This is a genomic window from Brevundimonas sp., assembly GCF_029945885.1.
GTDB lineage: Bacteria > Pseudomonadota > Alphaproteobacteria > Caulobacterales > Caulobacteraceae > Brevundimonas.
In genome coordinates this window covers 55887-168190 of record NZ_JAQSDK010000004.1, presented here as the reverse complement: position 1 = coordinate 168190, position 112304 = coordinate 55887, and the positions used below count along the sequence as shown (strand labels likewise).

At 67.8% G+C, this 112304-nt stretch carries 110 protein-coding genes, 1 tRNA gene and 1 pseudogene (1 of these 112 only partly in view); 58 read left to right on the top strand and 54 right to left on the bottom strand.

The genetic code is table 11. The annotated features are described in order from the left end of the window. Positions 1 to 67: 67 nt before the first annotated feature. The gene (gene katG, locus PSV00_RS03375; protein ID WP_300444878.1) at positions 68 to 2296 is read left to right on the top strand and encodes a catalase/peroxidase HPI; all 2229 of its coding nucleotides are present in this window, start codon (positions 68 to 70) and stop codon (positions 2294 to 2296) included. A 116-nt stretch (positions 2297 to 2412) separates the two neighbouring features. Continuing rightward, the gene (locus tag PSV00_RS03370; RefSeq protein WP_300444876.1) at positions 2413 to 3312 is read left to right on the top strand and encodes a hydrogen peroxide-inducible genes activator; all 900 of its coding nucleotides are present in this window, start codon (positions 2413 to 2415) and stop codon (positions 3310 to 3312) included. Positions 3313 to 3382: 70 nt separating this feature from the next. Here PSV00_RS03370 and acnA read toward each other — a convergent pair whose 3' ends face one another. Further along, positions 3383 to 6079 carry an aconitate hydratase AcnA gene (gene acnA, locus PSV00_RS03365; RefSeq protein ID WP_300444875.1) on the bottom strand — a complete coding sequence of 899 codons (2697 nt, stop codon included), beginning with the start codon at positions 6077 to 6079 and terminating at the stop codon, positions 3383 to 3385. A gap of 221 nt (positions 6080 to 6300) precedes the next feature. Here acnA and ccmA point away from each other — a divergent pair, with 221 nt between their 5' ends. From ccmA to PSV00_RS03335, 6 genes are all read left to right on the top strand, one after another. Next, positions 6301 to 6924, top strand: a complete 624-nt coding sequence (gene ccmA, locus PSV00_RS03360; RefSeq protein WP_300444873.1) for a heme ABC exporter ATP-binding protein CcmA — start codon at positions 6301 to 6303, stop codon at positions 6922 to 6924. After that, on the top strand, positions 6921 to 7598 hold the full coding sequence (gene ccmB / locus PSV00_RS03355; protein ID WP_300444871.1) for a heme exporter protein CcmB: 678 nt from the start codon (positions 6921 to 6923) through the stop codon (positions 7596 to 7598). Before ccmA ends, ccmB begins: the two co-directional genes overlap by 4 nt. A 77-nt stretch (positions 7599 to 7675) precedes the next feature. Beyond that, positions 7676 to 8398: a heme ABC transporter permease gene (locus tag PSV00_RS03350; protein ID WP_300444869.1), complete on the top strand. Its 723-nt coding sequence runs from the start codon at positions 7676 to 7678 to the stop codon at positions 8396 to 8398. Position 8399: 1 nt separating this feature from the next. Then, on the top strand, positions 8400 to 8573 hold the full coding sequence (gene ccmD, locus PSV00_RS03345; protein ID WP_300444866.1) for a heme exporter protein CcmD: 174 nt from the start codon (positions 8400 to 8402) through the stop codon (positions 8571 to 8573). Next, on the top strand, positions 8570 to 9136 hold the full coding sequence (locus tag PSV00_RS03340) for a DsbE family thiol:disulfide interchange protein (RefSeq protein ID WP_300444864.1): 567 nt from the start codon (positions 8570 to 8572) through the stop codon (positions 9134 to 9136). The genes ccmD and PSV00_RS03340 overlap by 4 nt, the downstream gene beginning before the upstream one ends. A gap of 59 nt (positions 9137 to 9195) precedes the next feature. Then, positions 9196 to 9444: a hypothetical protein gene (locus PSV00_RS03335; protein WP_300444861.1), complete on the top strand. Its 249-nt coding sequence runs from the start codon at positions 9196 to 9198 to the stop codon at positions 9442 to 9444. A 5-nt stretch (positions 9445 to 9449) separates the two neighbouring features. On the opposite strand, the gene PSV00_RS03330 is transcribed toward PSV00_RS03335, so the two are convergent. The 4 genes from PSV00_RS03330 to PSV00_RS03315 form a co-directional block, all read right to left on the bottom strand. Then, positions 9450 to 10067 (bottom strand): MarR family transcriptional regulator, encoded by a 618-nt coding sequence (locus PSV00_RS03330; protein ID WP_300444858.1) that lies wholly within the window; start codon positions 10065 to 10067, stop codon positions 9450 to 9452. A 113-nt stretch (positions 10068 to 10180) separates the two neighbouring features. Further along, on the bottom strand, positions 10181 to 10804 hold the full coding sequence (locus PSV00_RS03325; RefSeq protein ID WP_300444855.1) for a septation protein IspZ: 624 nt from the start codon (positions 10802 to 10804) through the stop codon (positions 10181 to 10183). 2 nt (positions 10805 to 10806) lie between these two features. After that, the gene (gene ftsY, locus PSV00_RS03320) at positions 10807 to 11742 is read right to left on the bottom strand and encodes a signal recognition particle-docking protein FtsY (RefSeq protein WP_300444852.1); all 936 of its coding nucleotides are present in this window, start codon (positions 11740 to 11742) and stop codon (positions 10807 to 10809) included. Positions 11743 to 12234: 492 nt separating this feature from the next. Then, positions 12235 to 13227 (bottom strand): P63C domain-containing protein, encoded by a 993-nt coding sequence (locus PSV00_RS03315; RefSeq protein WP_300444849.1) that lies wholly within the window; start codon positions 13225 to 13227, stop codon positions 12235 to 12237. Between the two features lie 328 nt (positions 13228 to 13555). Between PSV00_RS03315 and PSV00_RS03310 the strand changes: the two genes are divergently transcribed. Then, positions 13556 to 15604, top strand: coding sequence for an NAD(+) synthase (locus tag PSV00_RS03310; protein WP_300444846.1), 2049 nt, complete (start codon positions 13556 to 13558; stop codon positions 15602 to 15604). Positions 15605 to 15671: 67 nt separating this feature from the next. Beyond that, a complete protein-coding gene (locus PSV00_RS03305; RefSeq protein WP_300444843.1) occupies positions 15672 to 15896 on the top strand; it encodes an alkylphosphonate utilization protein in 225 nt (74 codons plus the stop codon). 15 nt (positions 15897 to 15911) lie between these two features. On the opposite strand, the gene PSV00_RS03300 is transcribed toward PSV00_RS03305, so the two are convergent. Next, on the bottom strand, positions 15912 to 16784 hold the full coding sequence (locus PSV00_RS03300) for an alpha/beta hydrolase (RefSeq protein ID WP_300444841.1): 873 nt from the start codon (positions 16782 to 16784) through the stop codon (positions 15912 to 15914). Between the two features lie 55 nt (positions 16785 to 16839). Next, positions 16840 to 17388 carry an HAD family hydrolase gene (locus tag PSV00_RS03295; RefSeq protein WP_300444838.1) on the bottom strand — a complete coding sequence of 183 codons (549 nt, stop codon included), beginning with the start codon at positions 17386 to 17388 and terminating at the stop codon, positions 16840 to 16842. A 186-nt stretch (positions 17389 to 17574) separates the two neighbouring features. Between PSV00_RS03295 and PSV00_RS03290 the strand changes: the two genes are divergently transcribed. The 3 genes from PSV00_RS03290 to PSV00_RS03280 all read left to right on the top strand — a co-directional run bounded on the left by PSV00_RS03290 (position 17575) and on the right by PSV00_RS03280 (position 20529). Beyond that, on the top strand, positions 17575 to 18735 hold the full coding sequence (locus PSV00_RS03290) for a DegT/DnrJ/EryC1/StrS aminotransferase family protein (RefSeq protein WP_300444836.1): 1161 nt from the start codon (positions 17575 to 17577) through the stop codon (positions 18733 to 18735). A 5-nt stretch (positions 18736 to 18740) separates the two neighbouring features. Further along, positions 18741 to 19676: a Gfo/Idh/MocA family oxidoreductase gene (locus PSV00_RS03285; RefSeq protein ID WP_300444833.1), complete on the top strand. Its 936-nt coding sequence runs from the start codon at positions 18741 to 18743 to the stop codon at positions 19674 to 19676. A 73-nt stretch (positions 19677 to 19749) separates the two neighbouring features. Next, the gene (locus PSV00_RS03280; RefSeq protein ID WP_300444830.1) at positions 19750 to 20529 is read left to right on the top strand and encodes a glucose 1-dehydrogenase; all 780 of its coding nucleotides are present in this window, start codon (positions 19750 to 19752) and stop codon (positions 20527 to 20529) included. A gap of 4 nt (positions 20530 to 20533) precedes the next feature. Here the strand turns inward: PSV00_RS03280 and PSV00_RS03275 are convergent, their stop codons facing one another. Genes PSV00_RS03275 through PSV00_RS03265 form a run of 3 tightly spaced genes read right to left on the bottom strand, consistent with a single transcriptional unit; the run spans position 20534 to position 23731 of the window. Continuing rightward, positions 20534 to 22204, bottom strand: a complete 1671-nt coding sequence (locus PSV00_RS03275; protein ID WP_300444827.1) for an MFS transporter — start codon at positions 22202 to 22204, stop codon at positions 20534 to 20536. 40 nt (positions 22205 to 22244) lie between these two features. Then, positions 22245 to 22724, bottom strand: a complete 480-nt coding sequence (locus PSV00_RS03270; RefSeq protein WP_300444824.1) for a MaoC family dehydratase — start codon at positions 22722 to 22724, stop codon at positions 22245 to 22247. Then, on the bottom strand, positions 22721 to 23731 hold the full coding sequence (locus PSV00_RS03265) for a threonine/serine dehydratase (RefSeq protein ID WP_300444823.1): 1011 nt from the start codon (positions 23729 to 23731) through the stop codon (positions 22721 to 22723). Before PSV00_RS03265 ends, PSV00_RS03270 begins: the two co-directional genes overlap by 4 nt. A 67-nt stretch (positions 23732 to 23798) precedes the next feature. Here PSV00_RS03265 and glpK point away from each other — a divergent pair, with 67 nt between their 5' ends. Further along, the gene (glpK, locus tag PSV00_RS03260) at positions 23799 to 25292 is read left to right on the top strand and encodes a glycerol kinase GlpK (RefSeq protein WP_300444820.1); all 1494 of its coding nucleotides are present in this window, start codon (positions 23799 to 23801) and stop codon (positions 25290 to 25292) included. Next, on the top strand, positions 25289 to 26368 hold the full coding sequence (locus tag PSV00_RS03255; RefSeq protein ID WP_300444818.1) for a phosphotransferase: 1080 nt from the start codon (positions 25289 to 25291) through the stop codon (positions 26366 to 26368). The genes glpK and PSV00_RS03255 overlap by 4 nt, the downstream gene beginning before the upstream one ends. Positions 26369 to 26375: 7 nt before the next feature. Here PSV00_RS03255 and PSV00_RS03250 read toward each other — a convergent pair whose 3' ends face one another. From PSV00_RS03250 to PSV00_RS03235, 4 genes are all read right to left on the bottom strand, one after another. Beyond that, positions 26376 to 27173 carry a DUF1223 domain-containing protein gene (locus PSV00_RS03250; RefSeq protein ID WP_300444815.1) on the bottom strand — a complete coding sequence of 266 codons (798 nt, stop codon included), beginning with the start codon at positions 27171 to 27173 and terminating at the stop codon, positions 26376 to 26378. A gap of 29 nt (positions 27174 to 27202) precedes the next feature. Continuing rightward, the gene (locus tag PSV00_RS03245; RefSeq protein ID WP_300444812.1) at positions 27203 to 29464 is read right to left on the bottom strand and encodes a prolyl oligopeptidase family serine peptidase; all 2262 of its coding nucleotides are present in this window, start codon (positions 29462 to 29464) and stop codon (positions 27203 to 27205) included. Between the two features lie 5 nt (positions 29465 to 29469). Beyond that, complete coding sequence (locus PSV00_RS03240) at positions 29470 to 31650, bottom strand: prolyl oligopeptidase family serine peptidase (RefSeq protein WP_300444809.1); 2181 nt, start codon at positions 31648 to 31650, stop codon at positions 29470 to 29472. 94 nt (positions 31651 to 31744) lie between these two features. After that, complete coding sequence (locus PSV00_RS03235; RefSeq protein ID WP_300444806.1) at positions 31745 to 32545, bottom strand: potassium channel family protein; 801 nt, start codon at positions 32543 to 32545, stop codon at positions 31745 to 31747. 84 nt (positions 32546 to 32629) lie between these two features. Between PSV00_RS03235 and dapF the strand changes: the two genes are divergently transcribed. Further along, positions 32630 to 33514, top strand: coding sequence for a diaminopimelate epimerase (dapF, locus tag PSV00_RS03230; RefSeq protein WP_300444803.1), 885 nt, complete (start codon positions 32630 to 32632; stop codon positions 33512 to 33514). A 196-nt stretch (positions 33515 to 33710) separates the two neighbouring features. Beyond that, positions 33711 to 35990, top strand: a complete 2280-nt coding sequence (locus PSV00_RS03225) for an NADP-dependent malic enzyme (RefSeq protein ID WP_300444800.1) — start codon at positions 33711 to 33713, stop codon at positions 35988 to 35990. 45 nt (positions 35991 to 36035) lie between these two features. Here the strand turns inward: PSV00_RS03225 and PSV00_RS03220 are convergent, their stop codons facing one another. From PSV00_RS03220 to rdgB, 9 genes are all read right to left on the bottom strand, one after another. Beyond that, the gene (locus tag PSV00_RS03220) at positions 36036 to 37706 is read right to left on the bottom strand and encodes an MFS transporter (protein WP_300444797.1); all 1671 of its coding nucleotides are present in this window, start codon (positions 37704 to 37706) and stop codon (positions 36036 to 36038) included. Between the two features lie 31 nt (positions 37707 to 37737). Continuing rightward, the gene (locus PSV00_RS03215; RefSeq protein WP_300444795.1) at positions 37738 to 39288 is read right to left on the bottom strand and encodes a response regulator; all 1551 of its coding nucleotides are present in this window, start codon (positions 39286 to 39288) and stop codon (positions 37738 to 37740) included. 46 nt (positions 39289 to 39334) lie between these two features. After that, on the bottom strand, positions 39335 to 40927 hold the full coding sequence (locus tag PSV00_RS03210; protein WP_300444793.1) for a YifB family Mg chelatase-like AAA ATPase: 1593 nt from the start codon (positions 40925 to 40927) through the stop codon (positions 39335 to 39337). Positions 40928 to 41000: 73 nt separating this feature from the next. Then, positions 41001 to 41945, bottom strand: coding sequence for a glutathione synthase (gshB, locus tag PSV00_RS03205; RefSeq protein WP_300444791.1), 945 nt, complete (start codon positions 41943 to 41945; stop codon positions 41001 to 41003). Between the two features lie 108 nt (positions 41946 to 42053). After that, positions 42054 to 42869, bottom strand: coding sequence for a transglutaminase family protein (locus PSV00_RS03200; RefSeq protein ID WP_300444789.1), 816 nt, complete (start codon positions 42867 to 42869; stop codon positions 42054 to 42056). Then, positions 42820 to 43290, bottom strand: coding sequence for a YraN family protein (locus PSV00_RS03195; protein ID WP_300444787.1), 471 nt, complete (start codon positions 43288 to 43290; stop codon positions 42820 to 42822). The genes PSV00_RS03200 and PSV00_RS03195 overlap by 50 nt, the downstream gene beginning before the upstream one ends. Further along, a complete protein-coding gene (gene rsmI / locus PSV00_RS03190; protein ID WP_300444785.1) occupies positions 43287 to 44162 on the bottom strand; it encodes a 16S rRNA (cytidine(1402)-2'-O)-methyltransferase in 876 nt (291 codons plus the stop codon). The genes PSV00_RS03195 and rsmI overlap by 4 nt, the downstream gene beginning before the upstream one ends. A gap of 85 nt (positions 44163 to 44247) precedes the next feature. Continuing rightward, the gene (gene hemW / locus PSV00_RS03185) at positions 44248 to 45411 is read right to left on the bottom strand and encodes a radical SAM family heme chaperone HemW (protein ID WP_300444782.1); all 1164 of its coding nucleotides are present in this window, start codon (positions 45409 to 45411) and stop codon (positions 44248 to 44250) included. After that, positions 45404 to 46006 (bottom strand): RdgB/HAM1 family non-canonical purine NTP pyrophosphatase, encoded by a 603-nt coding sequence (gene rdgB, locus PSV00_RS03180; RefSeq protein ID WP_300445165.1) that lies wholly within the window; start codon positions 46004 to 46006, stop codon positions 45404 to 45406. The genes hemW and rdgB overlap by 8 nt, the downstream gene beginning before the upstream one ends. A gap of 437 nt (positions 46007 to 46443) precedes the next feature. On the opposite strand from rdgB, the gene PSV00_RS03175 reads away from it, so the two are divergent. The 3 genes from PSV00_RS03175 to PSV00_RS03165 all read left to right on the top strand — a co-directional run bounded on the left by PSV00_RS03175 (position 46444) and on the right by PSV00_RS03165 (position 47955). Beyond that, complete coding sequence (locus tag PSV00_RS03175) at positions 46444 to 47052, top strand: DUF2975 domain-containing protein (RefSeq protein WP_300444779.1); 609 nt, start codon at positions 46444 to 46446, stop codon at positions 47050 to 47052. A gap of 91 nt (positions 47053 to 47143) precedes the next feature. Beyond that, the gene (locus PSV00_RS03170; protein ID WP_300444777.1) at positions 47144 to 47389 is read left to right on the top strand and encodes a helix-turn-helix transcriptional regulator; all 246 of its coding nucleotides are present in this window, start codon (positions 47144 to 47146) and stop codon (positions 47387 to 47389) included. Continuing rightward, positions 47389 to 47955 carry a Smr/MutS family protein gene (locus PSV00_RS03165; RefSeq protein WP_300444775.1) on the top strand — a complete coding sequence of 189 codons (567 nt, stop codon included), beginning with the start codon at positions 47389 to 47391 and terminating at the stop codon, positions 47953 to 47955. The genes PSV00_RS03170 and PSV00_RS03165 overlap by 1 nt, the downstream gene beginning before the upstream one ends. Here PSV00_RS03165 and PSV00_RS03160 read toward each other — a convergent pair. Then, positions 47952 to 48968, bottom strand: coding sequence for an adenosine kinase (locus PSV00_RS03160; RefSeq protein ID WP_300444773.1), 1017 nt, complete (start codon positions 48966 to 48968; stop codon positions 47952 to 47954). The genes PSV00_RS03165 and PSV00_RS03160 overlap by 4 nt on opposite strands. Positions 48969 to 49050: 82 nt before the next feature. Between PSV00_RS03160 and PSV00_RS03155 the strand changes: the two genes are divergently transcribed. Then, the gene (locus tag PSV00_RS03155) at positions 49051 to 49920 is read left to right on the top strand and encodes a transporter (RefSeq protein ID WP_300444771.1); all 870 of its coding nucleotides are present in this window, start codon (positions 49051 to 49053) and stop codon (positions 49918 to 49920) included. Between the two features lie 21 nt (positions 49921 to 49941). Here the strand turns inward: PSV00_RS03155 and PSV00_RS03150 are convergent, their stop codons facing one another. Further along, positions 49942 to 50619, bottom strand: coding sequence for a sensor histidine kinase (locus tag PSV00_RS03150; protein ID WP_300444769.1), 678 nt, complete (start codon positions 50617 to 50619; stop codon positions 49942 to 49944). Between the two features lie 86 nt (positions 50620 to 50705). Continuing rightward, positions 50706 to 51413 carry an endonuclease III gene (gene nth, locus PSV00_RS03145; protein ID WP_300444766.1) on the bottom strand — a complete coding sequence of 236 codons (708 nt, stop codon included), beginning with the start codon at positions 51411 to 51413 and terminating at the stop codon, positions 50706 to 50708. A gap of 165 nt (positions 51414 to 51578) precedes the next feature. Here nth and PSV00_RS03140 point away from each other — a divergent pair, with 165 nt between their 5' ends. The 6 genes from PSV00_RS03140 (at position 51579) to PSV00_RS03115 (ending at position 56500) form a co-directional block, all read left to right on the top strand. Further along, positions 51579 to 52700, top strand: coding sequence for an HlyD family secretion protein (locus tag PSV00_RS03140; protein ID WP_300444763.1), 1122 nt, complete (start codon positions 51579 to 51581; stop codon positions 52698 to 52700). Beyond that, positions 52697 to 54295 carry a DHA2 family efflux MFS transporter permease subunit gene (locus PSV00_RS03135; protein ID WP_300444760.1) on the top strand — a complete coding sequence of 533 codons (1599 nt, stop codon included), beginning with the start codon at positions 52697 to 52699 and terminating at the stop codon, positions 54293 to 54295. Before PSV00_RS03140 ends, PSV00_RS03135 begins: the two co-directional genes overlap by 4 nt. Then, positions 54295 to 54894, top strand: coding sequence for a TetR/AcrR family transcriptional regulator (locus PSV00_RS03130; RefSeq protein ID WP_300444757.1), 600 nt, complete (start codon positions 54295 to 54297; stop codon positions 54892 to 54894). Before PSV00_RS03135 ends, PSV00_RS03130 begins: the two co-directional genes overlap by 1 nt. A gap of 83 nt (positions 54895 to 54977) precedes the next feature. Continuing rightward, positions 54978 to 55727, top strand: coding sequence for a creatininase family protein (locus PSV00_RS03125; RefSeq protein ID WP_300444754.1), 750 nt, complete (start codon positions 54978 to 54980; stop codon positions 55725 to 55727). A gap of 48 nt (positions 55728 to 55775) precedes the next feature. Further along, positions 55776 to 56288, top strand: a complete 513-nt coding sequence (locus PSV00_RS03120) for a polyhydroxyalkanoate granule-associated phasin (RefSeq protein WP_300444751.1) — start codon at positions 55776 to 55778, stop codon at positions 56286 to 56288. Between the two features lie 47 nt (positions 56289 to 56335). After that, positions 56336 to 56500 carry a hypothetical protein gene (locus PSV00_RS03115; RefSeq protein WP_300444748.1) on the top strand — a complete coding sequence of 55 codons (165 nt, stop codon included), beginning with the start codon at positions 56336 to 56338 and terminating at the stop codon, positions 56498 to 56500. 2 nt (positions 56501 to 56502) lie between these two features. Here PSV00_RS03115 and PSV00_RS03110 read toward each other — a convergent pair whose 3' ends face one another. From PSV00_RS03110 to tsaD, 3 genes are read right to left on the bottom strand one after another with little or no spacing between them, the layout of a single operon-like run. Beyond that, positions 56503 to 56880 carry a Rieske 2Fe-2S domain-containing protein gene (locus PSV00_RS03110; protein ID WP_300444746.1) on the bottom strand — a complete coding sequence of 126 codons (378 nt, stop codon included), beginning with the start codon at positions 56878 to 56880 and terminating at the stop codon, positions 56503 to 56505. After that, positions 56880 to 57878: an NAD(P)H-dependent glycerol-3-phosphate dehydrogenase gene (locus tag PSV00_RS03105; RefSeq protein WP_300444743.1), complete on the bottom strand. Its 999-nt coding sequence runs from the start codon at positions 57876 to 57878 to the stop codon at positions 56880 to 56882. Before PSV00_RS03105 ends, PSV00_RS03110 begins: the two co-directional genes overlap by 1 nt. A gap of 11 nt (positions 57879 to 57889) precedes the next feature. Then, the gene (tsaD, locus tag PSV00_RS03100) at positions 57890 to 59035 is read right to left on the bottom strand and encodes a tRNA (adenosine(37)-N6)-threonylcarbamoyltransferase complex transferase subunit TsaD (protein WP_300444740.1); all 1146 of its coding nucleotides are present in this window, start codon (positions 59033 to 59035) and stop codon (positions 57890 to 57892) included. Between the two features lie 41 nt (positions 59036 to 59076). On the opposite strand from tsaD, the gene hemC reads away from it, so the two are divergent. The 11 genes and pseudogenes from hemC to metK all read left to right on the top strand — a co-directional run bounded on the left by hemC (position 59077) and on the right by metK (position 72194). Continuing rightward, a complete protein-coding gene (gene hemC, locus PSV00_RS03095) occupies positions 59077 to 60027 on the top strand; it encodes a hydroxymethylbilane synthase (RefSeq protein ID WP_300444737.1) in 951 nt (316 codons plus the stop codon). Positions 60028 to 60029: 2 nt separating this feature from the next. Then, complete coding sequence (locus tag PSV00_RS03090) at positions 60030 to 60731, top strand: uroporphyrinogen-III synthase (protein WP_300444734.1); 702 nt, start codon at positions 60030 to 60032, stop codon at positions 60729 to 60731. Between the two features lie 42 nt (positions 60732 to 60773). Continuing rightward, positions 60774 to 60849, top strand: a tRNA-Thr gene (locus PSV00_RS03085). A 294-nt stretch (positions 60850 to 61143) separates the two neighbouring features. Continuing rightward, positions 61144 to 63336 (top strand): ATP-binding protein, encoded by a 2193-nt coding sequence (locus PSV00_RS03080; protein WP_300444731.1) that lies wholly within the window; start codon positions 61144 to 61146, stop codon positions 63334 to 63336. A 1415-nt stretch (positions 63337 to 64751) separates the two neighbouring features. Beyond that, positions 64752 to 67664 carry a phytanoyl-CoA dioxygenase family protein gene (locus tag PSV00_RS03075; protein WP_300444728.1) on the top strand — a complete coding sequence of 971 codons (2913 nt, stop codon included), beginning with the start codon at positions 64752 to 64754 and terminating at the stop codon, positions 67662 to 67664. A gap of 113 nt (positions 67665 to 67777) precedes the next feature. Then, a complete protein-coding gene (locus tag PSV00_RS03070) occupies positions 67778 to 68530 on the top strand; it encodes a class I SAM-dependent methyltransferase (protein ID WP_300444725.1) in 753 nt (250 codons plus the stop codon). Positions 68531 to 69004: 474 nt separating this feature from the next. Then, positions 69005 to 69679 carry a Crp/Fnr family transcriptional regulator gene (locus PSV00_RS03065; protein WP_300444723.1) on the top strand — a complete coding sequence of 225 codons (675 nt, stop codon included), beginning with the start codon at positions 69005 to 69007 and terminating at the stop codon, positions 69677 to 69679. Between the two features lie 81 nt (positions 69680 to 69760). Then, positions 69761 to 69913, top strand: a pseudogene (locus PSV00_RS15300) (LuxR C-terminal-related transcriptional regulator); the annotation flags it as partial. A 109-nt stretch (positions 69914 to 70022) separates the two neighbouring features. Continuing rightward, a complete protein-coding gene (locus PSV00_RS03060; RefSeq protein ID WP_300444720.1) occupies positions 70023 to 70271 on the top strand; it encodes a hypothetical protein in 249 nt (82 codons plus the stop codon). A 177-nt stretch (positions 70272 to 70448) separates the two neighbouring features. Further along, positions 70449 to 70916 (top strand): hypothetical protein, encoded by a 468-nt coding sequence (locus PSV00_RS03055; protein ID WP_300444717.1) that lies wholly within the window; start codon positions 70449 to 70451, stop codon positions 70914 to 70916. Positions 70917 to 71000: 84 nt separating this feature from the next. Continuing rightward, entirely contained in the window at positions 71001 to 72194 is a 1194-nt protein-coding gene (metK, locus tag PSV00_RS03050; protein ID WP_300444715.1) for a methionine adenosyltransferase, read from the top strand. On the opposite strand, the gene PSV00_RS03045 is transcribed toward metK, so the two are convergent. Then, positions 72191 to 72427 (bottom strand): hypothetical protein, encoded by a 237-nt coding sequence (locus PSV00_RS03045; protein WP_300444713.1) that lies wholly within the window; start codon positions 72425 to 72427, stop codon positions 72191 to 72193. The two genes, metK and PSV00_RS03045, sit on opposite strands and share 4 nt — an antisense overlap. 92 nt (positions 72428 to 72519) lie before the next feature. Here PSV00_RS03045 and trmB point away from each other — a divergent pair, with 92 nt between their 5' ends. Next, positions 72520 to 73236, top strand: a complete 717-nt coding sequence (gene trmB, locus PSV00_RS03040; RefSeq protein WP_300444710.1) for a tRNA (guanosine(46)-N7)-methyltransferase TrmB — start codon at positions 72520 to 72522, stop codon at positions 73234 to 73236. On the opposite strand, the gene PSV00_RS03035 is transcribed toward trmB, so the two are convergent. Continuing rightward, positions 73220 to 73912 carry a hypothetical protein gene (locus PSV00_RS03035; protein WP_300444708.1) on the bottom strand — a complete coding sequence of 231 codons (693 nt, stop codon included), beginning with the start codon at positions 73910 to 73912 and terminating at the stop codon, positions 73220 to 73222. The two genes, trmB and PSV00_RS03035, sit on opposite strands and share 17 nt — an antisense overlap. Next, positions 73891 to 74445 carry a TetR/AcrR family transcriptional regulator gene (locus PSV00_RS03030; RefSeq protein WP_300444705.1) on the bottom strand — a complete coding sequence of 185 codons (555 nt, stop codon included), beginning with the start codon at positions 74443 to 74445 and terminating at the stop codon, positions 73891 to 73893. Before PSV00_RS03030 ends, PSV00_RS03035 begins: the two co-directional genes overlap by 22 nt. A 251-nt stretch (positions 74446 to 74696) precedes the next feature. Here PSV00_RS03030 and rimP point away from each other — a divergent pair, with 251 nt between their 5' ends. The 10 genes from rimP to pnp all read left to right on the top strand — a co-directional run bounded on the left by rimP (position 74697) and on the right by pnp (position 86566). Continuing rightward, positions 74697 to 75344 carry a ribosome maturation factor RimP gene (gene rimP / locus PSV00_RS03025; protein ID WP_300444702.1) on the top strand — a complete coding sequence of 216 codons (648 nt, stop codon included), beginning with the start codon at positions 74697 to 74699 and terminating at the stop codon, positions 75342 to 75344. Then, a complete protein-coding gene (gene nusA, locus PSV00_RS03020) occupies positions 75344 to 77098 on the top strand; it encodes a transcription termination factor NusA (protein ID WP_300444699.1) in 1755 nt (584 codons plus the stop codon). The genes rimP and nusA overlap by 1 nt, the downstream gene beginning before the upstream one ends. Before the next feature lie 18 nt (positions 77099 to 77116). Next, entirely contained in the window at positions 77117 to 77812 is a 696-nt protein-coding gene (locus PSV00_RS03015; protein ID WP_300444696.1) for an RNA-binding protein, read from the top strand. An 80-nt stretch (positions 77813 to 77892) separates the two neighbouring features. Beyond that, the gene (gene infB, locus PSV00_RS03010) at positions 77893 to 80925 is read left to right on the top strand and encodes a translation initiation factor IF-2 (protein WP_300444693.1); all 3033 of its coding nucleotides are present in this window, start codon (positions 77893 to 77895) and stop codon (positions 80923 to 80925) included. Between the two features lie 78 nt (positions 80926 to 81003). After that, positions 81004 to 81525, top strand: coding sequence for a hypothetical protein (locus PSV00_RS03005; protein WP_300444691.1), 522 nt, complete (start codon positions 81004 to 81006; stop codon positions 81523 to 81525). Further along, positions 81526 to 82242 (top strand): DUF2459 domain-containing protein, encoded by a 717-nt coding sequence (locus PSV00_RS03000; RefSeq protein ID WP_300444689.1) that lies wholly within the window; start codon positions 81526 to 81528, stop codon positions 82240 to 82242. 60 nt (positions 82243 to 82302) lie between these two features. After that, positions 82303 to 82824, top strand: a complete 522-nt coding sequence (gene rbfA / locus PSV00_RS02995; RefSeq protein ID WP_300444687.1) for a 30S ribosome-binding factor RbfA — start codon at positions 82303 to 82305, stop codon at positions 82822 to 82824. After that, a complete protein-coding gene (gene truB / locus PSV00_RS02990) occupies positions 82824 to 83756 on the top strand; it encodes a tRNA pseudouridine(55) synthase TruB (protein WP_300444684.1) in 933 nt (310 codons plus the stop codon). The genes rbfA and truB overlap by 1 nt, the downstream gene beginning before the upstream one ends. A 48-nt stretch (positions 83757 to 83804) precedes the next feature. After that, complete coding sequence (gene rpsO, locus PSV00_RS02985) at positions 83805 to 84074, top strand: 30S ribosomal protein S15 (RefSeq protein WP_300444681.1); 270 nt, start codon at positions 83805 to 83807, stop codon at positions 84072 to 84074. Positions 84075 to 84328: 254 nt separating this feature from the next. After that, on the top strand, positions 84329 to 86566 hold the full coding sequence (gene pnp / locus PSV00_RS02980) for a polyribonucleotide nucleotidyltransferase (protein ID WP_300444679.1): 2238 nt from the start codon (positions 84329 to 84331) through the stop codon (positions 86564 to 86566). 88 nt (positions 86567 to 86654) lie between these two features. Here pnp and PSV00_RS02975 read toward each other — a convergent pair whose 3' ends face one another. Next, positions 86655 to 87071, bottom strand: coding sequence for a hypothetical protein (locus tag PSV00_RS02975; protein WP_300444676.1), 417 nt, complete (start codon positions 87069 to 87071; stop codon positions 86655 to 86657). Then, positions 87068 to 87403, bottom strand: coding sequence for an autorepressor SdpR family transcription factor (locus PSV00_RS02970; protein ID WP_300444674.1), 336 nt, complete (start codon positions 87401 to 87403; stop codon positions 87068 to 87070). The genes PSV00_RS02975 and PSV00_RS02970 overlap by 4 nt, the downstream gene beginning before the upstream one ends. A 67-nt stretch (positions 87404 to 87470) precedes the next feature. Between PSV00_RS02970 and PSV00_RS02965 the strand changes: the two genes are divergently transcribed. The 3 genes from PSV00_RS02965 to PSV00_RS02955 all read left to right on the top strand — a co-directional run bounded on the left by PSV00_RS02965 (position 87471) and on the right by PSV00_RS02955 (position 90473). Further along, positions 87471 to 88043: a MarR family transcriptional regulator gene (locus tag PSV00_RS02965; protein ID WP_300444672.1), complete on the top strand. Its 573-nt coding sequence runs from the start codon at positions 87471 to 87473 to the stop codon at positions 88041 to 88043. A gap of 64 nt (positions 88044 to 88107) precedes the next feature. Further along, on the top strand, positions 88108 to 89244 hold the full coding sequence (locus tag PSV00_RS02960; protein WP_300444669.1) for a membrane dipeptidase: 1137 nt from the start codon (positions 88108 to 88110) through the stop codon (positions 89242 to 89244). A gap of 158 nt (positions 89245 to 89402) precedes the next feature. Further along, on the top strand, positions 89403 to 90473 hold the full coding sequence (locus PSV00_RS02955) for a helix-turn-helix domain-containing protein (RefSeq protein ID WP_300444667.1): 1071 nt from the start codon (positions 89403 to 89405) through the stop codon (positions 90471 to 90473). A 13-nt stretch (positions 90474 to 90486) separates the two neighbouring features. On the opposite strand, the gene PSV00_RS02950 is transcribed toward PSV00_RS02955, so the two are convergent. Together PSV00_RS02950 and rph are read right to left on the bottom strand one after the other, a co-directional pair. Further along, entirely contained in the window at positions 90487 to 90882 is a 396-nt protein-coding gene (locus PSV00_RS02950) for a hypothetical protein (protein ID WP_300444664.1), read from the bottom strand. Positions 90883 to 90973: 91 nt separating this feature from the next. Continuing rightward, entirely contained in the window at positions 90974 to 91696 is a 723-nt protein-coding gene (rph, locus tag PSV00_RS02945; protein WP_300445163.1) for a ribonuclease PH, read from the bottom strand. Positions 91697 to 91816: 120 nt separating this feature from the next. On the opposite strand from rph, the gene hrcA reads away from it, so the two are divergent. Then, positions 91817 to 92860 (top strand): heat-inducible transcriptional repressor HrcA, encoded by a 1044-nt coding sequence (gene hrcA, locus PSV00_RS02940; RefSeq protein WP_300445161.1) that lies wholly within the window; start codon positions 91817 to 91819, stop codon positions 92858 to 92860. A 5-nt stretch (positions 92861 to 92865) separates the two neighbouring features. Beyond that, positions 92866 to 93492 carry a nucleotide exchange factor GrpE gene (gene grpE, locus PSV00_RS02935; protein WP_300445159.1) on the top strand — a complete coding sequence of 209 codons (627 nt, stop codon included), beginning with the start codon at positions 92866 to 92868 and terminating at the stop codon, positions 93490 to 93492. A gap of 2 nt (positions 93493 to 93494) precedes the next feature. On the opposite strand, the gene PSV00_RS02930 is transcribed toward grpE, so the two are convergent. Both PSV00_RS02930 and PSV00_RS02925 read right to left on the bottom strand, forming a co-directional pair. Further along, positions 93495 to 94385: a dienelactone hydrolase family protein gene (locus PSV00_RS02930; RefSeq protein ID WP_300444661.1), complete on the bottom strand. Its 891-nt coding sequence runs from the start codon at positions 94383 to 94385 to the stop codon at positions 93495 to 93497. A gap of 62 nt (positions 94386 to 94447) precedes the next feature. Beyond that, entirely contained in the window at positions 94448 to 95080 is a 633-nt protein-coding gene (locus PSV00_RS02925) for an alpha-ketoglutarate-dependent dioxygenase AlkB (RefSeq protein WP_300444658.1), read from the bottom strand. A gap of 269 nt (positions 95081 to 95349) precedes the next feature. Here PSV00_RS02925 and dnaK point away from each other — a divergent pair, with 269 nt between their 5' ends. The 3 genes from dnaK to dapB all read left to right on the top strand — a co-directional run bounded on the left by dnaK (position 95350) and on the right by dapB (position 99386). Continuing rightward, complete coding sequence (gene dnaK, locus PSV00_RS02920; protein ID WP_300444655.1) at positions 95350 to 97266, top strand: molecular chaperone DnaK; 1917 nt, start codon at positions 95350 to 95352, stop codon at positions 97264 to 97266. A gap of 168 nt (positions 97267 to 97434) precedes the next feature. Next, positions 97435 to 98640, top strand: coding sequence for a molecular chaperone DnaJ (gene dnaJ / locus PSV00_RS02915; RefSeq protein ID WP_300444652.1), 1206 nt, complete (start codon positions 97435 to 97437; stop codon positions 98638 to 98640). Further along, a complete protein-coding gene (gene dapB, locus PSV00_RS02910) occupies positions 98637 to 99386 on the top strand; it encodes a 4-hydroxy-tetrahydrodipicolinate reductase (RefSeq protein ID WP_300444650.1) in 750 nt (249 codons plus the stop codon). Before dnaJ ends, dapB begins: the two co-directional genes overlap by 4 nt. Positions 99387 to 99420: 34 nt before the next feature. On the opposite strand, the gene PSV00_RS02905 is transcribed toward dapB, so the two are convergent. The 3 genes from PSV00_RS02905 to coaBC form a co-directional block, all read right to left on the bottom strand. Beyond that, positions 99421 to 99786 carry a hypothetical protein gene (locus tag PSV00_RS02905; RefSeq protein WP_300444647.1) on the bottom strand — a complete coding sequence of 122 codons (366 nt, stop codon included), beginning with the start codon at positions 99784 to 99786 and terminating at the stop codon, positions 99421 to 99423. A gap of 72 nt (positions 99787 to 99858) precedes the next feature. Further along, positions 99859 to 100308, bottom strand: a complete 450-nt coding sequence (dut, locus tag PSV00_RS02900) for a dUTP diphosphatase (protein WP_300444644.1) — start codon at positions 100306 to 100308, stop codon at positions 99859 to 99861. 21 nt (positions 100309 to 100329) lie between these two features. Then, the gene (coaBC, locus tag PSV00_RS02895) at positions 100330 to 101553 is read right to left on the bottom strand and encodes a bifunctional phosphopantothenoylcysteine decarboxylase/phosphopantothenate--cysteine ligase CoaBC (protein WP_300444642.1); all 1224 of its coding nucleotides are present in this window, start codon (positions 101551 to 101553) and stop codon (positions 100330 to 100332) included. Between the two features lie 117 nt (positions 101554 to 101670). On the opposite strand from coaBC, the gene PSV00_RS02890 reads away from it, so the two are divergent. Next, entirely contained in the window at positions 101671 to 102189 is a 519-nt protein-coding gene (locus tag PSV00_RS02890; RefSeq protein WP_300444639.1) for an S-type pyocin family protein, read from the top strand. A gap of 5 nt (positions 102190 to 102194) precedes the next feature. Here the strand turns inward: PSV00_RS02890 and PSV00_RS02885 are convergent, their stop codons facing one another. The 13 genes from PSV00_RS02885 to PSV00_RS02825 all read right to left on the bottom strand — a co-directional run. Then, the gene (locus tag PSV00_RS02885) at positions 102195 to 102614 is read right to left on the bottom strand and encodes a helix-turn-helix transcriptional regulator (protein WP_300444636.1); all 420 of its coding nucleotides are present in this window, start codon (positions 102612 to 102614) and stop codon (positions 102195 to 102197) included. Positions 102615 to 102699: 85 nt separating this feature from the next. After that, on the bottom strand, positions 102700 to 104304 hold the full coding sequence (gene lnt, locus PSV00_RS02880; RefSeq protein ID WP_300444633.1) for an apolipoprotein N-acyltransferase: 1605 nt from the start codon (positions 104302 to 104304) through the stop codon (positions 102700 to 102702). Beyond that, a complete protein-coding gene (ybeY, locus tag PSV00_RS02875; RefSeq protein ID WP_300444630.1) occupies positions 104291 to 104743 on the bottom strand; it encodes an rRNA maturation RNase YbeY in 453 nt (150 codons plus the stop codon). The genes lnt and ybeY overlap by 14 nt, the downstream gene beginning before the upstream one ends. Next, positions 104740 to 105720: a PhoH family protein gene (locus PSV00_RS02870; protein ID WP_300444627.1), complete on the bottom strand. Its 981-nt coding sequence runs from the start codon at positions 105718 to 105720 to the stop codon at positions 104740 to 104742. The genes ybeY and PSV00_RS02870 overlap by 4 nt, the downstream gene beginning before the upstream one ends. Continuing rightward, on the bottom strand, positions 105720 to 107141 hold the full coding sequence (gene miaB / locus PSV00_RS02865; protein ID WP_300444625.1) for a tRNA (N6-isopentenyl adenosine(37)-C2)-methylthiotransferase MiaB: 1422 nt from the start codon (positions 107139 to 107141) through the stop codon (positions 105720 to 105722). Before miaB ends, PSV00_RS02870 begins: the two co-directional genes overlap by 1 nt. A gap of 49 nt (positions 107142 to 107190) precedes the next feature. Continuing rightward, entirely contained in the window at positions 107191 to 107658 is a 468-nt protein-coding gene (locus tag PSV00_RS02860) for a Fur family transcriptional regulator (protein WP_300444622.1), read from the bottom strand. Positions 107659 to 107681: 23 nt separating this feature from the next. Next, positions 107682 to 108122 carry a GNAT family N-acetyltransferase gene (locus PSV00_RS02855; protein WP_300444619.1) on the bottom strand — a complete coding sequence of 147 codons (441 nt, stop codon included), beginning with the start codon at positions 108120 to 108122 and terminating at the stop codon, positions 107682 to 107684. Beyond that, entirely contained in the window at positions 108119 to 108802 is a 684-nt protein-coding gene (gene tsaB, locus PSV00_RS02850; RefSeq protein ID WP_300444617.1) for a tRNA (adenosine(37)-N6)-threonylcarbamoyltransferase complex dimerization subunit type 1 TsaB, read from the bottom strand. Before tsaB ends, PSV00_RS02855 begins: the two co-directional genes overlap by 4 nt. 22 nt (positions 108803 to 108824) lie before the next feature. Further along, complete coding sequence (locus PSV00_RS02845; RefSeq protein ID WP_300444614.1) at positions 108825 to 109193, bottom strand: helix-turn-helix transcriptional regulator; 369 nt, start codon at positions 109191 to 109193, stop codon at positions 108825 to 108827. A 97-nt stretch (positions 109194 to 109290) separates the two neighbouring features. After that, positions 109291 to 109881, bottom strand: coding sequence for a helix-turn-helix transcriptional regulator (locus PSV00_RS02840; protein WP_300444611.1), 591 nt, complete (start codon positions 109879 to 109881; stop codon positions 109291 to 109293). 72 nt (positions 109882 to 109953) lie between these two features. Further along, positions 109954 to 110511: a NifU family protein gene (locus PSV00_RS02835; RefSeq protein ID WP_300444608.1), complete on the bottom strand. Its 558-nt coding sequence runs from the start codon at positions 110509 to 110511 to the stop codon at positions 109954 to 109956. 47 nt (positions 110512 to 110558) lie between these two features. Continuing rightward, positions 110559 to 111026: a universal stress protein gene (locus tag PSV00_RS02830; RefSeq protein ID WP_300444606.1), complete on the bottom strand. Its 468-nt coding sequence runs from the start codon at positions 111024 to 111026 to the stop codon at positions 110559 to 110561. 93 nt (positions 111027 to 111119) lie between these two features. Beyond that, positions 111120 to 112304 carry the 3' end of an NAD-glutamate dehydrogenase gene (locus tag PSV00_RS02825; protein ID WP_300444603.1) on the bottom strand. The gene runs 3684 nt beyond the window's last position, so only the last 1185 of its 4869 coding nucleotides appear in the window; the start codon falls outside the window, past its right edge; the stop codon is at positions 111120 to 111122.

Below are 112304 nucleotides of genomic sequence, written 5' to 3'. Positions count from 1 at the left end.
ATCGATTTGTCTTTGCATAGATCGCGACCTAGGCTGGAATCATACTCATCACGGAAAGAGATCAGTCATGGACGGCAAATCAGGCGGCGATCCCCTCAAATGCCCGGCCCGGGGCCCGGCAGCGGTCAGGTCCCTTCTCGGCCGGACCAACCGGGACTGGTGGCCGAACCAGCTGTCGCTGGACATCCTGCATCAGCACGGGATCAACGGCGACCCGATGGGGCCGGACTTCGACTATGCCGAGGCGTTTAAATCCCTCGATTACCAGGCCGTCAAACGCGATCTGACCGCCCTGATGACGGACAGCCAGTCGTGGTGGCCGGCGGACTATGGCCACTACGGCCCCTTCTTCATCCGCATGGCCTGGCACAGCGCCGGCACCTATCGCAGCGGCGACGGCCGCGGCGGGGCCTCGTCAGGCTCGCAGCGGTTCGCCCCGCTGAACAGCTGGCCCGACAACGCCAACCTCGACAAGGCGCGCCGGCTGCTGTGGCCGATCAAGCAGAAATACGGGGCCAGCCTGTCCTGGGCGGACCTGATGATCCTGGCCGGAAATGTCGCCATCGAATCGATGGGCGGGCCGGTGTTCGGCTTCGGCGGCGGCCGGGCCGACGTCTGGGAGCCTGAGAAGGACATCTACTGGGGCACTGAGGAGGAGTGGCTTGGCAAGACCCGCATCACCGAGGAGACGGTGCTCGAGAACCCCCTCGCCGCGATCCAGATGGGCCTGATCTACGTCAACCCCGAGGGGCCGGGCGGCGAACCGGACCCGATCGGATCGGGCCGCGACATCCGCGAGACCTTCGCCCGAATGGGTATGAATGACGAGGAGACCGTCGCCCTGACCGCCGGCGGCCATACCTTCGGCAAATGCCATGGCGCGGGCGACGCCTCGCTGGTTGGAGCCGAACCCGAAGGGTCCGACATCGCCCAGCAGGGGCTTGGCTGGCACAGCACCTATGAGAGCGGTATCGGCGACCACACCATCACCAGCGGCATCGAGGGCTCGTGGAAACCCAATCCGATCCAGTGGGACGGCGGCTATTTCCACATGCTGCTCGACTATGACTATGAGCTGGTCACCAGCCCCGCCGGGGCCAAACAGTGGCAGCCGGTCAACCAGAAGCCCGAGGACATGGCCCCGGCGGCCCACAATCCCGACCGCCGTGTGCCGACAATGATGACCACCGCCGACATGGCGATGAAGATGGACCCGGCCTACCGCAAGATTTCCGAGCGGTTCCGGGCCAATCCGGACCAGTTCGCCGACGCTTTTTCCCGCGCCTGGTTCAAGCTGTGCCATCGCGACATGGGGCCCAAGGCCCGCTACCTCGGCCCGGACGTGCCGGCCGAGGACCTGCTGTGGCAGGATCCGATCCCGGCCCTGGCCGGCCCGGTGATCGACGCGACCGACATCGCCGCATTGAAACAGAACATCCTCACCTCGGGCCTGACCGTATCCGAGCTGGTGCAGACGGCCTGGGCCGCGGCCTCGACCTATCGTGGGTCCGACCATCGCGGCGGGGCCAACGGCGGTCGCATCCGCCTGTCCCCGCAGAAGGACTGGGACGTCAACCAGCCCGACCAGCTGGGCCGGGTGCTGAAGGTGCTGGAAGGCATCAAGGCGGACTTCGACAAGGCGGGCGGCAAGACGGTCTCGATCGCCGATCTGATCGTTCTCGGCGGTTCCGTGGCCATCGAGAAGGCGGCGAAGGACGGCGGCCATGCCGTCGCGGTTCCCTTCACCCCCGGCCGCACCGATGCAACGCAGGCGCAGACCGACGCGGAAGGCTTCGAGGTGCTGGAACCCCGGGCCGACGGGTTCCGCAACTATCTGCAGGTCAAATTCAGCGTCCCGACCGAGGAACTTCTGATCGACCGGGCGCAACTTCTGGGGCTCAGTGCGCCGCAGATGGCGGTGCTGGTCGCCGGGCTGCGGGTTCTCGGAGCCAACCACGGCGGGTCGAAGCACGGCGTCTTTACCGACCGGCCGGGCGTGCTGACCAACGACTTCTTCGTCAACCTGCTCGACATGGGTACGGCGTGGAAACAGGTCGACGATGACGGCGACGACACCTTCATCGGCACCGATCGCGACACCGACCAGCAAAAATGGACGGCGACCCGCACGGACCTCGTGTTCGGCTCCAACTCCCAGCTTCGGGCCGTGTCCGAGGTCTATGCCGCCGCCGACGCGGACGGGAAATTCGTCCGCGACTTCGTCACCGCCTGGACCCGGGTCATGAACGCCGACCGCTTCGACCTGCCCCGGTCGGCGCGCCGGGCCGAGGCCTGATCGCCTGACCTCCCGGTCCCCGACATTTCGGGGACCGGGACACCGGGGGTTTCGACCTTCGATGAAGTCAGCCGATAGATTTTGATCTCATGATAGCGAACCCTTATATCGCTCTCATGCTCCCCACCCTGCGACAGCTCCAGTATCTCAAGCTCCTGGCCGAACACGCCTCGTTCAGCCGCGCCGCCGAGGCCGCCCACGTCAGCCAGCCGGCCCTGTCGTCGGGCGTACAGGAGCTGGAGAAGATTCTGGGGGCCCCGGTGGTCGAGCGCACGCGCGGCAATGTCCAGCTGACCGCCGTCGGTGCCGAGGCCGTGCGCCGGGCCGAGGACGTCCTGGCCCGGACCGAGGATCTGGTCGAGGCGGCCCGGAATGCGGGTCGCCCGCTGTCCGGTCGCTTCCGCCTGGGCATCATTCCGACCATCGCCCCCTTCCTGCTGCCCAACAAATTGCCGGGGCTCAACGCCGCCTATCCGGCCCTGCGCCTGTTCATCCGCGAGGATCTGACGCCCCGCCTGATCGCCGGACTGAAGGCCGGCCATCTGGATGCGGCGGTGATCGCCCTGCCCTATTCGGCTCCGGGCATCGACCATGCCCGTATCGGCGACGACGAGATCCTGGCCGCAGCCCCGGTCGGCCACCGGCTGGCCGTGCCCGGGGCCATCCACCCAGGGGCCCTGAAGGCCGAGGACCTGATCCTGCTGGAGGACGGCCACTGCCTGCGCGATCAGGCCCTGGCCGCCTTCGACATCGAGCCGTCGCGCGGAGACGACGTCTTCGCCGCCACCTCGCTCCACACCCTGGTCCAGATGGTTTCATCCGGCCTCGGCGTCAGCTTCCTGCCGCGCATGGCCGTCGATGCCGGCCTGGCCGACATGCCCGGCGTGGTCATCCGACCGATCTCGGCCACCGCCCCCAGCCGCGAGATCGTGGTCGCCTGGCGCCGAGGATCCAGCCGCGCCGCCGAGGCCCGTCTGCTGGCCGAGGCCATGCTGCTGGACCCGCCCAAGGCCTGAAACACAAAAGGGGCCGGCGGATGTCTCCGCCGGCCCCTGATTGTCTTCGGCCCGTTCAGGCCCGCACCGCCTAGTCGCGAGCGAGGTTCCGCAGCACATAGGGCATCACGCCGCCGGCCTTGTAGTAGTCGAGTTCGGTCGCGTTATCGATCCGGCAGCGGACCGGGAAGCGAGCCATCTTGCCGTCCGACGGACGGAACAGCTCGACCCACAGGTCCTGGCGCGGACGCAGCTTGCCGGTGTTGACGTCGGACAGGCCACGGATCGTGACGATCTCCTCGCCGGTCAGACCCAGTTTGGTCCAGCCGTCCTGTTTGAACTGCAGCGGCACCACGCCCATGCCGATCAGGTTCGAGCGGTGGATCCGCTCGTAGCTCTCGGCAATGACGGCGCGGACGCCCAGCAGACGGGTACCCTTGGCCGCCCAGTCGCGCGACGAGCCGGTGCCGTATTCCTTGCCGGCGAACACGACCAGCGGCCGGCCCTCGGCCTGGTAGCGCATGGCGGCATCGTAGATGGACATGGTGTCCTGCGACGGGAAATGCTTCGTCACACCGCCCTCGATCTCGGGCGTGATCTTGTTGCGGATGCGGATGTTGGCGAAGGTGCCGCGCATCATCACTTCATGGTTGCCGCGACGCGCGCCGTAGCTGTTGAAGTCGAGAGTTTCGACCCCATGATCGGTAAGATAGACCCCGGCGGGCGAGGTCTTCTTGATCGAACCTGCCGGACTGATGTGGTCGGTGGTGATCGAGTCGCCGAAGATACCCAGCACGCGGGCCTCGACGATGTCGGTGACCGGGGCCGGCTCCATCGTCATGCCCTCGAAATAGGGCGGGTTCTGCACATAGGTCGAGGCGTCGTCCCAAGCGTAGGTCTGGCCGCCCTCGATGGCGATGCCCTGCCAGTGTTTGTCGCCCTTGAAGACGTCGGCATAGCGTTTGGCGAACATGGCCGGGGTGACCGACTTCTTCTGGATGTCGGCGATCTCTTTCGAGGTCGGCCAGATGTCCTTCAGGAAGACGTCCTTGCCCTTCTTGTCCTGACCGATCGGATCCTTCGAAATGTCGATCCGCATCGAGCCGGCCAGGGCATAGGCCACGACCAGCGGCGGCGAGGCCAGGTAGTTGGCCTGGACGTCGGGGTTCACCCGGCCCTCGAAATTGCGGTTGCCCGACAGCACCGAGGTGGCGACGATCCCGTTGTCATTGATGGTCTGCGAGATGGCCGGGTCCAGCGGGCCCGAGTTGCCGATGCAGGTGGTGCAGCCGTAGCCGACCAGATCGAAGCCCATGGCGTCGAGGTCGGCTTGCAGGCCGGCGGCGGTCAGATAGTCGGTGACCACCTGCGAGCCGGGTGCCAGCGAGGTCTTGACCCACGGCTTGACCTTCAGGCCCAGCTTGTGGGCCTTGCGCGCCACCAGGCCGGCGGCGATCATCACCGACGGGTTGGAAGTGTTGGTGCAGCTGGTGATGGCGGCGATGACCACGTCCCCGTCACCGATGTCGAACTTGTGGCCCTTGACCGGGAAGCGGGCGGTCGCGTCCGGTCGCGAGAAGACCTCGGCCATGGCGGTTTCAAAGGCCGGGGCGGCCTCGGTCAGGGCGACCTTGTCCTGCGGGCGTTTCGGACCGGCCAGCGACGGCACGACCTCGGCCATGTCGAGCGACAGAATGTCGGTGAAGACCGGGTCTTCCGAATTCTCGTCGATCCACAGACCCTGGGCCTCGGCATAGGCCTTGACCAGGGCGACGCGGGCCTTGTCCCGGCCGGTGGCGGTCAGATAGTCGATGGTCGCCTGGGACACCGGGAAGAAGCCGCAGGTGGCGCCGTATTCCGGGGCCATGTTGGCGATGGTGGCCTGGTCCTCGATGGTCAGGGCGGTGACGCCCGGGCCGAAGAACTCCACAAACTTGCCGACGACGCCCTTCTTGCGCAGCATCTGGGTCACGGTCAGCACCAGGTCGGTGGCCGTGGCCCCCTCGGGCAGGCGACCGTCGAGGCGGAAGCCGATGACCTCGGGGATCAGCATCGGGATCGGCTGGCCCAGCATGGCCGCCTCGGCCTCAATGCCGCCGACGCCCCAGCCCAGAACGGCCAGACCGTTGATCATGGTGGTGTGGCTGTCGGTGCCGACCACGGTGTCGGGATAGGCGACGGTCGCCTTGCCCTCGGCCACGGTCCAGACGGTCTGGGCCAGATTCTCGAGGTTCACCTGGTGGCAGATGCCGGTGCCGGGGGGGACAACGCGGAAATTGTTGAAGGCCGACGAACCCCAGCGCAGGAATTTATAGCGCTCGATGTTGCGCTCGTATTCACGCTCGACGTTCTTGGTGAAGGCCCCCGGGGTGCCGAAATAGTCGACCATGACCGAGTGGTCGATGACGAGGTCGACGGGCGTCAACGGGTTGATCCGCGACGGGTCGGCGGCGAGGGCGGTCATGGCATCGCGCATCGCGGCCAGGTCGACCACGGCGGGAACGCCGGTGAAGTCCTGCATCAGCACGCGGGCCGGACGGAAGGCGATCTCGTGCTCGACCGAACCCTTGTTGTCGATCCAGGCGGCGACGGCCTTGAGGTCGGCCTCGGTGACGGAAACCCCGTCCTCGTTGCGCAGCAGGTTCTCCAGCAGCACCTTCATTGAGCGCGGCAGGCGGGAAATCCCGGCCAGGCCGGCTTCCTCGGCGGCCGGAAGGCTGTAATAGGCGTATTTCTTGCGTCCGACGGTCATGTCCCGGCGGGTGGTAAGGCTGTCAACTGACGGCATGGAGAGCTTCCTCTGGTCAAAGCCGCCCGGACATCCGGTTGCGCGGTCGCGCGACAGACGGCGGGGCACACAGGTCCCCGCCGCGCGCGGCGACAGCCTGCTGCGGCAAGCGCGTACATAATGCGTGACGACGCGTCAGTCCATGTATCCACGATGCCGTCATGGATATTGAGAACGGGTCTCAACTTGGCCCCCCGGCCCCTCTGTGCGGATATGCGGCCATGATCACCGCCCTGTCCGTCACCGACCTCACGCTCGTCCGCGGCGAACGTGTGCTGTTCCGGAATCTGGACCTGACGCTGGCCGCCGGCGAGGCCGTGGCCCTGACCGGGGCCAATGGCGCGGGCAAGACCAGCCTGTTGCGCGCCGTCGCCGGTTTCATCCGGCCCGAAGCCGGCACCGTCGCCTTCCGCGACGCCGACGACGACCCGATCGACCCCCCGGAGGCCCGGGCCCACGGCCTGCATTTGCTGGGTCATCTCGACGGCCTCAAGACCGCCCGCACCGCCCGCGATGAGCTGATGTTCCAGTCGCAATGGCTGGGTCACAGCCACAAGGGCATCGAGGAGGCCATCGCGGTTCTCGGCCTCACCCCCCTGCTCGATCTCGAGGTTCGCAAACTTTCCGCCGGCCAGCGCCGTCGCCTGGCCCTGGCCCGTCTGATCGGCTCGCCCCGGGCCCTGTGGCTGCTCGACGAGCCGCTCAGCCCGCTGGATGCCCGCTGGCGGACCGTGGTCGGCGAGATGATGGCCCGGCACCTGCACGGGGGCGGTCTGATCCTGGCTGCCGTCCACGACCCCCTGCCCATCCCGACCCGGGCCCTCGATCTGGGGGCCGGACGATGAGCCCGGCCCGCATCGCCCTGGCCGTCCTGTTCCGGCGCGAACTGTCCCTGGCCTGGGGTGGCGGCGGCGGGCCGTTGCTGGCCTGTGGCTTCTTTGCCTGTCTGACCGTGCTGGTGCCGCTGGCCGCCGGAGGCGATCCGGTCGGGCTGAAGCCGATCGCCTCGGCCATCGCCTGGCTGGCCCTGGCCCTGGCCTCAATGCTGTCACTGGAGCGGCTGTTCGAGCGCGACCTCGAGGACGGGGCGCTGGACCTGCTGGCCACCGGCCCCCTGCCACTGGAAGCGGTGTTCGCGGTCAAGGCCGTCAGCCAGTGGCTGGCCACCGGCCTGCCCCTGGCCCTGACCGCCCCGGTCGCCGCCCTGACCCTGGGCCTGGCCCCCGACCTGCTGCCCCTGACGGCCCTGGCGGCGGCGATCGGCGGCCTCGGCTTTGCCTTCACCGGGGCCCTCGGCGCGGCCCTGGCCCTGGGCACGCGGCGCGGCGGCCTGCTGATCGCCATCGTCGTCCTGCCGCTGTTTATTCCGCCGGTGGTGTTCGGGGCCGGGGCGCTGGAGCGGGCCGCCAACAGTATGGACCCGGCTCCGGCCCTGGCCCTGCTGGCTGCCTATGCCCTGTTCGCCATGAGTCTGGGCCCCTTCGCCGGGGCCGCCGCGATCCGCAACGCCCAGGGCTGAGGGTCCGACCCACCCCGGCGCGATCGGTCGCGTCCGGCCATGTGGCGCGATGCGCGTTTGGTCGCTAAGGAGGCCTCATGTTCGGTCTCGCCAATCCCGAGCGCTTCATGCGCTTCACCCGCCCCGTGACACCGGGCCTGTGGGCGCTGGCCGCCGTGCTGCTGGCCGTGGGCACCTGGCTGTCGTTCACCGCCCCCGAGGACTATCAGCAGGGCGATACGGTGCGGATCATGTTCGTCCATGTCCCGGCCGCCACCCTGGGCCTGATGGCCTATGCGGCACTGGGCATTTCCAGCTTCTTCGCCCTGGTGTTCCGCCATCCGCTGGCTGATGCCGCCGCCCGCGCCGCTGCCGTGCCCGGGGCCGCCTTCACCGCCCTGGCCCTGGTCACCGGCAGCCTGTGGGGCAAGCCGATGTGGGGGGCCTGGTGGGCCTGGGGCGACGCCCGGCTGATGTCAGTCCTGATCCTGTTCCTGTTCTACCTCGGCTATATCGCCCTCAGGGCCTCGATCGATGACGAGGTCCGGGCCGGACGCGCCGCCGCCGTCCTGGGTCTGGTCGGGTTGATCAACCTGCCGATCGTCAAATTCTCGGTCGACTGGTGGAACACCCTGCACCAGCCCGCCTCGCTGCTGCGCATGGGCGGGCCGTCGCTGAGCGAGGCCTTTCTCGTGCCGCTGCTGACCATGATGGCCGCCTATGCCGCCCTGTTCGGGGCCCTGTGGCTGACCGCCATCCGCACCGAAATCACCCGCCGCCGGGTCCTGACCCTGCGCGCCCGCGCCGCCCTGGAGGCCTGAGATGCCCGACCTCGACATGGGGACCTATGCCGCCTTTGTCTGGCCCGCCTGGGGACTGAGCGCCCTGGTGCTGGGCGGTCTGGTCGTGCGGGCGAGCCGCGCCGCACGGCATTGGTCACGTGATCTGGCGGCGCTGGAAGCGGCCGCCGTCGACCCGACCGGGCCCGCCGCATGAACCGCTGGCTGTCCCTGATCCCCCTGGCCGTGGTCGTGGCCCTGGCCGCCCTGTTCATCGGCTGGTCGCTGAAGCGCGACCCGGCCTTCAAGCCCGACGCCCTCGTCGGCCAGCCGATCCCCGAGACCGTCCTGCCGATGCTGACCGGCGACACGGCCGGACCCGGCTTCCTGGACCTCAAGACCGCCGGGGTCGGGCGACCGATGATCGTCAATGTCTTCGCCTCCTGGTGCGCCCCCTGCCAGGTCGAGAACCCGACCCTGCTGGCCCTGAAGGCCCGGGGCGTGGCCGTGGTCGGCGTCGCCTACAAGGACGATCCGGCCGACACGCGGAAATTCCTCGATGATTTCGGCGACCCCTTCGCCAAGGTGCTGGTCGATCGCGAGGGCCGGGCCGGGCTCGACCTCGGCGTTTCGGGTGTGCCCGAGACCTTTGCCGTCAACGCCCTGGGCAAGGTGGTGGCCAAACATTCCGGGCCGTTGATCGACCAGGCCGACGTCGATCGTCTGGTCGACGCCATCCAGGCCCCGCCGCGGCCCCTGCCCACAGCCACCCGCCGCTGATTGGTCGAGCCGCCGGGCGCGTTAACCCTTTTTCGACAGGAATGGTTAACCGTCTCCGGATGAGCGCGATTCGACCCGACATGCCCGCCGCCCTGCCCGGTACAGGCCTGACCCGCCCGGCAGCCGCCGCGACCGATGCGGCCCGCGCCGCCTTCTTCCGCGCCGCCCTGGGTCAGGTGCAGGCAACCCCGGCACCGGCGCTGACCGAGGCCCCGGCCGACCGGGCCGCCCCGGCCGGATCCGCCCGGGTCGAGCCGTCGCCGGACCGGCCCGGCCGGCCGGGCGCATTGCTGGATATTCGCGTCTAGACCGGTCAGGCCGCGGCCGGTGCCTTCTTGCCCTTGGCCGGTTTGTCAGGCCTGGCCGCCTTTTCCGGCTTGACCGGCTTGTCCGTCTTTTTCGCGGCCCGTTCGGCCTTGCGGGCCTCCTTCAGCGCCTTCTTGGCGTCCCGCGCCTCGGCCTGGGCCTTGTCCGGAGCCTCGTCCGCCGCCGAGGCCAGGCCCGCCAGCAGGGCCAGAAAACCCTCGCGCTTGCCCTTGGGCAGCAGGGCCATGATGCGTTTGTCGGCCGCCTCGACCCGGGGCCGCGCCGCCTCCAGTGCCACCGCACCGGCCTCCGACAGCCGCACGGCCATGGCCCGGGCATCGATCGTCGAGCGCTCGCGGTCCAGCAGCCCCCTGGTCGTCATCCGGGCCACCAGATCGGCCAGGGTCGAGCGGTCGATCCCGGTCGCCCGGACCAGATCGGTCTGGGTCAGGCCCGACTTCTGCGACACCGCCTCCAGCACGGCGAACTGACGCTGGGTCAGGCCGTCCGGGCCGGTCTCCGTCGCATAGATGTCGAGCGCCAGCTGCAGCGCGCGGTGCATCAGATGGCTTGGCGATCCGGACAGCTGTCCGTTCCGTCGCGCCTGTTTTCCGGACTTGACCATCAACCGTATCCCCTCGGCATGTCCCGTAGCGCTAGCAGGCGCGCTTTACGGTTTGACGACGGATCACCTGTCGGTTTGAAGACAATTGGTGCGCCCACCGCATTCCGGACCCGTCAGATGCCCGGATCGGGCGTGATCGGTCCGGGCTCTCCGGCCGTGGGCAGCAGGTTCTTCATGATGAAGGGGATCTGCAGCAGGCCGAACACGATCGCCAGGATGAACAGGCCGACCCGGAACTGGACCCAGGTGCCGTCCGACTGGGTGCGCCAGACCAGCTCATTGGCCACCGCGATGGTCGCGAAATACAGGCCGTAGCGCAGGGTCAGTACCCGCCAGGCCTGGTCGGTCACGCGGATGGCGTCCCCGAGCAGATATTTGAACGGCGACTTGTTCAGGGGCAGGGAGCCCAGCAGAACCACCGCCAGCAGGGCGTTCTGCACGGTCAGCTTGATCTTGATCAGGCTCTCATCCTGAAAGACGATCGTCATGGTGCCGAACACCAGGGCGAACAGGCCGGTGATCAGCGGCAGGGGGGCGAAGCGCTTCTCGACCAGAAAGCCGACGGCCAGGGCCAGGGCCGAGGCGATGACCAGGACCCAGGTGGCCTTGATCATGTCACGGGTGATGAAATAGGCGGCGGCGAAGGCCAGCAGGGCCCCGAAGTCGACGGCCTGCCGGATCCACTGGCCGGATTTGGGCGCGGGCGCGCCGTTCGGGGTCGTTGTCTCGTCAGTCATTGTCAGTCCTCAAGCCCGACCAGCGAGCGGGAAAAGGCGCGGGCGTCGAACGGTTGCAGGTCCTCGATCCCCTCGCCGACCCCGATCAGCTTGATCGGGGCGTCCGAGGCCTGGGCCACCGGCACCAGCACCCCGCCGCGGGCGGTGCCGTCCAGCTTGGTCATCACCAGACCCGACACATAGGCGGTCCGGCCGAAGATCTGTTCCTGGGCCAGGGCGTTGCGGCCGACAGTGGCGTCCAGCACCAGCAGGGTCTCGTGCGGGGCGTCGGGATCGATCTTTTTCAGCACCCGCACGATCTTCAGCAGTTCGTCCATCAGGGCCGACTTGTTCTGCAGCCGGCCGGCGGTGTCGATCAGGACCACGTCATAGCCCTCGGCCTTCGCCTTCGTATAGGCGTCGAAGGCCAGGCCGGCGGGGTCGGCCCCGTCGCGGCGGCTCTCGAAATCGGCCCCGGCGCGGTCGGCCCAGACCTTGAGCTGTTCGCGGGCGGCGGCGCGGAAGGTGTCGCAGGCGACGATCATCACCTTCGCCCCCTGACCGGTCAGGTCGGCGGCGATCTTGCCCAGGGTGGTGGTCTTGCCCGAGCCGTTGACCCCGACGAACAGGGTGACGAAGGGTTTGGGTCCGTTCAGCGGCGCATAGGCGGCCTGACGCGGCAGCAGTTCGGCGGCGACCGCCTCGGCCAGGGCCTCCTTGACCTCGCGCTCGTCGGCACCCTTGCCGAAGCGAAGGTCGCGAAAGCGCTCGACGATGCGTGCCGAGGCCGCCGGGCCCAGATCGCTCTCGATCAGATGCTCTTCCAGCTGCTCCAGCGCCGCCTCGCTGAGCGGCTCGCGGATGAAGGTGGCGACGACCTGTTCGGTCATCTGTTTCGAGGATCGGCCCAGACCCTCGCTCAGCCGCGAGAGCCAGCCCTTTTTCGGCGTGTCGTTCATTCTGTCCGCTTAGCCGACAGCGGGGGCCGCGTCACGCGAACCCCGACAATTGAGGGGGGCCGGGTCGGCGGGACCGGCCGGGTCGGGAAAAAACACAGTCCACTGAGTCCACTGAGTCCACATCGACCGGGGGCTGTCCCGGGGTGCCGGACCCCGGTTTGGAGATCCGGGGGCATTATACGGGTCGCGGGACGGAGGCTGGTCGATTGGCCGGGCTTTTTTGTAGCGGCCGGTTTTCGTTGGATGTTTTTTCGCGGATTGCGAACATCAGCGCGAGGTTCTGTGGTTCCCGAGTGCCCGAGCGCGCTGCACTTGCCCGGGTTGCCCCTGACGCGGGCCGCCATAACGCCCTGAAACATCTCTCCGTGGATCTCAGCGCGGACGTTTCCGCCGTCCAAAGCGCCTTGGCCTGTGTTCAGGATTTACGCGTGCTTGGACGAGGGCAGGTTTTTCTGATCGGTATCTGAACGTCATGTTTAGCGTCAAACAGGCTCAGAGCGGGTCGACGTCCATTTCAATCTGCGTTCCCGGCTTGGGAAAGGCATTATCAAGGTGACGTTTGAACATTTCCCACGACTTGGAAATCTTCATCAAGGGAAGAATCTGAAGGATGTGGTCGCGCAGGTCGGGCTGCCCCACGTTCTCGGACAGGAACTGATGGTGCTTGAACTTTCGTCGCTTTGAGTCTTGGTCGGTGGGGTTGAGTTCCTGCAGTTTTGGCAGAACGCCCTCGGGCAAGCGATCATAGACGATGTCGTTTGTTATGTGTCCCAGGTACGGCGTCTTCGCTCTGCCGACCGGCCACTTCCACCCCTTCAGGCGGTAAATCTGGCGATAGAACTCATCAGGAAACCGCTTCGCCCATGCCAGCCGCTCTTCGGAAAGATAGACAGACAAGAGCTTGTGCAGCTCGTCCCGATCTCGTTCGTTTTGAAATCCTGTCGCTTCGTCGACCAATGCGACGATGCCGACCTTGGCGAGCGAGCGAACCAGCATCTCACTTTGCAACGCCAATGGCTGCTGCTGCGCGGTCAGTAGGCCGCCAGCGCGCGCCTCTAGAAAGAGGTCGCACACCTTCGGAAGTAGCTCCGCTCGGTATCCAAGGGCCTTGCCTCCGGTCGGCGTGATGAAGACAACCGGAACCGTTGTCGCTAAAATTTCGTCAGTAATCAGCGGCTTAAGGCTTCTTGTGGCCAAGAACGGGGGCAAACCGTCGGTCGGCTGCTGGGAGCGTCCTTTCGGCTTGCTTGATCGTCCGAGGGCCTGAAGGAACCCGGCCTGCGTCAGAAGCCGAGTTCCGTCGGACAAAACCGCGCACGGGATTTCTGCTTCGCCGATCTTGAGCGTCCCGGTGTGGGTTGCCTTCGGAAGGTTCGAAGCCTCTGTCCAGCGGGCACGGGCAGCTGCGCTCGCAATTTCGTGACGTTGTTCGGGGGTGAGTTTTTCGGCTCGGGCCCTGCCGCCCTTGCTTTGATGCGTGGTCACTCGACGCTCCATGCTTGCTGCACTCTCACATATATGCTTGCTCTAAAAATAAAGCAAGCATTATGTTTGTTTGTCGCCCTTATGCTTGCTTCAGCGCTTTGCCGCCGCCTTCGCAATCTCTGCCCAACGTTTGGGCGACAGGCTGGCGGCCCTCGCGGTTCCGCCCTTAAGCCCCATCGCTTGAGCGGCCCTATCCTTTGCGTCGTCTCGCGCGCCGCCGGGTCCCGGATCGCGCTGCGCCTGTCCGGGATGACGAAAGCGGCGGGAGCTTTTGCGATCGTTAGCTTCCGGCTGATACAAGGGGGCTGACCTGTCGGCGGAACCCTCGATGCCTGAAGCCCACCCCTTCCACTGCGCCGCCACCCACGGCTTCGTCCGGGTCGCCGCCGCGACGCCGGTGGTGCATATCGCCGATCCGGTCGCCAATGCCGCCGAACACGCCGCCCTGATCCGTCAGGCGGGGGACCAAGGCGTCGACCTGCTGGTGTTTCCGGAGTTGTCGCTGAGCGGTTATGCGATCGACGACCTGCTGATGCAGGACGCCCTGCTGGCCGAGGTCGAGCGCCAGATCGCCGGCCTGGCCGGGGTGGCCGGTGAGGCCGGGGTGGTGGTCGTCGTGGGGGCCCCGCTGCGCAATGGTGACGCCCTGTTCAACTGCGCCGTGGTGCTGGCCAATGGTCAGGTGCTGGGCGTGGTGCCCAAATCCTACCTGCCGAATTATCGCGAATATTATGAGAAGCGCTGGTTCTCGCCGGCCGCCGGACGGGCCGAGGACGTGCTGGTCCTGAACGGCGAGAGCGTCGATTTCGCGCCGGGGCTGATCTTCGAGGCCGATGACCGGCCGGGCTTCGTGTTCGCCGTCGAGATCTGCGAGGATTTCTGGGCCCCGCTGCCGCCGTCGACGCGGGCGGCGCTGGCCGGGGCGCGGATCCTCTGCAACCTGTCGGCCTCCAACATCGTCATCGGCAAGGCCGACGAGCGGGCCGTTCTGTGCGCCAGCCAGTCGGTGCGGACCCAGTCCGCCTATGTCTTCGCCGCCTCGGGCTGGGGCGAGAGCACCACCGACCTGGCCTGGGACGGACAGGCGACGATCCATGAACTGGGCGCGAAACTGGCCGAGGGCCCGCGCTTTTCGCTGGAATCCCACCTGACCGTGGCCGATGTCGACGTCGCCCGCATCGGCCTGGACCGGCTGCGCAACGGGACGTTCGCCGACTGCGCCCGGCTGGAGGGCGAGGCCGCCACCGTGGTGCCGTTCAGCGCCCCCGGCCGCGACGACACCGACACCCTGTTGCGGCCGCTGGACCGCTTCCCCTTCGTGCCCGACGACCCGGCCCGGCTGGATCGCGACTGCTATGAGGCCTTCAACATCCAGGTCCAGGGCCTGATGCGGCGGATGACGGCCACCGGGGCCGAACGGCTGGTGATCGGGGTCTCGGGCGGGCTGGATTCGACCCAGGCCCTGCTGGTCGCCTGCCGCGCCTTCGACCGGCTGGACCTGCCGCGCACCGGCATCCTGGCCTATACATTGCCCGGCTTCGCCACCTCGGAGACGACCAAGGCCAGTGCCTGGGCCCTGATGCGGGCGCTGGAGGTGACCGGGGCGGAGATCGACATCCGTCCGGCGGCCGAGCGGATGCTGGCCGACATCGGTCATCCGTATGCGGACGGTCAGCCTGTGCACGACATCACCTTCGAGAATGTGCAGGCCGGATTGCGCACCGACTATCTGTTCCGGCTGGCCAACCAGAACCGGGCCTTTGTGCTGGGCACCGGCGACCTGTCGGAACTGGCCCTGGGCTGGTGCACCTATGGCGTCGGCGACCATATGAGCCACTACAACGTCAACGGCGGGGTGGCGAAGACCCTGATCCGCCACCTGATCCGCTGGGTCGCCGACGGCGATCTGGTCGGGGCGGCGGCGACCCCGGCCCTGAAGGCGGTGCTGGCCACGGAGATCTCGCCGGAACTGGTCCCGGCCGGGGCCGACGGCCGGATCCAGTCGACCGAGGCGACGGTGGGGCCCTATCCGTTGAACGACTTCTTCCTGTTCCATGTGACCCGGTTCGGCTTTTGCCCGTCCAAGGTCGCCTGGCTGGCCCATCAGGCCTGGAAGGACGCGGCCACCGGCCACTGGCCCGCCCACACGCCCGAGGCCGAGCGCGTCGCCTATGACCTGCCGGTGATCAAGGCCTGGCTGCGCCAATTCCTGGTCCGCTTCTTCCAGACCAGCCAGTTCAAACGCTCGGCCCTGCCCAACGGGCCCAAGGTGGTGACCGGCGGCTCCCTGTCGCCGCGCGGCGACTGGCGGGCCCCGTCCGACGGCAATGCCCGGGTCTGGCTGGACGAGCTGGATGCCAATATTCCGGGGGACTGAGGCGACGGCCCTCTGGCCAGACCGACCCCGCGTCCCCTATTGCAGCGCTTTGCGCAAAGGCCCCGCCATGACCGATACCCCCACCAAGGACTCCAACGGCAACATCCTCGCCGACGGTGACAGCGTCACCCTGATCAAGGATCTGAAGGTCAAGGGCTCGGGCGGGGTCACGCTGAAGCGCGGCACCCTGGTCAAGAACATCCGCCTGACCGGCGACGAGGACGAGATCGAGGCCAATGTCGACAAGGTGCGCGGCCTGGTCCTGCGCACCGAGTTCGTCAAGAAGGTCTGATCGCCCTGTCCGGCGCTATTTGACGCCGGCGAGGAATTCGAAGATCGCCGCCCGGGCTTCCGCCTCGTCCAGCATCGGGGCGTGGCCGATGCCAGGCACCCGGACATAGGCCATCTTGCGCGCGGCCTTGCGCATCTTGTCGACGATCTCGGGGCTGAGCAGGTCCGAGGTCTCGCCGTGCACCAGCAGCACCGGCCGGCCCCGGGTCAGGCGACGGAAGAAGGGCCACAGATTCGGGACAAGGGCCTTGCCCCCGGCGGCCCGGATCGGCACGGCGATGTCGGGATCATAGTCCGGTACCGGTGCCCCCTCGGTGCCGTCCCGGAAGGTGCGGCGGGCGAAGGCGGCCCAGTCGGCGTCCGTATAGTGGGGCAGGGCCGCGGCGTTCAGCCCCTTCACATAGTCGGTCGCGTCGTCCCAGGTGGCGATCTCGACCGCCTGGCCCGTAAAGGCGGCGATCCGGGCCAGGCCGACCGGCGAGACCTCGGGGCCGATGTCATTGAGGATGGCCGCCGCGATCACCCGCGAACGGATCGCCGCGATGGCCATGGTGATCAGTCCACCCATCGAGGTGCCGAGGAAGACGGCCTTGTCGATTCCGGCCTGGTCCATCAGGGCCAGGATGTCGCGCGCATAGACCTCGGGCGAATAGGTCATCGGGTCGGGGGCCCGGTCCGAGCGGCCACGGCCGCGCACGTCGACGGCCAGCACGCGGCGGCCGCTCTGGGCAATCAGCGGGGCGATGGTGTCGAAATCGGCGCTGTTGCGCGTCAGGCCGTGGATGGCGATGACGGGCAGACGCGCCGTACCGTCGGCACCGCCGTAGTCGCGGGCGAACAGGCTCAGTCCATCCGCCGAGGTCCAGCGACGTTCAGCGTATTCCGCCATGACAAATTCTCCGGATCGGGCGGTCCAGCCTATTTCATCGTCGCGGGAATTGCGATCAGCCGCCCAGCAAATCGCGAACGAATTCGTCCAGATCGCCGCCCTCGAACAGGAAGCCGGGCAGGCCGGCACGCTTCGCCGCCTCCAGATCGGTCGGCCGGTCACCGATCATGAACGAGCGGGCCGGGTCGATGCCGTGGTCGGTGATGGCCCGGGTGATCATGCCGGGGTTCGGTTTGCGATCGGGATGGTCGGCATGGAAATAGCGTTCGTCGCGCGCCTCGCTGTGAAAGGGGCAGGCATAGACGGCCCCGATCCGGGCCCCCCTGGCCGCCAGCCGCCGGACGATCAGATCGTTGAAGGCGTGCATCTGTGTTTCGGTGAACAGGCCGCGCGCCACGCCCGACTGATTGGTCACGATCACCACAAGGTAACCCAGCGCATTCAGGCGTCGCACCGCTCCGTCCGCCCCGGGGATCAGGGTCAGGTGCGATTCGAGGTGCGGATAGCCGGTGTCCTCGATCAACACGCCGTCACGATCGAGAAACACGGCAGGCACGCTCCCGCCCGTCGTCTGGCCGGTTGCGCTGGTCGTTCTGGTCGTCACTAATGCACTCCACCCTGCCCCGGTCGCTTAAGGCGCCCCGCGGTCGCGTTGCAACCCGCAACGTGAAGTGACCCTGTAGCGTTTGTCCCGGGTGGGGACGGTTTGGTAGGAGGCGCCCAGCCCTGGGCCCCGATCCGCGCCGCTGCGAGCCGGAACACGCCGACGCCTGATGAGAGAAACCCCGTCATGACCATCGCCTTCATCGACCTTCAGGCCCAGCGCCTTCGTCTCGACGGCCGCATCGAGGCCGCCGTCCAGGCCGCCGTCGTCGGCGGGGCCTGGGTCATGGGCCCGCAGGTGCGCCAGTTCGAATCCGACCTCGCCGCCTTCGGGGGGGCCAAACATGCCCTGGGCTGCGCCAACGGCACCGATGCCCTGGCCCTGCCGCTGATGGCCTGGGGCGTGGGCCGCGGCGACGCGGTGTTCGTGCCCAGCTTCACCTTCGCCGCCACCGCCGAGGTCGTGCCCTGGTTCGATGCCGAGCCGGTCTTCGTCGACGTCGATGCGACGACCTACAATATGGACCCCGGCCACCTCGAGGCCGCCATCGAGGCCACGATCAGGGAAGGCCGGCTGACCCCGAAGGTGGTCATCGCCGTCGACCTGTTCGGCCAGCCCGCCGACTATCCGGCCATCAAGGCGATCTGCGACAGATACGGGCTGAAGCTGATCGCCGATTCGGCCCAGGGTTTCGGCTGCACCATCAACGGCGACCACCCGCTGAAATGGGCCGACATCACCACCACCAGCTTCTTCCCGGCCAAGCCGCTGGGCTGCTACGGCGACGGCGGGGCGGTGCTGACCAATGACGATGACCTGGCCCAGATGATCGATTCCCTGCGCGTGCACGGCAAGGCGGTGGCCCGCGATCTGGTCGGCCGCACCTTCGAGCACGACACCAAATATCTGAACATGCGCATCGGGCTGAACTCGCGCCTCGACACCATCCAGGCCGCGGTCCTGATCGAGAAGCTCAAGGTGTTCGGCGAGGAGATCGGCATGCGCAACCGCGTCGCCGCCCGTTACAATGACCTGCTGCGTCCCCATGTGGCGGCGGTGCCCGACGTGCCGGCCGGCAATGTCTCCAACTGGGCCCAGTATACGATCGAGCATGCGGACCGCGACGGCCTCGCCGCCCATCTGAAGGATCAGGGCGTGCCGACGGCCGTCTATTATCCGATCCCGCTGCACCTGCAGCCGGCCTATGAGATGTATCCGCGCGGACCCCAGGGTCTGCCGGTCACCGAACGGCTGATGGAGCGGGTCATCAGCCTGCCGATGCACGCCGATCTGGACGCGGCGACCCAGGACCGGATCGTCGCCGCCGTCGCCAGCTACAAGGGCTGAACCGCATGACCAACTCCCTCCCCCCGCTCAAGGTCGGTGTCGCCGGTGCCGGCGTCATGGGCCGCAACCACGCCCGGGTGCTGTCCGACATCCGTGACTTCGACCTGACCGCCGTGTTCGATCCGGACGCGGCCACGGCCGAAGGCGTCGCCAGACTGTACGAGGCGCGGGCCTTCACCACCGCCGCCGAATTCGTCGCCGCCGGGCTGGACGCCGCCGTGGTGGCCACCCCGAACCGGCACCACGCCGACCTGGGCGTGGCCCTGCTGGAAGCCGGGGTCCATGTGCTGGTCGAAAAGCCGATCGCCGCCACCGTGGCCGATGCCCAGCGGATGATCGATGCGGCGAAGGCCAATGACCGGGTCCTGATGGTCGGCCAGGTCGAACGGTTCAACCCGGCGGTGCAGGCGGTCAAACGCGCCATCGACGGCGACGACATCATCTCGATCCAGATCACCCGCGTCGGCCCCTTCCCGCCGCGCATGGGCGAGGTCGGGGTGGTCATCGACCTGGCGGTGCACGACATCGACATCATCCGCCACCTGACGGATTCCGAGATCACCGAGGTCCAGCCGCAGCTGGCCCGCACCCGCGCCGAGCGCGAGGACACCGCCCTGCTGCAGTTCCGGCTGGAGAACGGGACGATCGCCCACATCACCACCAACTGGGTCACCCCCTACAAGGTCCGCACCCTGCAGGTCGCCACGGCCAACAAATTCGTGGTCGCCGACCTGATCACCCGTCAGGTCACGGAATATTTCGGCCAGCAGGCCGACGGCTCCTACCAGACCCGCGCCGTCAACAGCTGGCCGGCCGAGCCGCTGAAGAAGGAGCTGGAAGCCTTCGCCCACGCCATCCGCACCGGCGAGACCCCGGCCGTGACCGGCGAGGACGGCCTGCGCAATCTGGAAGTGGCGCTGCGCTGCCTCGGCGAGGGCTGACCCCCGTTCGAAATCGCTTGGCTTGCCCGACGTCAGCCCTCTAGCGAAAGGGCGTAACCGTCTGGAGGGCGACATGACCGGCACGAGCAGTTTCCAGGACCGTATCGTCCTGATCACCGGGGCCGGTGGCGGCATCGGCCGCGAGGCCGCCCTGCAATTCGCCCGCGCCGGGGCCAGCCTGGCCCTGTCGGACCGCGACCCCGGCCTGCTGGAAGAGACCCGGCGACAGGTGGCCGGGCTCGGCGGCCGGGTCAGCGCCCGACTCGTCGACGTCACCGACGGCGAGGCCGTCCGCGAGCTGGTGGCGGCCACGGTCGCCGAGTTCGGCCGTCTCGACGTGGCCTTCAACAATGCCGGGATCGAGGAGGAGGACACCCCGCTGGCCAGTGGCGACGAGGCCCTGTTCGACCGGATCATGGCCGTCAACGTCAAGGGCGTCTGGCTGTGCCTGAAACACCAGCTGGCGGTGATGACCGCCCAGGGTCACGGGTCGATCGTCAACACCGCCTCGGTCGCCGGCCTGGTCGGGGCCCCGCGCCGCGCCGCCTATGCCGCCAGCAAACACGCCGTCGTCGGCCTGACCAGATCCGCCGCCGCCGAGACCGGCCGCAAGGGGGTGAGGGTCAATGCCGTCTGCCCCGGACCGATCCGCACCGCCATGCTGGAACGGGCCATGGAGCGGATGTCGGAACGGGCCGGCAAGCCGGCGATGGACCCGGGCGTCTTCGCCCCGATGGGCCGGGTCGGCGAGGCCGCCGAGGTCGCGGCCGCCGTGCTGTGGCTGGCCTCGGACGCCGCCGCCTATGTGACCGGCCATGCCCTGACCGTCGACGGCGGCCTGACCGTCATCTGACCCGTCAGGCGTGGATGTCGACGTCCTTGCCCTCCTTCAGCAGCAGGAAGCCGACCACCGCCGTCACCAGGGCGACCACCACCGGATACCACAGGCCGTAGTAGATATTGCCGGTGGCCGCGACCATGGCGAAGGCCGTGGTCGGCAGGAAGCCGCCGAACCAGCCATTGCCGATATGGTAGGGCAGGGACATCGACGTATAGCGGATATTGGTCGGGAACATCTCGACCAGGGCCGCGGCGATCGGGCCGTAGACCATGGTCACATAGAAGACGAGCAGGAACAGGATGCCCACCACCACGGGCTTGTTGACCCGGGCACTGTCGGCTTTTGCCGGATAGCCGGCCGTGGCCAGCGCCGCGCCGAGGGACGCGTTCCAGGCCGTCTGCCGGGCCCTGAACTCGACGGTCGGCAGGGTCTCGCCGCGGAAGCTCGGCACCACCACATCGCCGATCCGGACCTCGGCCACAGCCCCCGCCGGGGCCGCCACATTGACATAGATGACCCCTGCCTTCGCCAGGTAGGATTTGGCCAGGTCACAGGACTGGTTGAACACCGTCTTGCCGATCGGGTCGAACTGCAGATTGCAGTCGGCGGGATCGGCATGGACCGTGACCGGCGACGCCGCCGTCGCCGCCGCCAGTTGCGGATTGGCGGCGTCGGTCAGGGCGTGGAACAGCGGGAAATAGGTCAGGGCCGCGACCAGACAGCCGGTCAGGATGATCGGCTTGCGGCCGACCCTGTCCGACAGCCAGCCCCAGAAGACGAAGAAGGGCGTGGCCAGCAGCAGGGCGATGGCCACCATCATATTGGTCAGGCCGGCATCGACCTTCAGCGTCTTCTCGAGGAAGAACAGGGCGTAGAACTGGCCGGTGTACCAGACCACGGCCTGACCGGCGGTCAGGCCCACCAGGGCGATCAGCACCAGTTTCAGATTGGGCCAGCGGGCGAAACTGTCCTTCAGCGGCGAGGTCGAGCCGCGACCCTCGGCCTTCATCCGGGCGAAGGCCGGGCTCTCGGCCAGTTTCAGCCGGATCCACAGCGAAACCCCCAGCAGCAGGATCGAGACGAGGAAGGGGACGCGCCAGCCCCAGTCGAGGAAGGCCGCCTCACCGACCGCGAACCGCACCCCCATGATGACGACCAGACTCAGCAGCAGGCCCGCCGTGGCCGTGATCTGGATGAAGCTGGTGTAGAGGCCGCGTTTGCCGTGCGGCGCATGCTCGGCCACATAGGTGGCGGCCCCGCCGTATTCCCCGCCCAGCGCCAGGCCCTGGATCAGCCGCATCGCCACCAGGATCATCGGGGCCGCCAGGCCGATCGCCGCATAGGAGGGCAGCAGGCCGACGACGAAGGTCGACAGTCCCATCAGCAGCATGGTGACGAGGAAGGTGTTCTTGCGCCCCCACAGGTCACCCAGCCGCCCGAACAGCAGGGCCCCGAACGGCCGCACCGCGAACCCGGCGGCAAAGGCCATCAGGGCGAAGATATAGCCGGTCGTCTCGTTCACGCCCGAGAAGAACTGGCTGCTGATGATCACGGCCAGAGCGCCGTACAGATAGAAGTCGTACCATTCGATCACCGTCCCGACCGACGAGGCCAGGATGACCAGCCGGTCGCTGCGGTCGACCTCATGGTCGGCCGACTGTGCGTCGGCAGATCCCTGATCCGTCATTGTCCCGGCCCTCCCAGACCCCGTCCCCGGTCGCGGCGGTTCAGCCGACCACCTGCATCCCCAGCCATTCCGCCACCAGGGCCGGCTTGTCGCCGCCCTCGATCTCGACCGTGACCTCGTGTTTCAGCAGCCAGCGGCCACCCCCCTTGTCCTCGGCCGAGGCCAGTCTGAACCGGCCGCGCACCTTCGAGCCCGCCGAAACCGGGGCGAGGAAGCGAACCTTGTCGAAGCCGTAGTTGACCCCCATCACCACGCCTTCCAGCGGGGGCACGGCATCGTAGGTCATGGCCGACAGCAGACTCAGGGTCAGGAAGCCGTGGGCGATGGTGCCGCCGAACGGGGTCTTGGCCGCCGCCACCGGGTCGATATGGATGAATTGCCGGTCCTCGGTGATCTCGGCGAAGGCGTCGATCCGGGCCTGGTCGACCAGGATCCAGCGGCTGACCCCGACCTCGGTCCCGACCAGTCCGGCGAGGGCGGCGGGCGGCGTCGGCGCGCCCGTGTGTTCGGCTTGGCTCATGGTGTGGTTCCCCAGGTTTCCGGTGTGTAGCGATCTTCGATGATGGCGCTGAACAGGGCCGGGTCGACATTGCCGCCCGACAGGATGATGGCCGTGACCCGGTCCTTGACCGGCAGTTTCCCGGCCAGCAGCGCCGCCAGCGATACGGCCCCGCCCGGCTCGACCACCAGTTTCAGCCCCTTGAAGGCAAAGGCCACCGCCGCCGCCACCTCGGCGTCGCTGACCGTCAGCACATCCGTCATCCGGCGGTTGATCGGAAAGGTCAGCTCACCCGGCTGCGGCGACATCAGCGAATCGCAGATCGACGGCCGCGTCACCGGCCCGTGGCCGCGCCGTTCGCCCGCAAGCAGCGACCGCCGGGTATCGTCATAGGCCAGCGGCTCGACGCCGAAGACCTGGGTGTGGGACGCGGTCGCCGCCAGGGTCAGGTTGATCCCGGCCATCAGGCCGCCGCCGGACAGGCCGCACAACAGCTGATCGATCGGCACAGCCCCGACGGCCTTGGCCTGGTCCAGCAGTTCCAGCGCCACCGTGCCCTGGCCCTCGATGATCAGCGGATCGTCGAACGGGGGCACCAGCACGCAGCCGTGCTCGGCGGCGATGGCCTCGGCGATCGCCTCGCGGCTTTCGCTGTAGCGGTCGTAGGTGCGCACCTCGCCGCCATAGGCCTTCACGCCCTCCATCTTCACCGCCGGGCTGTCGGCCGGCATGACGATGATGGCGCGGGTGCCCATCATCCGCGCCGCCGCGGCCACGGCCTGGGCATGGTTGCCGGACGAAAAGGCGACGACGCCGTGATGACGCTCCTCGTCGGTCAGCCGGCTGATGCGATTATAGGCCCCGCGGAATTTGAAGGCCCCGGTCTTCTGCAGGGTTTCGGCCTTGATCAGCACCCGACCGCCCACCCGCGCGTTCAGCGCCGGGCTCTCGATCAGCGGCGTGCGCACCGCGACGCGGGCGATCTGGCGGGCGGCGTCCTGAACGCCGGCATAGGAGGCGATACGCATCCGGCCACTTAACCCCAGACGCCGGCTCTGCGTAAGATGGAATGCTGAACCACCGCGAAGGGAATTCATGGACCGGCTGATCCTCGCCATCGACCAGGGCACCACCTCGACCCGCGCCATCGCCTTCGCCGTGTCGCCGCAGGGCGATTTCAGCGCCGTGGCGGTCAGCCAGGTCGAACTGGCCCAGCATTTCCCGCAGTCCGGCTGGGTCGAGCATGACGCGGCCGAGATCTGGCACGCCACCCTGCGCACCTGCCGGGCCGTGATCGCCGAGGCCGGGGGCATCGACGGTTTCGCCGCCATCGGCATCACCAACCAGCGCGAGACCTCGGTCCTGTGGGACACCGCCACCGGCGAGCCCCTGCACCGGGCCATCGTCTGGCAGGACCGCCGCACCGCCGACGTCACCGCCCGGCTGACCGCCGAGGGTCACGAGCCGATGGTCCAGGCGGCGACCGGCCTGATCCTCGACCCCTATTTCTCGGCCACCAAATTCGCCTGGCTGCTGGACGCCGTGCCCGGGGCGCGCGACCGGGCGCTGCGCGGCGAGGTCAAGCTGGGCACGATCGAGAGCTGGCTGATCTGGAAGCTGACCGGCGGGGCCCGCCACGTGACCGACGCCACCAATGCCAGCCGCACCAGTCTGATGGATCTGGAGACCCGGGTCTGGCGCGACGACCTGTGCACCCTGTTCCGGGTGCCGCGCGAGGCCCTGCCGGATATCCACGGCTGCAGCGACCATCTGGGCGACTGCGAGGCCAGTCTGTTTGGCGGGTCCCTGCCGATCCACGGCGCGGCCGGGGACCAGCAGGCGGCCCTGGTGGGGCACGGGGCGATGCATCCGGGCGACGCCAAGATCACCTATGGCACCGGGGCCTTCCTCGTCGCCAATGTCGGCCGGTCGCCGGTGATCTCGACCCGACGGCTGCTGGGAACCCTCGCCTATCAGCTGGGGGACAATGTCGCCTGGGCCCTGGAGGGGTCGATCTTCTCGGCCGGATCGGCGATCCAGTGGCTGCGCGACGGCGTCGGACTGATCGACGACCCGGCCCGGTCCGAGGCCATGGCCCGGTCGCTGGATGACAATGGTGGCGTCTATCTGGTGCCGGGCTTCACCGGCCTGGGCGCGCCCTGGTGGCAGCCCGACGCCCGCGGCACGATCACCGGCCTGACCCGGGATTCCGGCCCGGCCCATTTCGTCCGCGCCGCGCTGGAGGCCCTGGCCTACCAGACCCGCGACCTGCTGGACGCCCTCGTCGCCGACGGGGCCCCGCGGCTGGCGGTATTGCGGGTGGATGGCGGGGTCACGGCCAACGGCTTCGCCATGCAGTTCGTCGCCGACATCTGCGACGTCACCGTCGAACGCCCGCCCTTCCAGGAGATGACGGCCCTGGGCGCGGCCCGGCTGGCGGCCCTGGGCATCGGCCTGATCGACCACCTTGGGGACGCGGCGGGTGCCGCCCCGACCGTCTGGACCCCGCGCATGGCCCCGGATGAGCGGGCGCGATTGATCAAGGGCTGGCAAAGCGCGGTCCGGGCCGCCATCATCGCCGCACAATGACCGACACTGACCTGAACGACGCCCAGACCGCCTTTTCGGGCACCCGCGCGGTGGATCCGCGCCACGCGCTGGACGAGGCCGCCCTCGGGGCCTGGCTGAGCCAGCATATCGACGGCTATGCCGGCCCCCTGACCATCCGCCAGTTCAAGGGCGGCCAGTCGAATCCGACCTATGAGCTGGCCACCCCCTCGGCCACCTATGTGCTGCGGCGCAAGCCGCCCGGCGTGCTGCTGCAGTCGGCCCATGCGGTCGATCGCGAGTTCACCGTCATCTCGGCCCTGCACAAACACGGCTATCCGGTGGCCCGGCCCCATGCCCTGTGTACCGACGACGCCGTGATCGGCTCGATGTTCTATGTGATGGACAAGGTCGAGGGCCGGGTGTTCTGGGACCTGAAACTGCCGGGCCTGCAGCCGGCCGAGCGCCGCGCCATCTACGAGGCCCAGACCGACACCCTGGCCGCCCTGCACCGGTTCGACCCGACCGCCATCGGCCTGGGCAACTACGGCAGGCCGGGCAACTATTTCATGCGCCAGGTCGGGCGCTGGACCAAACAGTACCGGGCCTCCGAGACCGAGCCCGTCGCGGCCATGGACCGGCTGATCGCCTTCCTGCCCGAGAGCCTGCCGGCTGACGGCCCGACCCGGATCGTCCACGGCGATTTCCGCCTCGACAACCTGATCCTCGACCCGAAGAAATCCGAGGTCCGGGCCGTGCTGGACTGGGAGCTGTCGACCCTGGGCGATCCGATGGCCGACTTCTCCTATCTGCTGATCGGCTGGGTCATTCCCGCCACCCTGCGCAACGGCCTGGGCGGGGCCGATCTGGAGGCCCTGGGCATCCCCTCGATCGCCGAGACGGTCGACCGCTATGCGGCCGCCGCCGGGGTTCCGGGGCCGCAGAACCTGGACTGGCTGTTCGCCTATAATCTGTTCCGGCTGGCGGCCATCTGCCAGGGCATTGCCGGACGGGTCCGTGACGGCACCGCCGCCAGCAGCCATGCCCGCACCATGGCGGCCCAGGTCCAGCCGCTGGCCGACGCCGCCTGGGGTTTCGCGAAGAAGGCCGGGGCCTGATTCCGGGTTAGCGCCGGGCGGCGGTCAGGATGCGATGGTCGGCGCGCGCCTGCAGCAGGATCACCACCGCATCGCCGTCGTCTGATTCCGGTGGCAGGTCGAACAGGGCCGACCGCCCCGTCCAGCTGCCCAGACGGGTCACGTCGCGCACGACATTGAGCTGGCGCACGGTCTGGCCGCGGTTGTCGCCGCGGTCGATCTGGACGCTCTGCAGGCCGGGCGTATAGGTGACGGCCACGACCTCGGCCCCGCCCTCGGGCGGACGGCCCGAGCCGATCCCGACCCGGTCGCCGGCGGCGCGGAATTCGATCTCGGGCGGGAAGTCCCGGCGGTCCGATTCCTCATCGATGGCGGTCTGCAGTTCGGGCGACCGGGCCCCCGACACCTGACGATGGCCGTCGATCACCACCTGGGGCGTCGACACCGAGCGCAGGCGCAGGGCCTGGCGATAGGCATGCTGACGCGCGGCGAACTCCGGCCGGGCGAAGGTGTCGGCCCAGCCCAGATAGTCCCAGTAGTCGACGCCATAGGTCAGGACGATGACCCCGGGGGCGTCGGCCACCTCCTCGACCATCCGGTCGGCCTCGGCACAGCCGGCGCAGCCCTGGGCGGTGAACAGCTCCAGCACCACCGGCGTGGTGCGGACCAGACGGGCGACCGGCTGGACAGCGGCCGAGCGCGGCTCGGGCGGCAGGGTCGCCCCCGCCGCCATCAGCCCCACGGCCACCGCCGCCGCCCCCAATATCCAGCCCCTCTGGTTCATGGCCGACAGCTTAACCACCGACAGCAGGGTCCCGCCGCTCATTTTCGCGTGAGGGGCGTCCGGATTTCGCTCTAGTCCATCAACTGCTGGGCCAGATAGACATAGTGGCGGGCCCAGCGGCGGGCATTGGCGACCGGGTCGGCGTCATTGGAGTGGCCGCCCGAGGTTTCCTCATAATAGAGGTGATCGTGGCCCTGATCGCCCAGACGGGCCGCGAATTTGCGCGCGTGGCCCGGATGGACCCGGTCATCGCGGGTATTGGTGGTGATGTAGACGCGGGGATAGTCCGCATCCGGACGAAGTTGCTGATAGGCCGAATAGCCGGCGATCCAGGCCGCCTCTTCCGGAATGCGCGGATCGCCGTATTCGCCGATCCACGAGGCCCCGGCCGGCAGTTCGTGATAGCGCAGCATGTCGATCAGCGGGCTCTCGATCACCGCCGCATGGATCAGCTCCGGATGCTGGGTGACCATGACCGAGGTCAGGACCCCGCCGTTCGAGCGGCCATAGATGCCCAGACGGCGCGGCGAGGTGATGCCGCGCGCCTCCAGATCACGGGCCACGGCGGCGAAGTCGTCAAAGGCCAGCTGGCGGTTCTCGTTCAGGACCGACTGGTGCCAGTCCGGCCCGAACTCGCCGCCGCCGCGGATGTTGGCATTGACATAGACCCCGCCCTTCTCGAGCCACAGCTTGCCCATTTCCGGGATATAGGCCGGCGGCTTGGACACCTGGAAACCGCCGTAGCCGTACATGATCGTCGGGGCGTGACCGTCCATGACCAGATCGCGCGGGCGGGTGACGAAATAGGGGATCTTCGTGCCGTCGGACGAGGTAGCCTCGAACTGTTCGACCACGTGGGTCGAGGCGTCGAAGCGGGCGGGGCTGGATTTCAGCACCTGCGTCGATCCGTCGTCCACATCGCCGAGGCTCAGCGTAGGCGGCGTCAGGAAGCCCTCGACGGAATAGAAGAAGCGCCCGGTCGCCTTAGAAGAGTCGCCCAGGTTGACCGTGATGTTTTCAGGGGTGGCGATGTCGCGGCGATCCCAACCCCATTCTCCCCGATTCTCAAAAGTGACGAGGCGACCAGAAACATTGTCCGACACGGCCGCCACGACGTAGCCGTCCATAACGCGGACACTTTGAACCGACTGCCGCTCGGTCGGTTGGAAGATGTCGACCCGGGAGATAGTCACTTCTTCAGCAGCTTCTCCGGAAGAATCTGACTCCAGAGGCTCCAGGGCGAAGAGCGCGACGCCCAGCAGCGAGCCGGGCTTGAATTCCTGGCCCTCGATGTTCCGGACCGTGGAGCGAGCCATGTGATAGGTCCAAGGCTCATCGGGGGAGAATACGATCGTGGGCCACTCTTCGTCGCCCATGATTCCGTAGATGGAAAGCCGCTCCGGCAGGTCCAGCTTCCCCGGCCGCCCATCGACAATTCGCCAGGTTTCCTGCCTGAAGGTGTCCAGCGGTCGTGACACGATGACGGCCAGCACCTTTCCATCCTTGTCGCGATACACTGACGGACTAACCCCGTACCCCCCGTCCGAGATATCGCCGCGATAGACCTCCGTCGCCTGTTCGAGTGTCTGGCCGCGCTTCAGCGATTTGACGATGAAGGGATAGCCGCTCTCGGTCAGGGTGCCGGGCCCAAAGTCCGTGGCCACCAGCAGGGTGTCGCGGTCCAGCCATTCGATCCGGTGTTTGCCTTCCGGCAGGGTGAAGCCGTCAGCGACGAAGGTTCTGGTCCTGGTGTCGAACTCGCGCACCACCACGGCGTCCTTGCCGCCGTCGGACAGATTGACCAGGCAACGGGTTTCGTCGGGCGCGAGACAGTTGGCCCCCTTGAACACCCAGTCCTTGCCCTCGGCCGCCGACAGGGCCCCGATGTCGAGCAGGGTCTCCCACTGCGGATCGGCCGAGCGGTAGGAGTCCAGCGTCGTGCGCCGCCACACCCCCTTGGGATTGGCCGCGTCCTGCCAGAAGTTTCCGATGCCGTCGCCGAGGAAGGCCGGGCCCGGAATCCGGTCGGTGGCCGACAGGATGGCAAAGGCCTCGGACCGGTAGGTCTCATAGCGCCGGTCGCCGGTCAGGGCCGCCAGCGAGGCCGCGTTCTCGCGCGCGACAAAGGCCATGGCCGCCTCGCCATGCACCTGTTCCAGATCCAGATGATCGTCGGCGGCGGCCACCCCGGCCGGGGTCAGGTCGGCGGGGAAATGCGGCGGGGCCGCACGTTCGGCAACGGCCACGGGCGGGGCGACTGTATCGCCCGGCATCGTGGCGCAGGCCCCCAGCAGCAGGGCCGGGATGGCGGCGGACAGGATCAGTCGGTTCATCGGGTCTACTCCTGCGCCGGCTGATCCATCAGCCGGCGGGTCAGATAGGTATATTCCAGCGCCAGGCGGCGGGCCGTCTCGCGCAGGTTGGCGCCGGCCGCGTGGCCACCGTCGGTGTTCTCGTAGAACAGGACCGGATAGCCCAGTTCCTGCAGCCGCGCCGCCGCCTTGCGGGCGTGGCCGGGGTGGACCCGGTCATCCTTGGTCGAGGTATGGATGAAGACCTCGGGGTAGGGCTGGTTGCTGCGCAGGTTCTGATAGGGCGAATAGGCCTGGATCCAGGCCCGTTCGGCCGGAATGTCCGGATTGCCGTATTCGCCCTGCCACGAGGCCCCGGCCAGCAGCTTGTTGAAGCGCAGCATGTCGAACAGCGGCACCTGGATGACGGCGGCGTTGATCAGGTCCGGCCTCTGGGTCAGCATCGCCCCCATGAACAGCCCGCCCTGGGAGCCGCCCATGATGCCCAGTTTCGGCTGGCTGGTGATGTTGCGGGCGATCAGGTCCAGGGCCACGGCCTGGAAATCCTCATGGGCGCGCTGGCGGTTCTGCTGCAGGGCCGCCTCGTGCCAGTTGGGGCCGAACTCGCCGCCCCCGCGGGTATTGGCCACGACATAGACGCCGCCGCGCTCCAGCCACAGCTTGCCGACCGTGGCCGAATAGCCGGGCAGCATCGACACCTCGAACCCGCCATAGCCGTACAGCAGGGTCGGGTTCGAGCCGTCGCTGGCCATGGCGTCGCGATGGACCACGAAATAGGGGATCATCGTCCCGTCGGCCGAGCGGGCCTCATACTGGTCGACGATCATGCCCGAGGCGTCGAATTTGGCCGGCAGGGATTTGACTTCGTCGACCGCACCCGTGGCCGCATCGGCCAGCCACAGGCTGGACGGGTTCAGATAGCCGGCGACGCTGACAAAGACCTGATCATCGCGCTCGGAGGCCGACCCGACCCCGACGGTGACGTTCTGCGGCAGGTCCAGACGCGTGCGGGCCCAGTCGCCGTCGGCGTTCGGCTCATAGACATAGACCGCGCCGCGGACATTCTCGAACAGGGCCACGACCAGGCGGTTGCGGGTGGCGTTCATGCCCTCGACGGCCTCGCGCGGGCCGGGCCGGATGATCAGCCGCGCCGGGGTGGCCGGATCGGCCAGCCAGGCATCGAGCGGCCAGGCGATGACGTCGCCGGTGTGGAACGCCTGGCCCGAGGGCGCGGTCCAGTCCTGTTTGATGGTGACGACCACCTGCCCCTGCACCAGGGTGTCGATCTGCGACTTGGCCGGCAGGGCCAGCTGCGTCGTGGTGCCGTCCTCGTTCAGCCGCCAGGTCTCGCCCTCATAGAAGGTGATCCCGCGATTGATCAGCACGGCCCGCACCGCCCCGTCGGCGTCACGCAACGTATAGCCGCTGACCGAGACATCGTCGGGCTGGCCGGTGAACACGGTCTCGGCCTGGTCGATCGTCTGGCCGCGGGTCAGCCGTTTGACGATCATCGGATAGCCCGAACTGGTCATCGAGCCCGCGCCGAAATCGCGGGCGATCAACAGGGTGTCGGCATCGACCCAGGTCGCGTCGCCCTTGGATTCCGGCAGGACGAAGCCGTCGCTGACAAAGGTCTTCGTGGTGCGGTCGAATTCGCGGATCGTCACCGCATCCTTGCCCCCGTCGGACAGGGAGATCAGGCACAGGGAGTCCTCGGGCGGCAAACAGGTCGCGCCCTTCCAAACCCAGTTGTGTCCCTCGGCCGCCGACAGGGCGTCGATGTCGAGAAGGGTCTCCCACTGCGGCGTCTCGGCGCGATAGCTGTCCAGGGTCGTGGTGCGCCAGATGCCGCGCACATGGCCGGCGTCCTGCCAGAAATTGTCGATCGTGCCGTCGTGGTTGAAGCCCGGACCGGGGATGCGGTCGCGCGACTGGACGATTTCCAGCGCCTGCTGGTGCAGGCCCTCATAGCGGGGATCGCCCTGGAGCACGGCCAGCGACCGGGTGTTCTGTTCGTTGACCCAGGCCATGGCGCGATCGCCGTCGATCTCTTCCAGCCACAGCCAGGGGTCGGTGGCGTCCGAGGTGGCGAAACCGCCCTCGACGAGCGGGGGATTGGGCGGGGAAGCGGGGGATTGGGCCATGACGCCTGTCGCGAGAGCAGTGGAAGCCAGGAGGATGGCGAGCGTGGCGGCGGGACGGATCATGCTGGCGTTTCCGGAACTTGAGGAACCGCACCTTAACCGCCGACCGTCACGGGACAAGGCAGCGCGCGCGCCCTTACGGTTTTGTCATCTGAAATCAGCGACCGGGATCGGGAATGCACAGGGTCTCGCCGCAGGCCTTGCAGTGGACCGCATCGGGATCATGCCGCTGCAGGCCGCAGGTCGGGCAGGGATAGACGACCTTGTGCGGCATCAGCAGGGTCTGGCCCAGCCGCACGAACAGGGTCACCCCGACCAGCATGATGACGATCGACACCAGCCGCCCCCAGTTGCCCGGCAGCAGGATGTCGCCATAGCCGGTCGTGGTCAGGCTGGTGACGGTGAAATACAGGGCGTCGATATAGCCGGTGATGCCTTCGTAGCGGCCCATGAAGCTGGTGTAGACAAAGCCGGTGGCCACAAAGACGAAGGTCACCAGGGCCACAACGGCCTTGGTCGTGTCCTCGACCCGGGTGTCGTCATAGCGACGGCCGACCGTGCGCCAGAAGAAGTCCGAATTGATCAGGGTCCACAGCCGCAGCACGCGCAGGAAGCCGAGGTTGAACAGCCAGGCCGGGAACAGCAGGGTCGCCAGGATGAACAGGTCGACCCAGACGATCGGCTTCTTCAGCCAGGACCTTACGTCAGAATAGGCCCAGGCCCGGGCGGCCAGGTCCAGCGCCAGCACCGCGGCGATCACATAGTCGATCACATAGAAGATCATCGCATCGCTCTTCAGCAGCGGGGCCGCCACGAAGAAGCCGACAATCAGGACGTCGATGACCAGCACGGCCAGACGGAAGCGCACCGCCGTCCCGGATGAGCCGTGATACAGGGCCCGGATGCGCGCGCGCAGGCGCAGACCCTCGGGTTTTTCGACATCGTCCGAACGGCTCATGGGCCAGCGATACCCCGCTTTGTCACCGGCGGAAACAGCATCCCTTCGCCGCAGGGCGTTCCGGGTCTATAGGCTGGGGGCTCCATGACCCGCCCCTTCGTCAAGATGAATGGTGCCGGCAACGATTTTGTCGTCGTCAACGCCCTCGAAACCCCGTTCACCCCGACGGCGGCCCAGGTGCGCGCCATCGCCAACCGTGACACCGGCCAGGGTTGCGACCAGCTGATCGCCATCGAGCCGTCGGACACCGCCGATGCCTTCATGCGGGTGTGGAATGCCGACGGCGGCGTGGTCGAGACCTGCGGCAATGCCCTGCGCTGTGTCGGCTGGCTGCTGATGCAGTCGACCGGCAAGGATCGCGTCACCATCGACACCCTCGGCGGACCCACCACGGCCTGGCGCGTTCCAGGCCCTGTCGGGTCAGGAGGTCCCGAAGGGTCGACGACCACGGCCCAGGTGAAGGTGGATATGGGCGCGCCGCGACTGGACTGGACCCAGATTCCGCTGGAGGAGGCGATGGACACCCGCGGCATCGAGCTGCAGGTCGGCCCGATCGACGCGCCCCTGCTGCACACCCCCGGCGCGGTCTCGATGGGCAATCCGCATGTGGTCTTCTTCACCGACCGCCAGGACGACGCCTTTGTGCGCGGTTCCGGCTCCCTGATCGAACACCACCCGCTGTTTCCGCAGGGGGTCAATGTCGGCTTCGCCAACGTCCTGGCCCCTGACCGCATCCGCCTGCGGGTGTGGGAACGCGGGGCCGGCCTGACCCGGGCCTGCGGCACCGGGGCCTGCGCCGCCCTGGTCGCGTCCAGCCGCCGGGGCCTGACCGGGCGCTCGGCCACCGTCGAGGTCGACGGCGGCACCCTGCGGATCGACTGGGACGAGGCCAGCGGTCATGTCTTCATGACCGGCCCGGTCGAGATCGAACGCACCGGCACCCTGACCCTTCAGCCTGCCCCTGGGTAAGGAATGCGACGGGGCCCCGTTGTCGCCCCCCGCCGCCCGCTCTAGACCATTTTTGTATCGGGTCGCATCGACCCGAAACCAGAAAATGGTCCAGTATCAAGCCGGGGCGAAATCTGAGCCGGGCTGGACCGCGTCCAACCCGACCGATTTCGCTCCAGGAACAGATGACGCCCTCCCGAGACCCCGAAAGACGCTGATGCCCGACCTGACCGAAAAACAGACCTTCTCCGACGAGGATGCGCTGGACTTCCACCGCAATCCGACGCCGGGCAAGATATCGATGGCCCCGACCAAGCCGATGGCGACCCAGCGCGACCTGTCGCTGGCCTATTCGCCGGGCGTCGCCATCCCCGTGCTGGCCATCGCCGAGGATGTCGACAAGGCCTACGACTATACGTCCAAGGGCAATCTGGTCGCCGTCATCTCCAACGGCACGGCCATTCTCGGCCTCGGCAACCTCGGGCACATGGCGTCCAAGCCGGTGATGGAGGGCAAATGCGTGCTGTTCAAACGCTTCGCCGATGTCGACAGCTTCGACGTCGAGGTCAAGACCACCGACCCGGACGAATTCATCACCGTGGTCAAGAACATCGGCGACACCTGGGGCGGCATCAATCTCGAGGACATCAAGTCCCCGGAATGTTTCGTCATCGAGAGCGAGCTGCAGGACCTGCTCGACATCCCGGTCTTCCATGACGACCAGCACGGCACCGCCATCATCTCCACCGCCGGCCTGATCAACGCCGCCCATATCGTCGGCAAGAAGCTGGAGGACATCAAGGTCGTCCTGGCCGGGGCCGGGGCCGCGGGCCTGTCGTCGATCGGCCTGATGAAGGCCGTCGGGGTGCGCAAGGAGAACACCACCATCGTCGACCGGGACGGCGTGGTCTATATCGGCCGGCCCACCGGCATGGACCAGTGGAAGGCCGCCCACGCCACCGACACGCCGCACCGCACCCTGGCCGAGGCCATGGTCGGGGCCGACGTGGTCCTGGGCCTGTCGGCCAAGGGCGCGATCACCAAGGAGATGGTGGCCTCGATGGCCCCCAATCCGATCATCTTCGCCATGGCCAATCCGGACCCGGAAATCACCCCGGAGGACGTCGCCTCGGTGCGCTCCGACGCCATCATGGCCACCGGCCGGTCCGACTATGTGAACCAGGTCAACAACGTCCTCGGCTTCCCCTACATCTTCCGCGGCGCGCTCGACGTGCGCGCCCGCCAGGTCAATCACGAGATGAAGGTGGCCTGTGCCCGGGCCCTGGCCCAGCTGGCCCGCGAGGACGTGCCGGACGAGGTCGCCGTCGCCTATCGCGGCCGCAAGCTGAAATTCGGCCCCGACTACATCATCCCCTCGCCGTTCGACCCGCGCCTGATCTGGTACATTCCGCCCTTCGTCGCCCAGGCGGCGATGGACAGCGGCGTGGCGCGCAAGCCGATCGAGGACATGGACGCCTACCGCATCCAGCTGCGCCAGCGCGTCGACCCGTCGGCGGCCCTGATGCAGAAGATCGCCTCGGCGGTGCGCGCGGCCCCGAACAAGCGGATCGTCTTCGCCGAGGGCGAGGAGACCACGGTCATCCGCGCCGCCTGGGCCTTCAAACAGGCCGAGCTGGGCACGCCCATCCTGATCGGCCGCGAGGATCTGATCCGCCAGAACGCCACCGAGGCCGGCCTGAATTTCGACGATCTGGGCATCGAGATCGTCAATGCCCGCGTCTCGGCGAAGAACGTTCAGTACACGGACTTCCTGTACGAAAAACTGCAGCGCCGCGGCTATCTGCGCCGTGACGTGCAGCGGATGATCAACCAGGACCGCAACTATTTCGCGGCCACCATGCTGGCCCAGGGCGATGCCGACGCCGTGGTCACCGGCACGACCCGCAATTTCAACATGGTGCTGAAGGAGGTCCGCCGCGTCCTCGACGTCACCTCGCGGCTGGTCGGCCTGTCGATCGTCCTGGCCAAGGGCCGCACCCTGTTCGTGGCCGACACCTCGATCCACGAACTGCCCGATGCGGTGGAGCTGGCCGAGATCGCCATCCAGGCCGCCGCCACCGTGCGCCGCATGGGCCGCAAGCCCCGCGTGGCCTTCCTGTCCTATTCGACCTTCGGCGACCCTCCGGGCGACCGCGGCGAGATGATCCGCGAGGCCATCCGCATCCTCGACCAGCGCGGCGTCGATTTCGAATACGAGGGCGAGATGCCGGCCGAACTGGCGCTCGATCCCGAGGCCCGCTCGGCCTATCCGTTCATGCGCCTGTCCAAGGACGCCAATGTCCTGGTCATGCCCGGCATCCATTCGGCCTCGATCTCGACCCGCCTGGTCCAGGCCCTGGGCGGGGCGACCGTGATCGGCCCGCTGCTGGTCGGTCTCGAGAAGTCGGTGCAGATCGTCTCGCTCGGGGCCTCGGTCAGCGAAATGATCACCGCCGCGACCTTCGCCGCCTATGAAGAGGGCGTGCGCGAGGGCTGAACCCGCAGATCGCCGGCCGGAAGCACCGGCCGGCGATCGACCGGGTCAGCCGGCCTCCGCATCCATCTTGCGCTGCCCGGCCGCCAGCCGGATCCACTCCAGCACGCAGAATATGACAGTCACCCCGCCGAGAGCGGCGGCGAAGACGAACACCCAGGCGAAGCCGTGCGTCTCGATCATCTCGCCCAGCGCGCCGCGACCCAGTGTGCCGATCAGCAGGGCAAGCGAGGTGAAGACCGCGAACTGAACCGCTCCGAACATCTTGCTCGACAGGGCCGACAGATAGGCCACAAAGGCCGCGCCTGCGAAGCCGCCGGCAATATTCTCGCCGGCGATGGCCAGCATCAGTCGGGCCATGGGCTCACCGATGCCGAAATTGCCGAACAGAGCATAAAGGCCGGTCGAGGCCATGAAGCTGCCGATCACAGGCGCGCCCATGGCCAGGTCAGCGAACAGCAGGTTGGTCGCCGCGGCCAGCACGGCACCCACGACCAGCGACGCCATCCGACCGATGGCCAGCAGGGCCCATCCGCCCAGGCCGATGCCAAGGATGGTCATGACCACACCGAAGGTCTTTGACGCCAGCGCCACCTCGGTCTTGGTGTGGCCCAGGGCTCCGCCGACATCGCCCATGTAGAAGGGATAGGCGAACGGGCCCCAGACTCCGTCGGTGATCCGATAGGTCAGGATCAGGCCGAGCACGATCAGCGCGCCCCAGCCCAGACGCCCCATCAGTTCGACCAGCGGGGCCAGGATGGCGTCATATAGGGTCGTCACCAGCGGCCGGGCGTCGGTCGCGGGCGTGGGCTGCCGACCGCGCCACACAACAAACCCGGCGAGCCCGCACGGCAGCAGGACGGCGGCGGCGATGATCCACGGCCCCCAGGTCGCGGTGAACTCGGTCGCGCTCGGGGCCGGTGAGGTGTTCAGGGCCGTGACCATGAAATTGATCAGCATGAAGGCGGCCCAGATCCAGGCCGCGAGGGTGGCGATCAGGGCGAACAGCCGCAGTTTCGGCGATCCCAGCCGCTCTTTCGCGATGGCCTGGGGCGGTGCCGGTTCCGGTTCGGGCGCGATGATCGTGCCCAGCAGGCCCAGCCCCATCAGCAAGCCGGCGATGGTGAAGGTCGCCGGCCAGCCCGCGACGTCGGCCAGCAGAAGGGCCCCGGCCCCGCCAACCAGGGCCGCCGTGCGGAAACCAAACTGATAGATGGTCGACAGCAGGTCGATCGGCGCACCCGGCCCGGCCACCTCAATGCGCCAGGTGTCGATGACGATGTCCTGGGTGGCGGAGGCGAAAGCACCGAGGGCCGCGGCACCGGCCAACAGGCCCAGGGTGCCGCCCTCGGGACTGGAAACCGCGATCACCAGCAGGGCCCCGCCGATGATCAGCTGGCAGCCCAGCATCCAGGAACGCCGGCGCCCCACTCGCCGTCCGATCACCGGCGGGAACAGGTTCACCACCGGCGACCAGAGGAATTTGAAGGCGGCGAACAGGCCGATCCACGACAATATGCCGATGGTGGCGATCGAGACCCCGGCCTCGCCCAGCCAGGCGTTCAGCGTCCCGATCAGCATGGTGAAGGGCAGGCCGGCCGAGAAGCCCAGCAACAGCATGGCCAGGGTGCGACGATCCCGGAAGGCGGCTTTCAGAACGGCCAGACCCTTGGGGGCGATATCCGGCTCAGCCGTCTGCGCGGCGGGTGTCTCGGTCATCGAAGCGTCTCTCCCGGACGCCTCGCGCCCTCTATTCGCCGACGACCTTGGCGCGCGTTTGCCGGTTCGTCCAGCGGGCGAGTGAACGGCGCAGGCCCTCGGGTTCCAGCGGCTTGACCAGATGGTCGTCCATCCCGGCTTCCAGACAGGCGCGGCGGTCCTCGGCGAAGGCATTGGCGGTCAGGGCCACGATCGGGGTCGTGTCGCCGCGCGCCCGGATCGCCCGGGTCGCCGTGGGGCCGTCCATGCCCGGCATCCGCATATCCATGAAGACCATGTCGTAGCGGGCCCGGGTCAGGGCGGCGACGGCCTCATGGCCGTTGGCGGCGGTCTCGACCGCACAGCCCTCGCGGCGCAGCAGGGTCGCGGCCAGCAGGGCCCCGACCGGATTGTCCTCGACCAGCAGCACCCGGGTGCCGGCGAAGCGGATCGGGGCGACCCGGTCGTCGTCGGCCGGCGGCGGCGGCGGCAGGCCGGGCGTCTGGGTGGTGGTCGGATTGGCCACGGCCAGCACCCGTTCCGCCAGCGAGGCGCGCCGCAACGGCTTGATCAGATAGCCGTGGAAGCCGGCGGTGCGGTAGCGGGCGATCAGGTCGCGTTCCGACGGCCGCAACAGCACGATGGCACGGCCCTTTTCCGGGCGCGGGGCCAGGGCCTCGCCGGCCACGGCGGCCAGGGCATGGTCGACCAGGATGACCGGCGCGCCCGGATGAACCGTGCCGCCCGAGGCCTCGATCTGGTCGATCGCGGCCCGGCGCACCAGATCGTCCGGCGACAGCACGGCCACGGCCTGACCGTCCAGCGGCCGGCCACGTTCAGGCAGGTCCGTCGTGGCGTCGAAACTGGCCTCAAAGCGGAAGCGGGAGCCCTTGCCCCTGGGCCGGTTACCGACCGAGACCTTGCCGCCCATGGCATCGGCCAGGCGTTTGACCACGGCCAGACCCAGTCCGGCCCCGCCGAACCGGGTCGCGTCCGAGGCGTCGACATGGCCGAACTCCTCAAAGATGCGGGCGCGCGCCTCGGCCGGAATGCCCGGTCCGGTATCCTCGACGATAAAGGCCAGCCGCGGCCGGGGACCCGCCCGGGGTACGCGTTCGACGGAGATATGGACCCCGCCGGTCTCGGTGAATTTGACGGCGTTTCCGGCCAGGTTGAACAGGACCTGGCGCAGGCGACCCTCATCGGCCATCACATCGACGGCGTCGGGGGCGACCGACCAGACCAGTTCCAGCCCCTTCTCATGGGCCCGGGGACTCAGCAGTTCGGCGACACTGCGCACCAGGCCCTCGACATCGACCGGGGCGGCGTCGAACTCCAGCTTGCCGGCCTCCAGCCGGGCATAGTCCAGCAGGTCATTGACCAGGCCCAGCAGATGTTCGGCCGACTGGCGCGCGGCCTCGGCATAGGCGCGCTGCGCCCCGTCCAGCCGGGTCCGGGTCAGCAGGCCCAGCATGCCGATGACCCCGTTCAGCGGGGTGCGCATCTCATGACTCATCAGCCGCAGAAACTGCTGCTCGGCCCCGTCGGGCGGCTCCGGGGTCGCCGGGGTGCCTGTTGCGATATTCTTCGCCGGTCGTGTCATCATCGATCTCCGACAGGCACCATGGCGCACAACCGTTAAGGGCGGCTCAAGGCGGGGCGCGGGCGGTCGATAGCGCCGGGTCCCCACCCCCTGACCAGGGCACGGCGTCGCCGGTCCCGGGCCCGACCGGCGTGCGCCGGTGCACCAGGGCCTCGGCAATATGACGGCGCACCACGCCGTTCGCCCCCTCCAGATCGGCGATGGTCCGGGCCAGTCGCAGCGTCCGCACCCAGCCCCGCGCCGTCAGCCCCCCGGCCTCGCCCGCCCGCATCAGCAGGGCCCGCCCCGGCGCGTCGGGGGCGGCGAACCGGTCCAGGGTCTCGCCCGAGGCGCGGGCGTTCAGGGCCTGGTCGGGGGCCAGGCCCGCCTCGCGCGCGCGTCCGGCCTGAAGCTCACGCGCCACGGCGACCCGGGCCGCGGCCTCGGCCGTGCCCTCGGCCGGGGGCGGCAGGGCCATGTCGGCGGCGGTCACCGGCGGCGTCTCCACCGTCAGGTCGATACGGTCGAACATCGGGCCCGAGATCCGGTTCTGATAGTCGCGCTGGCAGCGGGGGGCCTTGCCACAGGCCCCGCGCCCGCCGCCGCCGATGCCGCAGCGGCAGGGGTTCATCGCCGCGATCAGCTGGAACCGGGCCGGATAGCGGATATGGGCATTGGCCCGGGCCACCACGATCTCGCCGGTTTCCAGCGGGGCGCGCAGGGAATCGAGGGCCTGGGCGCTGTATTCGGGCAGTTCATCCAGAAACAGCACGCCATTGTGCGCCAGCGAGGCCTCGCCCGGCCGGGCCTTCAACCCACCGCCGGTCAGGGCCGCCATACTGGCCGAATGGTGCGGGCTGCGGAACGGCCGGTCGCGGGTCAGGGCCCCGCGCTCGATCAGCCCGGCCACCGACCAGACCATCGAGGTCTCCAGCAGTTCGGCCGGGGTCAGCGGCGGCAACAGGCCCGGCAGCCGCTGGGCCAGCATCGACTTGCCCGAGCCCGGCGGCCCGACAAACAGCAAATTATGCCCTCCAGCCGCGGCGATCTCGAGCGAGCGTTTGGCGCTCTCCTGACCCTTGACCTCGCGCAGGTCGGGCACGACCCCGCCGGCGCGCACCGGCCCCGGTTCGGGCGGGCGCAGCACCTGACTGCCCTTGAAATGGTTGATCAGGCCGATCAGGGAGCGCGGGGCGAGGATGGCGACATCCCCGGCCCAGGCCGCCTCGGGCCCGTTGGCCTCGGGGCAGATCAGGCCCAGCCCCATGGCCGAGGACGCCACCGCCGCCGGCAGGGCCCCGCCGACCGGGGCGATCTGGCCGTCCAGCCCCAGTTCGCCGATGGCGGCCCAGCCGTCCAGCGCGTCGGGCGTGATCACTCCCAGCGCCGCCATCAGCACCAGGCCGATGGCCAGGTCGAAATGGCTGCCCTCCTTGGGCAGGTCGGCCGGGGCCAGGTTGGCGATGATCCGTTTCGGCGGCAGGCCCAGACCGATGCCGGCGAAGGCCCCGCGCACCCGTTCGCGGCTCTCGGCCACCGCCTTGTCCGGCAGGCCGACGATGGTGAAACTGGGCACCGCCGCCCCAACCAGCTGCACCTGAACATCAACGCGGCGCGCCTCGACCCCGTCGAAGGCCACCGTCACCACGCGAGCGACCATGGCACCCTCCCGTTATACGGGAAAGAACAAATCACGAACCCGGCGAAGGGTCAAGCCAGGGACGTCGGCGGGGTTACCCCGCCCGCTTCGCCTCGATCGCGTCCCACATCAGGGCGGCGGCGTCGACGCCGGTGAAGGCCTTCAGCTGCTGGGCCCCGGTGGGGGAGGTGACGTTGATCTCGGTCAGCCAGTCGCCGATCACATCGATGCCGACGAAGATCAGGCCGCGTTCCTTCAACGTCGGGCCGATGGCGGCGCAGATCTCGCGGTCGCGGGCGGTCAGTTCGACCGGGGCGGCGGTACCGCCGACATGCAGGTTGGAGCGCACCGCCCCCGCCGCCGGGATGCGGTTGATGGCCCCGACCGGCTCGCCGTCGATCAGCAGGATCCGCTTGTCGCCCTTGGACACCGCCGGGATGAATTTCTGGATCACCAGCGGGTCGCGGCTGCCGACGGCGTGAATCTCGATCAGGGCCTCCAGATTGGGATCGTCCGCCTTCAGACGGATCACGCCCGAGCCGCCGGCCCCGTGCAGGGGTTTCAGCACCACATCGCCATGCTTCCTGTGGAAGGCGACGAGGGCCACCGGGTCGGAACTGATCAGGGTCGGCGGGGTCAGGCCGGGGAATTGGGTGACCAGCAGCTTCTCGGGGGCGGAACGCACCTCGGCCGGATCATTGACCACCAGGGTCTTCGGATGGACCGTCTCCAGCAGATAGGTGGCGGTGACATAGGCCATGTCGAACGGCGGGTCCTGACGCATCAGGATGACATCGACGTCCTCGGCCAGATCCAGCCGGATCTCGTCGCCGAAGGTCACATGGTCGCCGGCCACGGCCCGCACCGTCATCGGCCTGGCCCGGCACGACAGCCGGCCCTCTTCCAGGGCCAGGGTGCGGAAATCATAGACCCAGAGCGGATAACCCCGGTCCTGGGCCGTCATCGCCATCATGAAGGTGGTGTCCGCCAGGATGTCGACCGACTCCATGGGATCCATCTGGATCGCGACCTTGAGCATGCAAATATCCTTTGTGGGCGTCGGGCGGCCCGGACGACGGACCGGCTTCTATGTGACCAGCCACAGCCCCGGTCTCAAGGGGTCGGGCGCAACACGGCGTGGATTCGTCTAATTCAGCTGCAGCCGGACCCGGTGGACGCTGGTCTGGCACCAGACTCCGGCCGGGCCGTCCAGACCCTGGGCGCGGGACAGGGCTTCCAGCGCCCCGGTCAGGGCCCCGCGCCGTTCGCGGGCGGCGGCCACGTCCAGCCACGGTCGGTGATCGTCCGGGTCGAGCAGGGCGCGGCGCAGGGCCGAGCGTTCGGCCGCCTCGAAATCCCCGGCCCGGAGGGCCCGGCTGAACTGCACGGCCTGCAGCCGGATCAGGGCCTGGCGCGCCGTCACCGGGGCCATCAGCAGGTCCAGCCGGTCGGCCACATGGGGGGTCAGGCCGGCGCACAGGGCCCGGCGGGTCAGTTCGGACGGCAGGACCAGCTGGCCCTGGCTGAACGGGTCCAGCGCCACCGGCCCGTCGGCCGTCTCGACCCGCACCAGGAAATGGCCGGGAAAGTCGACCCCGGTGGCCGGGATGCCCGCCTGTTGGGCGGCATCCAGATAGAAGACGGCCAGGGTGACCGACAGGCCACGGCGCCGCTCGGCCACGGCGATGATGTCGGTATTGGCCGGGTCGCCCGTATACAGAAGGTCACCGGTCAGCCGCAGGTCTGACGACAGGGTTTCGGTCAGGGCGTCCTCGACCGGTTCGCCGCCGATCCGCTCCATCAGACGCTGGGCCGCCTGCCGGGCCAGCAGCCGCACCGGCTCGGCCTCGCGCATCGGGTCATCATGCAGGGCGCAGGCGATCGCCGCCTCAAGCAACGGAAAATCGTCGTCGTCAGCCAGTCCGGCTGCCGTCAGGGTCGTGGTCGCGTCCTGATGGATCACGGAAATCGGGCCCCCCGGTCTCGATATCCTTAACATGACGCGGAAACCGCCCGGGGGCCAGCGCCACCATATCCAGCCGCAGGGTCAGACCCGCCAGACCGGGTCGTCCGCGGGCCACCGCCTGGCCCGAAGCGCGCAGCCGGGCCAGCTGGACAGGGCCCAGGGCGGTCAGGGCCGCCGCCAGGGTCGCGCGCCGCTTGACCTCGACCACGACCAGGACCCGGCCGCGTTTGGCCAGGATGTCGATCTCCCCGGCCCGGCTCTTCAGGCGAAAGCCCAGGATCTGATAGCCGCGCAGCATCAGCCACAGGGCGGCCAGCCATTCGCCGGCATGGCCGCTGCGATGCGCCGCCTGCCCCGACGCCCGCCGCCGACCCGGGACGGGCCGCGCCGGCACCGGAACGGGGCGCAGCCGTTTCATCCCCGCCCCTGCAGCTCCAGCGCCCGGCGGTACAGGGCCTTGCGGGGCAGATCCAGCGCCCGGGACACCTCCGACGCCGCCTCGCCGGGGGCCAGCCGGGTCATGGCCTCGGCCAGGGCCGCATCGGCGTCGGCCTCGCTGGCCACCTCGACCTCGCCGGGGCCGATCACGACGACGATCTCGCCCTTCGGCCCCTGACAGCGGGGGTCGAGCGCCAGCTCGGCCAGGGTGCCGCGCACGCATTCCTCGTACAGCTTGGTCAGTTCGCGGGCCACGGCGGCCGGACGCGGGCCCAGCACCGCCGCCATATCGGCCAGGCTGTCGGCCAGACGCGGGCCGCTCTCGAAGAAGACCAGGGTCTGGCGCGCGGTGCGGACCTCTTCCAGCATCGTCCTGCGCGCGCCCGACTTGGGCGGCAGGAAGCCGGCGAACAGCACCCGGTCGGCGGGCAGGCCGGCGATACACAGGGCCGCCAGCAGGCTGGACGCCCCCGGGATCGGATGCACCGGCAGGCCGGCGGCGATCACCGCCCGGGCCACGACGAAGCCGGGATCATTGACCATCGGCGTGCCGGCGTCCGAGACCAGGGCCACCACTTCGCCGGCGTTCAGCCGTTCGATCGCCCCCTCGGCCGCCCGGGCCGAGGCATGGTCGTCGCACCGCTCCAGCTTCGCCTTGATCCCATAGGCCGACAGCAGCTTGCCGGTGACGCGCGTGTCCTCGGCCAGGACCAGATCGGCGGCGGCCAGCACATCCAGCGCCCGCAGCGTCATGTCGCGCAGGTTCCCGATCGGCGTCGCCACCAGATACAGGCCGGATGCGACCGGGCGCGACGGCGGGGCGGTCGGCGGAAAGGGCGAGGGATCAGTCATCGGCGGGACCGTGCCAGCGGGGGGCAGGCGGCTCAAGGGGTGGCTGCGTTTCCTCCTCCCTTTCCCGGCGGGAGAGGGTAGTGGTTCACACCAGCAGCGCCCGCAGCACCCCGTCCAGCACCGGTCGTCCGGCCGGGGTCGCCACCACCCGCCCGGCTGTCACCGCCAGAAACCCGTCGGCGATCAGCCCGGCCAGGGCCCCGGTCTCAACGGTCCGCTCCAGCACGGCCAATTCCGCCAGGGCCACCCCCTCGACCGTGCGCAGGCCCAGCAGGACGCGTTCCTCGGCGGCGGCGCGGGGGTCCAGGGTCTCGCGCTCGCTCCACGGCGTCCCGGCCGCGACGCCCGCCACATAGTCGGCGATGCCGCGTCGGGCGACGGTGGCGGTGCGCACCCCGTCCAGCGTCAGCCGCCCGTGGGCCCCGGGGCCGAGGCCCAGATAGTCGCCGCCGCGCCAGACATGCAGATTATGGGCCGAGCGGGCGGCGACACCGCGGCCGTGGTTGGAGACCTCATAGGCGTCGAACCCGGCCCCCTCGAGCACCGTCTGGGTGGCCTCGTACAGGGCGGCGGCCAGATCCTCGTCCGGCGGGGTCCAGCTGCCCCGCGCCACGGCCCGGCCGAAGGCGGTCGTCTGCTCTATGGTCAGCTGATAGGGCGAAACGTGCTCGAACCCGATGTCCAGCGCCTCGGTCAGTTCGGCGCGCCAGCCGGCCACGGTCTGGTCGGGGCGGGCATAGATCAGGTCGATCGACAACCGGTCGAAGGCCCGGGCGGCCACGGCCACCGCACGGCGCGCCTCATCGGCCGAATGGTTGCGGCCGAGGAATGTCAGGGCCGCATCGTCCAGCGCCTGCACCCCCATCGACAGCCGGTTGACCCCGGCGGCGGCCAGGGCGTCGAACCGCCCGGCCTCGGCGTCGGTCGGATTGGCCTCAAGGGTGATCTCGATCCCGCCGCGCGGCGGGAACAGGGCCTGCGCCCGGTCAATCACCGCCGCCACCGCCGCCGGATCCATCAGCGACGGCGTCCCCCCGCCGAAGAAGATCGAGGCCAGACGGCGCGGACCGGTCAGAACGGCCTGGGCCTCCAGGTCCGCCAGGATGGCCGCGACCAGATCCGCCTGTTCCGCGCCCCGGCCCCGGTCGCGTACGACGTTGAAGTCGCAATAGGGGCAGATCCGCGAACACCAGGGCCAGTGCACATAAAGGCCGATGTCGCTGCCGGGATCAGGGACCGGATCAGTCAATCAGCGCCGCCTTCAGCTGTTCGAAGGCCCGGGCGCGGTGGCTCATCGCGTCCTTGGCCGCCGGCTCCATCTCGCCGAAGGTCTGGTCGTGGCCCTCGGGGATAAAGATCGGATCATAGCCGAAGCCCCGGTCGCCGCGCGGCGGGAAGGTCAGCCGGCCGTCGACCCGGCCCTCGACCACGACACAGGGGCCGTCCGGCCAGGCCACGGCCAGGGCCGAGGTGAACCAGGCGCTGCGATCGCGCGACCCCACCTCGTCCAGCCGTTCCTCGACCTTGGCCATGGCCTCGGCGAAATCCTTGTCCGGCCCGGCCCAGCGCGCCGAGAAGATGCCCGGGGCCCCGTCCAGGGCCGTGACCGACAGGCCGGAGTCGTCCGCCAGGCTGACCTGACCGGTAAAGGCCGCCGCATGACGAGCCTTCAGCATGGCATTGCCGGCAAAACTGCTCTCGGTCTCGTCCGGTTCGGGCACATTCAGCGCTCCGGCCGTGACGATCTCGTAATTTCCATCCAGCAGGGCGGCGATCTCGCGCGCCTTGCCGGGGTTATGGGTGGCCGCGACCAGCCGCATTCCCTTGATTAATTTCAGATTCATCTCGATCACGCCCTCGCAACAATTCCTTGCCAAAGTTTAATATCGTTAAACGATATGTAACATGACATCCCGACACGCACGGCCTATCTATGATCCTCAAGAACGGCAGCCGCACCGTTCCCCTGATTGCTAACAAGAGCAACAGACTTGCAGCGGTCAACCGGATGAGGGGTAAAAAACACCCCCACCGAATAGATGGAGAAAGACGATGGATACCATGAGCGCCTCTTTGTGGATGGAAAAGGTCGGCCACGCGATCATCAATGCCGCCCTGCTGGCGGCCCTGCCGACCGCCCTGATCGCCTCGCTGGTTCAGGCGTTTTGATTGCCGGCCGCTTTGACGCCACCCCCAAAGCCCGCGATGAATAGGACCGCGTGTGGGTCGGTCGGACCCCACGCGGCCGCCGCGGCCTAGTTCCGACCCGAGGTATCTGCGCATGCGCCGCCCGACGATCGCCTCTCTCGGGTCCCGCCTGCCCCGGCTGACCGGGCGCAGCCTTCGCGCCCCCAATCTGAAGACCCTCGGACCGGGGTCCGTGTCCAGCCTGCTGAAAATCGCCCTCGACGTCGCCTATGTGCTGCTGGGCATCATCACCGGCGGCCTGATCATCGGCCTGGTCGCCGCGGTCTTCATCCCCTTTGCCGACCTCAACCTGACGGTTACCGACGATTCCGGGGGACTGCAGCAACCGCTGACCCGCCCCCTGCTGCTGTTCGGGGTCGGGGCCTTCGCCGCCTTCTTCGGCAGTTTCATGCTGATCCTGCGCAATCTGCGAATGATTTTCCGTACCCTGACGCTGGGCGATCCGTTCCAGCCGCCCAATGTGCGCCGCCTGCGCCAGATCGGCCTGATCCTGGCCGTGGTCACCGGCGGCAAATGGCTGGCCCAGGGCCTGGTCGCCGACCGCCTGGCCCCCGGCATCATGGACCCCCAGGGTTTCACCGACCTGTTGACCCCGGTCTTTTCCGTTCTCGTCGTCTTCGTCCTGGCCGAGGTGTTCCGCGAAGGGGCCCGCCTGCGTCGCGAATCCGAACTGACCATCTGACATGGCCGCGCCGTCAAAAACCTCCGCCCGTCCGGCGCTTCGCGCCACCCTCCGGGTCGACCCGTCCTGCGCCGCCGGATAGAGAGATTTAATGGCCATCCGCATCCAGCTTGATCGCATCCTCCTCGAGCGGCGCATGTCGCTGACCGAGCTGGCCGATCGCGTGGGCGTCACCCTGGCCAATCTGTCGATCCTCAAGACCGGCAAGGCCCGCGCCATCCGCTTCACCACCCTGGACGCCCTGTGCCGCGAGCTGAACTGCCAGCCGGGCGATCTGGTGGTCTATGAGCCTGGCCCGCAGGACGCCGCGCGCGCCTTCGACGACGACGACGCCTGATGGCGACCCGACGCGGCGGCGACCTGACCACCGAAGACCGGCGTATCTGGACCCGGGTCACCGGCTCGGTTAGCCCGGCCAAACCGGTCAAGGCCCCGCGCATCGCCGTCGCCGGACCGGTCGCCGATCCTGCTGCGGCCCCGGCTCCGCCCCGGCCAATGCCCCGGCCGACGCCACGGCCGGTGGCCACGGCGGCCACACCCGCCGGCACCGCCCGCCCCGGCGCGACCCGCAGCGTGCCGGAATCGCTGGAACCCCGGCGTCAACGGCGACTGTCGCGCGAACGCGATCCGATCGAGGCGCGGATAGACCTGCACGGCTATGGCCGGTTCCAGGCCCAGGACGCCCTGACCGCCTTCCTGACCACCGCCCAGGTGCGCGGCTATCGCGCGGTTCTGGTCATCACCGGCCAGGGCCGGCGCGGCGGCACCGGCGTGATCCGGGGCTCCGTCCATGAATGGCTGACCGGCCCGGCCCTGCGCGGGGTCGTCTCGGGCTATGCCGCGGCCGCCCGCCACCACGGCGGCGACGGGGCGCTGTATGTGACGCTGAAACGGCCGGGTTAGGCCGCCAGCGACAGTCCCGCCGCGACGGCCAGCCGCTCGAGCGACACCATCGGTCGCGGGCCCCAGTGGGCGATGACCTCGGCCGCCGCCAGCGAGCCCAGGGCCCCGGCTTCGGCCAGGGACAGACCGCGCGCCAGACCCAGCAGGAAGCCGGCCGCGTACTGGTCACCGGCTCCGGTGGTGTCGACGACCTTGCCGACCGGCGCGGCCTTGACCACGACCCGTTCGGCACCGCGCACGATAACCGAACCGTCAGCACTGCGGGTGATCGCCGCGACCTCGACGATCGTGGCCAGCCGGGCCGCGGCGGCCTCGAAATCCTCGGTCTCGAACAGGGCCAGCAGCTCGCTCTCATTGGCCAGGACGATGTCGGCCGAAGCCTCGATGAAGGCCAGCAGCTCGGCCCGCCAGCGGCCGACGACAAAGGAATCCGACAGGGTGATGGCGACCTTGCGCCCGGCGGCGTGGGCCGCTTCGGCGGCGGCCTCGAAGGCGGCGCGGGCCGGGGCCGGGTCGAACAGATAGCCTTCCAGATAGACGATGGCGCTGTCGGCGATCAGGGCCGGGTCGATGTCGGCCACGGTCAGCTGGTTGGCCGCGCCGAGGAAGGTCGACATGGTACGCTGGGCATCAGGCGTGACATTGATCAGGCAGCGACCGGTACCGGCCCCGCCGCTGAGGGCCGGGGTATCGAAGGCGACGCCGGCGGCGCGGATATCATGGGTGAAGACCTGGCCCAGGGTGTCGTCAGCGACCTTGCCCAGATAGGCGGCGCGTCCGCCGAACGAACCGACACCGGCCACCGTATTGCCGGCCGAGCCGCCCGAGGCCTCGACCCCGGCGGCCATCGCGTCATACAGGGCCGCGCTCTGGACCTCGTCGACCAGGGACATCGAGCCGGGGGCCAGGCCCTGGGCACTGAGGAATTCCGGCGTACAGGGGGCCAGGACGTCGACGATGGCGTTGCCGACGGCACAGACGTCGAAACGGGCGGAGGTGTTTGCTTGGGTCATGCCGCGCCCCATAGCCGCCGGGACCACGATTGGCCAGTCGGCACGGTTGCAGCCCCGCCCGGTTCAGGTCAGAAAACGGACCATGACCCGTATCGCCGTCCTGACCCCCGACCCCGCCGATCCCTCCTATGCCAGCCAGTGGCCCGGCGTGCGCGACCGGCTCGCAGCGGCCCTGGCCGTGGTCGGCATCGAGGCGGTCCCGACGCCCTGGACCGCCCATATCGACGACGCCGCGGGCCTGGCCGACTATCCACTGATCCTGCCGATGATCGTCTGGGGCTACCACCGCGACCACCGTCGCTGGCTCAGGGCCTGCGCGACCTGGACGGCGGCGGACCTGCCCCTGGCCAATCCGGCCCCGGTCCTGGCGTGGAATTCGGACAAGAGCTACCTCGCCCGTCTCGCCGGGCGCGGCGTGCCGATGCCGGAAACGATCTGGAGTGACGGGGTCACCGCCGACACGCTGGCCGCCGCCTTCGCCAGCACCGGTGCCGAACACCTGATCGTCAAGCCGACCGTGTCGGGCGGGGCGTGGAAGACCCTGCGCCTGTCACCGGGCGAGGCCGTCGACGACGCGCCCGAGGGTTCGGCGATGATCCAGCCCTATCTGTCGACCATTGAAACCGCCGGCGAAACCTCGCTGCTGTTCTTCGGCGGCGTCTTCAGCCATGCGGTCAACAAACGACCGGTGCCCGGCGACTTCCGCATCCAGGTCCAGTACGGCGGCCTCTATACGCCCGTCCCCGATCCGCCCGCCGGGGCCCTGGCCCTGGCGCAACAGGTTCTGGCGGCGATCGATGAACCGCTGCTGTATGCCCGGATCGACATGGTGCCTGACGCCGACGGCAACTGGTTGCTGATGGAGGCCGAACTGATCGAGCCCGACCTCTATCTCGACAATGACCCGGCCCGCGGCGCGGGCCTGGCGGCGGCGGTCCGGGCCCGGCTCTAGAGTCAGGCCACACCGCCCGTTTCAGGGGGCCGCGGCCGGGACGGTCAGGATCACGCTCAAGCCGCCCGGTCCCGAGCGGAGTTCGAGCCTGGCAGCCAGACGCCGGCCGAGGTCCTCCATCAAGGTCAGGCCGAAACCGCCGTCCGGGTTCGGCCGGGCCGGAACGGGCAGGCCCGGCCCGTCGTCGCTGACCGTCATCTCCAGTCCGCCTGCAGGCGTTGACCGGCACCCGAGGCTGATCCGGCCCGGTCCCGGTCCGGCGCAGGCGTATTTCAGCGCGTTGCTCATGGCCTCATTGGCGACCTGGCTGATCAGCAAGGCCCGCTCTGCCGATACCGTACAGCCGGGCTCGATCGCCTCGACGATGCGGCAGGCGGCACTGTCATGGGCGAAGGCGGCGGCGACCTCGTGCAGGACGGCCGACAGATCGACCACGCCGTCGCCACCGGCCATCAGCAACCGGTGCAGGCGGCCGATCGCCCGGATCTGGGCGTCGAGGCTGCGGCAGAAGCCGCGCAGCGCCTCGCGGGTGACGGTGCCGCTCGCCTCGAATGTTCTTTGTTTCAGGCTGATATAGCTCGACAGCATCGCCAGGTGGTTGGCGACGCGATGGTCGGTCTCCGACCGGAAGCTGCAGGCCTGCACACAGGCCGGTATGACGGGCCGGGCCGGTGCCTCGTCTGACTCTGGATTTGTCATAACCGTCCACCTGATCCCCACCGATCCGGAGACAGGCTAGACGGAACGACGTTCCGCGACCTTGATGGAGATCAAGGTCGCCGGTATCAGGCCATCAACCCCGACCGTGACGGGCACAGGTCGGCGACCGGACAGGCGACACAGTTGGGCTTGCGCGCGGTGCAGGTGTAGCGGCCGTGCAGGATCAGCCAGTGATGGGCCTTGGCCAGATAGGCCTCCGGCACGATCCGGTGCAGCTGGGCCTCGACCTTGTCCGGGGTGGCGGCATTGGCCAGGCCCAGCCGGTGCGAGACGCGGAACACATGGGTGTCGACGGCGATGGCCGGTTCGATGCCCAGTTCATTGAGGACGACACTGGCGGTCTTGCGCCCCACGCCCGGCAGGGCCTGCAGGTCGGTGCGGTTCAGCGGCACCGCGCCGCCATGCTGTTCCAGCACGATCCGGCTCAGGGCGATGACGTTCTTCGCCTTGTTCCGGTACAGGCCGATCGAGGCGATGAACGGCGTCAGACCCGACTCGCCGAGGGCCAGAATCTTCGCCGGGGTGTCAGCCACGGCGAAGAGCCTGTCCGTGGCCTTGTTGACCGCGACGTCGGTGGCCTGGGCCGACAGGGCCACCGCCACCGTCAGCGTATAGGCATCATGGAAATGCAGTTCGGTCTTCGGCTCGGGCATGATCGCCGCCAGCCGCGCGAAAATGGCCTCGACCCGGTCGGGGTCAGGCGGGAAGACGACGCCTCCGGACACGACAGGGCGTGGAGCCGGCTTGCGGGAACGGGGTTTTGGCTCGGCCATATCCAGGGGCTTCGCCGTCCTCGTCCGCCGGGTCAAGCGGCCCCGGTGACGCGCGCTGAAACATGACGTGTTTGCTGCGGCGCACACAGCGTTATTGATTTTTAGACATTGTAGTCCATTTTAGCCGCCTGCCTCCCCGGCTCCGATCGCAATTTCGAGTTTTCCATGACCGTCTCTCCCACCCTCAAACAGCGACTGCCGCTGATCGTCACCGTGATTGTCGCCCTGGCCGTCATCGTCGGCGGCACGATCTGGTGGCTGGGCAACCAGCGCTGGGAAACCACCGACAACGCCTTCATCCAGGCCGACACCACCCTCGTCAGTCCCCAGATCAGCGGCTATGTGGTCGAGGTCCTGGTGGCGGACAACCAGCGCGTCGAGCCCGGCCAGATCCTGGTCCGGCTGGATGATGCCGACGCCCGCGCCCGCCTGGCCGAGGCCGAGGCCAATCTCCAGGCCCTGATCGCCGCCGTCGGCAATGTCGATGCCCGCGCCGCCCAGGAACAGGCGATGATCGCCTCGCGCGCCGCCGGCGTGACCCAGGCCCAGGCCCAGGCCGGTCTGGCCCGCGCCCAGGTCGACCGCTACGGCAAGCTGGCCGAGCAGGGCTGGGTGTCGCAGCAACGCATCCAGACCGAGCAGGCCGGGGCCGCCACGGCCCAGGCCGCCGTCGCCCAGGCCCAGGCCGCCCTCGTCGCCGAACAGCGCACCGCCGCCGTACTCGGCTCGACCCGCAAACAGAGTCTCGCCGCGGTCGAACAGGCCCGGGCCGCCGTCGACCAGGCGCGCACCGCTTTGGACCGCACCATCATCCGCGCGCCGGTCGGCGGCGTCGTCGGGGCCCGCGGCGTGCGCGCCGGCCAGTCGGTCAATGCCGGCAGCCAACTGCTGTCGATCGTGCCGCTGGGCGACACCTTCGTCGTGGCCAATTTCAAGGAAACCCAGCTGGACCGGCTGCGGCTGGGCCAGACCGTGGAGATCACCGCCGACGCCTTCCCGGGACAGCCGATCCGGGGCCGCATCGACAGTTTCGCCCCGGCCACCGGCTCGGAATTCGCCCTGATCCCCGTCGAAAACGCCACCGGCAATTTCACCAAGATCACCCAGCGGGTTCCGGTGCGTATCGTTGTCGACCGGGCTGAAGGCGGTGCCACGGCCCTGCGTCCCGGCCTGTCGGTTGAGGTCCGCGTCGACCTGAAGAGCGCCGGCGGCTTGAGCTTCGCCCAGGTCGGCAGCGATGAGCCGCGCCGGGCCGAGGCCGCGACCGTCCCGGCCGTCCGGGAATGACCGCGGCCGTCACCGACGGCGCCGCCCCGGCCTCCCCCTCCGGAGCCGCCGCCCCCGAGATCAACTGGACCTTCCTGCTGCTCGGCTTCGCCGGGATGGTGATCGGCCAGTTCATGGCCATTCTCGACATCCAGATCGTCGCCGCCTCCCTGCCGCAGATCCAGGCGGGCATCGGGGCCTCGGCCGACGAGATCAGCTGGATCCAGACCGCCTATCTGATCCCCGAGGTCGTGATGATCCCCCTGTCGGGCTATCTGTCGCGCCTGTGGGGCACGCAGAAGGTGTTTCTGGTCTCCTGCACAGGCTTCCTGATCATGAGCGTGGCCACCGGCCTGTCGACCTCGATCGACATGATGATCCTGTTCCGGGCCCTGCAGGGCTTTGTCGGCGGGGCCATGATCCCGACCGTCTTCGCCGTCGCCTTCACCGCCTTCCCGCCCGACAAGCGCGTCACCGCCAGTGTGGTCATGGGGCTGATCGTCACCCTGGCCCCGACCGTCGGCCCGACGCTCGGCGGTCACCTGACCGAATGGCTCAGCTGGCGCTGGCTGTTCTTCATCAATGTGATCCCGGGCATGCTGGTGCTGTTCCTGGTCGGTCGCTACGCCAATTTCGACAAGGGCGATCCGTCCCTGTCCAAGGGGTTCGACTGGTTCGGGCTCGGCCTGATGGCCGTCTTTCTGATGAGCATGCAGTTCGTGCTGGAGGAAGGGTCAAAGAAGGACTGGTTCGCCGACACGGCCATCCTCGCGCTGGCCGTCGTCGCCGCCATTACCGGCCCGGCCTTCATCTGGCGGTCGCTGACCTACTACAATCCGATCGTCGAGCTGCGGGCCTTCGCCAACCGCAATTTCACCGTCGGTGTCATCATGACCTTCATCGTCGGCGCGGCCCTGTTCGGCGGCACCTTCCTGCTGCCGCTGTTCCTCGGTCGGGTGCTCGACTATTCGCCCTCGGAGGTCGGCACCACCATGGTGGTCTCGGGTCTGGCCATGTTCGCCACCGCCCCCTTCGCCGGACGACTGGTGCGCAGGCTGGACCTGCGCATCCTGATGTTCGTCGGCTTCATCATGTGCGCCTGGGGCATGTGGGACGCCCGGGCCCTGACCGCGGAGTGGGGGTACTGGGAGTTTGCCGGGGTCCAGGCCATGCGTGGGGCCGGGGTCATGCTGGCCATGATCGCCGCCCAGCAGGTGACGATGTCGACCCTGCCGGATCACATGGTCAAGAACGCCTCGGGCCTGGTCAATCTGTCGCGCAACGTCGGCGGGGCCTTCGGCCTGGCTTTCCTCAACACCTCCCTGACCACCAACACGGCCCTGCACATGGGCGAGCTGACCGACCGGATCAGCCAGTCCAATGTCCAGATGCAGGCGATGCTGGCGGGTATGAGTCAGCGTTTCGCCGGATCGATCGACCCGGAAGGGGCGGCCCTGAAGGCGGTCTGGGGCATGCTGCAGCGCCAGGCCACCACCCTGGCCTTCGGCGACGCCTTCGCCATGCTGGCCATCGCCTGCGCCGTGGCCGCCGTGGTGACCCTGTTCGCCCGGCCGGTGAAGGTGGCCCCGGGCGCGCCGCCGGTGGAGGCTCACTGATGTCCCGCGCTGTCGGCCAGATCGATCCGCGCAAGAGCGAGGCCATCCTCGACGCCGCCACCGAACTGTTCGCCGAGAAGGGGGCGGCGGCGACGATGGACGAGATCGCCCGCCGCGCCGGGGTATCGAAACAGACCCTCTACAACCGCTTTGCCTCCAAGCTCGACGTCGGCCGGGCCCTGGCGGCGCGACGCTCCGACGCCGTCACCGCCCCGCTGCGCTCGGAAGGCGACCCGCAGACGGTGCTGACCGCCTATGCCGTCGCCCTGCTTGAAAAGGTGGTTCACGGCGAGGCGGGGGCCTCGCTGCGCGGCCTGGCCATGGTCTCGCCCGAGGCCCCGGACATCGCCGCCGCCATCTATGACGGCGGTCCCGGCGAGAGCCTGCGTCGCCTGTCCACCTGGCTGGCCGAACAGAACCGCCGCGGACTGCTGGGCGTGCCCGATCCGGACCATGCCGCCGAGATCTTCTCGGGCATGGCACTGGGCCACAGCCATCTGCGCACCCTGCTGGGGGTCGATCATCCGGGCGCGGATCAAATCCCGGAACGCGCCCGCGAGACCGCGCGCCGCTTCATCCGCGCCTTCGCCCCCGACTGACCGGAACCGGCCCGCAGCGGATTGGCGACAGCCCCGGATCGGCGTAGGAGGCGATTCAGTCCCCTGTACCGGAGTTCCCGCCCATGCTGATCCATCTGTCGTCCTGGCCCGAAATCGACGCCCGCCTGAAGACGACCAGGACGATCGTCGTGCCGATCGGTTCCAATGAGCAGCATGGCCCGACCGGCCTGCTGGGCACCGACTGGCTGTGCCCCGAGATCATCGCCAATGCGGCCGAAAAGGCCGACGACAGCCTGATCGTGGCCCCGACCTTCAACATCGGCATGGCCCAGCACCACCTGGCCTTCGCCGGCACCATCAGCCTGCGCCCCTCGACCTTCATGGCCGCCATCACCGACTGGGTTTCCTCGCTCAGCCGCCACGGCTTCGAGCGCATCTATTTCCTCAACGGCCATGGCGGCAATGTCGCCACCATCGAGGCCACCTTCGCCGAGATCTACGCCGAGTGGAGCTTCGTCGAGGAGCAGCCGCCCTTCGTGCTCAAGCTGAAGAACTGGTGGGACCTGCCGGGCATTCACAGCCTTTGCAGCTCGATCTTTCCGGTCGGCCACGGCATGCACGCCACCCCGTCCGAGATCGCCGTGACCCAGGCCGCCTATCCGGACCGGATCAAGACGGCCGACTATTCGCCGAAGATCGCCCCGGTCGGCCCGATCCGCGACGCCCTCGACTACCGGGCCCGCTTCCCCGACGGCCGGATCGGCTCGGATCCGGCCCAGGCCAGTCCGGAAAAGGGCCAGCGCATCATCGACGCCTCGGTCACCGCCCTGCTCAAGGACGTGGCCGACTTCTCGGCCGAGGTCCTGCCCTAGACGGGACGGGGCCTTGCCCCGAACACGAATGCGGCCCAAGGCTCGGCGATGACCCATATCAAGAAGGCGGCCCGCAACGGCCGACGCCTGGCCCGCAACAACCAGTCCGCCGCCGACACCGCCGTCGCCGGGGGCGAGATGTTGCACGCGTCGGGCGAGGTCATCTCGGCCCGTCTGGAGATCATGGCCGCCGGCCTGGCCAATCCGGGCAAGGCTGATCTGGCGGAAATCTCGCTGATGAGTTCGGAAAAGGTCGAGGCCATCTCGGCCTCGGTCTCGACCGTCACCCGCAATTTCGGCGACCTGTCCGACCGGCTGACCCGGTCCGCCGCCAATGAAATTCACCTGGCCAGCCGCGCCGCCGCCGCCATGGCCAGCGCCACCCACCCGGCTGCCCTCGCCACCCTGCAGTACAACTATGCGGTGGGCTGGTGGGGCCGGGCCACCGGCCAGATGCTGACCCTCAATACCGAATTGCTGAAGGTCCAGGCCGAGGCGCTTGATCCGATCCACCGCACCGCCGTGGCCAATGCGAAACGGCTGAAACGCCCGGGAACCTGATGGGCCGCCCGGTCGTTTGAGAGGGGCATCTCTCAAGGAGTACGATCATGGGTCACCCCACGTCCGACAAACCCGCCGAGAAACATCCCGGCATGATGGGCGACGGCACCGAAGAACAGAACCTCGGCCAGAAGGGTGATCCGTCCAAGCGGATTTCCGAGGACGAGGTCAAGGACGCCTTCGGCGAAAAGCACGCCGACAAAAAGCCCTGACGTCAGGCCGTTCGAATGACGCCGTTGTCGGCCACCACCGGCCACGGCGTCAATTTCGCCCCGGCGCAGGGACCGCCGACACAGGCTCCGGTCAGGGGTGTGAACACCGCCCCGTGCCAGCCGCACAGGATCAGTGCGCCGTCCGGCGTCAGATAGCGGTCCAGTTCGATCGCCAGCGGAAAGCCCTGGTGCGGGCAGCGGTCGACATAGCCGGCCACCTGGCCGTGCCGGCGCACGACGAAGCCGTGGAAGAAGGCCTCGCCGATCTGCAGGACGAACCCGCGCGATCCGGGGTCGGCGATGGCGGTCTCGACGCAGAGGGCCACGCCCGCCGGCGTCTTCCAGACCCGTTTGCGATCAGCCGGAATCGCCTCGGCCATCAGTGCCGCTCGACCTTCAGCGGCCGCGACAGCAGGTTGCCGATCATCGCGTCGACCGTGGTCTCGCCATTCAGCAGGGCGGCGACCGCCTCCGAAATCGGCATCTCCACCCCCATCCGCTTCGCCAGCTCCCGCACCGCCGGCGCGCTCTCATAGCCTTCAGCCACCGACCGTTTGCCGGCCAGGGCCTGGTCGACCGTCTGGCCCTCGCCCAGGGCCAGCCCCAGGCTCATGTTGCGCGACTGCGGGCTGGAACAGGTCAGCACAAGGTCGCCGAGACCGCACAGGCCCGCCACCGTCTCCGGCCGCCCCCCCATGGCCACGCCCAGCCGGGTCATCTCGGCAAAGCCCCGTGTGATCAGGGCGGCATGGGCGCTACGCCCCAGACCGCGGCCCTCGCTGATGCCGCAGGCGATGGCCAGAACGTTCTTGATCGCCCCCCCGACCTCGGCCCCGATCAGGTCGGTGGCCAGATAGGGCCGGAAGGCCGGGGCCGACAGGGCCACCATCAGCCTCTGGCCCAGGGCCTCGTCGGCGCAGGCCAGGGTTACGGCGCTGGGCAGGCCCCGCGCCACCTCGCCGGCGAAACTGGGGCCCGACAGCACGGCCGCCGGCGCGTCCGGCAGGGTCTCGGCCAGGACCTCGGTCATCAGCTTCAGCGAACCGCGCTCGATTCCCTTGGCGCACAGCACCACCGGGACGCCCGATCGATGAAACGGCGCGAGAGCCTCAAGGGTAGCGCGCATATACTGGGCCGGCGGGACCGCCAGGATGAGGTCACAGCCCGCCAGATCGGCCAGGTCGCCGGTGACCTTCACATGGGCGTCCAGGGTAATGCCCGGCAGGAAGGCCTCATTGACCCGGTGATCGCGGATACTGTCGACCACCTCGGCCTCACGCGCGTGCAGGAGGGTGTCCAGCCCGGCCCAGCCGGTCACCTGGGCCAGGGCCGTGCCCCAGGCTCCGGCCCCGATCACCCCTGCGGTACGAAATTCCATCGGTCGTTTCCCTAGGCCTTGGCCCCCTTGCGACCCGGCTTGTGCATCGGATCGCTGAGCGCCTTGTTTTCATCCAGCGGCCATCGCGGGCGCGCTGCCGTATCGATATCCGAAACCAGCCCCTGCTGCAGGCGTTCCGCCCCGGCCAGGGCGATCATCGCGGCATTGTCGGTGCAATAGGCCATCGGCGGGGCCAGAAAATCAAAGCCGTTCTTCGCCGCCGCCGCCTCCAGCACCGCCCGGACGGTGCGGTTGGCCGCCACACCGCCGGCGACCACGAACATCGGCCGGGCCGCCGTCGCGCCATGGCTGTCGAGCCAGTCCTGCATCGCCCGGTGCGAGCGTTCGGCCAGCTGGCGGGCGATGGCGCTCTGGACCGCATCGGCCAGATCGGCCCGGTCCTGATCAGTTTCACAGGATTGCGCCAGGCGGGAGGCCGCCGTCTTCAGGCCCGAGAACGAGAAGTCGCAGTCCTTGCGCCCCAGCAGGGCCCGCGGCAGGTCGAAGCGACTGCCGTCGCCGGTCTCGGCCAGCCGCTCGAGCGCCGGTCCGCCCGGATAGCCCAGGCCCAGTGCCTTGGCGATCTTGTCGAAGGCCTCGCCGGCGGCATCATCGATGGTCGAGCCCAGCCGGCTCATCTCGCCGATGCCGCGCACCTCCAGCAGCTGGCAATGGCCGCCCGAGGCCAGCAGCAGCAGGAAGGGATAGGCCAGGTTGCGCCCCAGACGCGCCGACACCGCATGACCTTCAAGATGATTGACCGCCACCAGCGGCAGGCCCCGCGCCAGGGCCACGGCCTTGCCGAAGCCCAGGCCGACCATGACCCCGCCGACCAGACCGGGGCCGGCCGTGGCCGCGATCCCGTCCAGCGCCCCGTAGTCGAGCCCGGCCCCGGCCATGGCCCGACGGGTAACCCCGTCGATCATCTCGACATGACTGCGGGCGGCGATCTCGGGAACGACCCCGCCGAAGGCCGCATGATCATCGATCTGGCTGTGCACCACCGACGACAGCACGGTGGCCGTGCCGTCGGGATCCAGCCGCACCACGGCCGCCGCGGTCTCGTCACAGCTGGTTTCAAGGCCCAGGACGAGGAGCGAACCCGCGGGTCCGGTTGCCCGTCCTGTCTCGCTGCTATAGTCGGCGACCGTATTCATCGGGTCCAGCTAACGACCCCATCCCCTGTGCGCAACGCCTCATGACCTTCCCGATCCGTATCGGCACCCGACGTTCGGCCCTGGCCCTGACCCAGTCGGGCATGATGCAGCGCGCGATCGCCGCCGCCATGGGTGTGGCCGAGGCCGATATCGCCACCGCCGTCCCCCTGGTCGAGATCGTCACCACCGGCGACCGGGTCCAGGACCGCCGCCTGCTCGAGATCGGCGGCAAGGCCCTGTTCACCAAGGAGATCGAGGAGGCCCTGATCGATGGTCGCGTCGATGTCGCCGTCCATTCGATGAAGGATGTCCCGGCCGAACAGCCGCCCGGCCTGTGCATCGCCGCCGTGCCCGAACGCGAGGATGCGCGCGACGCCTTCGTCAGCGAGGCCTTTGCCTGTTTCGCCGACCTGCCCCAGGGGGCCCGGCTGGGCACGGCCAGCCTGCGCCGTCAGGCCCAGGCCCTGGCCCTGCGCCCGGACCTGCGCATCGAGATGCTGCGCGGCAATGTTGATACGCGTCTGCGCCGGCTGGCCGACGGCGATTTCGACGCCATCCTGCTGGCGACCGCCGGGCTCAATCGTCTGGGTCGCGCTGACGTGATCCGCGAGCGGCTGTCGCTCGACCAGTTCCTGCCCGCCCCCGGCCAGGGGGCCCTGGCCCTGCAGACCCGCGACGGCGAGACCGGGGCCGCCTGGGTCGCGGCCCTCGACCATCCGCTGACGGCCCTGGCCGTGGCCGCCGAGCGCGGGGCCATGATGGCGCTGGAGGGCTCGTGCCGTTCGGCCATCGGGGCCCACGCCACCCGGGCCGACGGCCGGCTGCTGCTGACCGCCGAACTGCTCAGCCCCGACGGCACGGCCCGCTGGCGCCGCTCCGGGGAGCTGGGCGACATCCACGCCGCCGACGTCGTCGACGCCGCCCGCACCATGGGGCTGGCCGTCGGTCGCCAGATCCATGACGCCGCCGGCGACCAGCGGATCGACCTCTGACCATGGCCGGGGCGGACGGATCCGGCCCCCGCGTCTGGATCACCCGGGCCCGGCCGGGGGCCGACCGCACCGCCGCCGCCCTGACGGCACGGGGCTTCACCCCGATCATCGGCCCCGTGATCGCCCTTGAACCGCTCGACACCCCCCTCGACCTGACCGGAGTGGCCGGCCTGGCCTTCACCAGTCGCAACGGCGTCGCCGCCTTCGCCGCCCGCACCCCGCGTCGCGACTGGCCGGTCTTCACCGTCGGGGACGCCACTGCGGAGGCGGCCCGGGCCTGCGGTTTCGCTGACGTCCGCTCGGCCGCTGGCGCGCTGGATGACCTGGCGGCCCTGATCACCGCCGCCTGGCCGGCCGACGGCGGCCTGATCCTGGCCCCCGGCCCGCGTGAGCCCGCCGGCGACCTGGGCGGCGAACTCGCCGGACGGGTGACCGTGCGGGCCCTGCCCCTCTATGCGGCCGTCGAAACCGGCGTCACGGGCCCCGCAGAGGTCGACATCATTCTGGTCCACTCACCCCGGGCAGCCCTCGCCCTGGCCGCGCAGCTGACCCCGGCCGACACCCGTGAACGCCTGCTGGTGGCGATTTCCGCCGCCGCCGCCGCCCCCCTTGACCAGGCCGGCTTCGCCGAAATTCGTATCGCGATCCATCCGACCGAGGCGTCGCTGCTCGCGGCGCTTGGCAACCCGGTCCGGCCCGTATAAACAGCGCTCCTCGCGTCGGACCTCCGTCGTCCGCGCACAGAGGCCGCTTTAGCTCAGCTGGTAGAGCATCGCATTCGTAATGCGGGGGTCAGGTGTTCGAGTCACCTAAGCGGCACCACCACCCCAATGACACTCTAACTAGGACATCGACGGGCGAGCGGCGGAAGTGCCGTTGCGCTGGGTGGTCGTGTGGGTTCCCAATGGGTGCACTGTGACGTGACCCCCGTTTCTCATCCAGCCATAACGAGGGCCATCTCAAGGGACGGACTCTAGCTACTCCTGGAAGAGTTTCAGGGGAGCAGGTCACACCCCGGGCACCCACGTCACTTGGGGTATCGATTCAGGCGATTAACCCAACCTTGGCGGTTGACATGTTCTTGTCACCTTGAAGAAGGCTGGTCGGAGAAGGTCATTGGATATCGAGTCGAACGGTCGAGCCGCCGCCGAGGAAAATCTGGCCGCCGTTTCGCACCAGACCTCACAGACATTTTCGCTGGAAGGGCTTGGCCCGGACCTATCTCTGTCCAAGTCACTGGAAGCCCTCGTAAGGCATGCCGAACAGGTTCACCCTGACTCTCTGGTCAGTATCATGCTGCTGGATGAGACCGGGGAGCATCTGCTCGTGGGCGCATCGCCAAGCCTGCCGGACGCCTTTGACCTGGCGGTGGGCGGATCAGCGGTTGGTCCGGATGCTGGACCCTGCGGTATCGCGGCCTTCGGCAACCGTCTTGTCGTTGTCGAGGATATTCAGTCCGATCCGCTGTGGACCAACGTCAAACCCCTCGCAGAGGAGATTGGTGTGCGGGCTTGCTGGTCGCAGCCCATCCGCGGCATGGCCGGACGAGTCCTGGGCGTCATCGCGATCTATCATCGCGACGCCAGATCGCCGACGGGATTGCAGCTCCATTCGGTTCAAAACCTCTCGATCCTCGCATCAAACATCATAGACCGACATGCCGCGCAGCTGGCGACGTCCGAGATTAAGCGGCGACTGTCCGAGACCTCGTCGCGACTGATCGATGTGGAGCGGCGCTCCGAAAACGATCGGCGGTCGGTTGCGAGGAGAGAGAAATTCTACAGCACGATCATGGACATGATGCCGGTCCTGCTGGTCGTGAAAGAAGCGGAAACCGGCAAGTTTGTCCTCCTCAATAAGGCAGCTGAGACAGCTACGGGTCTGTCGTCTGACGAGGCCGTTGGGAAGACCGTTCACGAACTATTCCCCCCGGAAGAAGCGAAGCGGTCTTGGGACGAAGATCAGGAGGTAATTCTCACCAGGGAGATGAAGGTCGAACAGGCCGCACTGGTCACGACAATGGACGCTGGTGAGCAGTATTGGACGACGAGGAAGGTCGCGACGTTCGAGGAGGATAAGCCCGCCTATATTGTCACGGTCAGTGAGGACGTGAGCGATCAGCACAAGATGAATATCGCGCTACAAGCTGCGCTGACCGCAGCCGAGGCATCCGGGCGGGCAAAATCGGCGTTCCTGGCAAACATGAGCCACGAACTGCGTACGCCCCTGAATGGAATCGTGGCGGCCTCTGACATTCTGAAACGCAAATGTGGCCGGCGCGACCAAATTGAACTGCTGGATATCATTCGATCGTCCGGCGAAACGCTCACGGCTTTGCTGTCGGACCTTTTAGATACGGCGAAGATCGATGTAGGCGAGCTCAACATAACGAATGACTCGTTCGACTTGCGGGAACTGGTGTCATTCAATATCGAAAAGTGTCGACTTCAGAGTGAGAATTCGAATGTAGCTTACGAATACTTTATCGATGATGGTTTATGTAAATATTACACTGGAGATCTGCTAAGACTCCGACAGGTGTTGGGAAACTTCCTTAGCAACTCCGCCAAATTCACCTCCACAGGCAGGATCGTCCTCTCGGTCGAACAAACGCCCGGCGGGTTGGTCCGATTCTCCGTGTCGGACACAGGGATCGGCTTTGCGCCGGAAACGAAAGATCGGCTGTTTGACCGGTTCCAGCAGGCGGATGAGACGATCACCCGCAAATTCGGTGGCACCGGCCTCGGCCTGTCCATTTGTCGAAATCTGGTGGGGCTCATGGGAGGCGTTCTGGATTGTGAAAGCCAGCCAGGTATTGGCTCGACCTTCTGGTTCGAGCTGCCGCTTGAACCCGCCACCGCGCCGAGAAGCACGAGCGAGAATGCTGCGGTAATCGAGCCCTCGGAACGGCCCCTGCGCGTGCTCGTCGCTGACGATCATCCCACGAACCGCAAAGTGGCCGAGCTGATGTTGGCTGGTGTGGCCGAGGTTGTCAGTGTGGTCGATGGTCAGGAGGCCGTAGACGCCGCGTTCGCATCAAGCTTCGACATCATCCTCATGGATATGCAGATGCCGGTCATGGACGGACTTAAAGCCGTGCAGATGATACGTGGGCCATCATCACCCTGCCGGGACATTCCGATTGTGATGATGACGGCCAATGCGATGCGGGAGCATGTCGAGGCCAGCCGGGCCGCAGGCGCTGACGTTCACCTCGCCAAACCGATCACCGCCGAAACTTTGTTCCTGGCGATGAACGAGGCCATGGAAAGATCTGATCCCGATCAACAGACCGCGCGTCACGCCTGAAGATCGAACCACGCCTAGCTGAAGAATAGCCCGGCGTTGCGATCTGGCTTGCGACCTGATGTTCATTTCAATTCCAACGTGCCGATAGTTCCAAGGTGATCCGATTCATGGTTGCCGAGGACGGAAGGAGGCCAGTCTGCGGAGCCATGAACCCGCCGCACGCGCTGACACCCGGTCGTGAAACAGTGATGCCGACCGAGTCCTTACGCCCGTGCCCGCAGGTATAGCGCAGGTATAGCGCAGGTGGAAATTCCGGCGCTTCCCACGTCAAAGCGCGTAACTTAGGAAACGCCTTCACCGACCCCTCCGGCGAGTCCGGGAAGAGACTGGGGGGGCGAAATCGGCGGCCGCGCTGGAAGCTATAACGCTGAACGATAACGCTTTTTATCCCTCCCTTCCCTGGCCTTCGCAATGCGGGGGTCAGGTGTTCGCGTCACCTAAGCGGCACCACCTTTCCAGAGCACCTTTGGCGAGGGACCAATCGGGCGGTAAGGCTGGAAGCCTTCCCGCACGACGTTACTGTGGGTCCCGACCGGGTGTGCCTGTCAGCAGGGAAGGGCTCAGCAATGAGGGGCGCTATCTCGCCGACCGCCTGAGGTCGGGTTTGCGACCGGATGCCAAGGACCAATCCCGACCCCGAAAAGAACCCGGAGCCGTCCGCTCCCAGCACGGCTGTCGAATGTCTGCTTTCCGGCATGGGGCTGGTGACAGGGCACGACCCGCTGCGGATCTTGCCCAGGGCGGATCGCTGATCCTGGTGTCACACAACACATTGCAAATACAGGTAGTCTGCAGCCGCGGCCCCCTGATGGACGAAGGGTGCGCTATTTTTTGATGGCCCGATCGAGCACTGCGTTGATCGCGCAGTCGGCCGACCCCGTAATCCCGACGCGTGCACAGCCGCAGAGCCCCCTAGCACTGGCACTGCTTGCGGTTTCACTGTCGCCGGACCGGCCCGGACACAGGCTTCGGCCGGGGGGAATGTCGACGTCACCGCTCACTACCGGGCCCATCAGCCAGGAACGGTCCTGTTTGCGTCAGTATTTGGTCGGCGGATGGCTCGTCGTGTCTGGCTCAACGGCCAGACATTAATCCTGTAGCGCTGCGTCCGGGTGCCGGCCAAAAGTGTTGCCACATCAAGAACCTGCCGCTCGCCTACGGGCGTTACAGTGTAAGGGCCATATTGATTGACCCAGAGACTACGTTTGGCATAGTGAAGTTCGAATACGACAAAGATCACGCAACGTTCCTCGTCGAGGATGACGTATCGCGCATTTCTATAATTGCGAGCGCTGCCGGACAAATATTGAAGTTGCCGTCAGCCTGGTCCGACATAAGCGAATTGGCGATGCGCGAGCCATATGAGGTGTAATCCGGCCTGTTGCCGGGTGCCGGGTGCCGGAGGGATCGTCTCAATGTGGAAGGACAGGCCGATCTTCAAGGATGCGGAGCTGCAGGCGGAAGTCTGGTCGAATGGCTTCGCGGTTCGGCGTCTTGTATCGACAGCGGACGCGGCGTCCATCCTCGAAGACGTGCACCGGATCCGGGATCAGCTTGATATTGATTTTGACGTTAACGGGCCGAACGCCCTGAGCGCTCATCTCACCAACTTTCATCCGAATGAAGGCTACCGGCGCGCAGTGGCGCAGCTGACCCAGGACCGGTTGCAGCCGCATGTCGAAAAAATGCTCTGCGATTACCGTGTCATGGCGTCGACATTGTTTATGAAGCCGCCTGGACAGGGCGAATTGAAGCTGCATGCGGATCATACCCTTCAAGAAGATTTTGAATGGCCAACGATCACCGCCTGGTGCGCCCTCACCGAAACGACACTTGAAAATGGCGCACTGGAATTCGTGCCGGGGACTCACGCGCTATTCGAGACGTTTCGGGGCTTTGAACCGCCGTTTTTAGCGGCGCTTTCAGAGCTCGGCAGAATGACATTGCCCGTTCCCATTCGGGCGGGAGAGGCGATTTTCTTCGATTCTTCAGCGCTGCACCGATCCGGCCGCAACACGACGGACCATTGGAGGAGCGCCTTGATTATGGCTTGCCTGCCCAGCGAAAAGGTGGGGGCTCATACCTATATCGATCCGGATGAACCTGATCGCCTGCAATACATGCTCATGGATCGGGATGAGCGCATCGCTTACAGGGAAGCTGATGTCTGGGCTGGTAAAATCAAAACCAGGCTGATCCGTTCGGGGCCGTTACCGGGGCCAGGACTGGCAGTAGGCGAGGTTTTGGCGGTCGTGAAAAATGCGGACAAGATCAGAAGCGGTGAGAAAAGCATGAAGGACATTGTTTCAGAGGCTTCTGGAGCTGCTTCGTCTTCCCGGGAAGCGGCTTATGCCAGGAAGGCCTATTTCAAAGACCCAAAATTGCAGGCGCAATTTGTCGAAAAAGGCTATGTCCGGCACAGACTTCTTTCGCGGGAAGCCGCCGGGCGGTTTCTCTCGAAGGTTTCGGCGTTCGGGCCTGACGATAACTTCTCGCCGGAAGATGGCCGGATTCAACAAGTCTCCTACCACATGACCGAGCTGGACTCGAATGTGGCGTACAAGAACGAGGTCTGGCGGGAATCGATCGCCGAGTTCGGCGCGATAGTCGACGAACTGCTCGTCGACTATCGAATCCAGAACGCCACCCTCTTCGTGAAGCCGCCGGGCAGAGGCGCTATTCCGCCGCACACCGATTGGACGATCCAGGAGGATAACAGCTGGCCGACAATATATGTCTGGTGCCCGCTAGTCGATGTGACTGAGAAAAACGGGCCCCTGCAGGTCATTCCCGGCAGCCACTCTGTGCTCGACATACTTCACGGCCCCAGGATCATCCCGGCCTATTCTTCCGGCATGGCCGCCCTGTCCGATCAGATGCAGTCTCTGCCCGCAGATGCGGGCGAGGCGGTGATTTTCGATTCAAGCATCCTTCACGGCTCGCTCGACAATCTGACCGACCAGCCGCGCTTCGCCATCCGGCTGGCCTGCGTCCCGAAAACGCGTCGCGGCGTGCTGCATTGCGGGTCTGAGCACAATCCGAACGTCATCGAGACCTACTCGATGGAAGCGGACGAATTGTTCGGCCATGACGGTGTCGAGCTCGTATCGGGACGGCTCAAGTCAGAGATGATCCGGCGGACGGCGCAACCGGAACTGAAACTCAGCCCGGAAGAACTAGTCGAACTCATTTCCCAGGGGGACAGAATCCGCAACGGCGAAACCTCGATGGAGGCCGTCATCGCTGACGTCAGATCACGCGCGACGCCTTCGGAAGCGTGGCGCGAAGACGAGGGCGCACCACCGGCGCGCGGCTCGCTGTTGCGCCGCGCCGCCCGCAAGGCGCGCCGGATTCTCGGAAAGGTCCGCAGGCACCTGTTAATGGTGGTGCCGACCAATTCCCAGCCGGCGCTGCCGGCCAGCCCGCAGGCCCTGGCCAACGGTCCTGATTTTTCGATCTATCCCCCGCGGGAGGGGGCCTGGACGCCGTTCGATAGCGAAGCGATTGATCGTCCGCTGCAAGATCGCGGCTTCGCGACGTTTCCTTTCCTGCCCGTCGAGAAGATCGACCAGCTGGCTCGGGTGATAGAAGCGGCCGAAACGACACTGGATCGCGGCGATGTGCACATTGAGACGCGATTCCAATTAAGCGCCTTCAGCAATGATGGCGACTACAAGGAACGGCTGTTCGATGCGATTTGGGAATATCTGGAAGATGCCGTGACAGCGCTGCTGCCGGAATACGAACCGCTCGTCATCAACGTTTTCGACAAGCGGCCGAGCGATGCCTGCGATTCCGTGCCGATCCACCAAAACCCTTCGTTCGTGGATGAGCCCCGATACAAATCTGTATCGCTATGGATACCACTTGGCGATACGAGCAAGCAGAATGGGACGGTGGGCGTGCTGCCTGGCAGCCACAATCGGTTCAACAGAATGCGCGCGGGAAATATGGCGCATGAGGATGTATTCGCTGAGGTGCAACACAAGCTGGAGCACGAGTTGATCGTGCCGGTGGATTTGAAAAAGGGCGAGATTCTCGCTTTGGATGACAGCATCATTCACTGGTCCTATCCGAATGTATCGGATACCCGGCGCACGGCTGTTCAACTGATCATGGTGCCGCGCGGCGTTCCCCATATCTATTATTACTATGATGAGGATAGCCCAGATGGCCCGATGATGGACCTCTACGCCGTCGATCACAGGTTCTTTTTCGGCTTCAACTGCAAGGCAAAGCCCCAAACGCTCGAACATATCGGCCGGGTGCCCTACCGCTACCGCGCGATTACAGAGGCAGAACTCCTGCAGGGCACCCACGGGGCATGATACAGCTCCTCAGGCGCGCCTATCGGGCTGCCCGTTGGCGAGTCAATTCTGTGCTGGGCACAGGTGTAACCCCGCCCAGTTCACCGGCCGGAACCCGCCATTCCGCGAAGGCAGTGAGCGACTACTACGACCAGTTTACACAAGCCTATCTGGATTCGACCGGGCCCTTCCTGCAGGCTTTCCGCGGTCGCAATACCGACGACCTGATGGCTTACTATGTCGAACGGTGCGGTATCGAGGACGGCATGCGGATCCTCGATGCCGGATGCGGCGTGGGCGCGCCGGCCGCCTGGCTTGCGCAGCGCTTTCCCGCGCTGAAGGTCGAAGGCCTGACCAACTCGCGTGTTCAGGCCGAGCACGCGAAACTGGCCATCGAGGCGGCGGGTCTAGATGGCAGGGTGTCCATCCGACAGGGCGATTATCACGATCTTTCAAGCCTCTATCCTCACGCCCATTTCGACCGTGTGTTATTTCTTGAGTCGCTCGGTCATAGCCACAATATCCGTCAAGTACTGTACGGAGCACGCGACGTCTTGAAGCCCGGCGAGCTCGTATACATTAAGGATTTTTTCCAGCGCCGGTCATTATCTTCTGATTTACAGAAGAAAATTGACCACGCGATCAACGTAATTAACGGAAACTACCTCTATCACGTGATGCAGCTTCCCGACCTCGTCGCCGCGTGCATGGAAACCGGCTTTACGATCGATTCCATATCGCCCCCCAGAATCGTACCAGACCTTCAATTGACTGTTGATTTTGAGCATAAGGCCGGCCGTTTGACCTATCCGGCATTCTCTCATCTACACGCGGTAGACTGGTACGATGTGATGGTGCGTCGAGAGGGGCTGGCAGTTCAACGCTAACTGGTCTTCGCTGGGCGCGACTGGTGCGGGGAGTTCATCGTCAGGCAGCCAGCTTTTTCCATTCGTCAAGGACGGCCGATCTTCGGGCTTTGAAATCGTCTCGGCTGATGCGGTGACGGTCCTGGCTGAAGTGGTTGTGGAAGGCGGCGTGGACGGAGCTGGACTTTGCAGCGCCTTCATCTGTCGGAAGCGGAGCATGGCCCGCCCTCGTCGTCCCGGGCGGCGGCCGGGAGGCGGCCGGGAGGCGCGCGCCTATCACGCGATCGCAGCGATCACCCAAAGCTTTGCGCAAATGTTGGACGTCCGACATATGGTGTCGGATAAATAACTAACAGTGTCAGAAGTTGTATTTATTTGTTCGATTCTAAACCACGAAAAGTATGGCTGTTCCTGAATATCAATTTCTTGTAGTTCCAGCGCTCTCTTCGGTGGGGCTTTTTCATCGTGCGCTTTCGAAACTGCGTTCTATCATCTATGAGAGAAGAAGATGTCGTCGCCCTGAGGCCGCATCTGCGCGAAATTTACGTGTCGCGCGGACAGGTTCTGATCCCCGAAAACACCCGGGTCAGCCATGTCTATTTTCCCAGCAGCGCCGTCCTGTCGAGCGTCATCGTCCTGAACGACGGACGACAGTGCGAGGTCTCAACCCTGGGGACCGAGGGGATCGGCGGCGGGCTGGCCTGTCTGACCGGTGAGTTCTCGACCGAGCGCCTGTTCGCCCAAATCGCCGGCGGACTGATTGCCGTGCCCAGCGAAGCGTTGAAGGCGCGGGCGATGACCAGTCCCGCCCTGCTCCTGCTCCTGTTGCAGCGACTGCAGGCGAGCCAGGTCGAGGCCGGGCAGGGCGTGGCCTGCAATGCCCTGCATGAAGCCCCGGCGCGACTGGCACGCTGGCTGCTGATGACGATGGACCGTATGGGTGCCGTGGAATTCCCCCTGACCCAGACCTATCTGGCGGTCATGGTCGGCGTTCAGCGCACCACCATCAGCGGCGTGGCCAACCGGCTCAAACACCTGGGTCTGATCGACTACAGCCGCGGTATCGTAACGATCCTGGATCCGGTCGGCCTTGAGAGCGAAGCCTGCGAATGTTACGCAATCATCCGGGATCGTTCCGACGCTCTTGGCCTTGTTGGTCGCCAGGACTGAGACCCCTTCAATTCCCCTCTACGGCCAGACCGGGCCGACGACCGGAGCGACCTCCCTTGATTTTATCCCGCTAGGCCATTGATGCCGACGCCGTTGACCGCCCGTCAGGAAGAGTGTCTGCGCCTGACCACCTTCAGGACGGACAAGGAAATCGCCGCGGCCCTTGGCCTGTCCGAAGCGACGGTCAAGAAGCATGTGCATGCCGCCTGCCAACGCCTGGGGGTCAACCGACGCAAGGCCGCCCTGGCCCTGCTGGACCCAAACGTACCAGGGACTACGAATGACCCCATGGGCGAGCCGCGTACGGCGGGATCAGATGGCTCTGCCCAAGCGGAGCCCGAAGATGACCCGAGCGACAAACCCCCTGCCCCACTGGACCTGGGACGATCTGGAGACGGCCCTCAGCGGCTTCGACCAGAGCCGTCAACTGGAAACCCTGAGGCTTCATCTGCTGGAGAGCCTGGAGACGGAGGCGGAATCGGCGAGCGCGCGCGACCTGCTGAAACACGTGCTGAGCGCGGGCTGGGTTCTGGCCCAGGTCGGCGTTTCGGCTACCGGCCCCCACCCGGAAACTGGCTGCTCCGCCTCCTGATCATCGGCCTCTTCATCGTGCTCGGTGCCGTCATGCTCGAGGCCGTTTTCGGGATGGTGGTCCGCTACCAGCATCAGATCCGCGAGATCGACAGGATCGTCACCGGCGAGTGACGGGGCCGGGCAACCGACCCGCCGACCCCACTGCCCATTCGCCGGACCCGAACGGACCCTCGCCATGTATCCTCTGCCGGCCTTCTTCCTGATCTCCATCATCTTTATCTTCCCGCTCGCCTGGTTGGGTGGCGGGCATGCGGAACGGCGCGGGGTCGCCCTTCTTCTGTGCATGTATTTCATTGGGCCCCTGGTCCAGCACATCCGGATCGGCAATCTATTATGGGCGGAAGCGCTGCTGGAGGTCGCCTTTCTGGGCGGCCTGATCTGGCTGGCCCTGAAGAGTAACCGATGGTGGCCGCTGGTGGCGGCCGCCTTCCAGACCATGACTGTCATTATGTATGCGGCCATTGCCCTGACGCCGGAGATGACTCCCCGGTCCGGCGTTGTTGCCTCCATGGTTCTCGGAGTCCTCGGCCTGTACTGCCTGTTGGGCGGGGTCGCGGAACGAATTCTGGCTGGCGAAGCGCCCGTCAGCGCCACAGCGATCTGGACCCCGGTCCGCAAGCCGCCGGCCGCGCCGCACTCCTGACATCAGCCGCCTTGAACATATAAGCATATCTTTATATGTTTGCCGGAATCCCCGATGGGTCCCCCCCGGCCAGGAGCCTTTTGCTTGTCCCGTTCCTCCTTCCTCTTCACCTCCGAAAGCGTCTCCGAGGGCCATCCCGACAAGGTCGCGGACCGGATCTCCGACACCGTTGTCGACCTGTTCCTGTCCAAGGACCCCGAGGCCCGCGTGGCCTGCGAGACCCTGACCACGACCAATCTGGTCGTGCTGGCCGGCGAGATCCGCGGCAATGGCATCATGGGCCGGGACGGCCAGTGGGCCCCCGGCGTCGAACAGGAGATCGAGGCCGCGGTCCGCGCCGCCGTGCGCGACATCGGCTATGAGCAGGACGGTTTCCATTGGGAGACCTTTGAATTCATCAACCGGCTGCACGGCCAGTCGGCGGACATCGCCGTCGGCGTCGATGCGGCCGGCAACAAGGATGAGGGTGCCGGCGACCAGGGCATCATGTTCGGCTATGCGTCGAACGAGACGCCCGAGCTGATGCCGGCGACGCTGCAGTACAGCCACAACATCCTCAAACGCCTGGCCGAGGTGCGTCACGCGGGGGGGTCGCAGCTGGAGCCCGACGCCAAGAGCCAGGTCACCATCCTGTACGAGAACGGCGTGCCGGTACGCGCCACCTCGATCGTCCTGTCGACCCAGCACGCGGCGGGCCTGTCGGCCGCCGACGTCGCCGCCATCGTCAAGCCGCACATCCTCGCGGTCCTGCCGGAGGGCTTCACCGACGACGCCACCGAATGGCACATCAATCCGACCGGCATCTTCGAGATCGGCGGACCCGATGGTGACGCCGGGGTCACCGGGCGCAAGATCATCGTCGACACCTACGGCGGCGCGGCCCCGCACGGCGGCGGCGCCTTCTCGGGCAAGGACCCGACCAAGGTCGACCGTTCGGCCGCCTATGCCTGCCGCTACCTGGCCAAGAATGTCGTCGCCGCCGGCCTGGCCGACCGCTGCACCATCCAGATCAGCTATGCCATCGGCGTGTCCAAGCCCCTGTCGGTCCATGTCGATCTGCACGGCACCGGAAAGGTGTCGGAGGCGGCGCTGGAAGCGGCCCTGCCGGCGATGATCGGCGGGGCCACCCCGCGCGCCATCCGCGAACATCTGGGGCTGAACAGGCCGATCTATGCCCGGACCTCCGCCTATGGCCATTTCGGCCGCGATCCGGACGCCGACGGCGGTTTCAGCTGGGAGAAGACCGACCTGGTCGACCAGCTCAGGGCCCTGGTCTAGTCATCGATCCCGGGCTCGCCGGTCTCCGGCGAGCCCTTCGGCGGCTCCTTGGCCTCAACAATATGCCGCTGCGGCGGGTCGAGGGCCGCACCCAGCCCGAACAGGGCCGCGGCCATCAGACCCAGGCCGCCCCGGCGCTTGCCGGCCGGCCGCGACCGGGCCATCGCCAGCGTGGCCCAGACCACCCCGGCGATCATCAGCAGTCCGAATCCCCAGCCGATCAGATCCTTCATCGCCGCCCCTCCCTTGCCGACCGCATAGATGGCGGGTCGGCACCGGCGTTTAAAGGCTCCCGCCCCGGCCCGGACCTTTCTATAAGGCCCCCATGTCCACCGATCCCGAAAACCCGTTCATCGAACGTCCGCTGCGCTCGTTCGGCCGCATCAAGTCGCGCGCCATCAAGCCACGACAGGCGGCCCTGTTCGATACCCTGCTGCCGTCGATCGCCCTGCCCGATCCGAAGGCCGGGCCGCTGGACCCCGTGGCCCTGATGCCGGAGGCCGGGACGGTCTGGCTGGAAATCGGCTTTGGCGGCGGCGAACATCTGGCCGAACAGGCCGCCCGCCATCCGGACGCCCTGATGATCGGCTGCGAACCCTTCCTCAACGGCGTGGCCTCGGCCCTGCGCCATATCGACGATCGCGACCTGAAGAATGTCCGGCTGCACGCCGACGACGCACGTGACGTGCTGGACGCCCTGCCCGACGCGTCGCTGGACCGGATCATGATCCTGTTCCCCGACCCCTGGCACAAGGCCCGCCACAACAAGCGCCGTCTGCTCAATGACGAGACCGCCGCGGTCATCGCCCGGGTGCTCAAGCCCGGCGGCCGGGTCCGGTTCGTCACCGACTGGGCCGACTATGCCGACTGGGCCCTGGAACGCCTGCAGCGCACCCCCGGCCTGACCGAGATCAATGTGGGCGAGGGCGAGTGGCCACAGCGGGCCATGACCCCGCCCGCCGACCATGTCGTGACCCGCTATGAGGAAAAGAAGCTGGGCGACACCGCGCCGATCTTCCTGGAATTCAGTCGGTCGACCTGACGGGCGCGATTTTCGGAGCGGGTGCCGGCCGCAGCAGCAGGGCCACAGCCACGCCGAACAGGAAGTTTGAAATTCCGACCTCGACAAGGTGAATCGATCGGATGTGCGGGGGCATGAAGGGGTTGTCCTGCAGCAGCGGCGCGATCCCGCCGATCACCGAAAACGCCAGACCGAGAACCACGGGACCGTAGCGTGGCGACAGCCGAAGCAGGGGAAGGGCGGCAACCGCGAAAATCAGGGCCCGCACCGCCTGGAGGAGCAGCAGCCGGTCAAACGGCGGCATGACCTTGTCGGCATAGAAGGCCTCAACATGGGGGTAGGCCAGCAACCCGGCGGCCATATACAGGCCCATATAGGCCAGGATGACGCCCAGCAGGCGCAGCGACGTGATGCGCGGCGCGAGCGGCGGTCCATCCCGGGACCCGAAGCGGTCGGACAGCCACGCCGCCGCCGGTCCCAGGACGAGGAAGACCGGCAGCTGAGTGGCCATGGCCCGAACCGTCTGCCCCGGGCCGGTCACGCCGAAGGCATAGGCCTCGATCATGATATTCAGGGAGCCCACGGCAAAGCCGAGGACGACAAGCGCCAGCATGAGCCGGCGACCGCCCACCCGGCTCGCGAAGGCGGCGACGCTCAAGGCGGCAAAATTGGCGATCAGATAGGCGAGGAAGGACATGAGGCCAGGCCTTTCGCGAACAGGGTCATTTCGACTTCGGTCATGCGCCGCGCCGTGCTGAAGGGGGGCCCCTCCATCGCCCACAAGGCGCTCAACCCCAGGTGCAGGGTCTTGAATGTCAGGATCAGGGTCTCGACGTCCGCGTCGCCGTCACAGTCGTCCCGTGCCTGAAGGGTCCGAAAAAAGGTGCCAAGGGCAGCGTCCATCGTCTGCTGGAATTCGGCAAGATTCGCGGTCAGCCCGTCCGCGATGAACAGCCGGGACAGAAACGCCCGCACGAAACCCTGATGATCGGCCTTGGCCGCCAGCAGACTCCAGGCGGCCTCGATCAGCGCCTCCGCCGGCGTGGCCGCCGAGACTGCGATGCCGGGAAATTCCGACAGCGCCTGACGATCCAGCCGGATCAGGAAGGCGGCGACGATGTCCTCCTTGGCGGCGAAATGGTTGTAGATTGTGCCCTTGCCGACTTCAGCGGCCGCGGCGATCTGATCCACCGTGACGCCGTCGATTCCATGAATCGTGAAGAGGGCCACAGCCTCCCGCTCTATGCGGGCGCGGGCCTGAAGGTATTTTCGTTCACGCAAACTGACTGTGGTCATAAATGACTGTGGTCATAATCGTCCCGATTGGTCAATCGTCACCCGCCCCGTCCCAAGGGGGGTCTTTCCAGATCACGCACAGGGGGCTATACGGCGGTCTACATCGTTAGACCGGCGTCCAACGGCGTCGTTCACAGCGGCGGCCCGCGGACGGCCAGCCGCTTTTTTATTGAGTTACGCCTCCCTTGCGCGCCAAGACCCCCGAAGACCGCAAACTGCTCGAAATGATCGACCCGATCGCTGAAAGCCTCGGGCTGGAGATCGTGCGCGTGCGCCTGATGGGCGGCACCCTGCGCCGCCGGCTGCAGATCATGGCCGAGCGCGCCGTCGACAATGACATCGCCGTCGAGGAATGCGCCCGTCTCAGCCGCGCCGTGTCCGAGGTGCTGGACGCCGCCGACCCGATCGCCGGCGAATATCTGCTGGAAGTGTCCTCGCCCGGCGTCGACCGCCCGCTGACCCGGCTCAAGGATTTCGACCTGTTCGAAGGCTTCGAGGCCCGGATCGAGACCGACCGGATGGTCGAGGGCCGCAAACGCTTCAAGGGCATCCTGGCCGGGACCGAGGGTGACACCGTCGCCATCGATCTGGACGGCGAGGAGGACACCGCCCTGTTGCCGTTCGAATGGCTGCATGACGCCAAGCTGGTTCTGACGGACGCCCTGCTGAACCGGGGGGCCGCCCTGCGCGCCGCCCGCGGCGAGTCCGACGAGCCCGGCGGTGGCCCGGCCGAGGATCCGGACCTGCCGCAGCGCGGCGTGGCCCAGCCGAAGAAGACCTTTCTCAAGACCCCCTCTCCCAAGACAACCAAGACCAAAAGGGACAAAGCCTGATGGCCGTCACCGGTATTTCCGCCAACCGTCTCGAACTGCTTCAGATCGCCGACGCCGTCGCGCGTGAGAAGAACATCGACAAGGAGATCGTCGTCGAGGCGATCGAGGAAGCGATCCAGAAGGGGGCCAAGTCGCGCTACGGGGCCCACCACGACATCCGCGCCAAGATCGACATCAAGACCGGCGAGATGCTGCTGACGCGTCACGTCACCATCGTCGAGGACGACTGGCAGCCGGAAGACGAGCTGGAAGAGTTCAACGACAGCGCCATGGTGCGGCTGACCGACGCGATGAAGCGCGACCCCGAGGCCGTGGTCGGCAAGGAATACGTCGAGGTCCTGCCGCCGTTCGAATTCGGCCGGGTCCAGACCCAGATGGCCCGCCAGGTCGTGACCGGCAAGGTTCGCGAGGCCGAGCGCGCCAACCAGTACGAAGAGTTCAAGGATCGCGTCGGCGAGATCGTCAACGGCACGGTCAAGCGCGTCGAATACGGCAACACCATCGTCGACCTGGGCCGGGGCGAGGGCATCATGCGCCGCAACGACTCGATCCCGCGCGAAGTGTTCAACATCGGCGACCGCATCCGCACCTACATCTATGACGTCCGCGCCGAGGCCAAGGGCCCGCAGGTCATGCTGTCGCGGGCCCATCCGGGCTTCATGGCCAAGCTGTTCGCCCAGGAAGTGCCCGAGGTCTACGACGGCGTCATCGAGATCCGCGCCGCCGCCCGCGACGCCGGCTCGCGCGCCAAGATGGCCGTCCTGTCCAACGACTCCTCGATCGATCCGGTCGGAGCCTGCGTCGGTATGCGCGGTTCGCGCGTCCAGGCCGTCGTCGCCGAGCTGCAGGGCGAGAAGATCGACATCATCCAGTGGAACCCGGACGAGCCGACCTTCATCGTCAACGCCCTGGCCCCGGCCGAGGTCTCCAAGGTCGTGCTCGACGAGGAGGCTGATCGCGTCGAGGTCGTGGTGCCCGACGAACAGCTGTCGCTGGCCATCGGCCGTCGCGGCCAGAACGTCCGCCTCGCCTCCCAGCTGACCGGCTGGCAGATCGACATCATCACCGAGTCGCAGGACTCCGAGCGTCGTCAGCGCGAATTCGCCGAACGCACCCAACTGTTCCAGGAAGCCCTGGACGTCGACGAGGTCATCGCCCAGCTGCTGGTAACCGAAGGCTTCGCCACCATCGAGGACCTGGCCTTCATCGACCCCTATGAGATCTCCGAGATCGAGGGCTTTGACGAGGACACGGCCGAGGAACTCCAGGCCCGCGCCACCGACTTCCTGGCCAAACAGGCCGCCGTGCTGGATGCCAAACGCATCGAGCTGGGCGTCGAGGACGGCGTGCTGCAGGTTCCGGGCGTGACCCTGCCGATGGCCGTGGCCCTCGGTGAGGGTGGCGTGAAGACGGTTGAGGACCTGGCCGACCTGGCCACCGACGAGATCCGCGGCGGCTTCGACGTCAAGGACGGCGAACGCATCAAGGTCCCGGGCGTGCTGGAAAGCTTCAACATGGCCCAGGCCGATGCCGAGATGCTGATCCTCCAGGCCCGCGTGGCCGCCGGCTGGATCGACGCCTCGGAACTGCCGCAGCCGGAACCCGAGCCCGAGTATGAAGAGGCCGGCGAGGAGGGCGTGCTCGACGCCGAAGCCGTGTTCGAGGCCCCCGCCGCCGAGGCTGACGCCGAAGACGAAGACGACGCCGAAACGGAGGTCCCCGCCGGGGACCCCGAAACCCCCGTCGACGCGTGATGGGAAGCCGGGCCGTTCATGGGATTGCGCGACGCAACGATCGATAGGGAACGCCGCGACCTGGTCACGCACCAGGTCATGGAGGAATCTCGTCTGATCCGTTTCGTCGCCGCCCCGGACGGCTCGGTCGCCCCCGACCTGGGGCGCAAACTGCCCGGCCGCGGCCTCTGGGTCGCCGCCGACCGCGCCTCCATCGAGACAGCGGTGAAGAAAAACCTGTTTTCACGGGCCGCCAAGGCCCCGCTCAGGCCGGCCGCCGACCTGGCCGATACCGTCGAGACCCTGCTGGTGCGCCGGGTTCTGGACCAGCTGGGCCTTGCCCGGCGCGAAGGCGTGCTTATCTCTGGGTTCGAAAAGTCGGCGGCGACGATCCGCTCCGGCAAGGCGGCCTGGCTGATCGAGGCCAGCGACGGTTCCCAGGACGGTCGCGGCAAGCTTCTGGGCCTCGCCCGGCATCAGCAGCCGCCCCCCAAAGTCTGCGGCACCTTCAGTGCGGACGATTTGAGTTTGGCCCTTGGGCTGGAAAATGCGATACACGCCGTCCTGCTTGTGGGCGGGCGGGCCGATCGCTGGACCGTAGAGGTCGAACGACTGGCGGGATTTCGACCGCTCCACCCTCGGGACTGGCTCCAGGAACGTCCTGGCACCGGAACCGAGAGCGGGTCGGATGAAGCCCCTGGAATGGGTTTTGACGGGCGGGGTTCTGCCTCCTGAACGGGGGGTAGGGCGACGCGCGGCTATTTGTGTTTGAACGAGACGATGGCGGGATTCTCCGCCCCGAGTAAAGCGACCGGATGAGCGACGAGAACGACAAGACCAACGAAGGCCAGGACCAGGGCACCCCTGCAGCGGGCGGCACGACGCCGTCCCAGACGGGCCCCCGTGCGCCGCTGAGCCTGAAGCCACGCCCCACGGGTTCGGTCTCGACCGGCACCGTGCGCCAGAGCTTCAGCCACGGCCGGACCAAGACCGTTGTGGTCGAGACCAAGCGACGTCCCGGCTCGACGCCCGGACATCAACGGCCCCAGGGCTTTGACGTCGCCCGTCCGCGCACCGAGATCCCCGCACCCCAGGCCCCGCGCCCGGCCACGGCCCAGCCCGCCGGCGGCAGCCTGTCGTCCGAGGAGCAGGAGGCCCGCCGCCGCGCCATCGAACTGGCGACCAAGGCCCAGGCCGAACGCGCCCAGGCCGCTGCCGCTGAACAGGCCCGCCGCGACGCCGCGGCCCGGGAACAGGCTTCGGCGACCGAAAAGGCCGCCGCCGCCGCCCAGGCTGACGCCGCCGCCGCCCGTGCCGCGGCTGAAGCCGCGCGCGCCGAGGCGTCCAAACTGGCTCCGGCCGCCAAGGCCCCGGCCCGTGCGCCCAAGGCTCCGGTTCCGGTCAAGGCCCCGGTCGTCGAGGCTCCGGCCGCCCCGGCCCCGGTCGCTGCAGCGCCCGTCGTCGAGACTCCCGCGGCCCCGGTCACCCCTCCGGCTCCGGCCCCGGCCCGACCGGCCCCGCCGGCGCGTCCGGTCGTCAATTTCGGCCAACGCGTGCCCAAGGCTCCGGCCCCGCCGCGCGCACCCGCCGATCGTCCGGCCTTCGGTGGCCGTTCGGCCCGTGAAGAAGCCATGGGTGGCGGTGAACGCGCCTATTCCGACCGTCCGCAGGCCGCCCGCCCGCAAGGCGCGGCCGGTCGTCCGGCCGAGCCGGTCCGCTATTCGGCCCTGACGCCGCGCCCGGCTCCCGGTGCCGCCCGTCCGGGTCCGCGCACCGGTCCCGGTGGTCGTCCCGCTCCCAACCAGCCCCCGGCCCAGGCCGAGGTCGCCCGGCCCAGCCGCGCGCCCGGTGGCGGTTTCGCCCGCCCGCTCAAGCCCGAGGATGATCGCGACAAGCGGTTCTCCGACGCCGGCAAGGCCGTGTCCCGTACCCGGGGTGAGCCCAAGCGCCGCGAAGGCCGCCTGACCATCCAGGCCCTGGCCGGCGACGGTGATACCGCCGAGCGTATGCGCTCGCTGGCCTCGGTCCGCCGCGCCCGTGAACGTGAGAAGGAAAAGCGCAAGGGTGGATCCACCGATGCGCCGAACCGTCCGCGTGAAGTCGTCATTCCCGATATCATCACCGTTGGCGACCTGGCCAACCGGATGGCCGTGCGCGGTGTCGACATCGTCAAATTCCTGATGCGTCAGGGCCTGATGGTGAAGATCACCGACGTCATCGACACCGATACCGCCGAACTGGTGGCCGACGAATTCGGCATGACCGTGCGTCGCGTGTCTGAAAGCGATGTCGAGACCGGCTTCCTGGCTCCCGACGATGACAGTGGTGCCACCACGCCCCGTGCGCCGGTCGTGGCCATCATGGGTCACGTCGACCACGGCAAGACCTCGCTGCTGGACGCCCTGCGCACCACCGACGTCGCTTCGGGCGAGGCCGGTGGCATCACCCAGCACATCGGGGCCTATCAGGTCCGCCTTCCGAACGACGCCCGCGTCACCTTCCTCGACACCCCGGGTCACGCGGCGTTCAGCGCCATGCGGGCCCGCGGGGCCAATGTCACCGATATCGTGGTGCTGGTCGTGGCCGCCGACGACGGCGTCATGCCCCAGACCATCGAGGCCATCCAGCACGCCAAGGCGGCCGGGGCTCCGATGATCGTGGCCGTCAACAAGATCGACAAGCCGGACGCCAATTCCCAGAAGGTCATCAACGAGCTGCTTCAACATGAAGTCATCTCGGAGAGCCTCGGCGGCGACACCCAGATCATCGAGGTCTCGGCCAAGAATCGCACCAACCTGGACGGCCTGATCGAGGCCATCCTGGTCCAGGCCGAAATGATGGACCTGCGCGCCAATCCGGAGCGTTCGGCCGAAGGCGTGGTCATCGAGTCCAAGCTGGACAAGGGTCGCGGCCCGGTCGGCACGGTCCTGGTCAAGCGCGGCACCCTGCGTCGCGGCGACATCGTCGTGGCCGGTTCCGCCTGGGGCAAGGTTCGCGCCCTGCTCAACGAACGTGGCGAGCAGCTGGATGAAGCCGGCCCGGCCATTCCGGTCGAGATCCTCGGCCTCGACGAGGCCCCCGGCCCGGGCGAACCTTTCGCCGTGGTCGAGTCCGAGGCCCGCGCCCGTGAACTGACCGACTATCGTGACCGTCTGCGTCGCGACAAGGCCACCGGCGGCATCAACCAGGTCTCGCTGGTCGACATGATGTCCAAGCTGCAGTCCAAGAAGGTCTCGGAACTGCCGGTCCTCATCAAGGCCGACGTCCAGGGCTCGGCCGAGGCCATCGTCGGTTCGCTCGACAAGATGGGCAACGACGAGGTCCGCGCCCGCACCATCATGTCGGGTGCCGGCGGCATCACCGAGAGCGACGTCCAGCTGGCCAAATCGGCCGGGGCCCCCATCCTCGGCTTCAACGTTCGTGCCTCGAAACAGGCCCGTGACCTGGCCGAGCGTGAAGGCGTCGAGATCCGCTACTATTCGATCATCTACGACCTGCTGGACGACATCAAAGGCGTGCTCTCGGGCATGCTGGCTCCGCTCCAGCGCGAAACCTTCCTCGGCAACGCCGCCGTGCTCCAGGTGTTCGACATCTCCAAGACCGGCAAGATCGCCGGTTGCCGGGTGTCGGAGGGCGTGGTTCGCAAGGGGGCCAAGGTCCGGATCATCCGCGACGACGTGGTGGTTCTGGAACTGGGCACGCTCGCGACGCTCAAACGCTTCAAGGACGAGGTCAACGAAGTCCCGGCAGGCCAGGAGTGCGGTATGCATTTCCAGGGCTTCCACGACATCAAGGCCGGCGACTACATCGAGTGCTTCACCGTCGAAGAGATCCAGCGCACGCTGTAATCCGGCAGTTCCCCCCGTCGCCGCGCGGCGGGGGGAACTGGCCTGACTTCCGCCGCAACCGGACCGGATGATGATCTGATGCGTCGCCTGATGATCCTGACCCTGCTCCTGACGGCCACGGCCGGCCCCGCGGCCGCCGGCGAAACCCGTTATCTGGCCTATGATGCCGCCGATCGCGTCACCCAGGCCCTGACCCGGGGGGTGACCCTTGAGGTCGAGCGCAGCCTGTTCGGCTCCATCAGCGTAAGGCGTCTGATCTCCACGACCCAGCGCGGCTCGGCCGACATCCGCCGCGGCGGGCCGGACCGCGTGCGCCAGGCCCTGCCCGAGGGCGTTTTGGCCCCGAACATCTACAGCATCGCGCCGGAAGGCGACGGTCGCGGCCTCGGTCGGGCCCTGTGCCCGGGCGCGGATGAGACCTGGCTCGCGGTCGGGCGGGTCCGACTGGCGCGTCCCCTTGAGATCCACGCCGTCGGCCGCTGGCCCGACGGCAACCTGCGGCACTGTGTGCGCCTGACCTACAACTGGCGCGGCGAATGGTCGGTGCCGCCCGGGCCCGCGACCCTCGACGCCCCCGCCCCGGCGCCGACGAGCCTCTAGATGAGCCGGCCGGGCGGTGTGGGGACCCTGGCGGTTCCGTTGCTCCTGGCGGCCCTCCTCGGCCTGGCCGCGGCCCTCTGGACCTGGACCCGCCCCGGTGATCCCGCCCTGTATCCAGGGCCGGCGGACAAGCCGGGCGTCGAGATCCACATTCTCGACAACGGCTTCCACACAGATCTGGTCCTGCCGCGCGCCGCCCTCCTGTCCCGGCCCGGGCCCCTCGCCGAGGCCGTCCGCACTCTGCCGCCCGGCGACTGGGTGCTCGTCGGATGGGGTGACGCCCGCTTCTATGTCGACCGCAGCCCGGTCCAGTCGCGGATCCGTGACGGCCTGCGTGCCGTCTTCGGCCGGGACAACCCGTCGGTGGTCATGCTCGATCCCGAGTTGACCGATCCCCGTCGGCGTTTCGCCCCGGCCGGTCGCCGCTCGCTGCGCCTGTCCGCCGCGGGATTCGCCGCGCTCGACACCCGGATCGAGGCGGCGCTCGCCCTGTCCGGCGGCCGCGCCCGGCTCGCCGTGGCCCGCCCCGGCGACGACGCCCGCTTCTTCGCCGGCCGCGAGTCCTTCTGGATCGGCCACCTGTGCAATCACTGGACCGCCGCCGTGCTGAATGCCGCCGGCCTGCCGGTGCGACCTGCCCGCAGCCTGACCTCGGCCGAGGTCATGGCCACCGCCAGCCGGGCGGCGAAACTGGACAGGACGGCCCGTCAGGACTAGACCCCGCCCCTTCGCTTTTTCGTCCGGGTCCGACCCCCGGCGAGCGTAAAGGACAACACGATGAGCAACCGCAAGCCCAAGGGCGCAAAGCCCGCTGCCAAGGCCGGCACGGTCAGCCAGCGCCAGCTGCGCGCCTCGGAAATGATCCGCCACGCCCTGGTCGAGGTGCTGCGCGAGAACGAGATCCGCGATCCGGCCCTGACCGGCGTCTCGATCACCGTGACCGAGGTCCGGCTGTCACCCGACCTGAAGCACGCCACCTGTTTCGTCGAGCCGCTCGGGGCCGGCATCGAGACCGACCCGGTCGCCGGCCATGTCGACGAGATCGTCAAGGCTCTGAACGTCCACGCTAAATTCCTGCGCGGAGCCCTGGGGCGTCATATCGAGATGCGTTTCACCCCCGACCTGCGCTTCCGTCACGACGTCAGCTTCGCCGCCGCCGAGCGGCTGAACCGCATCCTCGACAACCCGCGTGTCCAGGCCGACATCTTCCGCGTCCCGCCCGAGGACGACGAGGCCGACGCCCCGGATTCCGACCCTCAGGCAGAACGCAGCGCGGCAGGGCCAAAGGATAACGCCTGATGGGCCGCCAGAAGAAGGGCGACCCCGTCCACGGCTGGATCTGCCTCGACAAGCCGTTCGAGATGGGCTCGACCGAGGCCGTGACCCGGGTGCGGCGCCTGTTCAACGCCCAGAAGGCCGGCCACGCGGGCACGCTCGACCCGCTGGCCAGCGGCATCCTGCCCATCGCCCTGGGTGAGGCGACCAAGACCGTGTCCCAGATGATGGAGGCCCAGAAGGTCTATCGCTTCACCGTCAACTGGGGGGTCTCGACCGCCAGCGTCGACCGCGAGGGCGAGGTCATCGGCCGATCGGATGTGCGGCCCACGGTCGAGGCCGTACGCGCCGCCCTGCCCGCCTTCGTCGGTGAGATCGACCAGACCCCGCCGCGCTTTTCGGCCATCAAGGTCGATGGCCAGCGGGCCTATGATCTGGCCCGCGACGGGGCCGAGTTCGAACTGGCCAGCCGCCGCGTCACCATCCATGAGGCCGCCGTCTCCGCCAGCCCCGACGCCGACCATGTCGAGATCACCATCCGGACCGGAAAGGGCGTCTATGTCCGCTCCCTGGCACGTGACCTGGCCCTGATGCTGGGGGCCGAGGGGCATGTTTCGGCCCTGCGCCGCGAGCGGGTCGGTCCGTTCTCGACCGATAACGCCGTGACACTGGATATTCTCGCCGATCTGGTGCATAGGGACGCCGCCTTGGAAGGTCTTCTTCCCGTTGCGACCGCCCTGGACGACATCCCGGAGCAGGCCGTAACGGATCAGGATGCCTTCTCGCTTCGGCAGGGACGGCCGATCGTACTGCTCCCCAGACAGGTCGAAACGCTCAAGAGCCACCTTCGGGAGGGCTCACGAACCGTTTCCGCCTTTCAGGGTCAGACGCTCGTCGCGCTCTGTGAGTTGCGGGCCGGACGGCTTGAACCCGACCGCGTATTCAATCTCCCCTGACGTCGCTCAAGCAGCGGCACCCCGGGGGCTCCAACCTGGAGACTTTCGATGTCGATTACTGCTGAACGCAAGGGCGAGGTCATTGCTGACAACGCCCGTACCTCGGGTGACACCGGCTCCGCCGAGGTCCAGGTCGCGATCCTCACCGAGCGCATCGCCAACCTGACCGAGCATTTCAAGACCCACAAGAAGGATAACCACTCGCGCCGCGGCCTGCTCAAGATGGTCTCGCAGCGTCGTCGCCTTCTTGACCACCTGACCAAGGTCGATCGCGAGCGTTACACCGCCCTGATCACCAAGCTGGGCCTGCGCCGCTAGGCTGCAGTCCAACGCGGAATTCTTTCTCGAGGCGCGCGACGGTCACGTCCGCGCCTCGTTCCGCACCCAGTGTCGACCTGCGCGCCGCAGGCTGTTCTCCGGCGCATGACGCGAGGGCCAGACCGGTCCTCTTTTACTCCCGGGTCTTCCGCGATGGCGCGGCGACCTCCGGATCGAAGGACTGAACGCCCGACGCTCCACCCGATTATGGGACCCCGCGCGGAATCCGCCCGCGGGACGACGAAAGACAAAACATGTTCGATATCAAACGCAAGACGATCGACTGGGCCGGACGCCCGCTGACGCTGGAGACGGGCCGTATCGCCCGCCAGGCCGACGGTGCCGTTCTGGCCACCTACGGCGAGACCGTCGTGCTCGCCACGGTCGTCTACGGCCGCGCGCCCAAGCCCGGCCTCGACTTCTTCCCCCTGACCGTCAACTACCAGGAAAAGACCTTCGCCGCCGGCAAGATCCCGGGTGGCTATTTCAAGCGTGAAGGTCGTCCGACCGAGAAGGAGACCCTGGTCTCCCGCCTGATCGACCGTCCGATCCGCCCGCTGTTCGTCAAGGGCTTCAAGAACGAGACCCAGGTCGTCATCACCGTGCTGCAGCACGACATGGAAAACGATCCGGACGTCCTGGGCATGATCGCCGCCTCGGCCGCCCTGACCATCTCCGGTGTCCCGTTCATGGGCCCGATCGGTGCCGCGCGCGTCGGCTATATCGACGGTGAGTTCGTCCTCAACCCGACCCTCGACCAGCTTCCGGACAGCCAGCTCGACCTCGTCGTCGCCGGCACCCAGGACGCGCTGATGATGGTCGAGTCCGAGGCCAAGGAGCTGTCGGAAGACATCATGCTCAACGCCCTGATGTTCGCGCATCGCGGCATGCAGCCGGTGATCGACGCGATCATCGACCTGGCCGAGCACGCCGCCAAGGAGCCCTTCGACTTCCAGGCCGACGACGTCTCCGCCATCGTCACCGACATCAAGAAGCTGGTCGGCGACGACATCAAGGCCGCCTATACCCACGCCGCCAAACACGCCCGCCACGAAGCGGTCGGCGCCGCCAAGAAGAAGGCCTCCGCTGCCCTGGTGAAGACCGACGAGAACCCCGACGGCGTCGACGCCTCGCGGTTCGGCGTGGCCTTCAAGGAATGCGAAGCCAACGTCCTGCGTCGCGACATCATCGACAACAGCCATCGCGTCGACGGCCGCGCCCTCGACAAGGTGCGTTCGATCGTCTCGGAAGTCGGCGTCTTCCCGCGCACCCACGGTTCGGCCCTGTTCACCCGCGGTGAGACCCAGGCCATCGTGGTCGCCACCCTGGGCACCGGCGAGGACGAGCAATACGTCGACGCCCTGGCCGGGACCTACAAAGAGAAATTCCTGCTGCATTACAACTTCCCTCCCTATTCGGTCGGCGAGACCGGCCGGATGGGCGGCGCGGGCCGTCGGGAAATCGGTCACGGCAAGCTGGCCTGGCGGGCCATCCGTCCGATGCTGCCGTCGGCGGAAGACTTCCCCTACACCATCCGCCTGGTGTCCGAGATCACCGAGTCCAACGGCTCGTCCTCGATGGCCACGGTCTGCGGTTCGTCGCTGGCGCTGATGGACGCGGGCGTGCCGCTGATCCGTCCGGTCTCCGGCATCGCCATGGGCCTGATCCTCGAGCCGTCGGGCGAGTTCGCCATCCTGTCCGACATCCTGGGTGACGAAGATCACCTCGGCGACATGGACTTCAAGGTGGCCGGTACCCGCGAGGGCATCACCAGCCTGCAGATGGACATCAAGGTCGCCGGCATCACCGAAGAGATCATGCGCAAGGCGATCGCCCAGGCCTCGGCCGGCCGTCTGCACATCCTCGACGAGATGGACAAGGCGATCGACGGTGCCCGCACCGAACTCGGTGAGTACGCGCCCAAGATCGAATCCATCAAGGTTCCGACCGACAAGATCCGCGACATCATCGGCACCGGCGGCAAGATCATCCGCGAAATCGTCGAAAAAACCGGTGCCAAGGTCAACATCGAAGACGACGGCACCGTCAAGATCGCCGCCTCCGACCAGGAAAAGATCGATGCCGCCAAGGCCTGGATCTCGTCGATCGTGTCCGAACCCGAGCCCGGCATGATCTATTCCGGCAAGGTCGTGAAGGTCGTCGACTTCGGCGCTTTCGTGAATTTCTTCGGGGCCAAGGACGGTCTGGTTCACGTGTCCCAGATCGCCCTGGAACGCGTCGCCAATCCGGCTGACGTCCTGTCCGAAGGCCAGGAAGTCAAAGTGAAATTCCTCGGCTTCGACGATCGCGGCAAGACCAAGCTGTCGATGAAGGTCGTCGACCAGACCACCGGTGAGGACCTGACCGACAAGATCAACGCCGATCGCGCCGAACGGGGTGAGCCGGCGCTGACCGAGGACACCGGCGGCGGTGGCCGCAAGCGTGAAGGCGGTGGCGGTGACCGCGGTCGTAGCCGTCCGCGTCGCGACTAGGACACGATCGGACCGGTCTCCGGTCTGAATTGACGAAGGCCCCGCCGGGAACGGCGGGGCCTTTTTCATGGGGTGCGGATGGGCGGGTTCAGGAGGGGGCCGAACCCGGGTCGGTCGCGCGGCACAGGGCCATCGACCAGAGGGCGAAGCCCAGGGTGACCAGGGTTGCCGTGGCGACCACCGCCATGGCCACGACGTCGGCGACGGCCAGGGGCGCAAAGGCCCACAGCCCGGCATGGGCCAGGCCGGCGAGGGTCAGGGACCAGCCCCCGACCCGGAGCGCCCGCCGTTCGCGGGCGTCCGCCAGGACACCACGCCAGCGACCGACCTGTTTGGGCATCCGGTTGGCGAAGGCCGCCAGCACCAGGCCGATGGCCACCTGGACGCCGCGCCGGGCGGTGTCGGCATCGATCAGACCCTGGCTCTCGACCAGGCGCAGCCCGCCGGCCACAGCCAGCAGGAGTCCGACGAGAATCAGGGCGGGAAACAGGCGCTTCAGGGTCATGGGACAGGTCCTTTACTGGAGAGGTCGACCGGCGAACCGGTCTCGGTCGGCACCGCATGCGCCGTGCCCCCGGCACCGATTCCGAAGGTCTGGGAAAAGCCGAGCAGGGCCTCTTCCAGCACCGACAATTTGAGGCGGTAGGTAACGGTGGTGCCCTGTTTGTGGCTGTCGACGAGGTCAGCCTCGCGCAGGACGGTGAAATGGGCGGACATGGTCGGCCGCGAGACCGGGAAATGGTCGCACAGGGCCCCGGCCGTCATCGGTTGCGCCCGCAACAGTTCCAGCACCCTGCGGCGCGTCGGATCAGCCAGTGCCTTGAATACCCGGTTCATAGCTCAATGATTAGCTAATCATCTAACTTGGTCAAGCCCGATCATTCCCGAACCGGCCGGACCCTTTGTGATTGGCGGTCGGCAGTGCCGCCGCTATCTGTCACCGATGGCCAAGGACGAGACAGCCCCGGACGATCGCCCGACCGACGACTACAGCCGCAGCAAGGGCGGCCAGGCGCTCGGCGCGCGGCTGAGACGGCTGTCGGAGCGGCTCGACGGTGACGGCACCCGAATTTACGCCGCGCGGGGCGTGGCCTTCGAACAGCGCTGGTTCGGCATCCTCAACCAGTTGATCCTGAAGGGGTCAGCCTCGGTCGGTGAACTCGCCTCGACGATCCGCATCACCCATGTCTCGGTCAGCCAGGCCTGCCGTTCGCTGGAAAAGGCGGGGATTATCCGCTCGACAGCCGACCCGGCGGACGCGCGTCGGCGCAGCCTGTCCCTGACCCCGGCCGGACATGAACTGGTCGAACGCCTGACCCCCCTGTGGGATGCCTTCAACGCCGCCGCGGCGGACCTGAACGCCGAGGCCGGCGATGTCGTTGCGGCGCTGGACCGGCTCGATGACGCCCTGGCCCGCAAATCCATGTTCGACCGCATCAGCGACCGCATCGATCCCCCCCTGCAAAAACCGGGTTGACCAGATATGTAGCCACCTACATATTCCACGCGTCGGCAGGTCGCCGGCCGAGAAGGTCCCTGACATGTCCTGGATGCCGAACAGACGGGCGCTTGTCGCCGCCTCCCTCGTGACCGCCCTGGTGCCCGGCGGCGTGCGCGCCGCGCCGGTCGCCCGGGGCGAATCGGCAAGCGATGACGCATTCGCCCGCCTGTACCGGAACGCGATGGTGATCGACGGCAATCTGGTCGGCCCGTTCGACGATACCGCGGCGCTGGATCCTGCCACGGCGGAACAGGTGCGATCGTCGGGCCTGACCGCCTTCAAGATGACCATCGGCGGATCGGCCGGCGGCTATGATGAGGTCAATACCGACCTCACGGCCTTCGATACGGCGATCAGCCTCAGTCCCGACGTCTATATGAAGATCCGGACAGCCGACGACCTGCTGCTGGCCCGACGCACCAGCCGGGTCGGCGTCATCTATTCGTTCGAGGCTGCGGAGATGCTGGACGGCCGGCTGGAGACTATCGACCATTTCAGCGCCCGCGGGGTGCGGGTCATGCAGCTGGGCTACAATACGGTCTCGCCCTTCGCCTCGGGCGTCATGGTGCCCCAGCCCTCATCCGGCCTGACCGCGCTGGGCCACGAGGCCGTGGCCCGGATGAACTCCCTGGGGGTCACCCTGGACCTCAGCCATGCGGACGAACGCTCAACCCTGGGGGCCATTTCCGCCTCGGTCCGCCCGGTGGCCGTCACCCATGCCGGCTGCGATGCGGTCCACCCGCATCCGCGCAACAAGAGTGACGCGGTTCTGAAGGCTGTCGCCGACAGCGGCGGCATCGTCGGAATCTACGGGCTCAGCTACATCAGCCCCGGCCCGGCGCAGCAGTCCCTGGACGACTATCTGGCCCATATGATTCATGCCCTGTCGGTCTGCGGCGAGGACCATGTGGGCATCGGCAGCGATGCCCTGCTGACCGCCTTCGACACCTCGGCCGACAGTATGGCCCAGTGGGACGCCTCGATCGCTGCCCGCGCCGCCGCCGGCGTGGCCGCCCCCGGCGAGGGACGCCCTCCGTTCGTCACCGGCCTGAACCGGCCGGACCGGCCGGCCCTCATCGCCCGGGCCCTGCTGGAACGCGGCTACCCCGTCCGGGTCGTTGAAAAAGTCCTGGGCGCGAATTTCCAGCGTGTTTTCGCCGAAACATGGCGGGCTTGAGCCCGCCCCATGCCCGCCGGGAGCCATATGGTGAAGCTACTGAAAACCCGGACCCTTTCCCAAGGTAAACGTTGAAACTCCTCATTTCCCCGCTGGAAATTTTCTGCAATAGCTGATGATGGCCGGCATCAGCGGTCGCTCAATCATCGCGTGTTCCCTTGGGCGATCAGCCAGGTTCCCGGTCCGGCCCCATCAGCGTTGCCTGGTCGCTGTCGTCCGACGACCGTCCGGGAGCCTTTGACGGCTATCGCCAGTCGATCGCCGATCTCTATGACGTTTCCGGGGTCGCCGGTGGAGGGGCCACCGGCTTCAGCAGCCGCACCACCGCCTACCGGCTTGGCACCGGCTCGATCGCCTGGGCCCGATCCGTGCCCCAGACCCTGAAGCGCGGCCCGGACCAGATCGCGCGGTCAGGCATCGACCACATCAGCGTCATCATCAACCAGACCCGGTCGATCGGCGATTGCGACGGTCGCAACCTGGATGCCGCGGCCGGGACGGTGCAGTTCCGCGACCTGGCCCGTCCGTCGACCACGCGCAGCGATGGCATCGACTGTATCAACCTGCTGGTGCCGCGTACCAGCCTGCCGTCCTGGCTGCCGGGACGGGGTCTGCACGGCCTGACCCTGCCGGCGGCCAGCCCCGGCGCGCGGCTGGTCAATTCCCACCTGCGCACCCTCTGCGATGTCGCCCACGACCTGTCCGAGGACGAGGGGGTCGCGGCGATGGAGGCGACCTTCGTCATCGCGGAACGCTTTCTGGGGCAGGCCGGCGCGATCACGCCCCTCCAGGCCGAAGCGGTTCATCGCACCATCCGTCATCGCACGATGCGCCTCATCGACGTTCAGCTGTCCAGTGGGCCGATCGATACCGCCCGGATCGCCAGCGCGCTCGGTGTTTCGCGCAGCAGCCTGTACCGGGCGTTCGAAACCACCGGCGGTGTCCAGGCCAGTATCCTGCGCCGGCGGCTGGACCGGGCCTATATCTCGATCCGCATGCATCACGGACCCCTGCCGCCACTGGCCGAAATCGCCACCCAGCAGGGGTTCACCAGTGAGACTGTCTTCGTCCGGGCCTTCCGGGACCGCTTCGGTTTCCGCCCCGAAGGCGTACCGCGCTGGATCGCGAGCGAACAGGACCAGACCCCACTGTCCGGCACCCGGGGGGTCTATGATCGGGCCGCCCACGAAGTCGTCATGGACTGGCTGCGGCCGCGCAGCGCGATCTGAGGCCAGGCCTCGATCAGGCCGTACATTCCGGCGGCCGGGTCTCGTCCGGCCCGTACATCGCACAGGCCCGGTCGATCTCGTCCCGGATCATCGCGCAGCTGTTTTGGGCATTGCAGGGCGGATGGGTCGCCGGGCTGACCTGGATACAGCGTTCGACCAGCCGGGCGGCGGCGGCGGCCCCGACCCCTTCAAGACAGCTGCCGGGCTCAGCGGCCGGAATGGTCGGGACCAGGGTGACCGCCGGGGCCAGGGCGGGGTCGATCTCCTCCTGCGGCGGGGCGTCAACCGGCATGACCGTGGTCAATTCCGGGGCGACAGCGGTCGCATCGACCGGGACCTCGGCCGCGGGCTTGCAGGCTGTCGCCAGCGTCAGGAAGGCCAGGGCGGCGAAGGCGGGGACAAGACGCATGGCGGACTCTCCGGATCGATCGCGACCGCGCACGATGCCCCGCTTCGGCACACAGTGATACCCCGGGGCGAAAAGCCGGGGCCGCGACGGGTCAGGCCTGGCGCTTCAGGGCCGCCCGCTGCAGGGCGAACAGGTCCGTACAGCCGATCTCGGCCAGCTCGAACAGCCGGTCGAACTCGGGCCGCGTGAAGCCGCGCTTTTCCCCGGTGGCCTGGATCTCGACGATCTGGCCGGTTCCGGTCAGGACGAAGTTGGAATCGGCCTCGGCGTTGGAGTCCTCTTCATAGTCGAGGTCCAGCACCGGCAGGTCGTTGAACACGCCGCAGGACACGGCCGCGACCTGGTCGAGGATCGGATCGGTCTTCATCACCCCCTCGGCGCGCAGATAGTCAAAGGCGCTGGCCATCGCCACCCAGGCCCCGGTGATGGCCGCCGTCCGGGTGCCGCCGTCGGCCTGGATCACATCGCAGTCCAGCACCACCTGGCGCTCGCCCAGGGCCTTCATGTCGACCACAGCCCGCATCGAGCGGCCGATCAGGCGCTGGATCTCCTGGGTGCGGCCGCTCTGCTTGCCGCTGGCGGCCTCGCGCCGGCCCCGGGTGTGGGTCGCCCGCGGCAGCATGCCGTATTCGGCCGTGACCCAGCCCTGGCCAGTGTTGCGCATCCAGCCGGGCACCTTGTCCTCGACCGAGGCCGTGACCAGAACCTTCGTATGGCCGAACGTCACCAGGCAGGAGCCCTCGGCATAGCGGTTGACGCCGGTTTCCAGCGTCACGGTACGAAGCTGATCGGGTTGACGTTCCGAGGGACGGATCGAGGTCATTTGACGTTCCTTCTGGCAAGCGGGAGCGGCGCTGCTTATCCTGAAAGGGTGAGCCTGTATGCCCCCAACCGTTCGCCGTTCGGCCCCACCCCCCTCGCCGCGGGGGGCGGACTGGCTGCGCTTGACGGCCGGGCCCGCGACATCTTCCGCCGCATCGTCGAATCCTATCTCGAGACCGGCGACCCGGTCGGCTCGCGGACCCTGTCGCGCGGCGGGGTCCATCTGTCGCCGGCCTCGATCCGCAACACCATGCAGGACCTGACCCTGGCCGGGCTGCTGGCCGCCTCGCACAGTTCCGCCGGCCGCATCCCCACCCATGCCGGCCTGAGGCTGTTCGTCGACGGCCTGCTCGAGATCGGCGATATCGGCAGCGAGGAACGGCGCGAGATCGACGGTCGGCTGGCCGGACGCGGGCGCGGCTTCGAAGAGGCGCTGGACGAGGCCTCCAACCTGCTGTCGGGCCTGGCCGGCGGAGCCAGTATCGTCGCCTCGCCGGTGCGCGACGCCGGGGTCAAACACGTCGAATTCGTCGCCCTCGGCCACGACCAGGCCCTGGCGGTGCTGGTCGGGGACGACGGCTCGGTCGAGAACCGGATCATGCCGCTGGCGGCCGGGGTCACCCCCTCGACCCTGCAGGAGGCGTCGAACTTCCTCAATGCCCGGCTCAAGGGCCGCCCGCTGGCCGAGGCCCGCAGCGAGATGGGGGCCGAACTGGCTGCCGCCCGCCAGGCCCTGAACGCCGCCGCTGCCCGTCTGGTCGAGGATGGTATGGCGGCCTGGTCCGGCGGGGCCGAACGCGAACGGTCACTGATCGTACGCGGCCGCGCCAATCTGCTGCAGGACCGCGAGACCGCCGAGGACCTGGAGCGGGTCCGGGTCCTGTTCGACGATCTGGAGCAGAAGGAACAGCTGATCGGCCTGCTGGATGGCGTCTCCGAAGCCCAGGGGGTGCGCATTTTTATCGGGGCTGAAACACGGTTGTTTTCATTGTCGGGTTCCGCCGTGATCGCAGCACCCTATATGACGGGCCGACAGAGGGTCGTCGGTGCCATCGGCGTCATCGGCCCCGCGCGACTGAATTATGCCCGGGTGATCCCGTTGGTGGACTATACCGCCCGGGTACTGGGAAGAATGCTGGACGGACAGGACACGTGAGCGACATTAACGACAACCCCATCGATACCGAACTGGAAGCCGACATCGCCCAGGCGAGCGGCACCGAGGCCCCCGACGACGGACTCGGCCCGATCGACGCCCTGATCGCCGAGCGCGATGAGTGGAAGGACCGCGCCCTGCGCGCGGCCGCCGAGGCCGACAACACCCGCCGCCGCGCCGAAGGCCAGATGAACGACGCGCGCGCCTATGCCATCCAGCGTTTCTCCAAGGACCTGCTGGGCGTGGCCGACAGCCTGCAGCGGGCCCTGACCGCCGCGCCGCGCGACGCCGACCCGGTGGCCACCAATCTGGTGACCGGCCTGGAGCTGATCGAGAAATCCCTGCTGTCGGCCTTTGACGCCAACGGCCTGAAGCGGGTCGCCCCCGAAGCCGGCGAGACCTTTGATCCGCACCAGCACCAGGCGGTGATGGAACAGCCCTCGGACACGGTCGCCGGTGGAACGGTGGTCCAGACGCTGCAGCCCGGCTTCGCCCTGTTCGGCCGCACCGTGCGCCCGGCCATGGTGGTTGTGGCCACCAAGGGGTCTGGTCCGGCTGCCGGATCCGGTCCTGCCGCCAACCCCTATGACAAGGCCGACGAGACCGGCGGCCGGTTCGACGAAACCGCCTGAGATCAGGCCTTCAGCCGGGCGTCGAACAGGGCGAGCAGCCGGCTCCACCCGTCCGCCGCGGCGGCGGGTGTGTAGCTGGCCCGGTAGTCGGCGTGAAAGCCGTGCGGTGCCCCGGGATAGACGGTGATCTCGTCGCCCGTGGCCCCGGCCCGGGCCAGGGCCAGCCGCATGGTTTCGACACTCGACAGCGGGATGCCCCGGTCGGCTTCACCATAGAGGCCGATGACCTGACCCTTCAGGTCGCTGGCCAGATCGACCGGCCAGGGCGCGCCCGACGCCAACTGCTCGGCCGTCGCCCCCTCGGGCGGGGCGAGCCGGCCGTACCAGGCCACGCCGGCGTCGATCGCCGCGAACCGCGCCGCAGCCTGCCAGACCACCTTGCCGCCCCAGCAGAAGCCGGTGATCCCGACCCGTTCGCTATTGGCCCAGAGTTGCTGGCTGGCCCAGTCCAGGGTGGCGGCGACATCGCCCATCACCTGCTCATAGCCGGCGGCGGCGACGATGGCCTGGATCTGCTGCATGTCGGCCAGGGGGGCCGGATCCGCGACCCGGACGAAGAAGGCCGGAGCGACCGCCGCATAGCCGGCCCGGGCGAGGCGACGACAGATGTCGCGGATGTATTCGTGCACGCCGAAGATCTCGGACACGACGATGACCAGCGGAAAGGGACCGTCCCCCTCGGGCCGGGCGACGTAGGCCGGCAGGTCGAAGCCGTCGGGGGCGGGATAGGTGACGTCCGCGGTCACCAGGCCGGCGGCGCTGGTCGTGACGGGACGGGCGTCCTGGGCCAGGGCCGCTGTGGCATAGCCGGCGAAGAACAGGCCGCCGACCGCACGGCGGCTGAATCGGAAATCATTGGACGTCTGGCCCTCGGGCCGGATCAACACAGACATCAGCAGGGCTCCGGGCAGGATTGTGAGCCGGGACAGTGACCGCGCACCGGGCCGGCGTCGAGTCACGAAACCCTGAACCCGGCGGCGCGACGCAGGGTCAGGTTGATCCGGCCGCCGCCCGGGACGCATGACGACGACCCCGGAATCACCCGGTCGACTCCGTGACGCGCCAGCCGGGCCGCCCCGGTCAGGGCGCAGACATCGCCCGACGCCAGCCGCAGGCTGCGGGTCGGTCCCCCGTCGGCTGCGCCGATGCGGAAGACGGCGGTATCGCCGAGCGAGACCGACAGGACCGGAGCGGTCAGGTCCGCCTCGTCCCGGTCCTGATGCAGGCCCATCCGCGCCGGACCCCGGTACAGATTGACCAGACAGGCATCCGGCGGCGCATCCGCGCCCGCCAGCCGGTCCCACAGCGCCAGCAACATCGGCGGGATCGCCGGCCAGGGCCGTCCGGTCGCCGGATGCAGGGGTTGATAGCGATAGCCCGTGCGGTCGGAGACCCAGCCCAGCGGCCCGCAATTGGTCATCTGCACGGAAAACGGTCGTCCGCCGGGGGTCTCGGGGCGATAGAGGGGGGCCTCGGCCACGACCGCCCGGACCTCGGCCAGCAGGCGGATCTGGTCCAGCGGCTCCAGGGCACCCGGCCAGTACCGGAAGCCTTGCAGACCCGTCTCAAGCTGACCGGACGTCTCCATCCCCGGCTTCCTGGCACGTCGCGCACCCGTTCGCCCGCAAAAACCGGCCGGAACAGGGAGGAAATCGGCCCCGGAATCGTCTTGCGTCGTCACGAAGCCCTTGCGACCCCTGAGGTCTTTCCCATATCCGCAACAACCGGATAAGGCCCCACACGTCGCGGAGCTGACTGACCGGACCACCCTGACCCCTGAACCGTATGGGGGCGATCCTGTGCCGCGCTTCTTGAAGGCCGCCGCATCGCCCGCCGCTGGAGTGAAAGAAAGAGCCCATGGCCAAGATCATCGGCATCGACCTCGGCACGACCAACTCGTGCGTTGCCGTCATGGACGGCAAGAATCCCAAGGTCATCGAAAACGCGGAAGGTAACCGCACGACCCCCTCGGTCGTGGCCATCCAGGACGGCGGCGAGACTCTCGTCGGCCAGCCGGCCCGCCGCCAGGCGGTGACCAATCCCACCAACACCCTGTTCGCGATCAAGCGTCTGATCGGCCGGAATTTCGATGATCCGGTGGTGGCCAAGGACAAGAAGATGGTCCCTTACGAGATCGTCAAGGGTCCGACCGGCGACGCCTGGGTGCGCGCCAACGGCAAGGATTATTCGCCGCAGCAGATTTCGGCCTTCACCCTCGGCAAGATGAAGGAGGCCGCGGAGGCCTACCTCGGCGAGACCGTGACCCAGGCCGTCATCACCGTTCCGGCCTATTTCAACGACGCCCAGCGTCAGGCGACCAAGGACGCCGGCAAGATCGCCGGTCTCGAGGTGCTGCGCATCATCAACGAGCCGACCGCGGCCGCCCTGGCCTATGGTCTCGAGAAGAACGAAGGCCAGAAGATCGCCGTCTACGACCTGGGCGGCGGCACCTTCGACGTCTCGATCCTCGAGATCGGCGACGGCGTGTTCGAGGTGAAGTCGACCAATGGCGACACCTTCCTCGGCGGTGAGGATTTCGACCTGCGTCTGGTCGACTACCTGGCCGATGAGTTCAAGAAGGAACAGGGCGTCGACCTGCGGTCCGACAAACTGGCCCTGCAGCGCCTGAAGGAAGAGGCTGAAAAAGCCAAGAAGGAGCTCAGCTCCACGACCCAGTACGAGGTCAATCTGCCGTTCATCACCATGAACGCCTCGGGCCCGCTGCACCTGAACATCAAGCTGTCGCGCGCCAAGCTGGAAGCCCTGGTCGACGACCTGGTCCAGCGCACCATCGAGCCCTGCGCCAAGGCGCTGAAGGACGCGGGCCTCAAGGCCTCGGACATCGATGAGGTGGTTCTGGTCGGCGGTATGACCCGGATGCCGATGGTCCAGGAAGCCGTGAAGAAATTCTTCGGCAAGGAGCCGCACAAGGGTGTGAACCCGGATGAGGTCGTGGCGCTCGGGGCCGCGGTCCAGGCCGGCGTGCTGCAGGGCGACGTCAAGGACGTGCTGCTGCTGGACGTGACTCCCCTGACCCTGGGCATCGAGACCCTGGGCGGTGTGTTCACCCCGCTGATCGAGCGCAACACCACCATCCCGACCAAGAAGAGCCAGGTGTTCTCGACCGCCGACGACAACCAGTCGGCCGTGACCATCCGGGTCTTCCAGGGCGAACGGCCGATGGCGGCGGACAACAAGGTCCTGGGTCAGTTCGACCTGATGGGCATTCCGCCGGCACCGCGCGGCATGCCGCAGATCGAGGTCGCCTTCGACATCGATGCCAACGGCATTGTTCACGTGACCGCCAAGGACAAGGCGACCGCCAAGGAACAGTCGATCCGGATCCAGGCCAACGGCGGCCTGTCGGACGCCGACATCGAGAAGATGGTCAAGGAAGCCGAGTCCAACGCCGCCGCCGACAAGACCCGCAAGGATCTGGTCGAGGCCATCAATGCGGCCGACAGCCTGGTCCATTCGACCGAAAAGGCCATGGCTGAACACGGCGACAAGGTCGGCGCGGACGAAAAGGCGGCGATCGAAACCGCCCTGACCGAGCTGAAGGCGGCCAAGGACGGCACCGACGCCGAGGACATCCGGACCAAGACCAACACCCTGGTCCAGGCCTCGATGAAGCTGGGCGAGGCGATGTACGCCAACCAGCAGGGCGAAGGCGCGGCCGATGAGGCCCCCGCCGACGACGGTGTGGTCGATGCCGAGTTCGAGGAAGTCTCGGGCGAAGGTGACAACAACGACGACGAGAAGAAGAGCGCCTGATCAGGCCGCCAGCATGAAAAGGGCCCCGCTTGTCAGCCGGCAGGCGGGGCCTTTGCATGAAACTTGCATCATTTGACCCGGCCCCCATGTCAGTGGGGTCGACCGATCCGGATCCGCGCCCGCCAAGAGGCGCGCTCCGTCGGCCAGGGGTAAGAGGACAAACGCCTGATGGCGCGTGATTATTACGAAATTCTGGGCGTCGAACGCACGATCGACGCGCCCGGGCTGAAATCGGCCTATCGCAAGCTGGCGATGGAACACCATCCCGACCGCAACGGCGGCTGTGATGAATCCATGGCCCGCTTCAAGGAGATCTCCGAGGCCTATACGGTCCTGTCGGACGAACAGAAGCGCGCCGCCTATGACCGGTTCGGCCATGCCGGGGTCAACGGCGGTGGCGGCGGTGGTGGCCAGCAGGGCTTCCACGACGTCAACGACATCTTCTCCCAGGTCTTCGGCGACGCCTTCGGTGACGTGTTCGGCGGCCGCGGCGGTCGCCAGCAGCAGAGCGGCCCGCGCCGCGGCTCCGACCTGCGCTACGACCTCGAGATCACCCTGGAACAGGCCTATCGCGGGGCCGACGTCGAGATCGGCGTCCCCTCGACCGCGACCTGCGACAGCTGCGAGGGTTCCGGGGCCAAGAAGGGCACCAAGCCGGTCACCTGCACCACCTGTCAGGGTGCCGGCCGCGTGCGCCAGGCCAACGGCTTCTTCCAGGTCGAACGCACCTGCCCCCGCTGCGGCGGCGGTGGTCAGATGATCGCCGAGCCCTGCACCAGCTGCCACGGCCACGGCCAGGTGCGCAAAACCCGCAAACTGTCCCTGAAGGTCCCGGCCGGGGTCGACGACGGCTCCCGTATCCGCCTGTCGGGCGAGGGTGACGCCGGCCTGCGCGGCGGACCGCGCGGCGACCTGTATGTCTTCCTGTCGGTCACGCCGCACGAACTGTTCGAGCGTGACAATCTTGATCTGCTGGTGACCGTGCCCGTGCCGATGACCACGGCGGCCCTGGGCGGCGAGATCGACGCCCCCTGCCTGGTGTCCGAAGCCTGCGACGGCCAGTGCAAGGCGCGGGTCCAGGTCCCCGCCGGGGCCCAGACCGGCAAGACGGTCCGCATCAAGGGCAAGGGTATGCCCCATCTGAACGGCCGCCAGCGTGGCGACCTTCTGGTCGAACTGTTCGTCGAGACCCCGACCGATCTGACACCCCGCCAGCGCGAGCTGATGGATGAGCTGGCCGCCACCTTCGGTGCCGATCAGAGCCCCCGCAATTCGAATTTCGCCGGCAAGGCCAAACGTTTCTGGGCCGATATCCTCGGTGGCGACTCTCCGCCCGCCGGCTCCGGCCCGGGATCGAAAGAAACCACGGCGTGACCGCCCTGTTCCACGCCGGGATTTCGGGGGCCCGGGGTCGGATGGGTCGCGCCGTGTCCCAGGTTCTGGATGCCCGCGAGGACGTGGTGGTCGCAGCCCGGTTCGACCGGGGCGAGACCGCCGATCTCAGCCTGTGCGACGTCATCATCGATTTCTCCACCCCGGACTCCTCGATCGCCCTGGCCCGGACCTGCGCCGAACGGGGCGGCCCTGCCCTGGTGATCGGCTCGACCGGGTTCAGCGAGGCCCAGGAGGTCGAACTGACCGCCGCCGCCGCCCGCGTGGCCATCGTCCGCAGCGGCAATTTTTCGCTGGGCGTCAATGTCCTGATCGGCCTGGTCGAACATGCGGCCCTGCGCCTTGATGCCCGGGACTGGGACATCGAGGTGCTGGAGGCCCACCACCGCCGCAAGGTCGACGCCCCTTCGGGCACGGCCCTGATGCTGGGTGAGGCCGCCGCCGTCGGTCGCGGCTCGGATCTGTCTGCCCTGAAAAGCCCGCCCTATGACGGCATCACCGGCGAGCGCGAGACGGGCCGGATCGGCTTTGCCGCGATCCGGGCCGGCGGCATCGTCGGCGAACATACGGTGATTTTCGCCTCGGAGGACGAGGTCCTGTCGCTCAGCCACAAGGCGATCGACCGGTCGTTGTTCGCGCGCGGGGCCGTGGCCGCCGCCGCCTGGGTCCGCAGCCGTCCGCCGGGCCTCTATGACATGCAGGACGTCCTGGGCTTTCGTCAGGCCTGATCCGGGGCGGGCGGCAAACCCGCCCCCCCCCGGATCAATGGGCGGCGCGACGACGTCCGTGGGCTCCACCGGTGACCAGGGTCCGGATGAAGAAGAAGACCGCAATGACGATCGCATAGCCCAGGAACAGGGCCAGGACGGTCATCCAGAAGTCCAGGCTGAGCAGGGCCGGCAGGACCAGGGCCCCGCCGTCGAGCATGGGCCGAACGACGCCGATCAGAATATGGATAAAGGCGGCCCCCAGGGCGGTCGCCCACAGGCGGCTCCAGCCGGTCATGATCAGCGCCGCGATCACCGCGATCAACAGACCCATGACCTGGTTGACGCCGTCGAACCCGCCCTGGGCGAGGTTGAACAGGCCGGTCAGAAACGCACCGATCGAATCGAACAGGGACTCCATACGCAGTTCTCCTTCCCAAAGCCGAGCTTGGCGGGACGGAGGGTTAACGCGGCCCCGGCCTAATGGCTCCGCTTAGCGTCCGGTCGAGCCGAAACCGCCTGTGCCCCGCGCGGTTTCATCCAGGGACTCGACCGCGACCATGGTCGCCTGGGCGTAGCGGGCGATAACCATCTGGGCGATGCGCTCGCCCCGGCGGATGACGAAGGGTTCGGACCCCAGGTTGGCCAGGATCACCCCCACCTCCCCGCGATAGTCGCTGTCGACCGTCCCGGGCGCGTTCAGACAGGTGATGCCGTGTTTGAGCGCCAGACCCGAGCGCGGACGCACCTGGGCCTCATAGCCCGCCTCGAGCGCGATCTTCAGCCCGGTCGGCACCAGGGCGCGCGCGCCCGGGGCCAGGGTCAGGGGCTGGTCGTCGGCGAGCGCGGCCCGCAGGTCCATCCCGGCCGAGCCGGCGGTCTCATAGGCCGGCAGTGGCAGGCCCGCGGCATGGGGCAGGCGTTCGATATGCACGGTCGTCATGGACGGCAGGCTCCGGTCGGGTCAGGCGAAATGGTCGACGATCCGGTCGACGAGGGTGAGGGCGACATCCGCCTTCGACTGGCGCGGCCAGATCTCGTCGGCCACGCCGCGCCGGAACAGGGTCACGGAATTGCTGTCGGCCCCGAACACATCGTCAGACACGTCATTGCCGATGATCCAGTCGCAGCCCTTGCGGGACAATTTGGCCCGGGCATTCTCCTCGAGATCCCTGGTTTCGGCGGCGAAGCCGATCACCAGGGCGGGCCGTTTCGGGCCGGGCGCGGACAGGCCCGCCAGGATGTCGGGATTTTCGATCAGGGCCAGGGACGGCGGGCCGCCGGGGGCCTTCTTGATCTTGCCACTGGCCACGCCGTCGACGCGCCAGTCGGCGACGGCGGCGCTCATCACCGCAATATCGGCCGGCAGGGCCGCATCAACCGCCACCTTCATCTCGACCGCCGTCTCGACCCAGACCCGATGCACGCCGTCGGGCGCGTCCAGCCCCACAGGCCCCGAAATCAGGGTCACCTCGGCCCCGCGCTCGGCGAGGGCGGCGGCAATGGCATAGCCCTGTTTGCCGCTGGAGCGATTGGTCAGGCCCCGGACCGGGTCGATCGGTTCGAAGGTCGGCCCCGCTGTCACCACCGCGCGACGCCCGGCCAGCGGCCGCCCCCCGGCATCGGCCAGCAGGGTGCGGATCGCCGCGAAGACCGCCGCCGGCTCGGCCATGCGGCCCGGACCGAATTCGCCACAGGCCATCTCGCCGTCGTCCGGCCCGACCAGGGCCACGCCGTGCAGGCCGTCGAAGCCCCCGAGACGCGCGACATTGGCCTGGACCGCCGGGTGCTGCCACATGCGCACATTCATCGCCGGGGCCATCAGGACCCGTTTGTCGGTCGCCAGCAGGGTGGTCGAGGCGAGGTCGTCGGCCAGACCGTTGGCCGCCTTGGCGATCAGGCCCGCCGTGGCCGGGGCCACGACCACCAGATCGGCCCAGCGCGACAGCTCGATATGGCCCATCGTGGTTTCGTCATCCGGCGAGAACAGGGCCTGATGCACCGGATGGCCGGTCAGGGCCGCCAGCGACAGGGGGGTCACGAACTGCGCCCCACCGTCGGTCAGCACGGCCCTCACCTCGGCCCCGGCCTTGCGCAACAGGCGAACCAGCTCCAGCGCCTTGTAGGCGGCGATACCGCCCCCGACGATCAGCAGGATCCTGCGGGTGTTCAACGAGACCTCGGACATCCCGCTCCTCTAGCGACGGCAGGTGACGGCGTCGAGACGCAAGCGTCCCGACGGGAACATTGCAGCAACAGATGATTTCAACTATGAGTGGATCATTATTAACGCATGGAGGGAAACATGGCACGCAACCCTGTTGCCATGGGTGTCATGATTACCGCGGGACTTCTGCTGAGCGTCGGACCCGGCGGCTGCGACAACGGCGGGTCGGCCGTCGAGACCCGGGACCGGACCGGGGAGGCCGTATCCCTGACCGGTGGGACGGGGCCCGCCGCCTCGCCCGTCGGAACGGAGCCGGACCGGCAGCCGGTGACGACCGGCCGGCGCGAAACCGTCGACGCCAAGGTGGAACGGCTGTTCCAGCGCAATGGTGCCGCGTTCGGGGCGCGCTCGTCGGGTGACTATCTGGCCAGCATGCGGGCCTTCGTCGACAGACCGCCGCGCGGGGTCGAAACGGTTCGCCGTCCGAACGGGGATGTCCTGTACTACGAGCCGGCGACCAACACCTTCGCCGTCGCGGCCCGGGACGGTACGCCGCGTACCATGTTCAAGCCGGACGACGGGGCCGCCTATTGGGCCGAACAGAAGGCCCGCGCCCCGACGTTTGGCCGGACCGGCGCGTCGACGCCCCCGTCCTGAGACACCTAGTCGGCGGTGCTGTCCGAAGCGTTTTCGCTCAGCTCGCGAACCAGTTCGAGCGCCAGCTTCTGATGCCGGGTCGACAGTTTGGGAGCCAGGCGCGACATCTCGATGGTGTAGCGGGTCGAGGGGAAGTCGTGGTCGAAGGCGGGGGTTCCGCCCTCACCGACTCCGCCGGCAACCTGGTTCAGCCCTTCAAAGAAATAGCCGATGTCGACCTTGAAGAAACGGGCGATATCCCAGAGCTTCGAAGCCGAGATCCGGTTCGCGCCTTTTTCATATTTCTGGATTTGCTGGAAGGTGAGACCAAGGGCTCGCCCGAGGTCACTCTGGTTGTAGCCCAGACTGATCCGTTTTTCGCACACTCTCCGGCCAACATGCCGATCTACCGGATGGGGACCATCCTCGCCGCCGCCTCTCGCCATCGCTATAACTCAGCGCCCTTTTTCTATCAGATATCTTTGCAATGCGCCCACAGGCGCTGGCTGTCATCCAAAATCAGAGAAATCCTCATGCCTGAGACGGAGCCGGCCGGCGGCGGATGCCGGGCCGGGGCAGCGCGAAACCGAGACTGCCGAGAACCGCCAGCCAGAACAGCAGGTCACCGACCCGGCCAAAGAGGGTGATCGCCGCAGGTTGTGGCAGCAGGGCGTCAATGACGCCGCTCTCACCGGGATCGAGACGGTCATTCGCAACGATCCGCCCCCAGGGATCGATCATCGCCGACACACCCGTCGGCGTGGATCGCACGACGGGCAGCCCCGTCTCGATCGCCCGGTAACTGGCCAGGTTCAGATGTTGCAGCGGCCCGGAAGTACGGCCGAACCAGGCGTCGTTCGACACATTGACGATCCAGCCGGGCCGGTCGTCTCCCCCCGCGGTGAAACCCGGATAGAGGCTCTCGTAGCAGATCAGCGGCTGGGCCGGCGGCGCGCCGGGCACGGCGATCGCGGCCGGCCAGGGGCCGGGGCTGAAGTCCGCCGGCACATGCACCAGGCTGCGCACGCCGAGCCGGCTCATCAACCGGCCCATCGGCAGGTATTCTCCGAAAGGTACCAGACGGTGTTTGTCGTAGATGGCGGTGATCCGCAGCCCGGCCTCACCCTCGTCCTGGAGAACAAACAGGCTGTTGAAATAGCGTGCGGCGCCCTCGGCCGTGACATCGGCCTCGCCCCGGCCGAGACCGACCAGCAGGGTCTGGCCGGGCCGCATGGCCCGGGCGATGGCGACGGCATCGGGCGAACCGGCCCCGAAAACCTCATTGGCGGTGGCCGGCAGGGCCCCCTCGGGCCAGATCACCACATCCGGAACCCGGTCGCCGGGCCGGGCGGTCAGGTTCACATAGCGGTCAACGATGCCCTGATAGGCTTCCGGCGTCCATTTGGACTCCTGGGGCACATCGGCCTGGACGATCCGCACCAGGGTGTCGGTGAACTGCAGCCGGGCCTGGGCCAGGTGGATCGCTCCGCCTGTCCAGAGGGCGGCCAGGACCAGCACCCCGGCCGCGACGCCGGCGACCCGGTCGCGGCGGGATTCCGGCCCGCGCAGCAGGGCGAAGGCCGAGACGGCGGCTACGGTGACGAAGCCGAGGCCGTAGACACCGGCCACGGCGGCGAACTGGGACATGGCCGAGCCCGCCTTCCAGCTGGCCCCGGCCGGATTCCACGGAAAGCCGGTCAGGACATGACCGCGCAGCCATTCCAGCAGGGCGAAACAGGCGGCGAAGACCAGAACCCGGTAGACGCCGGCGGGGGCGATCCGACGATACAGAACCGTCGCCGCCCCCCAGAACAGACCCAGGCCCATCGGCAGCAGGCTGGCCGCGAACGGGGCCATCCAGGCCTGATCCTGATTGACCAGAAAGGCCTCGGCCACCCACCAGCAGCCGATGAAGAAATAGGCAAATCCGGCCAGCCAGCCCATCCAGAAGGCCCCGCGCGCCGTGGTCGAGCGTTCGGCCAGAAGCAGCAGCAGCGGATAGCCGAGCAGGCCCGGCAGGATGCCGAACGGCGGATGGGCCAGCGCCGTGGCCACACCGGCCAGCAGCGCCAGTCCGATACGGACCCAGCGGACGATCAGACTGTGGCGGGGGTGGTTCGGATCAGGCTTGAACATCGGACCTGTATGGGTCGGCGACCCCGAGGCTGGCAAGGATCGACCGCTCCTCGGCCTCCATCGCCTCGGCCTCGACATCGTCCTCATGATCGCGGCCCAGCAGATGCAGGACGCCATGCACCACCAGATGGCTCAGATGGTCGGACAGGGTCTTGCCCTGGGCCGCGGCCTCGGCCCGGCAGACCCCCGACGCCAGGGCGATGTCGCCCAGCAGATCCCCGGCCCCCTCGGCGGCCGGAAAGGACAGGACATTGGTCGGCGTATCCTTGCCGCGGAACCGGGCGTTCAGGTCCTGCACGCCGGCGTCGTCGGTCAGCAGCACCACCACCTCGCCCTCGACCCGGCCGAGCGCGGCCGTGGCGGCGCGTTCGACCACGCCGGACAGGTCCGCACCGACGGCGGACCAGCCGTCCGCGTCATCCTCGACAATCTCGATCATCGGGCCGCCCGCTCCTCAAGATCCGGCCGGGGCCGATCCTGGGCGGCATCGGCGTCATAGGCGCGCACGATCCGTTCGACCATGGCGTGACGAACCACGTCCTGGGCCTCGAATTCCAGCACCCCGACCCCCTTCACATCGCGCAGGATGCGCAGGGCATGGGCCAGGCCGGAATCGCGGGGGTTCAGCAGGTCGATCTGACTGGGGTCGCCGGTGACCACCATCCGGGCCCCCTCCCCCAGACGGGTCAGCACCATCTTCATCTGCAGCCGCGAGGTGTTCTGGGCCTCGTCAACGATGACGAAGGCGTGGCTGAGGGTGCGGCCGCGCATGAAGGCGATCGGGGCCGCCTCGATCTCGCCCTTGTCGCGACGACGCTGCACGTCCTCGGGGCCGAGAATGTCATTCAGGGCTTCCCAGATCGGAGCCAGATAGGGATCGACCTTCTCGTTCAGGTCGCCGGGCAGGAAACCCAGCTTCTCGCCGGCCTCGACCGCGGGCCGGGTGATGACCAGACGATCGACCTGACCGCGCCGCAGCAGGGAGGCCCCGTAGGCGGCGGCGAGGAAGGTCTTGCCGGTCCCGGCCGGGCCGACGCCGAAGCTCAGCTCGCAGCGGGCCAGAATCTCCAGATAGCGGGCCTGGGCATTGGTCTTGGGCACGATGGCCCCGCGCTTGCCGACCGGCAGGGCCATGGGGTCGGCGTTGACGCCGCCACCACGGATCGTGCCCATGATGGCGCGCACATCGGCCTCGGTCACCTCGGCCCCCTTGTCGGCGCGCTTGGCCAGGGATTCGATCACCTGCCGGGCATTGGCCCGGTCGCGGGCCGAGCCGTTGATCGACACCCCGCCGCCGGGGGCCTCGACCAGCACCTTGAAGGCATCCTCGATGAGGGCGACATGGCGGCTGTTGGGACCGATCACGGCCCGCAGGGCCCGGTCATCAAGGGTCAGGAACTCGGACTCACGCGCCATCAGGCCGCCTTCTGCTGGATAATGCGACCCGCCAGACTGTTCTGCTGGCCGCTCTCGATCTGGACGGCAACGATCTGGCCGAGCAGATGCTCCCCGTTGTCGACGTGCACCGACTGAAGATAGGGGGACCGGCCGATGGCCTGGCCCGGATTACGCCCCTTGCGCTCGAACAGGACCGGCAGGGTCTTGCCCGCCTGGGCCGCGTTGAAGGCCGTCTGCTGTTCGAACAGCAGGGCCTGCAGCGCATGCAGTCGCTCGCGGGCGACCGCGTCCGGCACCTGGGCGGCCATGGCGGCGGCCGGCGTGCCCGGGCGCGGCGAATACATGAAGGAGAAGGCCGAGGCATAGTTGACCTGCCGCACCAGGGTCAGGGTGTCCTCGAAATCCCGGTCGGTTTCGCCGGGGAAGCCGACGATGAAGTCGCCGGAAATGGCGATGTCGGGCCGGACCGCGCGGATGCGGTCAATGACGTCGAGATAGGTCTTCGGTCCGTGCTTGCGGTTCATCAGCCGCAGGATCCGGTCCGAGCCGGACTGCACCGGCAGGTGCAGATAGGGCATCAGGACGTCGAGCTCGCCATGGGCGGCGATCAGGTCGGCGCTCATGTCATTGGGGTGGCTGGTCGTATAGCGCAGCCGGTCCAGACCGGGGATTTCCGCCAGGGCATGGGCCAGACGGGCCAGGGTCGAGGGCGCACCATCCGCGCCCGCGCCGTTGTAGGCATTGACGTTCTGGCCCAGCAGGGTGATCTCGCGCACGCCCCGCTCGGCCAGGGCCCGGGCCTCGGTCAGGATGTCGGCCACCGGCCGCGACCATTCCGCGCCGCGCGTATAGGGCACGACACAGAAGGTGCAGAATTTGTCGCAGCCTTCCTGCACGGTCAGGAAGGCTGTCGGGCCGGTGACCCCGCGCGGACCGATCCGCTCGGACGTCATGGCGTCGAATTTGGCGTTGGGCGCGAAATCGGCCCCGATCCGCTCGCCCCGGGCCCGGGCGGTGCGGGTCAGCAGTTCCGGCAGCTGGTGATAGGCCTGTGGCCCGACCACCAGGTCGACGGCAGGCTGGCGGCGCATGATCTCCTCGCCCTCGGCCTGGGCGACGCAGCCGGCGACGGCGATGGTCATGGCCCCCCGCCCGGCGGCGGCGCGATCCTGCTTCATCTCCCTCAGCTTGCCGAGCTCGGAATAGACCTTCTCGGCGGCCCGTTCGCGGATATGGCAGGTGTTGAGGATGACGAAGTCCGCGCCCTCGGCGGTGTCAGTCGTCTCATAGCCGAGCGGACGCAGCACATCGGCCATCCGTTCGGAATCGTAGACGTTCATCTGGCAACCGTAGGTCTTGATGAACAGACGCCGCGGACCCGTCACGGGGCGCAGGGCGTCGCCACCGTCGACAGCGGGCGAAGCGAGGATCTCGGTCATGTGCGGCTTATGATCTTCCAACCCGGCCTTCACAAGGCAACCGGCCCCGTCAGCTGTCCTGACGGTGCGCCTGCCGGTTGAAGATAAGGCCCTCGCGCTTGGACGGTTCGGCCCCCTCGATCGGCGTGCCGTACAGTTCCAGCTTGTGACCGATCAGCTTGAACCCGAGCCGTTCGGCGATCTCGGTCTTCAGACGCTCGATCTCGGCGTCGAAGAATTCGATGACCTCACCCGTCTTGGCGTCGATCAGATGATCGTGGTGATCGTCGCCGGCTTCCTCATAGCGTGAGCGGCCGTCGCCGAAATCGTGCTTTTCAACGACCCCGGCCTCTTCGAACAAACGGACCGTGCGATAGACGGTGGCGATCGATATGTGCGGATCGATCGCCGAGGCGCGGCGATACAGTTCTTCCACGTCGGGGTGATCGTCGGCGTTTGACAGCACCCGCGCGATAACGCGCCGTTGCTCGGTCATGCGCATGCCGCGGTCGGCGCAGAGTTTCTCGATCCGGTCCATGGGCGGAGAGGATAGGCAGCCGATCACCCTATGGGAAGCGGTGCCGGCAAGTTCAGGCTCAGAAGCAGGGCATCGACCGGGGCGGCCCCGGCCCGGGCATAGTAGCGCGGCCGTCTGCCGACCGCCTCAAACCCGGTCCGACGGTACAGGGCCCGGGCCGCCGTATTGTCCTCGGCCACCTCCAGGAACAGACGTCGGGCTCCGGCCGCGGCGGCGGCCGCGGCGGCCTGGCACGTCAGCCGGGCCCCCTGCCCCTGCCCGCGGGCCTGAGGATGAACCGCCAGGGTGAGGATCTCGGCCTCGTCCGCCACGACCCGGATCAGGATGAAGCCGTCCGGCGCGGTCATCACCATCACTCCCGGCTGATCCAGCAGGTCGGCCAGGGCCGTCGCGCTCCACCCCCGCTCGAAACCGGTCGCGTGCAGGGCCGCCAGCGCCGCAGGATCGACGGTCGTTTCGCTCACGACAGGACCGGAACCCGGGGCTGGCCGGGCATACGGGTCGGGGGCGTGGCGTCCGGGGCGCGCAGATACTGCGGTTCCGGCGGGGCCAGACGCGGATCGGCAGCGGCCACCAGCCGAGCCAGGGCCGCGGGCACCGGGCCCGTCAGATCGACGATCCGGGCGGTGGAACAGGCCTGCGCCAGCAGAGCCGCGCCCGACCCGACCAGGGTGGGTTCCGGTCCGAGGGCCGCGACCCGGGCCGCGGCGGCGTCCAGCGACAGGGCCTCGGCCGGTCCTTCGGCGATACCGTCGCGCCAGAACCGGGCATAGACCTGGCCGCGGCGGGCATCGATCAGGGCCGCAACGGACCCGGACGACGGCAGCCCCCCGAGGAGCGAGGCCGCCAGGGCGTCGAGGGTCGAGACGCCGACCACCGGCCGGTCAAGGGCCGCGCCGAACCCCTGGGCAAAGGCCAGGCCCACGCGCAGGCCGGTGAAGGAGCCCGGCCCGGTGGTGACGCCGATCCGGTCGAGAGCATCAAAGCCGATGCCTGCCTCGGCCATCGCCTCCCGGACAAAGCCGGCCAGCCGTTCCTGGTGGCCCTTGACCATGGTCTCCGACCGGACGGCCAGGGCTGTCCCGTTCTCGAACACGGCCGCGGTACACAGCGACAGGGCTGTATCGATGACCAGCAATTTCATGGCCGTATCCCGTGACCGGCGATCAGCCGCGACGCGCCAGCGCCGCCACCACCCGGGCAACCGCCCGTCGCAGCCGAACATCCTCGATCCGCGGAAAGGCCGTGACCAGCACCCGGCCCTCGCTTGAGGCCTGAAGCTGCTGCGCCCGGTCCAGCCAGTCGGGCGTGTCCGGGGCCTCGTCGCGACCGTCGACGGGCGGAAACAGGGCCCCGACCGAGGTGCCGAGAACGCCGGCGATCCGGTGCAGGCGCGAGGCCGAGATCCGGTTGGCCCCGGTTTCGTATTTCTGAACCTGCTGGAAGCTGATGCCCAGTTCGCCGGCCAGGGCCGTCTGCGACAGGCCCAGCGCCGAACGTCTCAGACTGATGCGCGCCCCGACATAGGCATCCACACTGTTTCCGGACCTGACGCCCATCCGCCGATTCCCCTGGCTGAACCGGACGAAACTGTTTCATGAAACCGAGCACGGGGCAACATTTATGTTTCATTTAACGTTCCAGCCGGGCCACAACCGCGGCGACCTCGCGGATCGCCGACCGGGGGATCCGCTCCTCGACCGCAAGACCGGCCGGGCCGCCGTGAACGACAAGGGCCTCGGCGTCGGCCCGGTCATAGAGGCGGATCCGGGCCTCGCCGTTGGCCATGTGAATGACACAGCCCTGATCACGGCGCGGCCAGCGGCCCGGCTCATACACCAGCACCACGCCGGAGGCTGCCCAGGGCCTGAGATCGTCATTGGACAGCTGCAACCGGGGCAGGGCGACGGTCTCGTCGTCAACCAGACCGCGGAACGCCCGCGTCCGGGACTCAAGTCCGGCGGGGGTCAGGTCCGGCTCCGGCTGAATCAGGTTCTGCCGTTCAAGATCCTCAACCGTGGCGTCGAGGGCCGACGTCAGCCGGCGCTGGACATCCGGGCGGAACAGCCCGGGCCGGCGGCCGGCCTCATAGAGACCCCAGCCCTGGCTGGTCATACCCATACGGGCCCCGGCCTCGGCCTGGCTCAGGCCGCGGTCGCGCCGAAGGGTGGCGAGGGCTTCGCCCAGGCGGCGAACGGCAGGATCAGGTTCAAAACGCGGCATGGCACAAACATGGCATCGTCTCCGCGGCGTGGCGAGGACGAAAACGTTTCATCACCGCGTGAATATCGGTCGCTAGAGAACCTGTTCGACCCGGGTCACTTCCGGAACATAGTGTTTCATCATCTGCTCGACCCCGGCCTTGAGCGTGGCCGAGGATGACGGACAACCGGCGCAGGCCCCGCGCATCCGCAGGGACAGGACGCCGCTTTCCGGGTCGAAGGCATCAAACAGGATGTCGCCCCCGTCCTGGGCGACCGCCGGACGCACCCGGCTGTCCAGCAGGGCCTTGATCTCGGCCACGACTTCGCTGTCATCCTCGGCGTGCCCGTCGGCATCCGGGGTCTCGCCGCGCATCAGGGGGGCACCGGAAACGAAATGATCCATGATCGCGGCCAGAACGGGGGCCTTCAGGCTGGTCCAGTCGACATCCGGGCTCCGCGTCACCGAGACATGGTCCGTCGCAAAAAAGACGCCCGTCACCCCCTCGAGCCGGAACAGGGCTTCGGCCAGGGGGGAATCGGCCGCCGCATCGGCGGACAGAAACTCGCGCGACCCGGCCGTGGCGACATCGCGACCGGGCAGGAATTTCAGGACATTGGGATTCGGCGTCGGTTCGGTCTGGATGAACATGGACCTCAGATGCGCCCGCACTGCGCCGGTTTCAAGCCCGGCAGGCGTCAGGCCAGGTCTTCGAGGTCCGTCTCGGACAGTTCACCGGGAACGATGGTCACGGGCAGTTTGCGTCCACCGTAGGCACCGCCCTGTTTCAGCACGGCCGTGACCAGCGGGCCGGGTCCACGGGCACCGGAACCGGCCGCGAGGACCAGGATCTTGATCTCGGGATCATCCCGAACGACCTTGTGGATGGCGTCCTGGGCCTCACCCTCCTCGATCAGGAACAGGGGCTGGGCCCCGGAGCGTTCTGCGGCCTCCTCGCCCAGACGATTAAGCAGGGCCTCGGCCTCGGCCCGGAGTTCCCGCTGGATCTCATCGCGCACACCCGACCAGTGGGCGTCCGAGCCCGAGGGCAGGACGCGCAGCAGGGCGACCCGTCCGCCGGTCGAGCGGGCCCGACGCGCCGCATAGCGCAGGGCGGCGTCGAACTCCGGACTGTCGTCGACGACGACCAGGAATTTACGAGGCACGGGCACTCCTTTCGGACACCGTCGGGGGTCCGACCGCTGCGGCCGAAGATCCGACATGGACCGGCCCCGGCAGGTGCCGGGGCCGGTCCGGTTTCAGGTCGCCGAGGCTGCGACCTCGCGAATGGCCCCGTTGGCGATGGTCAATTTGGCGAAGGTCCAGCCCGATCCCGAGGCCTCGATCTCGTCGACCGAGGCGCGAACCCCCTCGACGATCCTGAGGCGGGGTCCGATCCAGGCGTCGACCGCCCGCTCGGCGGTGGCCTCGCTCTCGCCCACCGACTTGTCGGCCGATCGGGCCACTGCGCGGGTCAGGACCATCTGTTCGGACATCAGGTCCTCGATCAGGCGGCGGACGGCGAGACGATCGAAATGGTCGGCTGACGGCACGGCTCCGGCGGCAGCGCGCAACCGGTCGAAATCGAAGGCCGCCCCGACCTGGTGATACAGCCGCGCCATTTCCGGCTCGGGCCAGCTGGCCTCGCGCGCCAGATCGCCGATGTCAGAAGTGGCCACGAGCGGACGCAGAAGCGCGACGGCCTTGGCCATCTTGACCGGAGCCCCGAGGGCAATGAAGGTCTGTACCCGCTTGTCCAGCCGGTCCTGTTCGAAATGCGACAGAACCGCCCCGCCCCGGGCCCGGAGGGCATCGGCCGCCGGACGATAGGCCGCGATCAGGCCGTCGACCGTCGCCCCGGCCCGGGCCGCACGGCGCGCCAGCCAGAAGGTCTGGCGACGCAGCACGGTCGAGATTTCGCGATAGAGGACGGTCTGGGCCTCGGCGGGAATCTTCAGGTCCAGCCCCGAAACCGCGTCCCAGGCCTCATCGAGGCGGAACACCCGCCGGGCCGCCTCAAAGGCGATGACGAGGGCGGTGGTGTCGCACTCGGCGCTGAGTCTGAGCCGCTCCGGGAAGGTCGGCCCGGCCATGTTGACGATCTCGTTCGACAACACGGTGGCCACGATCTCGCGATGCAGGCGGTGGCGCTTCATCTCGGCTTCGAATTTCGCCAGCGGCCCGGGGAAATAGCGGACGAGGGTTTCTTCGAAGAAGGGGTCCTCGGGGGCCGTGGAGGCGACGATATCGTCGAACAGCTCGATCTTGGAATAGGCGGTCAACACCGCCAGCTCCGGCCGGGTCAGGGCCTGGCCCGAGGCCTTCATCTCGGACAGGCGCAGGTCGTCGGGCAGGCCCTCGACCGCGCGATCCAGCTTGCCCGCCGCCCCCAGGCCGATCATGAACCGCTGCTGGGCGTCGAGCGCGCCGCTGCCCTCGGCCTG

Bases quoted from the DNA above. Each gene is read 5' to 3' on its own strand.
- katG (WP_300444878.1), top strand. From the start codon at position 68: ATGGACGGCAAATCAGGCGGCGATCCCCTCAAATGCCCGGCCCGGGGC.
- PSV00_RS03370 (WP_300444876.1), top strand. From the start codon at position 2,413: ATGCTCCCCACCCTGCGACAGCTCCAGTATCTCAAGCTCCTGGCCGAA.
- acnA (WP_300444875.1), bottom strand. From the start codon at position 6,079: ATGCCGTCAGTTGACAGCCTTACCACCCGCCGGGACATGACCGTCGGA.
- ccmA (WP_300444873.1), top strand. From the start codon at position 6,301: ATGATCACCGCCCTGTCCGTCACCGACCTCACGCTCGTCCGCGGCGAA.
- ccmB (WP_300444871.1), top strand. From the start codon at position 6,921: ATGAGCCCGGCCCGCATCGCCCTGGCCGTCCTGTTCCGGCGCGAACTG.
- PSV00_RS03350 (WP_300444869.1), top strand. From the start codon at position 7,676: ATGTTCGGTCTCGCCAATCCCGAGCGCTTCATGCGCTTCACCCGCCCC.
- ccmD (WP_300444866.1), top strand. From the start codon at position 8,400: ATGCCCGACCTCGACATGGGGACCTATGCCGCCTTTGTCTGGCCCGCC.
- PSV00_RS03340 (WP_300444864.1), top strand. From the start codon at position 8,570: ATGAACCGCTGGCTGTCCCTGATCCCCCTGGCCGTGGTCGTGGCCCTG.
- PSV00_RS03335 (WP_300444861.1), top strand. From the start codon at position 9,196: ATGAGCGCGATTCGACCCGACATGCCCGCCGCCCTGCCCGGTACAGGC.
- PSV00_RS03330 (WP_300444858.1), bottom strand. From the start codon at position 10,067: ATGGTCAAGTCCGGAAAACAGGCGCGACGGAACGGACAGCTGTCCGGA.
- PSV00_RS03325 (WP_300444855.1), bottom strand. From the start codon at position 10,804: ATGACTGACGAGACAACGACCCCGAACGGCGCGCCCGCGCCCAAATCC.
- ftsY (WP_300444852.1), bottom strand. From the start codon at position 11,742: ATGAACGACACGCCGAAAAAGGGCTGGCTCTCGCGGCTGAGCGAGGGT.
- PSV00_RS03310 (WP_300444846.1), top strand. From the start codon at position 13,556: ATGCCTGAAGCCCACCCCTTCCACTGCGCCGCCACCCACGGCTTCGTC.
- PSV00_RS03305 (WP_300444843.1), top strand. From the start codon at position 15,672: ATGACCGATACCCCCACCAAGGACTCCAACGGCAACATCCTCGCCGAC.
- PSV00_RS03300 (WP_300444841.1), bottom strand. From the start codon at position 16,784: ATGGCGGAATACGCTGAACGTCGCTGGACCTCGGCGGATGGACTGAGC.
- PSV00_RS03290 (WP_300444836.1), top strand. From the start codon at position 17,575: ATGACCATCGCCTTCATCGACCTTCAGGCCCAGCGCCTTCGTCTCGAC.
- PSV00_RS03285 (WP_300444833.1), top strand. From the start codon at position 18,741: ATGACCAACTCCCTCCCCCCGCTCAAGGTCGGTGTCGCCGGTGCCGGC.
- PSV00_RS03280 (WP_300444830.1), top strand. From the start codon at position 19,750: ATGACCGGCACGAGCAGTTTCCAGGACCGTATCGTCCTGATCACCGGG.
- PSV00_RS03275 (WP_300444827.1), bottom strand. From the start codon at position 22,204: ATGACGGATCAGGGATCTGCCGACGCACAGTCGGCCGACCATGAGGTC.
- PSV00_RS03270 (WP_300444824.1), bottom strand. From the start codon at position 22,724: ATGAGCCAAGCCGAACACACGGGCGCGCCGACGCCGCCCGCCGCCCTC.
- PSV00_RS03265 (WP_300444823.1), bottom strand. From the start codon at position 23,731: ATGCGTATCGCCTCCTATGCCGGCGTTCAGGACGCCGCCCGCCAGATC.
- glpK (WP_300444820.1), top strand. From the start codon at position 23,799: ATGGACCGGCTGATCCTCGCCATCGACCAGGGCACCACCTCGACCCGC.
- PSV00_RS03255 (WP_300444818.1), top strand. From the start codon at position 25,289: ATGACCGACACTGACCTGAACGACGCCCAGACCGCCTTTTCGGGCACC.
- PSV00_RS03250 (WP_300444815.1), bottom strand. From the start codon at position 27,173: ATGAGCGGCGGGACCCTGCTGTCGGTGGTTAAGCTGTCGGCCATGAAC.
- PSV00_RS03245 (WP_300444812.1), bottom strand. From the start codon at position 29,464: ATGAACCGACTGATCCTGTCCGCCGCCATCCCGGCCCTGCTGCTGGGG.
- PSV00_RS03240 (WP_300444809.1), bottom strand. From the start codon at position 31,650: ATGATCCGTCCCGCCGCCACGCTCGCCATCCTCCTGGCTTCCACTGCT.
- PSV00_RS03235 (WP_300444806.1), bottom strand. From the start codon at position 32,545: ATGAGCCGTTCGGACGATGTCGAAAAACCCGAGGGTCTGCGCCTGCGC.
- dapF (WP_300444803.1), top strand. From the start codon at position 32,630: ATGACCCGCCCCTTCGTCAAGATGAATGGTGCCGGCAACGATTTTGTC.
- PSV00_RS03225 (WP_300444800.1), top strand. From the start codon at position 33,711: ATGCCCGACCTGACCGAAAAACAGACCTTCTCCGACGAGGATGCGCTG.
- PSV00_RS03220 (WP_300444797.1), bottom strand. From the start codon at position 37,706: ATGACCGAGACACCCGCCGCGCAGACGGCTGAGCCGGATATCGCCCCC.
- PSV00_RS03215 (WP_300444795.1), bottom strand. From the start codon at position 39,288: ATGACACGACCGGCGAAGAATATCGCAACAGGCACCCCGGCGACCCCG.
- PSV00_RS03210 (WP_300444793.1), bottom strand. From the start codon at position 40,927: ATGGTCGCTCGCGTGGTGACGGTGGCCTTCGACGGGGTCGAGGCGCGC.
- gshB (WP_300444791.1), bottom strand. From the start codon at position 41,945: ATGCTCAAGGTCGCGATCCAGATGGATCCCATGGAGTCGGTCGACATC.
- PSV00_RS03195 (WP_300444787.1), bottom strand. From the start codon at position 43,290: ATGAAACGGCTGCGCCCCGTTCCGGTGCCGGCGCGGCCCGTCCCGGGT.
- rsmI (WP_300444785.1), bottom strand. From the start codon at position 44,162: ATGACTGATCCCTCGCCCTTTCCGCCGACCGCCCCGCCGTCGCGCCCG.
- rdgB (WP_300445165.1), bottom strand. From the start codon at position 46,006: ATGAATCTGAAATTAATCAAGGGAATGCGGCTGGTCGCGGCCACCCAT.
- PSV00_RS03175 (WP_300444779.1), top strand. From the start codon at position 46,444: ATGCGCCGCCCGACGATCGCCTCTCTCGGGTCCCGCCTGCCCCGGCTG.
- PSV00_RS03170 (WP_300444777.1), top strand. From the start codon at position 47,144: ATGGCCATCCGCATCCAGCTTGATCGCATCCTCCTCGAGCGGCGCATG.
- PSV00_RS03165 (WP_300444775.1), top strand. From the start codon at position 47,389: ATGGCGACCCGACGCGGCGGCGACCTGACCACCGAAGACCGGCGTATC.
- PSV00_RS03160 (WP_300444773.1), bottom strand. From the start codon at position 48,968: ATGACCCAAGCAAACACCTCCGCCCGTTTCGACGTCTGTGCCGTCGGC.
- PSV00_RS03155 (WP_300444771.1), top strand. From the start codon at position 49,051: ATGACCCGTATCGCCGTCCTGACCCCCGACCCCGCCGATCCCTCCTAT.
- PSV00_RS03150 (WP_300444769.1), bottom strand. From the start codon at position 50,619: ATGACAAATCCAGAGTCAGACGAGGCACCGGCCCGGCCCGTCATACCG.
- nth (WP_300444766.1), bottom strand. From the start codon at position 51,413: ATGGCCGAGCCAAAACCCCGTTCCCGCAAGCCGGCTCCACGCCCTGTC.
- PSV00_RS03140 (WP_300444763.1), top strand. From the start codon at position 51,579: ATGACCGTCTCTCCCACCCTCAAACAGCGACTGCCGCTGATCGTCACC.
- PSV00_RS03135 (WP_300444760.1), top strand. From the start codon at position 52,697: ATGACCGCGGCCGTCACCGACGGCGCCGCCCCGGCCTCCCCCTCCGGA.
- PSV00_RS03130 (WP_300444757.1), top strand. From the start codon at position 54,295: ATGTCCCGCGCTGTCGGCCAGATCGATCCGCGCAAGAGCGAGGCCATC.
- PSV00_RS03125 (WP_300444754.1), top strand. From the start codon at position 54,978: ATGCTGATCCATCTGTCGTCCTGGCCCGAAATCGACGCCCGCCTGAAG.
- PSV00_RS03120 (WP_300444751.1), top strand. From the start codon at position 55,776: ATGACCCATATCAAGAAGGCGGCCCGCAACGGCCGACGCCTGGCCCGC.
- PSV00_RS03115 (WP_300444748.1), top strand. From the start codon at position 56,336: ATGGGTCACCCCACGTCCGACAAACCCGCCGAGAAACATCCCGGCATG.
- PSV00_RS03110 (WP_300444746.1), bottom strand. From the start codon at position 56,880: ATGGCCGAGGCGATTCCGGCTGATCGCAAACGGGTCTGGAAGACGCCG.
- PSV00_RS03105 (WP_300444743.1), bottom strand. From the start codon at position 57,878: ATGGAATTTCGTACCGCAGGGGTGATCGGGGCCGGAGCCTGGGGCACG.
- tsaD (WP_300444740.1), bottom strand. From the start codon at position 59,035: ATGAATACGGTCGCCGACTATAGCAGCGAGACAGGACGGGCAACCGGA.
- hemC (WP_300444737.1), top strand. From the start codon at position 59,077: ATGACCTTCCCGATCCGTATCGGCACCCGACGTTCGGCCCTGGCCCTG.
- PSV00_RS03090 (WP_300444734.1), top strand. From the start codon at position 60,030: ATGGCCGGGGCGGACGGATCCGGCCCCCGCGTCTGGATCACCCGGGCC.
- PSV00_RS03075 (WP_300444728.1), top strand. From the start codon at position 64,752: ATGTGGAAGGACAGGCCGATCTTCAAGGATGCGGAGCTGCAGGCGGAA.
- PSV00_RS03065 (WP_300444723.1), top strand. From the start codon at position 69,005: ATGAGAGAAGAAGATGTCGTCGCCCTGAGGCCGCATCTGCGCGAAATT.
- PSV00_RS03060 (WP_300444720.1), top strand. From the start codon at position 70,023: ATGACCCGAGCGACAAACCCCCTGCCCCACTGGACCTGGGACGATCTG.
- PSV00_RS03055 (WP_300444717.1), top strand. From the start codon at position 70,449: ATGTATCCTCTGCCGGCCTTCTTCCTGATCTCCATCATCTTTATCTTC.
- PSV00_RS03045 (WP_300444713.1), bottom strand. From the start codon at position 72,427: ATGAAGGATCTGATCGGCTGGGGATTCGGACTGCTGATGATCGCCGGG.
- trmB (WP_300444710.1), top strand. From the start codon at position 72,520: ATGTCCACCGATCCCGAAAACCCGTTCATCGAACGTCCGCTGCGCTCG.
- PSV00_RS03035 (WP_300444708.1), bottom strand. From the start codon at position 73,912: ATGTCCTTCCTCGCCTATCTGATCGCCAATTTTGCCGCCTTGAGCGTC.
- nusA (WP_300444699.1), top strand. From the start codon at position 75,344: ATGGCCGTCACCGGTATTTCCGCCAACCGTCTCGAACTGCTTCAGATC.
- PSV00_RS03015 (WP_300444696.1), top strand. From the start codon at position 77,117: ATGGGATTGCGCGACGCAACGATCGATAGGGAACGCCGCGACCTGGTC.
- infB (WP_300444693.1), top strand. From the start codon at position 77,893: ATGAGCGACGAGAACGACAAGACCAACGAAGGCCAGGACCAGGGCACC.
- PSV00_RS03005 (WP_300444691.1), top strand. From the start codon at position 81,004: ATGCGTCGCCTGATGATCCTGACCCTGCTCCTGACGGCCACGGCCGGC.
- PSV00_RS03000 (WP_300444689.1), top strand. From the start codon at position 81,526: ATGAGCCGGCCGGGCGGTGTGGGGACCCTGGCGGTTCCGTTGCTCCTG.
- rbfA (WP_300444687.1), top strand. From the start codon at position 82,303: ATGAGCAACCGCAAGCCCAAGGGCGCAAAGCCCGCTGCCAAGGCCGGC.
- truB (WP_300444684.1), top strand. From the start codon at position 82,824: ATGGGCCGCCAGAAGAAGGGCGACCCCGTCCACGGCTGGATCTGCCTC.
- rpsO (WP_300444681.1), top strand. From the start codon at position 83,805: ATGTCGATTACTGCTGAACGCAAGGGCGAGGTCATTGCTGACAACGCC.
- pnp (WP_300444679.1), top strand. From the start codon at position 84,329: ATGTTCGATATCAAACGCAAGACGATCGACTGGGCCGGACGCCCGCTG.
- PSV00_RS02975 (WP_300444676.1), bottom strand. From the start codon at position 87,071: ATGACCCTGAAGCGCCTGTTTCCCGCCCTGATTCTCGTCGGACTCCTG.
- PSV00_RS02970 (WP_300444674.1), bottom strand. From the start codon at position 87,403: ATGAACCGGGTATTCAAGGCACTGGCTGATCCGACGCGCCGCAGGGTG.
- PSV00_RS02960 (WP_300444669.1), top strand. From the start codon at position 88,108: ATGTCCTGGATGCCGAACAGACGGGCGCTTGTCGCCGCCTCCCTCGTG.
- PSV00_RS02950 (WP_300444664.1), bottom strand. From the start codon at position 90,882: ATGCGTCTTGTCCCCGCCTTCGCCGCCCTGGCCTTCCTGACGCTGGCG.
- PSV00_RS02930 (WP_300444661.1), bottom strand. From the start codon at position 94,385: ATGTCTGTGTTGATCCGGCCCGAGGGCCAGACGTCCAATGATTTCCGA.
- PSV00_RS02925 (WP_300444658.1), bottom strand. From the start codon at position 95,080: ATGGAGACGTCCGGTCAGCTTGAGACGGGTCTGCAAGGCTTCCGGTAC.
- dnaK (WP_300444655.1), top strand. From the start codon at position 95,350: ATGGCCAAGATCATCGGCATCGACCTCGGCACGACCAACTCGTGCGTT.
- dnaJ (WP_300444652.1), top strand. From the start codon at position 97,435: ATGGCGCGTGATTATTACGAAATTCTGGGCGTCGAACGCACGATCGAC.
- PSV00_RS02905 (WP_300444647.1), bottom strand. From the start codon at position 99,786: ATGGAGTCCCTGTTCGATTCGATCGGTGCGTTTCTGACCGGCCTGTTC.
- dut (WP_300444644.1), bottom strand. From the start codon at position 100,308: ATGACGACCGTGCATATCGAACGCCTGCCCCATGCCGCGGGCCTGCCA.
- coaBC (WP_300444642.1), bottom strand. From the start codon at position 101,553: ATGTCCGAGGTCTCGTTGAACACCCGCAGGATCCTGCTGATCGTCGGG.
- PSV00_RS02890 (WP_300444639.1), top strand. From the start codon at position 101,671: ATGGCACGCAACCCTGTTGCCATGGGTGTCATGATTACCGCGGGACTT.
- PSV00_RS02885 (WP_300444636.1), bottom strand. From the start codon at position 102,614: ATGGCGAGAGGCGGCGGCGAGGATGGTCCCCATCCGGTAGATCGGCAT.
- lnt (WP_300444633.1), bottom strand. From the start codon at position 104,304: ATGTTCAAGCCTGATCCGAACCACCCCCGCCACAGTCTGATCGTCCGC.
- ybeY (WP_300444630.1), bottom strand. From the start codon at position 104,743: ATGATCGAGATTGTCGAGGATGACGCGGACGGCTGGTCCGCCGTCGGT.
- PSV00_RS02870 (WP_300444627.1), bottom strand. From the start codon at position 105,720: ATGGCGCGTGAGTCCGAGTTCCTGACCCTTGATGACCGGGCCCTGCGG.
- miaB (WP_300444625.1), bottom strand. From the start codon at position 107,141: ATGACCGAGATCCTCGCTTCGCCCGCTGTCGACGGTGGCGACGCCCTG.
- PSV00_RS02860 (WP_300444622.1), bottom strand. From the start codon at position 107,658: ATGGACCGGATCGAGAAACTCTGCGCCGACCGCGGCATGCGCATGACC.
- tsaB (WP_300444617.1), bottom strand. From the start codon at position 108,802: ATGAAATTGCTGGTCATCGATACAGCCCTGTCGCTGTGTACCGCGGCC.
- PSV00_RS02840 (WP_300444611.1), bottom strand. From the start codon at position 109,881: ATGCCGCGTTTTGAACCTGATCCTGCCGTTCGCCGCCTGGGCGAAGCC.
- PSV00_RS02835 (WP_300444608.1), bottom strand. From the start codon at position 110,511: ATGTTCATCCAGACCGAACCGACGCCGAATCCCAATGTCCTGAAATTC.